This window comes from Erwinia sp. V90_4, from assembly GCF_029967685.1.
GTDB classification, from domain to species: Bacteria; Pseudomonadota; Gammaproteobacteria; order Enterobacterales; family Enterobacteriaceae; genus Erwinia; species Erwinia aphidicola.
The window spans coordinates 1-115343 of the sequence record NZ_JASCAQ010000040.1 but is presented as its reverse complement, the minus strand read 5'-3'; the positions used below and the strand labels follow the sequence as shown (position 1 = coordinate 115343).

Here is a 115343-nt window from a genome sequence, read left to right as displayed (position 1 = left end):
CGGCTGATAGTATGGCCTGTTGTAAACCCTTGCGCGGACTGAATAAAGTGATTTATGCCTGAAAAAGTGGGTGAGTTCAATCAGCGCTTTAGCATATTCATGTGCTGTTACCGGGTTACAGGCGACTCAACGCGGGGACTCCGCTACACTAGAGCTATCTATAACATAATGTAAATTAAGGCGGATTGAGTGGATCTACTCTCTTATTATGGACTCTTCCTGGCAAAAACCATCACCGTGGTGATTGCTATCGTGGCAATTGCGGTGGTGATCGCCAATCTTGCGCTGCGCAAACGCGCGCAGAATGGCCAGCTCAAGCTCACTCAGCTGGGCGAGAAGTACAGTGATATGCAGGACGATATGCGCCTGGCGAAGATGAAGCCGCATCAGCAAAAACAGTGGCACAAAGAGCAGAAGAAAAAAGAGAAGCTGACGGCGAAAACGGCCAAACAGCAGGCGAAGCTGGGCCGCCCGGAAGAGAAAGCCAAATCCACGCTGTACGTGCTCGATTTTAAGGGCAGCATGGATGCCGGCGAAGTCTCTTCGCTGCGTGAAGAGGTTTCTGCGGTGATGGCGGTGGCAGCACCGGGTGACGAAGTCCTGCTGCGTCTTGAAAGCCCGGGCGGCGTAGTTCACGGTTATGGACTGGCTGCTTCACAGCTGCAGCGCCTGCGTGATAAGGGTATTCCGTTGACGGTAGCCGTGGACAAAGTCGCCGCCAGCGGCGGGTATATGATGGCCTGCGTGGCGGACCGTATCGTCGCCGCGCCATTTTCCATTATCGGTTCCATCGGCGTGGTGGCGCAGATCCCTAACTTCAACCGCCTGCTCAAGCGCAATGAAATTGACGTTGAGCTGCACACCGCCGGCGAGTTCAAGCGTACCCTGACGCTGTTTGGTGAAAACACCGAAGAAGGGCGTGAAAAATTCCGCGAAGATCTTAATGAAACCCACCTTCTGTTTAAACAGTTCGTGCATCAGATGCGCCCAACGCTGGATATCGACAGCGTGGCGACCGGGGAACACTGGTACGGTACCCAGGCGCTGGAGAAGGGACTGGTGGATGCGATCGGCACCAGTGACGATCTGATCATCGATCGGATAGAGAAACATCAGGTGATCGGCGTGCGCTATGCGCGGCGCAAAAGCATGATGGACCGCTTCACCAACAGCGCCACGCTGAGCGTTGAACGCCTGCTGCTGCGTATCTGGCAGCGCGGTGAAAAACCGCTGCTGTAACTGCCACGGTTCACCCTTCTTAACGCCCGCACGCGCGGGCGTTATTTTTCCAGCCGGTAGCGCGCCGAGAGATTCACCGCCAGCGCTTTATAGACGTTAAACACCGTGGTGCTCTTTGCCGTCGCCAGGCCCTGGTCATCAAGATAGTAGTTGCCGCGAAATACCAGGACGTCTCCCTTCTGCTCGACATCATCAACGCTCAGGCCAGTGAAATAGTCTGGATGGTTGACGATCATTTCCCGGGCCAGCGCCAGCAGATGTTCACGATTGACGGCTTGCTGTTGTGACATGGTCCTTTTCCTTCTTTATATAGTCATTTTCTGGCCGCTATTGTACGCCAGCCCCTTAAATCCGCAATCTTTGTAGTGATATACAAAAGTGACTCTTTTTTCTTAGTTTTCTGGCGTAAATGGGGCATGGATGCTAATTAAGTTGCGTAACAGATTTTATCAGGTAGAGTGTGGGCGTTTCGGGTTCCGGGCGTAAAACAGACTTTACGCCTTGTTAGAGATTCGCTTAACAGGTAGTAAAAAGTACCGTTAATCAACGTGTTGTAACGTCAGATTTCGCACTGGAATCGATGAAAAAGTTGTTCGGGTTGAATTCATTTTCCCCAATAACCTTATCCTTAGTGCGCTGCGTAGCTTCAGGAAGACGGCACAACTTACTCTCGGACGTTTTAATCAGGTAAAGGTAACTATGGGAAAAGCTCTCGTAATAGTTGAGTCCCCGGCAAAAGCCAAAACGATCAATAAATATCTCGGTAATGACTACGTGGTGAAATCCAGCGTGGGTCACATCCGTGATTTGCCGACAAGTGGATCAACAGTTAAAAAGAGCGCTGACTCTACAACCAGTAAAACCGGCAAGAAGGTCAAAAAAGACGAAAAGACTGCCCTCGTTAACCGTATGGGCGTCGATCCTTATCACGGCTGGGATGCGAATTATCAAATCCTGCCAGGTAAGGAAAAGGTCGTTGCTGAACTGAAAGCACTGGCCGAAAAAGCTGACCACATCTATCTCGCAACGGACCTTGACCGCGAAGGGGAGGCCATTGCATGGCACCTGCGGGAAGTGATCGGTGGCGATGAATCACGCTACAGCCGCGTGGTGTTTAACGAAATTACCAAAAACGCTATCCAGCAGGCATTCGAAAAGCCGGGTGAGCTGAATATTGACCGCGTCAATGCTCAGCAGGCACGCCGCTTCATGGACCGTGTGGTCGGTTATATGGTCTCCCCGCTGCTGTGGAAAAAAGTCGCACGCGGCCTTTCTGCGGGGCGCGTACAGTCAGTCGCCGTTCGCCTGGTGGTTGAGCGTGAACGTGAGATCAAAGCGTTTGTCCCGGAAGAGTATTGGGATCTGAATGCCGACCTGACTACGCCGAAAGGCGTTGACCTGCCAATGCAGGTGACTCATCAGGCCGACAAACCGTTCCGCCCGGTTAATCGTGAGCAGACTTATGCTGCCGTTAGCCTGCTGGAAAAAGCCCGCTACGTGGTGGCCGATCGCGAAGACAAGCCAACCAGCAGTAAGCCAGGCGCACCCTTTATTACTTCTACGTTGCAGCAGGCGGCAAGTACCCGCCTTGGCTTCGGCGTGAAGAAAACCATGATGATGGCGCAGCGTCTGTATGAAGCGGGTCATATCACCTATATGCGTACTGACTCTACCAACCTGAGCCAGGATGCGGTGGGCATGGTGCGTGGCTACATTGAGGATGAATTTGGCGCGAAATACCTGCCGAAAGCCGCCAATGTTTACAGCAGTAAAGAGAACTCTCAGGAAGCGCACGAGGCCATCCGTCCTTCGGATGTCAAAGTGCAGTCTGAGCAGCTGAAAGATATGGAAACGGACGCGCAGAAGCTGTATCAGCTGATCTGGCGCCAGTTCGTGGCCTGTCAAATGATGCCAGCGCAGTACGACTCTACAACACTTACCGTAGAAGCGGGCGATTTCAAACTGAAGGCCAAAGGGCGCACGCTGCGCTTTGACGGCTGGACACGGGTAATGCCGGCGCTGCGTAAAGGTGATGAAGATCGCGTACTGCCACCGGTTGAAGTAGGCAGCGAACTGAGCCTGCAGCAGTTGGTACCCAGCCAGCACTTCACTAAGCCACCGGCGCGTTTCAGCGAAGCTTCGCTGGTGCGTGAGCTGGAAAAACGCGGTATTGGTCGTCCTTCTACTTATGCTTCGATCATCTCAACGATTCAGGATCGTGGCTATGTGAAAGTGGAAAGCCGCCGCTTCTACGCTGAGAAAATGGGCGAGATCGTTACTGACCGTCTGGAAGAGAACTTCCGTGAGCTGATGAATTACGACTTCACCGCGCACATGGAAGACAATCTCGATAAAGTAGCGAACAACGAAGCGCAGTGGAAAGCCGTGCTGGACAAGTTCTTTGGCGAATTCAGCCAGCAGCTTGAGCAGGCAGAGAAAGACCCGGAAGAGGGCGGCATGCAGCCGAACCAGATGGTGTTGACCTCTATTGACTGCCCGACCTGTAGCCGTCAGATGGGTATCCGTACCGCCAGTACCGGGGTATTCCTCGGCTGTTCCGGCTACGCGCTACCGCCGAAAGAGCGCTGTAAGCAGACCATTAACCTGATCCCAGAGAATGAAGTACTGAATATTCTCGAAGGGGATGATGCGGAAACTAACGCGCTGCGCGCCCGCCGCCGCTGCCAGAAGTGTGGCACCGCGATGGACAGCTACCTGATCGACCCCTCGCGCAAGCTGCACGTCTGTGGTAACAACCCGGAATGTGACGGTTACGAGATCGAGCAGGGCGAGTTCCGCATTAAGGGGTACGACGGGCCAATCGTTGAGTGTGAAAAATGCGGCTCTGAAATGCACCTGAAAATGGGGCGCTTCGGCAAGTACATGGCCTGCACCAACGACGACTGTAAAAACACGCGTAAAATTCTGCGCAACGGCGAAGTGGCGCCACCGAAAGAAGATCCGGTGCCGTTACCTGAGCTGCCGTGTGAGAAGTCAGATGCTTACTTCGTGCTGCGTGACGGTGCTGCCGGCGTATTCCTTGCGGCGAATACCTTCCCTAAATCGCGTGAAACCCGCGCGCCGCAGGTTGAAGAGCTGCAACGCTTCCGTGACCGGCTGCCCGAAAAGCTGCGTTACCTGGCCGATGCTCCGGCAACGGATGCCGATGGCAACAAAGCCGTGGTACGCTTCAGCCGTAAAACAAAACAGCAGTATGTCAGCACCGAGAAAGACGGCAAAGCCACCGGCTGGTCCGCCTTCTATGTTGACGGTAAGTGGGAAGTGAGCGCGAAGAAATAATTTGTTGCTTCCCCCAGTGAGCGAGCCGCCTCGTGCGGTTCGCTCACGCTTCATCTTCCTCACGCTTTCCCCTTCCGATGCTATACATATCCCACTTTTTTGATATAGTTGTTATAGATAACACCTTTCTTATTATCAATTTGCATTAGACCGTGAACCCGATCGCAGCGCGAGCTTGCTGACGGGGATTCGGCGCGTTGCTTCAAACCCTGGATGGAATGAAAAATGAAATTGCAGCAGCTGCGTTACATCGTTGAAGTGGTGAACCATAACCTCAACGTCTCTTCAACGGCCGAGGGCCTGTATACTTCACAGCCCGGCATCAGTAAGCAGGTGCGCATGCTGGAAGATGAGCTGGGCATCCAGATTTTCGCCCGCAGCGGTAAGCACCTGACTCAGGTTACGCCCGCCGGGCAGGAGATTATCCGCATCGCGCGTGAAGTCCTGTCAAAGGTTGATGCAATCAAATCCGTGGCGGGTGAGCATACCTGGCCTGATAAAGGCTCACTGTACGTGGCGACCACGCATACGCAGGCGCGCTATGCACTGCCAAACGTGATTAAAGGCTTTATCGAACGCTATCCGCGCGTCTCGCTGCATATGCATCAGGGCTCGCCAACGCAGATTGCTGAGGCCGTGTCGAAGGGAAATGCCGACTTTGCCATTGCCACTGAAGCTCTGCATCTTTACGACGATTTGATCATGCTGCCGTGCTATCACTGGAACCGTGCCATTGTCGTCACGCCTGACCATCCGCTGGCGGCGAAGAGCAAAGTGTCGATTGAAGAACTTGCAGAATATCCATTAGTCACCTACACCTTCGGTTTTACGGGCCGTTCAGAACTGGACACGGCGTTTAACCGTGCCGGGCTGACCCCACGGATTGTCTTTACTGCAACCGATGCTGACGTGATAAAAACCTATGTCCGGCTGGGACTGGGGGTAGGGGTAATTGCCAGTATGGCGGTGGACCCCGTATCCGACCCTGACCTGGTGAGAATTGAAGCGACCGACGTCTTTAGCTACAGCACCACCAAAATTGGCTTCCGCCGCAGCACCTTCCTGCGCAGCTATATGTATGACTTCATCCAGCGCTTTGCGCCGCATCTGACGCGTGATGTTGTTGATACTGCTGTAGGTTTACGCTCGAATGAAGATATTGAAGCGATGTTCAAAGACATCAAGCTGCCGGCAAAGTAGTAACCCACAATATTATTGATGATATAAGTGGGTCGCTTGCGGCCCACTTTTTTTATGATTGGTGCCACCGATTACTGCAAACGTTAACCCCATTTCATTATTTTTTCGTAAATGAAACATGTATCACATGTTCCTTCATTGTTATTTCTTAAATGAGAAACAGTACACACTTTTCATTGTCGCTCTTTGCGCCAGGATAGGATGATTCTCATACTCTAGTTAAAAGGAGTGGAGATCGCCTGTGGCCTGAGGCGTGCTAAATTTATCTCTAATTTAGGCTGGACCTAATAGAGGGGCCAATGCAACCAGTTTGGGTTAAGGAGTAATTATTCCCCTTAAGTTAATTTAGCGTTTTTAATTAATCTTTTTGATGCTTGATAAATCCTGTTAATCGTTTTGTTCAATAAAAATTACTGGATTTTGCAACACAGAATGTTTAGGATTCATCCTAATTTCTGATTGGTTCAAACAATCGTTTTAATGAGAGTGATTATCAAAAACTATGGCTACTAGATTATCTGTACAACCCGACTTCGGGGACAAAACCATCAAGGTTGAGCGTAACAGCAATCTGAAACGCAAAGCCTGGCTCACGGTATTCGCTGCTTCCTCATTGTTCTGGGTTGTGGTTGCTTTATCTGTCTGGCGTATTTGGGGGTAACAATGCAACTTGGACTGCACGATCGTAAAGCACAGCAGGTACGCAAAACCGAGCGTTTTTGCAAAGGCAAAAATGACACTCAGGATTCGATTCCAGCCTCATGGAATCTGAATGAACTGCAGCGTAATTTTATTGAGTCAATGTTCGAAGACAAGAAAGCCAAATAAGTCACGACGTGACTATTTCCCAGGCAACCTTGCCGGGCATTATTATTAAAACAGATTCATTTAATCTTAAGACCGAACCACTGGTCAGGGCTTCTTGACGCCCAATTCTGATGGTAACGCCATCATTTAACGGTGAAATCCTTGTGGTAGATGCCGAGGGTTTAATGCGGTACGTTTTGGCCAGCAGTGGCCTGAGAGAGAATATGATGAATTTAACCCAAATTACCTGGTTCAGCACCTGGACATTTTCAGCCCTGTTCTGGACTAGCGCGTTATGGCTTGCAATGGTGATGCGTTAATCGCGCCTTTAATTAAAAGCTTAGCGTAATAAACAATAACGCCCTGCTGACCTTTACAGCGGGGCGTTTTGTTTTTTAATTTTCATTTTGTTTCAGCTGTTGTCAATTAGTGTTGTTATCAAAACGTTGCTGCCGAGTTGTGCTATGTTTAATCAAACCTTGCAATCACTAAGGTTATGATTATTCGAGCGCACGAATGGAGGAGCAATGTCGACAACATTAAGCCAAATCACTCAAGACACGCTGGAAGTCAACGATCAGCGCTACCATTTCTACAACCTCACGAAAGCACAATCAGAGCTGGGCGACATCAGCCGCTTACCCAAATCAATGAAAGTCCTGCTGGAGAACTTGCTGCGCTATCAGGATGGCGATTCCGTCACGGCGGAGGACATCAGCGCACTTGCCGGCTGGCTTAAAGACGCCCATGCCGACCGGGAAATAGCCTATCGCCCGGCACGAGTTTTAATGCAGGACTTTACTGGAGTGCCGGCGGTGGTCGATCTTGCGGCCATGCGCGAGGCGGTTAAGCGTCTCGGCGGTGATGTTGCCAAAGTCAATCCACTGTCGCCCGTCGATCTGGTCATCGACCACTCCGTCACCGTGGACCACTTTGGCGACGACGACGCGTTTGAAGAGAACGTGCGCCTGGAGATGGAGCGCAACCACGAGCGCTACGTGTTCCTGCGCTGGGGGCAGAAAGCCTTTAACCGCTTCAGCGTGGTGCCCCCGGGTACCGGTATCTGTCACCAAGTAAACCTTGAGTATCTCGGCCAGGCCGTCTGGCACGAAGAACAAAATGGCCGCCAGGTCGCTTACCCCGACACGCTGGTTGGCACTGACTCGCACACCACGATGATCAATGCGCTCGGCGTACTGGGTTGGGGCGTTGGCGGCATTGAAGCCGAAGCGGCGATGCTCGGCCAGCCGGTGTCGATGCTGATCCCGGATGTGGTGGGCTTCAAATTAACCGGCAAGCTGAAAGCGGGGATCACCGCCACCGACCTGGTGTTAACCGTTACGCAGATGCTGCGTAAGCACGGGGTGGTTGGTAAGTTCGTTGAGTTCTATGGCGACGGGCTGGATGACCTGCCGCTGGCCGACCGTGCGACCATTGCCAATATGGCGCCAGAATATGGTGCAACCTGCGGCTTCTTCCCGGTCGATGACATCACCCTCAGTTATATGACGTTGACCGGGCGCAGCAGCCAGCAGATTGCGCTGGTCGAGGCCTACGCGAAGGCGCAGGGGCTCTGGCGTAATAGCGGGGACGAACCGGTGTTCACCAGCAGCCTGGCGCTGGATATGGGCGTGGTTGAGTCCAGCCTCGCCGGACCGAAGCGTCCGCAGGACCGTGTGGCCCTTGGCGATGTGCCTGCTGCCTTCCGCGCCAGTAATGAACTGGAAGTGAATCGCGCGCAGAAAGATCATAAAGCCATCACTTACCGCGACAGCCACAGCGGGCAAGAATATCAGCTGGAAGACGGTGCGGTGGTCATCGCCGCTATCACTTCCTGTACCAATACGTCAAACCCTAGCGTGCTGATGGCCGCCGGCCTGCTGGCGAAAAAAGCCGTGTCGCTTGGGCTGAAACCAAAACCGTGGGTTAAGGGTTCACTGGCACCTGGCTCCAAAGTGGTGTCTGACTATCTGGCCAGCGCGGGGCTGACGCCCTATCTCGATAAGCTTGGCTTTAACCTTGTCGGCTATGGCTGTACCACCTGCATCGGTAACTCGGGTCCGCTACCTGCAGAGATTGAGAGCGCGATTAAGCAGGGCGATCTCACCGTGGGCGCCGTGCTGTCCGGCAACCGTAATTTTGAAGGGCGCATTCATCCGTTTGTGAAAACTAACTGGCTGGCTTCACCTCCGCTGGTTGTCGCCTATGCGCTGGCGGGCAATATGACCCTGAATCTGCACAGCGATCCTATCGGCGCAGACACCACCGGCAAACCCGTTTATCTGAAAGATATCTGGCCGTCGCCGGAAGAGATTGCCGAAGCGGTACTGTTAGTATCGACCGATATGTTCCACAAAGAGTATGCCGAAGTCTTCGAAGGCACCCCGGAGTGGCAGCAGATCAAAGTCAGTGAGGCGGCGACCTATGACTGGGATGAGGGCTCTACTTATATTCGTCTCTCGCCGTTCTTTGATGACATGGGCAAAGAGCCGAAGCCGGTGCAGGATATTCACGGCGCGCGCGTACTGGCAATGCTGGGAGACTCGGTGACCACTGACCATATTTCGCCTGCGGGCAGCATCAAGGCGGACAGCCCTGCCGGGCGCTACCTGCTGGAGCATGGCGTGGAGCGCACGGACTTTAACTCCTACGGTTCGCGCCGTGGTAATCACGAAGTCATGATGCGCGGAACCTTCGCCAATATTCGCATCCGCAATGAAATGGTGCCGGGCGTGGAAGGGGGCATGACCCGCTTTATCCCGGGTAATGAGCAGATGGCGATTTATGATGCCGCTATGCGCTATCAGCAGCAGGGTACGCCACTGGCGGTGATTGCGGGTAAAGAGTACGGCTCCGGTTCCAGCCGCGACTGGGCAGCGAAAGGCCCGCGTTTGCAGGGCGTGCGCGTAGTCATTGCTGAGTCGTTCGAACGTATCCACCGCTCGAATCTGATTGGTATGGGTATTCTACCGCTGGAGTTGCCGCAGGGCGTAACCCGCAAGACGCTGAAGTTGACCGGGGATGAACTGATCGATGTCCACGACCTCAACCAACTGCAGCCGGGAGGGAGCGTCAAAGTGACCTTGACCGACGTGGATGGGGCTAAGGAAGTGCTGGAGATGCGCTGTCGTATTGATACCGGTAATGAGCTGACCTATTACCAGAATGACGGCATTCTGCACTATGTGATCAGGAATATGCTGGATTAACGCGAGTCAGAAGAGAGAGCGGGCCAGGACAGGCCCGCTTTTTTTTGCACTTATTTAGATAACAAATGGCCCATTTTGGCGGCTTTGGTATCCAGATAGTGGGCATTTTTTGGGTTGCGCCCGACGATCAGCGGAACGCGCTCGACGATGTTGATCCCGGCTTCGCTGAGGATCTCCACCTTGCGCGGATTGTTGGTCAACAGGCGAACTTCTTCCACGCCCAGCAGCTTAAACATATCGGCGCACGGGGTGAAGTCACGCTCATCAGCGGCAAAGCCAAGCTGGTGGTTAGCTTCAACCGTGTCGTAGCCTTTATCCTGTAGCGCATATGCGCGGATCTTGTTCAGCAACCCGATATTGCGGCCTTCCTGACGGTGGTAAAGCAGAATGCCGCGGCCAAGTTCGGCAATCTGCGCCATCGCGGCTTCCAGCTGGAAACCACAGTCACAGCGCAGGCTGAACAGGGCATCACCAGTCAGGCATTCAGAATGAACGCGGGCCAGCACCGGTTTGTTATCAGATATATCGCCATAAACCAGGGCAACGTGGTCATGACCGGTTGCCAGTTCTTCAAAACCGACCATGAGGAAATCTCCCCATGGCGTGGGCAGATTGGCTTCTGCCACCCGTTTAAGCTGCATGTGACTCTCCAGAAACTTCAGGTAGTACGCTATCATCAGATAGCGCTTTGTCAGTCGCCTGACGCAAACAATCCCTCTATTTTGCCACAACACAGGCCGGGGCGGTTAACACGTTAGAGCGATTGTTGTAATACAGCACAAATATCATAAGTACTATCCTTATGTTATTATTTTTTAAGATAATCTTATTACATTGTTGTCAATCAGAGATGCATAAAAGGAACAAGAATGGCTGATATCGTTAAACGCACCACCCTCGGCGCACTGCTGTTACTGATTATGCCGCTTGGCGTGATGCTATCTGGCTGGCAGTGGCAGCCGGGCGAAATGGGAATAGGCCATCTGGTTCTGTTTTGGTTCACCGAAACGGTCACCAGCCCGTGGGGCACGCTGACCAGCGCGGTTTTGTGCATTTGGTTTCTCTGGTGCCTGCGTTTCCGCCTTAAACCTGCCATATTTTTATTAGCGATAATCATTGGCACGCTGCTGGCTGGTCAGTACACCAAAAGCGTGATTAAAGAGGGGGTGCAGGAGCCACGCCCTTATGTGCTGTGGCTGGAAAAGACCCACGGCATCAATGAACGGCAGTTCTATGAGCAGAAGCGTAAGCAGCGCAGTGAGATGGTGCGCAGTGCGGTGGCGAACGATCCCCAGCTGCCCGAATGGCTGAAAAAGCACTGGGCGTTTGAAACCGGATTTGCGTTCCCTTCGGGTCACAGCATGTTCGCCGCCAGCTGGGCGCTGCTTGGCGTCGGGCTGCTATGGCCGCGTCGCCGCACCGTGACGATTGTTATCCTGATGGGGTGGGCGGTGACGGTGATGGGCAGCCGCCTGCTGCTCGGAATGCACTGGCCAATTGATCTCATCACCGCCACGCTGATTAGCTGGCTGTTTATCACTCTGGCAACCTGGCTGGCCCAGCGTTTCTGCGGCCCGCTCACCGTGCCGCCGCAGGAGCAGCAGGAAATAAGCGCGCGTGAAACCGAAGCGGATGGATTGTAAAGAGGGCATTTGACCCCATATCTTACTTTTCGCCGGCGCCGTGGCGAAGGAGAGTCAGGGCGCTGTTTAATGTTCTGCCGCGGTTTGCACTCATCAATGCAAGCATCAGGACGATTTTTTTGGCATAATTCATCTGCTTAACTCCGGCATATGGGACGAACTGTGAAATATTTGCTCATTTTTTTAGTGGTTCTGGCGATTTTCGTCATTTCGGTCACTCTTGGCACCCACAACAATCAGGTAGTGACCTTTAACTACCTGCTGGCACAGGGCGAATTCCGCATTTCAACGCTGCTGGCATCGCTGTTTGCGGTCGGTTTTCTGCTGGGCTGGGCGATCTGTGGGCTGTTCTGGCTGCGCGTGCGGGTTTCGCTGGCGCATGCTCAGCGTAAACTCAAACGAATTCAGCAGCAGCTTAGTACGGCTGAAAGCAACGTGACCTCGTCACAGCATCCTGCCGTCAAGGAATAACACTTTATGTTAGAGCTGCTCTTTCTGTTACTTCCCATCGCCGCCGCTTATGGCTGGTACATGGGGCGCAGAAGCGTGCAACAGGATAAGCAACAGGAGGCCAGCCGCCTGTCACGTGATTATGTCACTGGGGTGAACTTCCTGCTTTCTAACCAGCAGGACAAGGCCGTTGACCTGTTCCTCGATATGCTTAAAGAGGACAGCGGCACGGTTGAAGCACACCTGACCCTCGGTAACCTCTTCCGTTCGCGTGGCGAAGTCGACCGCGCCATTCGCATCCACCAGGCACTGATGGAAAGTGCTTCTCTGACCTACGATCAGCGCCTGCTGGCGATTCAACAGTTGGGCCGTGACTATATGGCTGCCGGTTTTTATGACCGGGCGGAGCAGATGTTTGGTCAGCTGATCGATGAAACTGATTTTCGCGTGAGCGCACTGCAGCAGCTGCTGGTGATCCATCAGGCAACCAGCGACTGGCCTAATGCGATTGAGGTCGCTGAGCGGCTGGTGAAGTTGGGTAAGGATCGCCTGCGGATGGAAATCGCCCATTTCTACTGTGAGCTTGCGCTACAGGCAATGGGCAGTGATGACCTTGACCGTGCGATGAACCTGCTGAAAAAAGGGGACTCTGCCGATCGCAACAGCGCCCGCGTTTCGATCATGATGGGCCGCATTCATATGGCGAAAGGCGAGTATGCGAAAGCGGTAACGCACCTGCAGCGTGTTATCGAGCAGGATAAAGAGCTGGTCAGCGAGACGCTGGAAATGCTCGAAAGCTGCTACCAACACCTGGAACAACCGCAGGCGTGGGCCGACTATCTGCGTCGCTGCGTCGAAGAGAATACCGGCGCGTCAGCCGAGCTTTACCTTGCTGGCATCCTCGATCGGGAAGAGGGCGCGGAAGCCGCGCAGACCTACATCACCCGTCAGCTTCAGCGCCATCCGACCATGCGGGTGTTCCATCGCCTGATGGATTTTAATTTGCAGGAGGCCGAAGATGGCCGCGCGAAAGAGAGCCTGATGGTCCTGCGTGAGATGGTTGGCGAACAGATCCGCACCAAGCCACGCTATCGCTGCCATAAATGCGGGTTTACCGCCCATGCGCTTTACTGGCACTGCCCATCCTGCCGCGCCTGGTCATCGGTCAAACCTATCCGCGGCCTCGACGGCCAATAACCTTCTGTTTTTATTAGCTATCACCCTTTTTATTGTAGGGGCTGACCTTCTTTTCCGGTCAGCCCGTAAAAAGATTCTAAGCCTTATTAGTTACAACATACTAAGGTGTTTAATTTAATAGCGGTTCCAGCCGCACCCGTACTCTCCTGTGCTTAACAGGGAAGGATAATTGTCAGCGTAAACTGTGAATTTCCCTGCGCTATAGGTAGAATGCTCCCCGTTTATCGTTTGCGCCGTGCGGTGCACCAATTAAAGAGGGTATATCCATGCTTTCACCTCAGGTTACCGGCTCACCGATTGTGGTCGCGTTAGATTATGCCGATCTCAATCGCGCAATGGCGTTTGTTGACCAGATTGAGCCCGGCAGCTGCCGCTTAAAAGTCGGCAAAGAGATGTTTACCCTGTTTGGTCCGCAGCTGGTGCGCGATCTCCAGCAGCGCGGGTTCGAGGTGTTTCTCGACCTCAAATTCCACGATATCCCCAACACTACCGCGCATGCCGTTGCCGCCGCAGCCGATCTCGGCGTATGGATGGTAAACGTGCACGCCAGCGGCGGGGCGCGGATGATGAACGCCGCGCGTGAAGCGCTGCTGCCAATGGGGAAAGATGCGCCGCTGTTGATTGCCGTAACCGTATTGACCAGCATGGATTCTGATGACCTGCGCGGCCTGGGCATTGAGCTGTCGCCGGCAGAGCAGGCTGAGCGTCTGGCGCGCCTGACCCACCAGTGTGGTCTGGACGGCGTGGTCTGTTCGGCTCAGGAAGCCAGCCACTTCAAGCAGGTTATCGGACAGCAGTTCCGCCTGGTGACGCCAGGCATTCGCCCGGCAGGCAGCGATGCTGGCGATCAGCGCCGTATCATGACGCCCCAGCAGGCGGTGCAGGCTGGCGTCGACTATATGGTGATCGGTCGCCCGATTACCCAGTCCAGCGACCCGGCGGCGACGCTGCGTAACATTCTCAGCGAACTGCAGGGGGCATAATGGCCGATGATAACAGCCGCCTGGTTTACTCCACGCAGAGCGGGCGCATCGATGAGCCGAAAGCGGTGGTGCAGCGGCCAAAAGGCGACGGCATTGTGCGAATCCAGCGTCAGACCAGCGGACGTAAGGGCAAAGGCGTCTGTCTGATCAGCGGAATTGACCTTGATGATGCGGAGCTGACAAAGCTGGCTGCCGAGCTGAAAAAGAGATGCGGCTGCGGCGGTGCGCTAAAGGATGGCATTATTGAGATCCAGGGGGACAAGCGCGATCTGTTGAAAACCCTGCTGGAAGGCAAAGGTTTTAAGGTCAAGCTGGCTGGCGGTTAATCGTTCGCTGCGCTGAAAAGAAAAGAAGGCCGCGATAAATCGCGGCCTTCTGCATGTAGATGTGCGTGCGGAGCCAATTTCTTATAGTTAGTCGACCTGATGCCCGATAATCCCACCAACGGCAGCGCCGCCTACGGTGCCGAGACCACTACCGTTGGTCAAAATTGACCCACCAATTGCACCGGCACCTGCACCGATGGCCGTATTACGATCGCGTTTCGACCAGTTTGAACAGGCGCTCAGGGAAAGAACTAACGTTGCTGCCAGTACGGCGGCGGTGATGCGTTTTGCATTGATTGACATTATGACTACTCCTTAGTTACAGCGTCAGAAATACCTCTCAAGTATAGAAGAGGGTTGGTACACAATGCGCTTTTACTGGTGATTTATGTCACTGTTCAGGTAAATGGCGCTTAAAAATAGAACAATTTATCGTGCCATCCACCCGGCAGATGAAGATGAATCAAACCTTTAGGTCTCTAACTATCACCTGCGGCCAGAACAGATAAGCTAATTCTAGATATTGCTGAATATATTTACAGGTAAAAAATCTTAATTCCTACCAGACCTGGCTGTTATTGCTGCCGCAAATCGCAGTGAACAGCCGGAATCTGCCACTTATCCAGCAAATGCTTCCATACCCGCTTTGCCTCCTGCCGCTGACAATAAGTCAGATATCAACACGGAGATAACAGCATGCTGGAACAACTAAAGCAGCAGGTACTCGAGGCAAATCTGGCGCTGCCGCGTTATGGTCTGGTGACCTTTACCTGGGGCAACGTGAGCGCGATTGACCGCACGCAGGGCTTAATGGTGATTAAGCCTTCCGGGGTGAGCTACGAGGCGATGCAGCGTGACGATATGGTGGTGGTTGATGTGGCCAGCGGCGAAGCGATCGAAGGGAGTAAGCGCCCGTCGTCAGATACTGACACCCACCGTGCCCTCTATCTTGCCTGGCCGCAGATTGGCGGTATCGTTCACACCCATTCGCGTCACGCCACTATCTGGGCGCAGGCGGGGAGAGATCTCCCCGCATGGGGGACGACTCACGCCGATGATTTTTACGGCGCCATCCCCTGTACGCGCCAGATGCGCGCCGAAGAGATCGCCGAGCGCTATGAGTGGCAAACCGGGCAGGTCATTATTGAAACGCTGCAGCAGCGCAATATCGATCCTCTGGCGATCCCTGCAGTGCTGGTCAACTCGCATGGCCCGTTTGCCTGGGGGAACAGCGCTGAAGCTGCGGTACACAGCGCCGTAGTACTGGAAGAAGTCGCCTACATGGGGATCTTCAGCCAGCAACTTACGCCGGAGTTGCCTGCGGTACAGCAGGTATTACTGGATAAACACTACCTGCGAAAACATGGAAAAAACGCGTACTACGGACAAGAGTAGTTAGCCCGTATCTCCGCCCGGTTGCCACTCTCGGGCGGCATCAGCGTGGCTAAAATCCGGCTTATCAGTGGCGAAATATTTCACTATACGCTGCAGTTGTCACCCCATCATATCGCTTTATTTTTAATCAATTATTTAACGCTATTGCATACTTAACTCAATTTCATCTGGCGTTTATCTGTTAATTTACCTTAAAAATCAAACGCCCTTTTAGCAGGGTCACACTCTGGATTAGGCTGGAGCTGCGTTTAACGCATAACTAATCAGAGGATAATAATATGACCGTTGTAAATCAGACTACCTGCAGGCTCTTTAGCGAAGCTGGACAAATGACTCAGCTCTCCGCCTATTACGAAGAAGAGCGTCGGACTATGTGGATGATGCTACGTGCACAGCCGCGACCGAGCTTTAATCATCAGCTGATTGAGGAGATTATGAACCTCAGCTACGCCGCACAACGATCCGGGCTGAAGATCGATTTCTGGGTCACCGGTTCGCTGGTGCCGAGCATGTTCAATGCCGGTGGCGATCTGCGTTTCTTTGTCGAATCGATTAAAAACGGGCGTCGTGAAGCATTGCGATCGTATGCCCGCGCCTGCGTTGACTGCATTCATGCCGCCGCGCGCGGCTTTGATACCGGCGCCGTGACCATTGCAATGGTTGAAGGCAGTGCATTAGGCGGCGGGTTTGAAGCCGCCCTGGCGCATCACTTTATTCTGGCGCAAAACAGCGCGCGCATGGGCTTTCCGGAGATTGCCTTTAATCTGTTCCCGGGGATGGGGGGCTACTCTCTGGTGGCGCGCCGTTCGGGGATGAGGCTGGCGGAAGAGCTGATTTGCGAAGGGGAGTCGCACACCGCAGAGTGGTTCGAAACTCGCGGCCTGGTTGATAAACTGTTCCAGCCGGGAGAGGGTTACCGCTGCACGCGTACCTTCATTGATACCCTGCAGCCGAAGCTGAACGGCGTGAGAGCGATGCTGAAAGCGCGTCAGCGCGTGCTGCAACTCACTCGGGCTGAACTGATGGATATCACCGAAGACTGGGTGGATTTCGCCTTCACGATTGAGCCGAAAGATATTGCCTACATGGAGCGACTGGTCCAGCTACAAAACCGCCACAGCGCACAGCTGCTGAAAGCGGGCTAACTGTTAACCCCCTCAGGATGTGATCCCGGCATGATGCTGCGTGAGCCAGTGCTCGAGCTGTTCAGCGGGCATTGGCTTTGCGTACAGATAACCCTGACGAATATCAACGCCGTTCGCCATGACAAAGCGCGCTTCCTCTTCGGTTTCGATACCTTCCGCAATCACCTGTAAATTCAGCGCTTTCGCCACGGCGACGATCGCCCGCACCAGCGACTGCGACACTTCCTGCTGATTCACCCCGCGCACAAAACTCTGGTCGAGCTTAATAGCATCGATAGGCACTCGCGCCAGCTGAGACAGCGAGGAGTAGCCGGTACCGAAGTCATCCAGATGTACCGCCGCCCCCAGCGCCTGAAATTGCCCCATCAGCGCCAGCGCCAGCTGCTCATTTTCAATCAGGCAGCTCTCGGTCAGTTCAATATCAATCGGGCTGCTGTCCAGCCCGGCCTCATCGAGCGCCAGTTTTAGATCGGTATAAATACTCTGGTCAATCAGCTGCCGGGCGGAAACGTTAACCGCCACGCGCAGATGGATCCCCTGCTTGTGCCAGTTGAGCACCTGCTGCAGCGCGCTCAGCATCACCCAGCGCCCCAAAGGAATAATCAGACCAGACTCTTCGGCATAAGAGATAAAGCTGTCAGGGCGCACCAGCCCGCGCTCTGGCGACAGCCAGCGCACCAGAGCCTCAACGCTGGTCACGCCGCCATCCGCATCAATCTTCGGCTGATAGTGCAGCACCAGCTGGTGTTGCTCCAGCGCTTTACGCAGATTGGTATCCAGCCACAAATACTCAAATACCCGCTGGTTCATCTCAGCGCAGAACAGGCAAAACTTACCGCGGCCATTCTCTTTGGCGGTGTACATTGCGGTATCGGCATTGCGGATCAGGCTTTCACGGTCCTCACCATGCTGAGGGGCGAGGGCGATACCAATGGAGCAGCCGGTATAAACTTCGATCAGGCCGATACGGAAAGGCTGCTTCAGGCGTTCAAGGATCCGCGATGACATCGCTTCTAACACGGCCTGGCTGGTGTTCTCCGCCAGCACGATAAACTCATCACCGCCGAGGCGCGCCAGCGTCTGGTCCTTGTCAAGGCAGCTGAGAATAGCCAGTGAAACCGCCTGCAGCAGCTGATCGCCAAACATATGCCCGTAGGCATCGTTCACTTTTTTAAAGTTATCGAGGTCAAGATAGACCACACCAATCTGCTCACTGGTGCGTTTTTCCAGCGCTTCGGTAATTTCATGATTGATGGCGTTGCGGTTAGGCAGCCCGGTGATGTTATCGGTGTTGGCCAGCACGCGCAGGCGCTCCTGCGCGCGGCGCTCTTCGGTAATATCGGTGCCGGAACAGATCAGGAAGATTTCATTTTTGCCGCTGCCGCTGTGGACGAATTTGTTGCGGAACAGAAACAGCCGCTGGCCTTTTTTGGTTTTGATCCAGCGCTCAACCTCATACGAACTGCCTTCGCGGAAAAAGCTGCTGATATTGCGTCGCGAGGCCGCCGCTTCCTGGCGCGACATAAACAGCTGGAAGACGTTGCGGCCGATAACTTCCTGCTCTTTCAGGCCGGTGTACTCTTCGCACAGGCGATTAAAACGCTGGATATGGCCCTGCTGATCGACAATCACAATCACCGAGTTAGCCTCGGAAACCACCTGTTCAGCAAAGGAGAGGCCCAGTACCAGATCGCGCGCCACTGAGGAAGTATCGCCCCAGGCTGAAGCCGTACCGGCCCACGCCACCTGGGAGACTTTCCTGCCAACCAGATGCATCGACAGGGAGTTACCGTACAGGGTAATCGTCAGATTAACGCTGGAGGTGATCACCGTCATCCCGCGGATCATATTAGCCTGAGGCGTGGTCAGAGGAACGGCGATATTGGTTTCACCGTCTTCATCTTCAGCAAATTGAATCGCATCACTATCAGCAGATAAACGCCAATGAGGGCTGCTGGTACCAAAGTAAGCATACAACAGCGTTTGCCCCTGTTCATCGGTCATCTTTTGTCTCCCTCAGTGCTACTTTGCTGATGATATCTTATTATTTTAGCAACAGTATTCGGCGAGCAGGAGAATCACAATACATAAGGGCGATATTTTTTTAAAGCGCTAAATAAGTTCTGGCATAAAGCAGGAAAAACAGGTGATTAAACCCTCGATTGGCAAGGGATAAGCGGCATCACCAGAACAGTGTCAGCGCCAGCGCAGCGACCCAGCAAATTGAAGAGAACGATAACAGAGTAATCCAGCTAAACGAACGCAGCATGCCAGCATCTTCAATTGTGTTAATCATGTTTTTCATCGTAGTCTCGTTAATGTTGTCGGCGGAGGAGTTCCTGTCCCGAATCTGAGGCTATTTTGGCAGATGGCGGGTTATGACAATATCGGACGCGGCTTAGGGAACTGTAGGAAGGTGGTCGATCTTTTGTAGGAAAAGTACGACGATCGGCAAAAAAAAACCCCGCACGTCAGCGGGGGGGACCAACCTGTTACCGCGCTTGGTAACAGGGGGAAAGACTTCAATTAATCAACTGTAATGAAAAATTGCTTTCGTCGCTCTGGCGGCGACTTACGCGGGCATCAGCCTCGCGCAATACGGGTTCGGTTTCGAGCAGAAGTGACAGGCTTTTACCTTTCACCCCATTTCCATTCGCAGCAACCACCTGCAGGTTGAGGTTAGGCTTGAGGTTCAGATTACCCGCCGCACTCACTTTCGCCATTGGCAGCAGCCTGACCTGCACCGGTTGCCCGTCGAGCGTGGCCTCTTTGAGCACGATGCGCAGTTCACCGTTGCGACCGTAACGGAACCCGCCCGCGGAATTACGATCCCCGTTCACCACCAGCTGCATACTTTGTGAAAACGGGCAGGTGACGTTGACATTGAAATCTCGCTTGCCGAGCGACAGCTTATCGCCACCCTCAGCCGCCGGCTGCAGCTGCCAGCGGGAGAGGTTACCCAGGTCGGCTTCACGCGAGTTGCTGGTCATACTGCAACGGGTATCAACCGGTATCGCCGGAGCCTGTAAAGGGGCAGGCAGCTGAGCGGCCAGTGCCTGGCTGGCCATTAGCAGCAGTAACAGCGACAGAGAAGTTTTTATCATCTTAATTGACCGCTGCATCATAGCTGTTAACGGTAAAGCCCCAGGTCGTGGCAGGTGAGATACGCACCTGTTTGCTGGCGCTCAGCGCTTTACCCTTGCTGTTTTCCAGGGTGATGGTCTGGCCAGGTAACACGTAGTTATTCTGCATGTTCCAGTCAGCGTTATCCGGCAGGGTTTTCACTGCCGACGACATCCGCACCACGTAAGGTGATGGGTTGGTCACGACCAGCTTGCCGCCCTGATTCGACCACTTCAGCTCTTTCCAGGGGGCGTCATTTTTAGCCAGGCCAGCAGGGCGGATCAGCACGGGCAGATTTTGCCGCACCGTCATGCGCACTTCATTTTTGCCTTTCTCTTTTGGCGGAACCCCTTCAAAAATCACCCGCTTCAGGCGTTCCGTTTTCAGCGGGGTTTTGCTGGTCAGAATGAAGCGCACGCGCTGCGATTTTCCCGCTTCGACGCGTGCAGCCGGTGGCGTCACCAGCAGCAGGGATTCGTTATCGTCTGGGATATTTTCCAGCGTGGTCATCAGCAACACCGGGAAGCTGTCGCTGTTTTTTACGTTAATGGCGCCTTCGCCATCAGCCGCCTCAACGATGACTACCGAGGTTTCAGGGATCATGCCGGTGGCATGGCTCTGTCCCGCCATCAGGGCCAGTGACATTGCGCTCAGGGTGAGGAAGTAAGTGGATTTTTTCATAGCAGTAATCTCGACGTGTTTAGGTTAATGAAAAGTTTTTGCATCTGACTCTCTGTTCAGATTTCTGTGTGGCGCTTCCCTGCACACCGGCAGTGCATTGCCGTTGATCCCTGCATCAGCTCTCAAGGAGGTGATGCCTCGTTCCGTTGAGTGAGGCTATTATTGCGGATGGCTGCCTGGAAATTAATCAGAGTGCCAGCCTGCTGTTGCAGGGCAGAGAGAGTAGATCTGTAGGCCGTGGACTACAGCGTGGGGAGGCGGGGATGATGATGTAAAAAACCCCGCAGTGGCGGGGTTGATTAGCGAGTCAGAGGGGGGATTAGAGGTAGCTCACTTCAATGCTGGTCAAACCATCGAGGTGGATCGGTTTGGTCAGGTCGAGCTGCGAACGCTGGTTAATATAGGCCTGAACGCCGAGTTTGACATTCATGGTATTAAAGGCCAGTGGCGCCAGAGTGGTTGACTCGCCTGGCGTGAGCGCGCGTGACCAGGTCGGGTCGAAGAAGATCTCGCGGGTGGCTGGTACCGCCCATGCTGCTCCGCCACCGGTGCGGGACAGCAGGCGAACTGCTTTACCGTCTGCGGTCAAGGTGCTCTCCACCAGGCGCATGGAGTAGCCGCCAATCTTCGCACTGCCATCCAGCCCCAGCCCGACGCCACCGACGCCGCTGATGCCGAACACCGTTACTGGCATACGGCCGGTCAGGTTACCGCTTTCCGTTGCGCCAGCCATAGAGCCGGAACGACGGTTATAGCCACCAATAGAGACCTTGGTCGGTGCTTCACAGTTAATGGCGAAATCCAGCTGCTTCTCCGCCAGGGTGGTATAACCGGTGGCGTTCAGGCTCTGGGCTTTGATAGTGCCGTAATCAACGGTACCGCCACCGGACAGCGTTGGCGTGCAGGCGGCCGGTACAATGGTGCCGATAACCCTGACGTCGACGGAGTCAGCAAGGGCCGCAGTGGCACTGGTCGCCAGCACGGCCAGCGCAATAACAGAATGTTTTATCATGGTCACATTTCCTAAAATGGTGATCAAAGCTGCCCTGTATGGGCAGCGCTATGTTGTCGTAGCGTCCGTAAATCAGGCGGATCGCCAGTGCGTCACAGTGTGTGCCTGGCGCCGCCGCGAAGAAATCAGAGTGCTGGCCCAACGGTGAAGGAAAGCTGTCACTGCGTGTCGGACGGAGATGACAGGCTGACTGCACCCGCTAGCGGCACACGGCAGTGGCCTCCTCGTACAGTCCCGGCGAGCTGACCTTCTCCGGCAGGGTCAGGGTAAAGCGGCAGTCGCTTTTACCGGACTGCTCCACGGTGAAGGTGCTGCCTGAGACCGCGTCGTTGATAAATACCGTGCTTTTCTCCGCCACTACCGCGCTGAAGCTGTTGTCCGCAGCAAACACGCTGGCACCGGTCAGCAGCGGCTGGCCCTGCGCATCCTTCACCGTAATCAGTACGCGGCGGTTGCGCACCACGCCGAAATCGATATAGCTGACCGAACCGCGCGCGGCTGCCGTCTCGTAAAAGGCGTTATTGATATCGACGTTTTTGCCCAGCGAGCGCGTATCCACCTGAACGGCAGATTTGCTGTAGCTGGTGATCTGCGGGATCACCGCAAAACCGCGGCTGTCGGTCCATGTCGGCCCGGCTGGCGTTTCCACACGTACGCCTTTCTCATCGCCAATTTTCGCAATGCCAAAGGTATCGCCGACCTTATACGGTGACAGTGTCACTCCATGATTATGGACCACCGCCGCGCCGCTGGCGCGTCCTGACAGGGTGGTATAGCCATCGCTGTCGCGACCGATGCCGGCGCTCAGCTGGCTGACCGGAGTCACCATATCGAAGTTGCCGTTGGTTGAAGTGCGGTTGCTGCCGGTATCGTGCTCGGTCGACAGGCTGTAATTACGATCCTGGCTCAGGCGCTCGCTGTAGCGTAACCCGGCACGGTTACCGTTTTTCGCCCCGTTAACCCAGCTGCTGACGCTGCGGTCGCCAAACGGCACGCTCAGCGTCAGATAGAAGCGATCTTCACCGCCGTTATAGCCGCCGCTGCTGCGCTCTACGCTGGCACCGAGATAGGCACGACCGAAACTCTTACTCCAGCCACCGCGCAGATAGTTTACGTTGCCGCTGCCGTAGGTCTGTGCCTGAGAAAAGGCCAGATTAAACGCGCCGAGGTCCGTTCCTGACCAGCCGATACCCAGGCCGTACTGGCGACTGCTGCGGTTTTGATCGGCCGGATCTTGCGCTACGGCATCACTCAGTTCGCGAAAGCCGCTGGTCTGCTGTGAGGCGTTGGCTGACAGGTTAATGCGCTCGGTCAGGTTGTAGCCCACGCTGGTGTTCAGTGACGCACCCTGACCGCCATTTTTACTGTCTCTTGCCGCGGTAGCCTGCACGGCCAGCAGGGTATCGTTAAAGGGTTGAGCATCAACACCGACCGCGCCGGCCTGGTAGGGTGCTGAAGCCAGCACGCCGCTGTTCAGCAGCAGCCCGGGCGAGAACTGCCACCCCTTAGCCGCCGTTGCCAGCAGGGGCGACTCTGCGCTGCCCTGCTGATCGAGCCGTCCGGCACCGAAGGCCCAGCCTGGCGCAATACGGTTGCCGTTCAGCAGAAAGGCGGCTGCCGGCACAATAAACTGCCTTTTTTCGCCACCGCTACCGGTCACGCTGACTTCAAGATCGGAGCGGCTGTTGAGCAGGGTAAAGTCGCGCAGTGAAAACGGGCCAGCGGGAACGGTGGTGGTGTGGATCAGCACCCCGGATTGACGGATCTCGACCACAGACTGGCTGTCGGCAATCCCCTCGACCAGCCCCATACCGCGCCCTTTACCCTGTAATGCCTGGTCGGGGAACAGCTGAAAACCGAGTACCTGCCCGGTACCAAACATCGAGTTGCCGAGGCTAATCTGCCCGGCCTGGAAAATCTTTTTATAGTCTTTGAGCGTGCGCTGGGCGTAGGCATTCTGGTGCTGCAGCGTATCGCTGTTATTAAAGTGGGTCAGCGTCTGGCGGCTGCGGAAAATCCAGTCGCCGGCGTTGAATCCTGCTTCGCTAAGGACCTGATAATAGTTCAGCTTGCCGCTGCTGCTACCGGAAGCGCTCAGATACTGTGCGTCATAGTTCAGCAGCCCGGCAACGCCGCCGTGGCTCCAGTTCTGCTGCTCATCGTCACTTACGATGGCATCAGCAGGTACGGTCAGCGTGATGCTCTCATCCCCCGGGTTGAGCGTCAGCTCGGTTTGCGGCCACAGGGCTTTGAGATCGTAGCACTGCGCGCTGGCGCCGGGGAGTTTCAGTCCGGCAGCCTTGAAGAACGGGGCGTCGGCACACAGCTGTCCCTGCCGATCGAAGTTCGCTGTCACTTTTCCGCGTGCGCGGCCATTTACCGTCAGGCTTACGGTGGTTTCACCCGTGGCAAATCGCGGGGCATTTTTGAAGGTTTCAGCAATGCGCGGATCGATGCCGCGCGATTTTAACGCTTCGGTATCGAATTCCGTCTCCTCAGCGGCATAGAGCGCAGGTACGGATACCAGATTACCGAGGATCAGCAGGCTGAGTAGCGACAGCCGGAACAGTGACGGAGCGGATTGAACAGCAGATGCGGCGCGGGCCAGTTTCATTTTCATATCTCGACGTGTTTAAAGTTAAGCGATAAGCCTGAATCTGTGTCCAGGTGGGATCTCTTTTTGCTGGGGGAATTTTCGCAATTTATTGGAAACTTCTTAATCAGAGCCACGTCAGCAATCAGCAGGGCAAGGGATCGCGATCTGACAGAAATGGACTACATGGATGACGGTGGGAACAAAAAAAAACCCGCTCAGGTGAGCGGGTTAGTATAAAAAGTGGCGGATAATTACAGGTAAAGCAGAGTGATAGTGGTCAGGCCATCCAGATGAATGGGCTTGGAGAGATCCAGCGCGTCACCCTTATTGATATAAGCCTGTACGCCCAGCTTACCGGCGAGGTTGGTGAATGCAACCGGGGTCGTGGTGCCTGGCGCTGCCCAGCTGGTCATGCGCACCTGTGAATAAGGCGAGTAAACGATACCTGCCCAGGCGTCGTTGGTCCAGGCGGAAACCACGCCCGCTCTGTTATCAGCGCGCAGGCTGTCAACCGCCGCGCCGTCTGCCGTCACGGTGCTGTTGTCGATACGGACAGCGTATCCGCCAATCTTATCGCTGCCGTCCATACCCAGTCCCGCTGCCGCCACGCCGTTCAGCCCAAACAGGTTGAAAGGCGGATACGCCACACCCTGGGCGGTCTCTGTACCCACTGCGATAGAACCCGGGCGGCCTGATGCGGCGGTCAGTGCCACTTTGGCCGGGGCATCGCAGCTGATGGAGAAGTCAATCTGCTTCTCTGGCAGCACGGTGTAGTCAGTCGCGCTGATGGTATCAGCCTTAATAGTGCCGTAATCCACGGTGCCGCCGCCGGACAGGGTTGGGGTACAGGCCGCAGGAACGATAGTACCAATCACGCGCACGTCAACGCTGTCGGCAGCAAAAGCAGAGGCGGTAGTGGCCAGCAGAGCCAGCGCCAGAACGGTTTTCTTCATCATGATTTACATCTCAATAATAGATAATTTATTTACAGGCTGACACAGCCCGCGTTTGGCCACGGTGGCCGGTTAAATAATCCATTCTGACGGCAGATTTCTGACGCGGCTTAATGGCTTATTTGTTCGCAGAGGAGAAGCTCTTCTCTGTTGATGGCAGAATTATGCGTGCTTTCTTCAGGGGGAAATATCGGAGCGCAGCCGCCATCGCGTGTGAATAATGCGCCAGCAGCGTATGAAAAGGATGACAGGTAGAGAGGGGCAATTTCGCAACAAAAAAACCCGCTCAGGTGAGCGGGTTCGCTTTGATAAGGTGTAATTACATGTAGACCAGAGTGATAGTAGTCAAACCGTCCAGGTTAACCGGTTTGGTCAGGTCCAGGTTTTCACCTTTGTTGATGTAAGCCTGTACGCCCAGTTTACCCGCGAGGTTAGTGAAGGCGACAGGCGTGGTGCCGCTGGTGCCCCAGGTAGTGCTGCGACTGAAGTTAGGATCAAACAGCATGCCGGCATAGGCATCCTGTGTCCAGGACGTGGCGCTGTCAGCTTTACGCAGGTTGTTGGCCGCGACGCTGTCAACGGTAACTGAACCTGGATTAATGCGTACCGCATAGCCACCGATTTTGTCAGCGCCGTCCATCCCCAGACCGACTACGGCAATATCACCCATGCCGAACAAACTGACCGGGGTTGCAGCCGCGCCGTATGATGATTCGGTTACACCCGCGGTTGTTCCCGGACGACCGGTTACTGCTTTAATTGCCACTTTAGCGGGGGCATCGCACTGGATAGAGAAATCAATCTCTTTAGCTGGCAGCACGGTGTAGTCAGTTGCGCTGATGGTATCGGCCTTAATAGTGCCGTAATCCACGGTGCCGCCGCCGGACAGGGTCGGGGTACAGGCTGCAGGAACGATAGTACCGATAACGCGCACGTCAACGCTGTCGGCAGCAAAAGCAGAGGCGGTAGTGGCCAGCAGAGCCAGCGCCAGAACGGTTTTCTTCATCATGATTTACATCTCAATAATAGATAATTTATTTACAGGCTGACACAGCCTGCGTTTAGCCACGGTGGCCGGTTAAATAATCCATTCTGACGGCAGAACTCTGACGCGGCTTAATGGCTTATTTGTCCGCAGAGGAGAAGCTCTTCTCTGTTGATGACAGAATTATGCGTGCTTTCTTCAGGGGGAAATATCGGAGCGGGGCGGTGCGGATGACTGAAACTCAGCCATGGTTTGTAGGACAAGGATGACGTGCTGGCCTTTGCGCCCGCCAGGGCGCGGCGGCAGAGATTAATTACAGGTAATAGAGTTCCAGCGTGGTCAGCCCGCTTAGCGGGCTGCGCTGGCGGTTCTCAATTTTCATCTGGCCATTGGCGAGAGGGCGCAAATGATAATTTTCCGTTTCACCCGGGCGCAGTGACAGAGCGCGTAAGTTCACTGCTTTATTCTGCTGACAGCTAACGCTTACCGTTAACTGTGCGCTGTTGCTGCCCGCGGCTGTGGGCTGGCAGGCTTCCGGCACGATCACCCCGGTGACGCGTACGCTGAGGCTTTCCGTGGCAAAAACGCCAGGACTGGCCATCAGGCCAGACAGTAATAGTGCAAATGTGATTTTTTTCATCTTGATTCTCCTGTTCAGGTGCAGCCTTATTATGGCGCATTTGGACCCGGTATAAGAATCGGCATTTTCGGGCAACGACATAAATATTTTTTGAAAAAGCAGCCGCCCGCAGAAGAGGAAAATCGAAGGGGTTAACTTTACTGAATAAAATCAACAGGTCAGCATGTTGAAGGGGAAGGCGGAATGGAAGGGCACTTTAAAGCAGAACCGATGCGTGCCCCTGACAGGGCAACGCATCGTGAAAGATATTAAACGCTACTCTGACTACCAGCTCCAGCGCACCCCGAGGCTGCCGCCGAGCGGGGCTTCAACTTTGTTGCCTTTGCTGTAGTCCACCTCGCCATACATCTGCAGCGACGGCGTCAGCTGGGCGCTGACCCCCGCGCCATACTGGCCGCGCAGCCCGGAGGGGTTATTGCTGAAGCGAATACCATTCAGCACCACCGGGTTACTGTCGACGAACTCGCCGATCGCCGCCGCTTTCAGCCACGGCTGGATCTGCGCACCGCTCTCCAGCGTCAGGGTGCGGCCAACCACCAGATTCAGCGCCGCCTGCTGCGAACGCATCGCCCCGGTTTTAACCTGCATGCCATTATCCAGCTGCCACGGCTTACCGTTGATCCAGCCGGTTGACAGCAGGGCGGAAGGTTCGATAAATAGCCCGCGATCGAAGTCGATATGGCGGCCGAGTTCAGCCGAAAGCGCCAGCCCGGCAGTGTTGAAACCGCCTTTAGCGAGATTGCCACCTGCCATCAGCGCGCGGGTGCGGGTGCTGTAGTTATTGGCTTTGGCGACCGCGTCCAGATACCAGCCATCCTCAAGCAGCCAGGTGTTATAGGCACCAATAAAGAAGCTGCTGATTTTACCGCTGCTGCGGTCGGCCAGGTCGAGCTGGCTGTCGCTGAAGCCGCCAAACACGCCCAGCAGCATCTGCTGCTCACCGACTGCTTTAGCGGCATCCGCGCCCAGCATCATGCCTTGCTGATCGATTTTCACGCTGCTGTTCTGGATCCCGCTGAGGCGTGAACGGTTACCCAACATTCTTATCCACGCTCCCCCCTGCTGGTTACCCAGGCGAATATCTCCCAGTCGGGTGCGTAAGGTGCTTAGCTCGCCCTGTGCGACCTGCGGCAGTGCGTTGGAGATCCCCAGCGCGCTGCGTGCTGAGGCGCTGAGCTGCGGGTTAACTACCGGCTTAACCACCGGTCGGACAACGGGATTGACTCCCGGTGGCGTAACGGGGGCTACGATTGGCGGCGTGTCAGTGTCAGTACCCGGCTCTGATGGCTGCGTTGGCTGTCCCGGATTGTCCTCGCCCGGCGGTAGATCAATATCTGGCGTATCCGGGTTGGCTGATTTTGCCGCCAGTACCCAGTCAGCACCGCGCTGCTGAAGTTCATACTGGTATACACCGGCATCCACCGCGCCATTTTTCAGGCTGAAGGTCGCGTCACCGCCGCCCGTCAGCACCACCGGAAGCACGCCTTCGCTGTTAGCCGGTTCCGCGCCGCTGTCATTAATGCTCAGCTGGTGATCACCTGCTGCGGTGCCGTGAATATCCAGCAGGTCGCCGCGCAGCGCGGCAATATCGGTATTCATGGCAAAGTTACCGTTCCCGCTCAGTGAATCCAGCGTCAGGGTAGAGAAGGCACCGGGGTGAGCAACAAAATTGACCTGGCCATTCTGCTGCAGTGCGCCCACGCTCGAGTTGGCGCTCAGATTCCAGCTGCTGTTATCCAGCGTTAGCGTGGAGATATTTTGTGCCGCGCCGGTCAGCGTAGAGAGCTGACTTAGCGTAACGTTGACACTGTCCGCGGCGGTCGCCCTGAGATCGCCATTAATCACCACCTGATTATCTGCCTTCAGATCGATCTGACTGCCGGCGTTGACATCCAGCGCCACGCCGCTGCCGCTGTTGACCGTGGTACCGTTGCTCAGCTGCACGCTGCTGTTGGCGCTACTGGCGATGATTGCCCGGTCGCGCTCGCTGCTGAGGTGGCTATTATCCAGCGTTACGCTGCTGGCCAGGCCCGCGCTATTACTGCTTAGCGATAACCCTGCCGCGGTGCCGTGGGTGCTGAGGTCGCTGTTGGCAATATTCAGGGTTCCCGAACGGGTAGCCAGCGCGTAAGCACTGTCGCCAGCGGTATTAACCGTCAGGTTATCAGCATTGATGATCGAGCCGGGATAGGCCAGCAGGCCGGTCGCACCGTCGCCTGTGGTGGTGATGTCGCTATTGGCCAGCGAGATCGCGCCCCCATTGGCGGCAAACACTCCCAGCCCACCGCGGCCGTCGCTGTTAACCGTGACCTTATCACCGTCAACGCGCGATTCGCTGTACAGGCCATAGCTGCTGACGCCATGAGTGGTGAGCTGCGAGTTGCTGATAATCGCCGGACCGTACTGCGCGTTAAACGCATGGGCACCGTTACCCTCGGTGGTAAAACGGCTGTCGCTGACATCGGCGCGGGAATTCGCATCGGCAATCCACACCCCATCGGCTCCGTTGCCGCTGGTGTGGATCTGGCTGCCGCTGACCGTGGCGCTGGCATTTTTATTCACGTTAATGCCAATGCCGTTTTGGGTAGCAATCTGGCTGTTACTCAGCGTGATATCGCCTTCAAGCAGCCAGACGCCATTGCCGTTAGCGGTGGTAATGGCGCTGTCGGTAATGGTGGCCGTGGCGTGCCCGCCGTTAGCGTTATACAGATTGATACCGTCATTGAAGTCAGCCGTCACCAGAGTCAGATTGTTGCCGGTCAGCTCCCCGTTGCCCAGCATCAGCGCACCCTGATAACCGCTACCCAGCACGCTAATGGTTGAATCGCTCAGAGAAGCCATCACCCGTTGGCTGCTGTCAGAGAGGCTGTAGGCCAGCACAACGCCTTTCGCTTCGTTGCCGCTGGAGGAGATGGCCAGATTGCTGGCGCTCAGCGTGCCGTCAGCAAGCAGCACGCCACTGCTCTGTGCGCCGGTGGTGGTTAACGTCAGCGGCGTGGTCGCGCTGCCGTTCAGGGTTAACTGTGCCGCACGCGCCCCGTTGACGGCGGCACTGTTGACGCCCTGGGTGCTGACCTTACCGCCGCTCAGGGTCAGACTGGCATTGTTGACGCGCGCCCCATCTGCCATCAGACCATTGGTGGCCAGCGTTGCGTCACGCAGATTCATCGCCGCCTGACTGGTGGCATAAGCCGCGAAAAGCATACTGCCGGAGGTGGAAAACGTCAGCGGCTGATTGGTTTCGAGCAGGCTACCCACATCGCTGGCGAACAGAGGATAGTCACCGGCAATCGCGCTGCTAAAATCATTGAGGGGCTGCATATAGTTGCCGCCGGTCGCACTGTAACCTGCCTGGGCATTAAAGCTTAAGGTGCATGAAGAGATCGCGAGCAAACAGCACTGAGATAATAATGAACGTCGCATAAGTATCATTTCTTCTTCAAAGATAAGTGAACAGGGAAAATTAAATAAAGAGAATCTGTGAATTAAATTAATAACGGCTTCAACAGATCGGCTTTATGTGAGGTTAATTTGAAAACCCTATGATCCTACGCCCTTGCAGGGAGGTTTTAATAAGACGCAACATGTTGCTGAGTGGGCAGATTCTTTTATTTAGTGGTCCTTTTCCTACCGGCTTACACGCCCCAGGATATTTCTGGTTTTTTTTATTCTTTCGCTTTGCCAAAACAAAATGATGTGACAGTATTTAATCAGACATAAATAATGACATGAGGCCATCCATGGCAAACATACTTGTGATTGACGACCATCCGGTTGCCCGCTTAGCGATCAGAATGCTGCTGGAAAAAGACCAGCACAACATCGTCGCCGAGGCTGACGATGGCCTGCAGGCGCTTGCTCTGGTGCGCAAGCTCTCGCCCGATCTGGTGGTGGTGGATATTGATATCCCCTCGCTTAGCGGGATTGAAGTTATTGAGAAACTGCGTGCCGGAGGCTTCAAAGGCGGCTTACTGGTGCTAACAGCGCGGGATGATGAACACTACCTTGGCCGCTGCATGAGTATTGGCGCCGATGGTTTTGTCAGTAAGAAAAATAACCTGGAAGAGCTGGGTGACGCGGTACGCGCAGTGGTTCGCGGCTATGGTTATTTCCCGTTGAAACGCAGCAATGGCGATGCGGTACACGCGCCTGAAAAAGAGATGGAACTGATTAAATCACTCTCCAGCCGCGAGTTGCAGGTGCTGCGCTGCCTGGCGCGTGGTATGAAGGTGATTGATATTTCACTGCAAATGCATATCAGTAATAAGACCGTCAGCACATATAAAACCCGGGTTATGACCAAACTTGAACTTAGCAGCACGCTGTCGATGATCGACTTTGCCCGCCGCAATAATCTGGACTAATACCGTGAAAAAAATGCTGATTGTCGTTGCGCTGTTAGCCGGGTTTTCAGTCAGCGCGGCGGAAGCGCCAGCCGAGCCTCCTGAACCTTTACAGATCAACAGCCGTGAGAGTTACAGTCCGCATCAATTTTCCCTCAGTGACTATGAGTGGCGCTGGCTGGGGCAGAAGAGAGAATTAAAGGTCGGCGTATGGCTGGCAGAGACGCCGCCGTTTGATATGTTCACCGAAGCGGGGAAGTTTGAAGGCATTGATGCTGACTACACCCTGCTGTTAACGCAATATCTCGGCCTGCGCTCGCAGGTGTTGCGTTACGATTCACGGGATGCAGCCTTGCAAGCCCTGAAAAATAATCAGGTGGATCTGGTGCTGGACCCCAATGGCAATCCGTTACCCTCCTATAGCAGCCTGATCGGTAGCGATCCCTTTATGGAGGATCGCCCGACCTTAATTCGTCGTATCGATGCGCCGGTTAGCAATATCAATCTGGATAAACGGCCGCTGCACCTGGCCGTGGCGTCCAGCTATCTCGACAGTGCCTGGTTAAACCAGCATTTCCCTGAAGCGCATATTAAGCGTTTTAATGACGATAGTGCCGCGCTTGCCTCGCTGGCATTCGGTGACAGTGACTTTTATCTCGGTAACCTCACTACCGCCAGCTATCTGATTGGCCGCAACTACAATAACCTGCTGGCCGTTCAGTCAATTTTTCCGGCCAGAGCGCCCGGCAGCCGTTTTCTGCTGCGCAGCGAAGACCAGCTGCTGGTCAATGCCGTGAATAAAGTGATTGCTGCTATTCCCCCCTCGCAGAATCAGGTGATTTATCAGCAGTGGAGTGAGGGCAGCGATATGCTGCCGGCGCAGCAGAGGCTGCAACTGACCGAAGCAGAAAAACGCTGGCTCAGTGCCCATCGCACCATTCCAGTGGTGGTTAATTCGCTGTATGCGCCTTTTACCATGTTTGACCATAATGGTGACTTTTACGGTATCAGCGCCGATATTCTGCGCTTAATTCGTTTGCGTACCGGCCTCAACTTCACGCCAGTCCAGGTTGATTCAGTCGGGGATATGTTTGCCGCTGTCAAAGAGGGAAAGGGGCTGTTTATTGGCGCCATCAGCTACAGCACGCTGCGCGACTCCAGCCTGCGTTTCAGCCGGCCCTATTTTAGCTCGCCGTTTGTCCTGGTGGTCAATCGTAAAACCGCATTGCCTTTTACCCTCAGTGCAAAGGTACGCATTGCCATCACGGCGAATAATCAGCTGATCCCTGAGCTAAAGCAGCGCTACCCGGGCATCCAGCTGCTGACGGTTGATAATGCCAGCCTGGCGATGCAAATGGTCAATGAGGGGAAAGCGGACGCGGCGATCCACACGCTGGCAGGGGCAGGATATATGATCGATCGCTACTTTCGCGACGATCTGAAAATTGCCACGACGATGGATGAGAGCAACCCGGCGCAGCTGGCATTTGCCGTGCGCCGCGATCAGCCTGAACTGTACAGTATTCTCAATAAAGCACTGGCGGATATCTCCCCGCGTAGCCTGACCCGGGTGATTAATAAGTGGCAAACCACCCCGGATGTTCGCCTCGATACCTGGACTGTCTACCGCAAGCAGTTCTGGCTGCTCGGAGCTATCACGGCGGTGATTGGTTTGACCTCGCTGGTGTGGATCTACTATCTGCGCAGGCAGATAGCCGCGCGCCGTAAGGCGCAGTTCAGCCTGCAATCGCAGCTGCAGTTCAGCGATACGCTGCTAAACAGCGTGCAGGTGCCGGTCTATGTTATCGATCTTAACGGTGGGCTGGTGCTGTTTAACGATCCCTGGCAGCAGTTTTTTAAGCTAGAGATGAGCACGCAGGCCAGAGGCAGCATCGCACAGAGTGACAACCCGCTACATGTCATCTGGCAGTCGATGGCAGGCGAGGTGAAGAGTGCGCACCAGCAGAATTTTTCGCTGTTCAATGGCGAAAGCTGGCGCAGTGTGACGCACAAAGCCGTGCCCTACGTGGATGATAAGCAACAGGTTATTGGGCTTATCTGCAGCTGGGTAGATATCACTGAGCACCAGTCGCTGACCTCTGAACTCTCTGAGGCGCGTGAACGTGCAGAGCAGGCAAATCGTGCTAAGAGCACCTTCCTTGCGACGATGAGCCATGAGATCCGCACCCCGGTCAGTGCGATCATTGGCCTGCTCGAGCTGGCCGTGAGCGCGCCCGGTAAAAAGACCGATGAGGATGAACCGGTCAGGGTGGCATGGGAATCTGCCCGCTCGCTGATGGGGATCATCGGCGATATCCTGGATATGGCGCGTATTGAGTCAGGCAAGCTGGAACTGGCCCCGGAGTGGGTGCGAACCCGCGAACTGGCCCCCCCGGTGGTCAGGGTGTTTGAAGGCCTGGCGCGCCAGAAGAGTCTGGTTTTACGCTACGCTGAGCCGAACGTCATGCCGTATGAACTGCATATTGACGCGCTGCGTTTTCGCCAGATTTTGTCTAACCTGGTGAGCAATGCGATTAAATTTACCGAAAAGGGCGGCGTTGATGTGGATATTAATCTGCTCAAGCAGTCCCCGGGTGAAGTGATATTAAGCGTAACGGTTAACGACAGTGGCCGCGGCATTGAAATCACTGAGCAGCGTGATATTTTCAACCCTTGGGTACAGGCGCAGGCTGGCCGCAAGCAAAGCGGTTCAGGCCTGGGGCTGGCGATCTGTTCACAGCTGGTACAGATGATGGGCGGTAACATCTTCATGGAGAGCCAACCAGGTAACGGAACGCGCGTCACCTTTACCCTGACGGTGCCTGCGCGTGACTATACCCCTGCAGCCGTTTCTGCACCGACAGATGCCGATGACGGTGACATCACTTCACTGCGCATTCTGGCGGTCGACGACCACCCGGCTAACCTGATGCTGCTGCGTCGCCAGCTGGCGCGTCTCGGGCACACCATTAGCGAAGCCTGTGACGGAGAACAGGGCTGGGAGATGTGGCAACAGCAGGAGTTCGATCTGGTGATTACTGATTGCAGCATGCCGGGCATGGACGGCCTGGAGCTGACGCGCTTGATCCGCCGGCACCAGCAGCGGCCGGTGATGATAGTGGGATTAACGGCGAACGCCTGGCCGGAGGAGCGCGCTCGCTGTCAGCAGGCGGGTATGGACGACTGCATGTTTAAACCGCTTCAGCTCCCTCAGCTTAAAACCATGCTGCGCCAGGTATCCAGGCAGCTGGGCGAGACACAGATACCGACTGAAGAGCGCCCGATGACGCTGGAGCAGCTGGTGAATTTCCCGGCGCTGCAGCAGCTGACGCAAAATGATGACGAGCTGCTGCATGAGCTGCTGCAAACCACTTCGGCAACCAACCAGCAGGATCTGGTGCAGGCAGGGGATCTGGTCGAACTTGAGGACTGGCCGGAACTGGCAAAATGCATCCATCGTCTGTCAGGCGCCGCACAGATAATCAGTGCGTTTAAGGTGGAAGCGCTGTGCCGGGAGCTGGAGAGTGTCTGCCGCGAAGAAAATGTCGACCGCCAGCGCGTGCATCAGCTTTGGCAGCAGGTGCAGAAGGATTCGCAGGTGCTTGAGGCTGCCATGCAGCGGTGGTTAAGTCAGGATTAAAAAGAGTAGGGGGCGCCAGCCCCCTACTGTCAGGTTCAGGCGACCGGACGAGCCACGATGCTGCGGGTTTCCATGCGCACTTCGGCGATGGTCACCTCAATCAGGTCGGTGACGCGATAGACCACCTCACCTTTGATCTGCACCGTGCCGTTTTCATTGCTCAGTACCAGCTCATCGCGTACCGCATGAATAAACGGTGCCGGGATAAAGGCGACAGCGCCGTTATCCTGCAGGCGAACACGCATGCCGCCGCGCGAGACGTCGATAACCTCGGCGCTAAAGCGCCGATCGGTGCCGACCGCTTTCTCAAGGAATCGCGAGTAGAGCCAGTCACCGACATCGCGCTCCGCCATGCGGTTTTGACGGCGGCGCTCGGCCATTTTCACTGTCAGCTCATCGGCAGGGCGCTCAGCGGCTTCACCTTTGATCATCGCTTTCAGCAGGCGGTGGTTAACCATGTCGCCGTACTTACGAATAGGGGAAGTCCAGGTGGCGTACGCCTCAAGGCCAAGACCGAAGTGCGGGCCAGGAGTGATGCTCACCTCAGCAAAAGACTGGAAGCGGCGAATGCGGCTGTCAAGGAACTGGGTGGGCAGCGCATCCAGCTCACGGCGCAGGTTACGGAAACCGTCCAGCGTGGCAATCGCCAGCGGATCGGCGGTGACGCCGTGGTTGGCCAGCACGCCAGCAGCCAGCTCCGCGTTGGCTGCATCAAAGCCGAGGTGCACGTTATACACGCCAAAGCCGAGCTTATCGCGCAGCACGGTGGCAGCGCAGATATTGGCAAGGATCATCGACTCTTCCACGATGCGGTTAGCAATGCGGCGGTGTTCGGCGACGATATCCAGCACTTCGCCTTTCTCACCCAGCAGGAAGCGGAAATCAGGGCGGTCTTTAAACACCAGCGCATGCGCCTGGCGCCATGCGCTGCGTGCCAGGCATAAGCGGTGCAGCAGGCGGATCTGCTCAGCAATCGCTTCGCTTTCCGGCTGCCATTCGCCGCTATTTTCCAGCCAGTCAGACACGTTGTCGTAGACCAGCTTGGATTTTGACTCAATCCAGGCGGCGAAGAAGTGGATATCCTCACCCAGCGTGCCATCCGCAGCCACGGTCACGCGGCAGGCCAGCACCGGACGGCGCTCACCGGCACGCAGTGAACAGGTGTCATCAGACAGCTGGCGCGGCAGCATCGGGATATTAAAGCCCGGCAGATAGTTAGTGAATGAGCGTTCAGCGGCGACCGCATCCAGCTTGCTGCCGACCGGCACGTAAGCCGTCGGGTCAGCGATGGCGATAGTCAGAGTCAGCGCGCCGTCGGCGGCCTCTTCCACATAGAGCGCATCATCCATATCTTCGGTGCTGGCGCTGTCGATGGTGACGAAGTTCAGAGCAGTGAGGTCTTCACGCTCCAGCCCTTCATCCAGCATCTCTTCAGGCGCAGCCACGTCCGGGGCTTCACGCTCCAGATTGTGGCGCGACAGCGTCACCCACCACGGAGCCAGATGGTCATCCGCAGTGGTAATAAATTCGGTCAGTTCAGCATAGAAGGTGCGGTCGCCCTTCAGCGGATGGCGGCGCATCTCTGCCACCGCCCAGTCTCCGGCCTGAAAGTCATGCTTCACGCTGCGCTCTGCGCGGCACTGGATCGCATCTTTCAGCAGGGGATGGTCGGGAACGATCGACAGGCGGTCGTCTTTTCTCTGTACCCGGCCTACAAAACGCGTCAGGAAAGGTTCAATCAGCGTTTCAGGATCGGCAACTTCGCGATCTTTGTCGGTCTGAATCACTGCGCTCACGCGGTCACCGTGCATCACTTTTTTCATGAACGGTGGCGGAATAAAGTAGCTTTTCTGCGGGTCGACTTCCAGGAAGCCAAAACCTTTTTCCGTGCCTTTTACCACACCCTCAACACGCGGTGTCTGGGAGTGGAGTTTCTCTTTAAGCTGCGCGAGCAGCGGGTTATCCTGGAACATAATTTCAACGTTTTCGTGGCCTAAGAGCGGCAGACAGTTTTACGCGATTAACCGCGCTACGGCAAGAAAAAACCCCGTTTCCGGGGTCTTCAGGGGCGACCATTTTTTCCGGCCGCCTGGTTAAATCAGCCTGCCGTTATGAGCGCATCAGGCAATGCGCAGGCCCGGCGTCACCGGTGAGAGGGTAATTTTTACCGGCACGGACTTGGAGGTCGGGGTACCGCTGCCGTCACCAAAACTGGAAAGCGGAACCAGCGGGTTAGTTTCCGGATAATAGGCCGCGAGATTACCGCGTGGGATGGCGTAAGGCACCAGCTTGAAGCCGCTCACTTTGCGGGTAATTCCATCGTTCCACAGGGTTTCAATATCCACGTTGTCGCCGGCGGCGTAGCCCATGCTTTCCATATCCTGCGGATTGATGAACAGCACCTCGCGCTGGCCATATACGCCACGGTAACGGTCATCAAGGCCGTAAATGGTGGTGTTGTACTGATCGTGAGAACGCAGGGTCTGCAGCGTAAACGGCACTTCCTCATCCAGCTGCGGGAACAGCGAGGTGGGCAGGGCAGCGGCGCTGAACTGGGCTTTCTCATTCAGGGTAGTAAAGCGCAGCTCGGCGGCAGCATTACCCAGGTAGAAACCACCTTTCAGATCGCATTTGGCGTTGAAATCGCTAAAGCCCGGAATCGTCGCGGCAATATGGTCACGGATTTTGTTGTAGTCACCGGCAAGCGATAACCAGTCAACTTTATCGCTGCCCAGCACGGCATTGGCGATCCCCGCGACAATCCAGGTTTCTGACCGCTGGGTATCGGCGAGAGGTTTGCCGACGCCCTCGGAGGCATGCACCATGCTGAAAGAGTCTTCGACGGTAATAAACTGCGCACCGCTGGCCTGCACATCCTGCTCGGTACGGCCAAGCGTTGGCAGGATCAGCGCATCGATCGCCCCCGGGCAAAGATGGCTGCGGTTAAGCTTGGTGCTGATTTGCACGGTCAGGCCGCAGCGTCTCAAGGCTTCTTCGGTGCGAGGGCTGTCCGGGGCGGCTGCCGCGAGATTGCCACCGAGGGCGATCAGCACTTTAACCTCGTCGCGCAACATCGCTTCCAGGGCTTCAACGGTGTTATGGCCGATTTCACGGGGCGGCTCAAAGCCGAAATGCTGACCCAGGCTGTCAAGAAACGCTTTAGACGGTTTCTCATCAATGCCCATAGTGCGGTTGCCCTGCACGTTACTGTGGCCGCGCACCGGGCAAAGTCCGGCACCTTTTTTACCCAGCTGACCAAACAGCAGCTGCAGGTTGACGATCTCACGCACGGTATCCACCGAGTGCTTATGCTGGGTAATGCCCATCGCCCAGGTACAGATCACCCGCTCGGAGTGTTGATAGATGGCGGCGGCTTCACGAATTTGCTGTTCACTCAGGCCGGACTGGCTGACAATGTGTGACCATTCGGTGGCGTCGACTTCGGCCAGATAAGCCTCCATCCCTTCAGTTTTGGCATTGATAAACACTTCATCAAACAGGCCCTTTTCACCCTGCGCCACTCGCGCACGATGGTTTTCTGCCAGCACTTTCACCATGCCGCGCACCGCCGCCATATCACCGCCGAGATTCGGCTGATAGTAGGTCGAGCTGATTTTACCGGCCATGCTGGTCACCACTTCCAGCGGTTTCTGCGGGTCGGCAAAACGCTCCAGCCCGCGCTCGCGCAGGGTATTGAACGTGACGATTTTCGCCCCGCGATCGGCGGCGTGGCGCAGGCTGTGCAGCATACGCGGATGGTTGGTGCCGGGGTTCTGACCGAACACGAAAATCGCATCAGCATGGTCAAAATCGTCCAGGCGGATGGTGCCTTTGCCGACGCCGATGCTGCGTTTCAAACCGGTGCCGCTGGCTTCGTGGCACATGTTAGAGCAGTCGGGGAAGTTATTGCTGCCGTTCATGCGGCCAAACAGCTGATACAGCCAGGAGGCTTCATTACTGGCGCGCCCGGAGGTGTACAGCTCCATCTGGTCAGGATTGTCCATCGCCTTGATATGGGAAGCGATAAGCTGGAAGGCATCGTCCCAGCTAATGGGCTCGTAGCGGTCGGTGGCGCGGTTATAGCGCAGCGGTTCGGTCAGGCGCCCCTGATATTCGAGGAAGTAATCGCTCTGCTGATACAGTGCCGAGACGCTATGCTGAGCAAAAAAATCGGCACCGATATTGCGGCGGGTGGCTTCCCAGGTCACCGCTTTCGCACCGTTCTCGCAGAAGCTGAAGGTACTTTTATTATCATCACCCCAGGCACAGCCCGGGCAGTCAAAGCCTTTCGCTTTGTTCATGCGCATCAGATTGCGCAGATTTTTGATCACTTGCTTGCTGTCAAAAACGAAGCGGGTCGTGGCTTCCAGTGAACCCCAACCGCCCGCAGCGGCCTGGTAAGGTTTGATGGCTTCTTTAAATTTCATTATCTCGCAGGCTTATGTTGAATAATTGTTATGAGTATATGTCTTCTTTATGGCAATTCTGCGAGTGGCAGGGGGATTTGTCTAATTGATTGAGGAAATGGTGCGATAGGCGCTGTTTATCATGGCAGGCGCAGAAGTGTGATTGCGCTCAAGAATTAACCGTTAAAATTGCCGCTGAAGACGATCTTAATCAAGCACGCGACTAATACTTAGCTCTTTGCAGTCAGAGCGGGAGAGGTCAGATGAAAGAGTTTGCCAGCAAGATCCACGCCTTCGGCAAAGCGCTGATGATGCCGATTTCGGTGATTGCCGCCGCCGGCATTTTCCTTGGTGTGGCGGCGGCGTTGCAAAATCCGGCGATTACCGGGGAGGCCTTCGCCAGCATGCAGACGCCCCAGCTGATCATTGGCTTTATCCGTAAGGTCGCCGGGGCGCTGTTTGCTAACCTGCCGCTGTTCTTTGCCGTTGCCAGCGCCATTGGCCTGGCAAAAGCGGAGAAACCGACGGCCGCCTTTGCCGCGGTGATAGGTTTCATCGCTATGCACGTGGGCGTTAGCGCCACGCTAGCCGCCAAGGGTCTGACCGCTGCCACTACCACACCCGCCGCGCTCCAGCAGCAGGGCATGGACCAGACAGCAGCGATGATGACCTCGGCGGAATACATCCCGATGCTCGGTATCTTTACCTACAACATGAGCGTGCTGGGCGGGGTGATTGCCGGGCTGCTGACGGTGGCGATCCATAACCGCTGCTACACCACTCAGCTGCCGACCGCTATCAGCTTTTTCGGCGGACGGCGCTTTGTGCCGATTGTCACCGTGCTGGTGCTGCCGTTGGTGGGCGTGCTGCTGGCGTTAGTCTGGCCGACGATTGGCGCCGGGATTGCCTGGGTCGGGGAGCTGATTGGCAAAAGCGGCCAGTACGGCGCATTGCTCTACGGTACCAGTGAACGCCTGCTTATCCCGACCGGGTTACATCACATCCTCAATGAAACCGTGCGCTTCACGCCGATTGGCGGCATTGCCACGGTAGACGGGCAGACGATTGTCGGCGCGCTGAACATCTTTAACACCTCACTGACGCATCCCGGCTCGGTGGCGGATGCCACGGTGCAGGAGGCCACGCGTTTCCTCGCCCAGGGTAAAATCCCGGTGATGATGTTTGGCCTGCCCGCCGCCGCGCTGGCGATTTATCACTGTGCGCGACCGGAACATAAACAGCGGGTGAAGGCGCTGGTAATGGCCGGGGCGCTCACCTCGTTTACCACCGGGATCACCGAGCCGCTGGAGTTCTGCTTTATCTTTGTCTCGCCGGTGCTCTACATCCTGCACGCCCTGCTGAGCGGGCTGTCGTTTATGCTGATGTCGCTGATGCACCTGATGATTGGCAACATTCAGGGCGGTGCGATTGATCTGGTGGTGTTCGGCATTCTGGGCGGCAGCAAAACGGCCTGGTGGTGGAGCGTGGTGCTCGGGCTAATCTACGTGCCGATCTACTACTACGGCTTTAAATTCATCATCCTGCGGATGCGGGTGGAAACCCCGGGGCGAGAATCCGGGCAGGAACCGCAGCAGGAGACCGTTGCCGCCGACGAGCGCACCCGCGTGATTATCAGCGGGCTGGGCGGGAAGGCCAATATAGAGGACGTCGATTGCTGCTTCACCCGTCTGCGCGTGCGCGTTAAGCAGATGAACGAGGTAGTGGACCAGACGCTGATGAGTACCGGTGCCAATGGCGTAAATCGCGTTAGCGATCGCGATGTGCAGGTGATTTATGGGCCGCAGGTAGAGAAAATAGCCAGCGAGGTGAAAAGTGCGCTGGGCGTGGCATGAAGTCGCGTTTCTGGCTCTCAGGCTGTTACTATTAGCCAAAATTTACCAATAAAATAACCATTATGGATATCAAGCAGCTCATCTACCTGTGCAACCTCGAGCGCGAGCGCCACTTTGGCCGTGCCGCAGAAGCCAGCTTTGTCAGTCAGCCCACGCTTTCGATGCGCCTGAAAAAACTGGAAATTGAGCTGGGGCTGTCGCTGATTAACCGCAGCAATAACTTCGACGGCTTCACCCCGGAAGGGGAGCGTGTGCTCTCGTGGGCGCGGGAGATCGTCTCGGTTTATCAGGGCTTAAAGCTGGAAGTTGAGTCGCTGAAGCACGGGGTTAACGGCACGCTGCGCATCGGCGTGGTGCCCCAGTGCAGCATCTCGCTGCCGGTGATGCTGAAGGCGATTAGCGAGCGCTATCCGCAGCTGGATTACCGCGTGGCGGTGCTGAGCGCCGATCAGCTGCTGGAAGCGCTGAATAGCCATACGGTGGATGTCGGCATTGGCTTCTTTGAGCTGTCGACGCTGCGCGAACTGCATTTTCAGGCAGAAACGCTGGTGGATAATGGCGTGGAGCTGCTGTTTCATCCGCAGCATTTTCCGCAGTTGAACGGCACTGAGCCGCTGACGCTGCCAGAGATCGCCGCGCTGCCGCTCTGTCTGGCCGATCAAACCCGCTATTTTCGCCGCTATGTTGACGGGCATTTCCGCGAAGCCGGGCTGGAGCTGCGCGTGGTGCTGGAGACCACCTCGGTATTTCAGCTGCTGCAGGGCGCGCAGGTGGGCCTGGGCTGCCTGATTTCTCCCGTCGGGCATCTGATCGCGGGGATGAGCGGTGAGCTGAGCCGCCGCGCGGTGGCGATGCCGCCGATGTCACGCCAGGCTGCGGTGGTGATCGCCGAGCCTGGTCGCGCCACTCCGCTGGCACAGCATTTCTTCGATGAAGTACGGCGCTGGCTGATGGGCTGAGCTAACGCGCTGCCGTGCTGCCGAGGCCCTGCATCAGGCGGTTGCCCCAGCTGGCGTTAGCCACGCTAAGGATTATCGCAAACACTTGCGCGCTACTCAGCCCGGCCTCTTTCAGCGGTTGCACGTGCGCCGCGTTAACCCGCTCGGGCGAGCGCGTTAGCTGGGCTGCCAGCTGGATCACCGCCTGCTGCTGTGGGTCAGCCAGCGCCAGCGCGTGATCGACACTCGCCTGCAGTGCATCACGCAATTCGCCCAGCGCTAAGCGGCCAAAGCAGGCAGCACTGCCGTTAATCCTTGCGGTCACTGCCGCCGCCAGCGTGGCCTGCGGCGAATGACGGATTTCAGACAGTGCCTGCAGCAGGCTCGCCCAGCCGTACAGGGTTTTGCCGTCGTGCGCGAACAGCCAGGCACCGGCTTCCAGCTCGGCTATCGGCTGACAGAAAGTCAGGGCCTCTAACTGATCGGTTGCGGCGTAACGCATTTCGAGCGGCGGCAGGCTGGGCTGCCACTCTGCCGCGGTGCTGAACAGCTCGGGGTCCGCGTCTGCAGGCACCGTTACGCCCGGCATCCAGCGCACGGGCAGCGCCAGCAGGGCATGAATTCCGGCCACCACGCGTGCCTGGTAGCTGACAAAGCCAATAATCTGGCTGAGCGTGACAATATCCGACGCACTGAGCCCCACATCATCCAGATGCTGTACGGCAGCGGCGTCAATCAACGTTGGCTGGCTGGCAAGCTGGCGGGCATACTCGGTGATTTGCGTCAGGCGGCGATTGCTCTCACGCGATGAATCCGGCCCAGGCAGCGGGTTAAGCCGCGCCGCATAGTGATTGCACAGTCGCTGAACGCCGGTAACCTGCGCCACCGTCAGCGCGCTGCTCAGTCGGTCATACAGCGTAAGCGTGTGGGTCAGAGTGGTGGTTAATTCGTTGGGGAACAGGATCTGATAGAGATCGCGTGAGGCCAGCAGTGCGGGCTGCACCTGCTGCAAAGTGGGGATCAGGTCGCCCTCGACCTGCTGCGCCAGACCAAGCAGGAAACGGTCTTCAATAGTGGCAGCTTCGGGCACCAGCGGCGCGCGCTGCGCGGGCAGGCTGGTCTGGGTTTCATGATACCAGTGGTTGTTGCCGGTAAAGCGGCGCTGTTCCATGATCATTCCTTTTCAATTACGGCACGGGTATCCTGGCGTAAGCGCTAAAGCGAAAGAAATAATGTTCGGTGCTATCAAATAGCTGGATGGCATAAGCGGTGCCGTCGTAGGGGCGAGGCATGCCTCGCCCTGGCCAGGCAGTGCCATCGTAGGGGCGAGGCATGCCTCGCCCTGGTCAGCAGTTGCCGGGTCAGGCATACGCCGGGTCAGGCATGCCTGACCCCTACGGGGTGGGGGTTAGCGGTCTTTACGCCACGCGTCGGCGGTCAGCGCTTCACCGAAGTGGCTGGAGATCAGGCGTTTGGTAAGATCGTGCAGCGGGCAGGCCAGCACGTCGGCGGTGCTGCCGCGCTCCACCACTTCGCCCTGATGCATCACCAGCAGCTTGTCGCTGATATGTTTCATCATACCCAGATGCTGCGTGACGTAGATATAGGCAATACCGTGCTTGTCCTGCAGCTCCAGCATCAGATTGATCAGCTGCGAGCGCATCGACATATCCAGCGCCGCCAGCGCTTCATCCGCCACAATCACCTTCGGCTGTAAAATCAGCGCGCGCGCCAGGCCGATGCGCTGCTTCTGACCCGGGGCCAGCATGTGCGGATAATAGGACGCGTGGTCGCGCAGCAGCCCGACCTGGCGCAGCGTGGCGATAATACGTTTCTCGCGCTCATCTGCATTCAGCTCGGTGTTGAGGCGCAGCGGGAAATCGAGGATCTGGCTGATGCGCTGGCGCGGATTCAGGGAGGTCGACGGATCCTGGAATATCATACGAATGCGCTGACTGCGATAGCCGTAATCGCCATACTCCAGCGGACGATCGTCAATCACTATTTCGCCGGATGAGGGGGCAATCATCCCGCTCAGCATTTTCGCCAGCGTCGATTTGCCCGAGCCGTTTTCACCGATAATCGCCAGCGTCTGGCGCTCGCGCAGGGTGAAGCTGACATCCTTCACCGCCTCAACATGCTGGCGGCGGAACAGCCCGGTGCGGTATCGGTAGGTTTTACTCAGGTTGCGCACTTCCAGCAGCGTTTCAACCATTACTGACTCTCCATATTCAGCGGGAAGTGGCAGGCAAACATATGACTCTTCGACCCGGTTAAGCGCGGGGTCTCAATACAGGTTTTCTGGGCATAAGGGCAGCGCGGGCCCAGGCGGCAGCCAATCGGCAGGTGTTCAAGCGAGGGGATGGCACCCGGCAGCGTATTGAGGCGGCTCTTGTGCGGCAGCGAACGGCCAAAGTCCGGCATTGCGCGGATCAGCGCCTGAGTATAAGGGTGATGCGGCGCGCTGATCAGCTCGTCGCTGAGCGCGGTTTCCACCGTCTGCCCGCAGTACATCACGTTAATTTTATCCGCCCACTGGCTCAGCATCTGCAGGTCGTGGCTGATCAGCAGAATAGTGGTGTTATTGTTTTGGTTGAGCCGGGAGAGCAGGCGGAAAATCTGCGCCTGGGTGGTCGGTTCCATGGCGTTTGTTGGCTCATCGGCAATCAGCAGGCGCGGCTGATTCGCCAGGGCGATGGCAATCATCACCTTCTGGCACTCGCCGTCGGTCAGCTCATACGGGAAGCTGCTCATAATATCTTTATGATCTTTGATGCCAACGCGGTGCAGCAGCTCAATGGCGCGGCGATGGCGCCAGCCAAAGCGCTGATACCAGCGGCCTTTCCACGTCCAGCCGGGGATCGCCTGCTTGATCTGAGTGCCGATACTTTCCGACGGGTCAAGGCACGACTGCGGCTCCTGGAAAATCATCGACACGTTATGACCGACAATTTTACGCTGTTCACGCGGCGTCAGGTGCAGCAGGTCGATGTCGTTAAAGCGCATGCGGTCAGCGGTGATGCGCCAGTTATCCTTGGTGACACCGCAGATCGCCTTGGCGATCAGGCTCTTGCCCGAACCGGATTCTCCCACCAGCCCGCGCACTTCACCTTCGCTCAGCGTGATGCTGACCCGGTCGACCGCTTTTACCGGCCCTTCGGAGGTCATAAATTCTATCGTCAGGTTACGAATATCGAGCAGCGGCATTATTCAACTCCCGCAACGATGGCCCGGCGTGCGCCGTCACCCAACAGGTTAACAATCAGTACACTAAGCATAATCGCTGCGCCCGGTAACATCACGGTCCAGGGAGCAACATAAATCAGCTCCAGCGAATCGCCCAGCATCGCGCCCCACTCCGGGGAGGGGAGCTGCGCACCGAGATCGAGGAAGCCGAGTGCGGCGATATCGAGGATCGCCATCGACAGCGCGCGGGTAAATTCGGTCACCAGCAGCGCCAGAATGTTAGGCAAAATGGCATACCAGAGAATATCCAGGCTGCTGGCGCCGTCGAGACGCGCGGCCACCACGTACTCTTTTTCCAGCTCATCATGCACCGCGCTGTAAATGGCGCGCACCAGGCGCGGCAGAATGGCCAGGAACACCGCCAGCATCGCATGTTCCAGCCGTGGACCCATAAAGGCCACCACGATGATAGCCAGCAGCAGAGAGGGGATCGACAGCAGCGTGTCGAGCACGTGATTCATCACCGCCGAGCGCAGGCCGTGCGTCAGCCCGGCAAAAACGCCAAGCACCATCGCACACAGCGCCGCCGCCAGCGTGACCACAATCGCGGAGCCGACGGTCGGCGCCGCGCCGCTCAGCAGGCGGCTGAGCAGATCGCGCCCCAGATCGTCCGTACCGAGGAAGAACGAAACATCGCCATAGCGTGACCATGAAGGCGGCAGCAGCTGGAAGCCGAGAAACTGCTGGTCGAGGCCGTAAGGCGCCACCAGCCCGCCAAAAATGCACAGCAGCAGCAGCGCGATAAAGCCATAGAAGCCAATCATCGCCGTGGTATCGCGATAGAACAGCCCCCACGTGTGGCGCAGCGGGCTGGGCGGCCGCTTCTCGGAGTAGATATTATCTGAGGGCATACCATTCCTTATGCTTCAGCGGGTTTGTCATGGCACCCAGAATATCGGAGAGCACGTTCACGGCGATCACCAGAGCGCCAACCACCATCACGCCGGCGGAAATCGCCGCATAATCCTGCTGGCGAATGGCGTTAATCAGCCAGCGGCCGAGGCCTGGCCAGCTAAACACCACTTCAGTAATCATCGCCAGCGTCAGCATGGTAGAGAATTGTAGCCCGAGACGCGGGATCACCGGCGGCAGGGCATTATGCAGTACGTGACGGCGGATAACGGTGAAGCGCGACAGCCCGCGCGTGGCGGCGGCTTTCACATAGTTCTGCTCCATCACCTCGCGGGTGCTGATGCGCAGCAGGCGGATCACCTCAGTGGTGGGTGCCACGGCCAGCGCGGTAACCGGCAGGATCATATGCTTAAGCGCGCTGATAATCATCTCATGGCGCCACGGCGAGTCCGTCAGCCAGGCATCAATCAGTGCGAACCCGGTGATGTGCTGCACCGGATAGAGCAGGTCAAAGCGCCCGGACACCGGCAGCCAGCCGAGATTAAGCGAGAAAAACAGCGTCAGCAACAGCGCCAGCCAGAACACCGGCAGGGAAAAGCCGAGCAGGGCCACGGCGCTGATCGCTTTATCCTGCCATTTGTTACGCATCACCCCGGCGACAATACCCAGCGGAATACCGACCAGCAGTGCCAGGCTGAAGGCCATAAAGCACAGCTCCAGCGTGGCGGGGAACACTTCACGCAGCTGCAGATTAATCGACTGACCGTTAATACTGGACACCCCGAAATCCAGCTGCACGATGCCTCTGAGCCAGAACAGCAGCGCATCCCACAGCGATGCACCCTGCAGCGGCGCATGCGGCGTGAAATAGCTCAGGCTGAAGCCAACCAGCGTCAGCATAAACATCGTGACGATAAACAGCACCAGGCGGCGCAGCGTATAGATAATCACGGCGATTTCTCCTCACCACTTTCGCGGTGGACACCCGCAAAGGAAGCATTACCAAACGGGCTAAGCACCAGGCCTTTGATATCGTGGCGGTAGGCCTGCAGGCGCAGCGAATAGGCCAGCGGCAGCACCGGCAGCTCCTGCGACAGCAGCGCCTGGGCGCGATCGTAATAGTCGATGCGGTTAGCAAGCTGCTGTGACAGCAGGGCCTTATGCAGCAGCTCATCAAACGCCGAGTTACACCAGTGGGCAAAGTTGGTCTGTGAGGCAATGGCCGCGCAGCTCAGCAGCGGGCGGAAAAAGCTGTCCGGATCGTTACTGTCGGTTGCCCAGCCGGTCAGCGTCAGGTCGTGGTTATTCTCCATCAGTCTGGCTTCCTGGAAGCGCCCCTCTACCTGCACGATGGTCACTTTGACGCCAACCTGCGCCAGATCGGCCTGAATCAGCTCGGCGGTTTTCAGCGGGCTGGGGTTCCAGGACTGTGAGGCAGAAGGCACCCACAGGTTGAGGTGCAGGTTCTCAATGCCCAGCGCCTTTAGCTCTTCACGGGCTTTCTGCGGATTATAGGGCGTGACGCGCGCATCGGTATCATAGGCCCATGAAGCGCGCGGCAGAATCGAGGCTGCGGTCTCGGCGGTGCCGTAATAAATCGACTCCATCAGGCGTTCATTGTTGATTGCCAGCGCCAGCGCCTGGCGCACCTGTGGACGATCGAGCGGCGCTTTGCGGGTATTAAACGCCAGATAGGCGATGTTCATGCCCGGGCGCAGCGTCAGGCGCAGGCGCGGGTCGTCACGCAGGATAGAGAGCTGGCTGGCGGCAGGGTAGGCCAGCACGTCGCACTCGCCGGTCAGCAGCTTGGACAAGCGCCCGGTGCCGCCCGCTGCCATATCGACCACCACCTGCGCCATGCGCGGCTGGCCTTTCCAGTAAGCGTCATTGCGCTGCAGGCGAATGTACTGTCCGCTGCGGTAATCATTCAGCATAAACGGACCGGTGCCAACGGGCTCGCGATCGAGCTGCTCCTGGCGATCAATTTTGCTCAGCCGATCGGCATACTCGGCTGACAGCACCGGCGCGTAATGGGTGGCAAGGTGCCACAGGAAGGACGCATCCGGGCTGTTAAGGCGGATTTCTACCGTATCCTTATCCAGCTTCTTCACGCTCTGCACCGCATCGGAAAATTGCAGGCTGTCAAAGTAGGGGTAGCTGCCGCCGTTGACGTTGTGCCACGGGTGCTTGCGGTTAAATACGCGCTCGAAGCTAAACACCACGTCATCGGCATTCATCGGGCGGCTGGGTTTGAACCAGGCGGTGTGCTGGAAGGCCACGTTGTGACGCAAGTGGAAGCGATAGGTGGCGCCGTTATCCAGCACTTCCCAGCTCTCTGCCAGCTCGGGGATCAGGCGATAGGTGTAAGGATCGACGTCAAGCAGGCGGTCATACAGCTGGGCGGCGAGGGTATCCACCACCAGCCCACCGCTGGCCATCTGCGGGTTAAAAGTATTCATTACGCCGTTAACGCAATACACGAAGCCGCTCTGGCGGATATCACCGGGCGTTGCGGACCAGGCCGGGGCGCTTAGCACGCTCAGGCTCAGAAGCAGAGTGGAGATTAGTTTGCGCATAACTCTTCTGAAAATTCAGGCAATAAACACAGTGTACCGCACTCTCAGGCTGCACCCAAAGTTTGCTGCATAGTGGCGGGGCGATTCCGCTACATTAATAAGCACATCAACCAGAGGGTGTTGAAAATACGCACAAAGTTGTTATGGAAATGAGAAAGATTCTCAACAAAATGCTTTACAAGCAAGACTGAGAATGATTATTATTCCCCTGCGCTTCACCGGTGGCTCTGCCGCTGAAGAGCACGACATTGCTCACATTGCTTCCAGTATTTTTAGCCCACCCTGCGTGGGCTTTTTTTTGCCGTAAAACCAGGGTCGGGCATGCCCGACCCCTACGAGGGTGCGGCACAATACCGTAGGGGCGATGGCATGCCCGACCCCAGCGAAGGTGCGGCGCAACACCGTGGTGCGACGGCATGCCCGCCCCCTGTGAGGGTGCGGCGCAACACCGTAGGGGCGATGGCATGCCTCGCCCGCCGTTAATGATGGCATGCCTCGCCCGCCGTTAATTATGACGGATTCAAATCGTGTTTCTTCAGCATGGCGCGCAGCTGATGATAGGTCACGCCCAGCAGCCCGGCGGCGCGTTTCTGATTAAAGCGCGCCTGCGCAAGGCTTTTCTCCAGCAGCGTTTTCTCCTGTTCGTGCTGCCAGCGGCGCAGATCCAGCGGCAGCGCGGGCAGGGCGTCCGCGGCGGGCTCCTCCAGCGGGATAGGCGCAGTGCGCTCGAACGGATTGATAATGATGTTATCCAGCGGCTCCTCAATGCTGGCGTGGCGATACACCGAGCGCTCCACCACGTTTTTCAGCTCGCGCACGTTGCCCGGCCAGCCGTAATCCAGCAGGCGCTGTTCAGCCGCCGGAGAAAAACCGGGAAACAGCGCCAGCCCCAGCTCGCGGCACATCTGAATGGCGAAGTGCTGCGCCATCACCAGAATATCGCTGCGCCTTTCGCGCAGCGGCGGGAGCTGCACCACATCGAACGCCAGGCGGTCGAGCAGGTCGGCACGGAATCTCCCCTCCTGCGCCAGCTTCGGCAGGTCGTCATTGGTGGCGCACACCAGCCGCACGCTGACCTGCAGCGGCTGGCTGCCGCCGACGCGCTCCAGATGACCATATTCAATCACCCTCAGCAGCTTCTCCTGCACCAGCATCGGCGCGGTTGCCAGCTCGTCAAGAAACAGCGTACCGCCGTCAGCGCGTTCAAACCGGCCAAGATGGCGTTTCTGCGCGCCGGTAAAAGCGCCGGCCTCGTGGCCGAACAGCTCCGAATCCAGCAGGTTTTCATTGAGCGCGGCGCAGTTGAGCGAAATAAACGGCCCCTGCCAGCGGTCGGATAAATAGTGCAGACGGCTGGCGATCAGCTCTTTGCCGGTGCCGCGCTCGCCAATAACCAGCACCGGCTTATTCAGCGGCGCGAGGCGGGAAACCTGCTCCAGCACTTCCAGAAAGTTGTTTGATTCACCGAGCAGGGTATCAGGATTTTCGCTCATCATTAATTTCACCAGGTGTTAGTGATAAAAACCACTTTAGCCGCTGTGGCTGAGGGTGTAAAGCCGCCCGGCCCAGTAAAATCAGCAACATAAAAACTGGCACGCTATTTGAATAGTAATAACTCACAGCGCACTATCATTTGTGCCGACAACTGACTGAAGAGGATTTCGATAATGGGTATTTTTTCTCGCTTCGCCGACATCGTGAACGCCAACATTAACTCGCTGCTGGAAAAAGCAGAAGATCCGCAGAAGCTGGTGCGCCTGATGATTCAGGAAATGGAAGATACGCTGGTTGAAGTGCGTTCCACTTCTGCCCGCGCGCTGGCTGAGAAAAAACAGCTGCTGCGCCGCATTGACCAGGCTGAAAGCCAGCAGGCGGAATGGCAGGAAAAAGCTGAACTGGCACTGCGTAAAGAGAAAGACGACCTGGCGCGCGCTGCGCTGATGGAAAAACAGAAGCTGACCGATCTGATTGCCACACTGCAGCAGGAAGCCACTCAGGTAGAAGAGAGCCTGGCGCGTATGAAAAGTGAGATTGGTGAGCTGGAAAGCAAACTGAGCGAAACCCGCGCACGCCAGCAGGCATTGACCCTGCGTCATCAGGCCGCTTCCTCCTCACGCGATGTGCGCCGCCAGCTGGACAGCGGTAAAATTGATGAAGCGATGGCGCGCTTTGAATCGTTTGAGCGCCGCATCGATCATATGGAAGCCGAGGCCGAGAGCCACAGCTTCGGCAAGAAGAAAACGCTCGATCAGCAGTTTGCCGATCTGCAGGCCGACGATGAAATCAGCGAGCAGCTGGCCGCGCTGAAAGCAAAAATGAACCGCAGCGAATAATGTAACGGGCCACGAAAGTGGCCGGATAACCTATGCTTAACCCGCAAGGAGAGTGAATGAGCGCGTTATTTTTAGCCATCCCCCTGACGATCTTCGTGCTGTTCGTGGCACCGATCTGGCTCTGGCTGCACTACAGCAATCGTCGCAGCGGCTGCGCTGAGCTGTCGCAAAATGAACTGCAGCGTCTGCAGCAGTTGACCCAGGACGCACGCAAAATGCGCGAGCGCATTCAGTCGCTGGAAGCTATTCTCGACGCTGAGCATCCGAACTGGAGGCAGCCATGAGTAAGAACAAACTGTATCGCATTCCGCAGCAGGGCAAGCTGAAAGGCGTCTGTGCCGGGATTGCCGACTACCTCGGTATTCCGGTGCTGCTGGTACGCGTGATTGTGGTGCTGTCGATGTTCTGCGGGCTGTTTATCTTTACCCTGATTGCCTACTTCGCGCTGGCGGCGGTGCTCGACGAAATGCCGCTCAGCGTGCAGGGGCAGGATAAACCGCTGAGCGCCCATCAGCTGCTCGATGAACTGAGTGCAGAACTGAATGGCGGAGAGCAGCAGCTACGTGAGGTTGAACGCTACGTGACTTCTGAAACCTTCAGCGTGCGCAGCCGCTTCCGTCAGCTGTAATACTAAAACCGGTCTTCAACGGAGAAATACGATGCGCCAATGGCAACGACATGCCCCGGCCCTGAAAAAGGCCGGTAAGTTTATTCTGATTAATGCGGTCACCTATGGCCCGGCAGGCCTGAGCGGCTGGGCGGTCAAATCCGTTGCCCGCAGGCCGCTGAAAATCCTGCTGGCCTGGGCACTGGAGCCGCTGGTGCGGCGCGTAATGAAGCGCGCGACCGCTCGCTGGGTCAAACCGACCCGTTAAAGGATTGTGCGGTGCTGGCCTGATGTTACGATAATGGAATAACTCGCAATAAGGATGGCAACCCCACAGATGAAAAGACTGCAAAATGAATTACTTTCTCTGGTCAATCGCGGCGTGGATCGCCATCTGCGCCTTGCGGTTACCGGCCTGAGCCGCAGCGGAAAAACCGCTTTTATCACCTCTCTGGTTAATCAACTTCTCAACGTTAACGCCGGTGCGCGCCTGCCGATGTTTTCCGCCGTGCGCGAACAGCGTCTGCTGGGCGTGAAGCGCGTGCCGCAGCGCGATCTCGGCATGCCGCGCTTCACCTACGATGAGGGGCTGGCGCAGCTGTATGGTACGCCGCCAAACTGGCCCACGCCGACGCGCGGCGTCAGTGAAATGCGTCTCGCGCTGCGCTATCGCTCGCGCGATTCCCTGCTGCGCCATTTTAAAGACGCTTCAACCCTGTACCTGGAGATCGTCGATTATCCCGGTGAATGGCTGCTCGACCTGCCGATGCTGGCGCAGGATTACCTGAGCTGGTCGCGTCAGATGACTGGCCTGCTGCAGGGCGACCGCGCAGCCTGGTCCCAGCGCTGGCAGCAGCTGTGCGCCGATCTCGACCCGTTAGCGCCCGCCGATGAAAACCGTCTGGCAGAGATCGCCGCGGCCTGGACCGAATATCTGCAGCGCTGCAAGCAGGAGGGGCTGCACTTTATCCAACCGGGGCGCTTTGTGCTGCCGGGTGAGATGGCGGGCGCCCCGGCACTGCAATTTTTCCCATGGCCGGCGGTGGACGAGGGCGGTGAAACGCGCCTGATGCAGGCCGATGCCTCCACCAATATCGGCATGCTGCGCGCGCGCTACCAGTACTACTGTCAGCACGTGGTGAAGGACTTCTATAAGAATCACTTTCTGCGCTTCGATCGCCAGATCGTGCTGGTGGACTGCCTGCAACCGCTCAACAGCGGGCCGCAGGCGTTTAACGACATGCGCCTGGCGCTGACCCAGCTGATGCAGAGCTTCTCCTACGGGCAGCGCACGCTGTTTCGCCGCATGTTTTCCCCGGTGATCGACAAGCTGCTGTTCGCCGCCACCAAATCCGATCACGTCACCGCCGACCAGCACGCCAATCTGGTCTCGCTGCTGCAACAGCTGGTGCAGGACGCCTGGCAGAATGCTGCCTTTGAAGGCATCACCATGGACTGCGTGGGGCTGGCATCGGTGCAGGCCACCCAGAGTGGGCGCGTCGATCATCAGGGCGAGAGCATCCCGGCACTGCGCGGTCACCGGCTGGCGGACAATGAGCCGCTGACGGTCTATCCGGGTGAAGTGCCGCCGCGCCTGCCTGGCAACGCATTCTGGCAGCAGCAGGGGTTCCACTTTGAACAGTTCCGTCCGCAGGATCTGGATGTCGATCGTCCTCTGCCGCATATCCGCATGGATGCGGCACTGGAATTTTTACTGGGAGATAAACTGCGATGAACGCACCGATTAAACCACGCATTGATTTTGCCGCACCGTTAAAAGAGGACGCGGCCGCGCCGCTGCGCCCAACCCAGGCCTTTGCCGCGCAGCAGGATAATTTCGTGGTCGTCGATCCAGAGCGCGAAGCCGAAGAAGAGGGCGCAGGCGAGCAGGCCGTCGAAGCCGCACTGCGCCCGAAGCGCAGCCTGTGGCGCAAAATGACCATCGCCGGGCTGGGGCTGTTTGGCGTCAGCGTGGTGGCGCAGGGCATACAGTGGATGCATCAGGCCTGGGTGACGCAGGACTGGATTGCGCTGGGCGGCGGCGCGGCGGGCGCACTGGTCGTCGCGGCCGGAGCCGGATCGCTGATAAGCGAATGGCGGCGGCTTTATCGCCTGCGTGAACGTGCGGAAGAGCGCGACGTGGCGCGGGAGCTGCTGGCCAGCCACGGCATCGGTAAAGGGCGCGCATTCTGTGAGAAGCTGGCCAGCCAGGCCGGACTGGATGCCGGGCATCCGGCGCTGCAGCGCTGGCAGGCCTCCCTGCATGAAACCCATAACGATCGCGAAATCGTCGCGCTCTATGCGCAGCTGGTGCAGCCGGTGCTCGACCGCCAGGCGCGCCGGGAAATCAGCCGCTATGCCGCTGAGTCAACGCTGATGATTGCCGTCAGCCCGCTGGCGCTGGTGGATATGGCATTTATCGCCTGGCGCAATCTGCGGCTGGTGAATCGTATTGCCGCGCTGTACGGCATTGAACTTGGCTATTTCAGCCGTATTCGCCTGTTCCGTCTGGTGCTGCTCAATATCGCTTTCGCCGGTGCGTCTGAACTGGTGCGCGAAGTCGGCATGGACTGGATGTCACAGGACATTGCCGCCCGTCTCTCAGCCCGGGCGGCGCAGGGAATTGGCGCCGGGTTGCTGACGGCGCGCCTCGGCATTAAAGCGATGGAGCTGTGCCGCCCGCTGCCGTGGCTGGAAGGGGAGAAACCCCGTCTGGGTGACTTCCGCCGCGATTTGATCGGCCAGCTGAAAGAGAGCATGCAGAATGGCGGCAAAAGTGACAAATAAGCTCAGGATTACAGCGACTGTCAACATTTCCTGACAGACTTCTTTTGGAGCTACAAAGGATAGCGTATTATTTCGCAATCATTTATCGGCTGCATCGGGCGAGGCATGCCTCGCCCCTACGCCATCATTAGTAGGGGCCAGGCATGCCTGGCCCGATAAGCTTGATAACGCGCGAATTGTTATGATCACACTAAAGGTTAATACGCATGCGTCTTGAAGTCTTTTGCCAGGACCGAATCGGTCTGACCCGCGAACTGCTGGATCTGCTGGTCGAGCGCAGCATCGACCTGCGCGGCATCGAAATCGCCGCCATTGGCCGCATCTATCTGAATTTTTCCAGCGTCAGCTTCGACCAGTTCAGCCAGCTGATGGCAGAAATTCGCCGCATACCCGGCGTGACCGACGTGCGTACCGTCTCATACCTGCCTTCCGAACGTGAACATCGCGCCCTGAGTGCGCTACTGGTGGCGCTGCCGGAGCCGGTATTTTCCATCGATCTGAAAGGCAAAGTTGAGCTGGCGAACCCGGCAGCGCAGACGCTGTTCGCCCTGAATGAAGAGAAGATGCGTAACTACAGCGCCGGTTCGCTGATTAGCGGCTTCAACTTCCAGCGCTGGCTGGAGAGCGAGCGCATCGAAGCGCAGGCGCATCACGTGGTGCTGCAGGGGCGCGACTTCCTGATGGAGAACACCCCGATTCATGCCCAGGATGAAGAGGGGGGAACGCCGGGTCCGGTTGGCGGCGTGGTGATGCTGAAATCCACCGCGCGGATGGGCCAGCAGCTGCAGAACCTGGCGGTCAATGATGACAGCGAATTCCAGCATATTGTCGCCGTCAGCAGCAAAATGCGTCAGGTTATCGATCAGGCGCGCAAGCTGGCGATGCTCGATGCGCCGCTGCTGATCGTCGGCGATACCGGCACCGGAAAGGATATGCTGGCACGCGCTTGCCACCTGCGCAGCGCGCGCGGCAAAAAGCCGTTCCTCGCGCTGAACTGCGCTTCGCTGCCGGACGACGTGGCGGAAAGCGAACTTTTTGGTCACGCTGCCGGGGCCTACCCGAACGCGCTGGAAGGTAAAAAGGGCTTCTTCGAGCAGGCCAGCGGCGGTTCGGTGCTGCTGGATGAGATTGGGGAAATGTCGCCGCGCATGCAAACCAAGCTGCTGCGCTTCCTCAATGACGGCACCTTCCGCCGCGTTGGGGAAGAGCATGAGGTGCACGTCGATGTGCGGGTGATCTGCGCGACGCAGAAAAACCTGATGGAGATGGTACAGCGCGGCGAATTCCGCGAAGATCTGTTCTATCGCCTCAACGTGTTAACCCTTAATCTGCCGCCGCTGCGCGACCGCCCGCAGGATATCCTGCCGCTGACCGAAATGTTTGTGGCGCGCTTTGCCGACGAGCAGGGGGTGGCAAGACCGAAACTCTCCGCGCAGCTCAATGCCTTCCTGACCCGCTACACCTGGCCTGGCAATGTGCGTCAGCTGAAGAACGCGCTCTATCGTGCATTAACTCAGCTGGAAGGTTACGAACTGCGCCCGCAGGATATCGTGCTGCCGGAGTATGCGATGGAGCTGCCGCTGGGGGATGATGCGATTGAAGGGTCGCTGGATGAGATCACCAGCCGCTTTGAACGTTCAGTGCTGACGCGCTTATATCTTTCGTATCCAAGCACGCGCAAGCTGGCGAAACGGCTCGGGGTTTCACATACGGCGATTGCCAATAAGCTGCGGGAATATGGGCTGAGCCAGAAGAAGAGCGAAGCGGAATAGGCCGTGATTGTCGGGTAAATGGGCCGATCGAAAAAGAGGATCGGCCCCTACAATTCGGGCCGATCGAAAAAGAGGATCGGCCCCTACATTTTTAATTGAGCGATGCCAGGGCGGCATCGTAATCCGGCTCGGTGGTGATCTCGTTAACCATCTGGCTGTAGATAACGTTATCTTTTTCATCCAGCACCACAACGGCGCGCGCAGCCAGGCCTTTCAGCGGGCCATTAGCAATCGCCACGCCATAATCCTGCAGGAATTCGTTGCCGCGCAGCGTGGAGAGGGTCACCACATTGCTCAGGCCATCAGAGCCGCAAAAACGCGACTGGGCAAACGGCAGATCGGCAGAGATGCATAACACCACGGCATTGTCGACTTCGCCCGCCAGCTGGTTGAATTTACGCACTGAAGCGGCACATACGCCGGTATCAATGCTCGGGAAGATATTCAGAACTTTGCGCTTACCCGCGTAGTTTGACAGAGAAACTTCGGAAAGGTCTTTGGCCACCAGGGTGAACGGTTTTGCGCTCTGGCCCGGCGTTGGCAGCTGGCCGTCAACGGAAACCGGATTGCCCTGAAAGTGTACGGTCTGAGACATAATCTATCCTTTTAATGTTAATGGTGTTTAACCTGGTCCAGTGTATGCCATGCTTGAGGTGTGCGACAGTTTAATATCCGTCATGCTGTCCAATTATAATGAAATCAGGGAGCTGAGTATGAGAGCAGTCAAGGTCTACCCGGAAAGCTGGCCGTTGCACAGCCCGTTTGTCATTGCCCGCGGCGCGCGCAGTGAGGCGGGCGTGGTGGTGGTCGAACTGGAAGAGGATGGCATAAAAGCCGTTGGTGAGTGCACCCCTTATCCCCGCTATGGTGAAAGTGAAGCCTCCGTACTGGCGCAAATTACTCAGCTGCTTCCCGCGCTGCAACAGGGGATGGATCGCGCCCAGCTGCAGCGAAGCCTGCCCGCAGGGGCGGCACGCAATGCCCTCGACAGCGCGCTGTGGAACCTGGAAGTGCAGCGTACGCAGCGCAGCCTCTGGCAGTTGACCGACAGCGCACAGCCACAGGTGATTGAGATGGCGCAGACCGTCAGCATCGACGGGCCGGAAATGATGGCCAGCAGCGCGCTGGCGCTGTGGGAGAACGGCGCCAGGCTGCTAAAAATCAAACTCGACAATCATCTGATTACTGAGCGGCTGGTGGCGATCCGCAGCGCGGTGCCGCAGGCGACGCTGATTGTCGACGCTAACGAATCCTGGCACGGCGAGGGGCTGGCCGCGCGCTGTCAGCTGCTGGCCGACCTCGGGGTGGCGATGCTGGAGCAGCCGCTGCCTGCGGGTGATGATGCGGCGCTGGAAAACTTTATTCATCCCCTGCCGATCTGCGCAGATGAAAGCTGTCATACCGTCGACAGCCTGCCTGCACTGCGTGGCCGCTATGAGATGGTGAATATCAAACTGGATAAAACCGGCGGCCTGACCGCCGCGCTGGAGCTGGCCGCCGCCGCGCAGACGCAGGGATTCGCCATTATGCTCGGCTGTATGCTGTGCACCTCACGCGCGATCCGCGCCGCGCTGCCGCTGGTGCCTCAGGCGCGCTTTGTCGACCTCGACGGCCCCACCTGGCTGGCGGTGGATGCCGACCCGGTATTGCCGTTCAGCTGCGGGCGCATTGAGCTGTCACGGCTGCCAGCTGAGTAAATCCACCAGGGCGCCGAGATACTGTTCGGTGGCCGCGTCGGCGGAAATCGGCGGGAACTCTGCTGTGATGCATGGCATATCCAGATCGGCGCACCAGCTGCCAAACGAACCCGGCGTGGCATAGCCCACGCTGGTAACCAGCGGCAGGCCGGTTTTGCTCGCCAGCCAGTGCCCGAGCGGGCTGCTGTCCGGGTCTTCAATACAGGCCAGCGGCTCGTGGAAGCTGACAATCCACGCCGGGGCAATCTGGTGGATCAGCTGGCACAGCGCTTTGGTTTCCGGTTCAGACGCGGCGAAATCCCCGGTCGACAGCTGGACATCGCGCTCGTCGGCCGCACTATTCCAGCGGTAAACCGTGTCACCGGGCTGCCAGTTGGCGGCAGGAAAATTACGATTCAGGTCAACCCCGTTAGCATTGGCGCGTAAGCCAAGCTGGCAGCCATCCGGATTTACCGCCAGCACCACGTGGTGACGGCGGTGGCTGTCCTGCAGCGTGCGCATAGCGCATGAGAGGGTGACCACGGCGGCATTCTCATCGCCGTGCGTACCGGCGAGGATCAGGCCACTCTCTTCATCCGCCATGGGCGCCGGGAACCACAGCAGCGGAGCACCCAGTACCGACTGTCCATAAGGTTGCGCCACGGCATCAAGACGACCGCGCAGCGGTCTCGGGTGAAGTAACGACATCTGCAGTGCTCCAGTTATTTAGCCAGTGATTAAGCTAGCACATTGCCCGTCAGCGTTCATCGCTCACACAATGAATAAAATACTATTTACGCTGTAACAATCTGCGTTACAGTCAGCCGTGAAAATAACCCGGCCGCACATCACGTTACGTTGCTTGCAAGGATACCGTTATGAGGAAATCGTCACCCTTTGCGCTGGCTGCTTTAGCGCTGGTTATCAGTTCTGTTACGCATGCTGCCGATGTTCCGGCGGGAACCCAGCTGGCTGCGCGCCAGGAAATTGTCCGCCATATTAAAGATGAACCGGCTTCTCTCGACCCGGTAAAAGCGGTCGGGCTGCCGGAAATCCCGGTGATCCGCGATCTGTTTGAAGGTCTGACAAATCAGGATGCCAATGGGAAAATCATTCCCGGCGTCGCCACCGGCTGGCAGACCAACGATAATAAGACGTGGATTTTCACGCTGCGCAAAGATGCCCGCTGGTCAAACGGTGACACTGTCACCGCCGCCGACTTCGTTTACAGCTGGCAACGTCTGGTTGACCCAAAAAACACCTCCACCTTCGCCTGGTTTGCTGAACTGGCGGGTATCGAGAATGCCGGGGCGATTATTAAAGGGCAGATGAGCCCGGATAAGCTCGGCGTCAGCGCGATGGATGCCACCCATCTTAAAGTGACGCTCGACAAGCCGGTTCCCTATTTTGCCAGCCTGACCGCCAACTTCAGCCTGTTCCCGGTGCCGCAAAAAGTGGTCACGCAGTACGGTGACCAGTGGACCAAAGCCGGAAATCTGGTTGGCAACGGGGCCTATCAGCTGCAAAGCCGCGTGGTTAACGAGAAGCTGGAACTGGTTCGCAACCCGCACTACTGGGACAACGCCCATACGGTGCTGACTAAAGTCACCTTCCTGCCGATTAGCGAAGAGTCCAGCGCCACCAAACGCTACCGCGCCGGGGATATTGATATCACCGAATCCTTCCCAAAAGAGCTGTACGGCCTGCTGAAAAAGCAGATCCCGCATGAGGTGTACACCCCGGATCAGCTCGGCACCTATTACTATGCCTTCAATACCCAGAAAGGCCCGACCGCCGACGTGCGCGTGCGTCAGGCGCTGAGCTGGAGCATCGATCGTAAAATCATCGCCGGAAAAGTGGTGGGAACGGGGGAGAAGCCCGCCTGGCATTTCACGCCGGATGTGACGGCCGGATTCAAGCCGAAAGCCAGCTTTATTCAGCAGCACAGTCAGGAAGAGCTGAATGCCCAGGCTAAGGCGCTGCTGGCAGCGGCGGGCTATGGTCCGACGCACCCCCTCAACCTGACCCTGCTGTATAACTCTTCCGAAACGCACCAGAAGATTGCCATTGCCGTGGCCTCGATGTGGAAGAAAAACCTGGGCGTCAACGTCAAGCTGCAGAACCAGGAGTGGAAAACCTATATCGACAGCCGCAACAGCGGCAATTTCGATGTGATCCGCGCTTCCTGGGTAGGGGACTATAATGAGCCGTCTACCTTCCTCAGCTTGCTGACATCCACGCACAGCGGCAACATTGCACGTTTCAAAAGCAGCGAGTACGACGCGCTGATGGCGCAGGCCAGCCGGGAAACTGATGACAGCGCCCGCAACGATGATTACAACCGCGCCGAGCAGATGATCGCCGACCAGGCGCCGATAGCCCCGATCTATCAGTACACCAACGGCCGCCTGATCAAACCTTATGTGCAGGGCTACCCGATGACTAATCCCGAAGACGTGGCTTATAGCCGCACCCTGTATATTCTGAAGCACTGACCGCCGGAAAAAGCAGCAGTTCACGCTGCTGCTTATCCCATTGGTTTACGGGTCTCACCCGCATAATTGCCCTATCGCGAACAACCCGGTATCCACGATGAAACTGATCTGCCTGCTATCCCTTACCTTGCTCCTCAGCGGCTGTGCCGTAAAACGCTATCCCGCGTCGCCGCCGGTCAGTACGGTGCAGGCCGACCAGCTCGACTGCCGCGGCATTCAGCAGCAGATCGCCGCGCAGCAGCAGGTGCAGCAGAAAATCGATAAAACCGGCGAATTTGACGGCCTGACGGTGGTAGGCGCCGCGCTCGACTTTGGCATCGGTAACGGCATTGCCAAAAGCCGGGCGCAGAAAGCCGCTACCGTGCGGGCGCAGCAGCTACAGCAGCTGGCACAGGCGAAGTGCCACGCGGCGACCTGAGAAAGAGAGCCCACAAATCACGAGAGCTGTATCACAGTTCCGCCGCGCCGCGCTTGAGGCGGCGGGATTATGGATTATCGTGTCATCACTGGATTGTTACTGCATTTAAGCAGGCAAAACCTGACCGCTGGAACGTCTCCGGCCGTCAGGTTTTTTTGTTTTCAGGCCGGGAAATGAAAATAGCGAAAGTACTTAATAATAATGTGGTGATCATCCACGATGCGCAGGGCCACGAACAGGTGGTGATGGGGCGCGGGCTGGCGTTTAAAAAACGCAGCGGCGACGATCTCGATCCCGCGCTGGTCGAGAAGACCTTTGCACTGAAAAGCCAGCAGCTGAGCGGGCGGCTTAGCGAACTGCTGTCCGAAATTCCGCTGGAGGTGGTGATCGCCAGCGAGTGCATTATCGCCCAGGCCCGCCAGCAGCTGAAGGCCCCGCTGCATGAGAGCCTGGCGATTGCGCTGACCGATCATGTGAACTTTGCACTGATGCGCCATCAGCAAAACTTGCCGATCCGCAACGTGTTGCAGTGGGAGATCCGCAGCCTCTATCCGCAGGAATACGCGCTGGGGCTGGCGGCGCTGGATATTATCGAACAGCGCCTGCAGGTTCGCCTGCCGGATGATGAAGCCGGTTTTATCGCGCTGCACCTGGTTAACGCCCAGCTGGGCAGTGAGATGCCAGCGGTCATGCATATCACCAAATTTATGCAGGAGATCCTGCATATCGTGAAATATCAGCTGCAGCTCGATTATCAGACCGAGGCGCTGAGCTATAACCGGTTTGTCACCCATCTGAAGTTCTTTTCCCAGCGTATGCTGGGTAAACGCGGGGTCTACAGCGACGATGAATCACTGCACGACGTGGTGCGCGACCGTTATCCCGCCGCCTACAAGTGCGTTGAGAAGATTGACCGGCACATAATGAAAAACTATCAGTACACGCTGGGCAGCGAAGAGCGGATGTTTTTGACCATCCACATTGAGCGCGTCAGGAAAGAGACGCTGTCGCTAAAGGATGAGCCGGACGAAGCGTAAAAAGGCCGGGCAGAGCTGCCCGGCGCAGCATCACTTCAGTGATTCACCGTGAGTTTTAATCACGTTCTGATACCAGTAGAAGCTTTTCTTGCGGGTGCGCGCCAGCGTGCCGTTACCCTGGTCGTCGCGGTCTACGTAGATAAAGCCGTAGCGCTTAGAGAACTCAGCTTTAGAGGCGCTCACCAGGTCGATCGGTCCCCAGCAGGTGTAGCCCAGCACCTCCACGCCATCCTCAATCGCTTCACGCACCTGCACCAGATGGTCGTTGAGATAAGCGATGCGGTAGTCATCATTGATTGAGCCGTCGGCCTCCACGGTGTCGCGCGCGCCGAGACCATTTTCAACGATAAACAGCGGTTTCTGATAGCGGTCATACAGCACATTCATCAGATAGCGCAGGCCTTGCGGGTCGATCTGCCAGCCCCATTCGGAACTCGCCAGGTGCGGGTTCGGCACCATATTGAGAATGTTGGCGCGCTCCTTCTGATTCTGCTCTTCGTCAGTGGTGACGCAGCCGGTCATGTAATAGCTGAAGGAGATAAAGTCGATCTCGGCGCGCAGATCCAGGCGGTCCTGCTCGGTAATGTCCAGGGTGATGCCCTGTTGTTTAAAGAAACGCTGCATATAAGCCGGGTAGTAACCGCGCGTCTGCACGTCGCCAAAGAACAGCCAGTCGCGGTTCTGCTGCAGGGTTTCCATCACGTCCGCCGGGTCAGGGGTCAGCGGATAGAGCATCGCCCCCAGCAGCATATTGCCGATTTTACCCTCAGGTACAATGTCGTGACAGGCTTTCACCGCGCGGGCGCTGGCAACCAGCTGATGGTGGATGGCCTGATATACCGCCGGTTTGCCACTCTCTTCCGGCAGACCCACCCCGGTAAACGGCGCGTGCAGCGACATATTGATCTCGTTAAAAGTCAGCCAGTATTTCACCTTGTGCTTATAGCGCTCAAACACGGTTTTGGCATAGTTGACGAAGAAATCAATGGTCTGACGACTGCCCCAGCCGCCATATTTTTGAATCAGCCCGAACGGCATCTCATAGTGGGATAGCGTCACCAGCGGAGTGATGTTGTATTTGGCCATCTCATCAAACAGCCGATCGTAAAACGCCAGGCCCGCTTCGTTTGGCTGGGTTTCATCCCCCTGCGGAAAAATGCGCGTCCAGGCGATGGACGTGCGCAGCACGGTAAAGCCCATCTCAGCGAACAGCTTGATGTCTTCCGGATAGCGGTGATAGAAATCAATAGCGAGATCCTTAATGCCAAAATCACCGTCCTTGCGCTCCACGCGCTGACCAAAGATACCCTGCGGCTGCAAATCTGAGGTGGAGATGCCTTTGCCGTCGGTCTGCCATGCGCCTTCGACCTGGTTTGCAGCGACTGCGCCGCCCCAGAGGAAATGTTGTGGGAAACGTTGTGTCATGTTGATCTCCTTATGAAAGATTATTTAATCAGCGTCAGCAGGGGTTCGCCGGCTGCGACTACACTTTGCTGGCTGGCGGCCAGCACATCGATATAGTCATCGCTATTGCTAATCAGCACCGGCGTGGTCAGGTCATATCCGGCCGCACGAATTGCGGCAATATCAAACTCCAGCAGCAGGTCGCCGACGCGCACCGCATCGCCCTGACTGACGTGCGCGCTAAAGTGCAGACCATCGAGTTTGACCGTGTCGATACCTACGTGGATCAGCACTTCAGACCCGTCGTCTGCTTCCAGCCCAATGGCATGGTGAGTGCGAAACAGCGAAGCAACAGTGCCGTTAACCGGCGAGAGTACGCGCCCCACGGTGGGCTGGATGCCGATGCCCTTGCCCAGCAGGCCGCTGGCGAAGGTGGCGTCCGGCACCTTTTCCAGTGCGATTACGCTGCCGCTTATCGGGCTGACCAACAGGGATTTGTGCAGCAGCTCAGGAGTGGCAGGCGCCACCTGGACCGCCTTGCTGGCAGGTTCAGCTAGCGCTTCTTCAGGCACACCAAACAGCAGGGTGGCGACGGTGGCAAAGCTGAAGGCGATCAGCGCGCCGACCACGGCCGCCACCACGCTGGCATCAAAACCGCTATTGGGAACGACCTGGCTGAAGGTAAATATCGAGGGTAGGCCAAATGAGAAACTGGTGGTGTGGTAGAAACCGAGCACGGCAGCGCCCATTGAGCCTCCGACACAGCCGAAGATAAACGGCCGGCGCTTGGGCAGCGTGACGCCATACACCGCCGGCTCGGTAATACCAAACAGGCTGGCGCTGAAGGCGGAAGCGGCAATCCCTTTCATTCTGGCATCACGCGTGCGCAGCAGTACGCCAAGGGTAGCTCCGGCCTGGCCGAGTATGGCCGGCATCAGCAGCGGCAGCAGCGTATCGGCACCCTGTACCGCAAGGTTATTGAGCATAATCGGCACCAGGCCCCAGTGCAGGCCGAAAATAACGCACACCTGCCAGAACGCCCCCATAAACGCACCGGCAAACGTCGGGCTGAAGCTGTAAGCGTGCAGATACCCCGCTGCCAGTATCTTGCTCAGCCAGGTTGCCGCCGGGCCAATCAGCATAAAGGTCACCGGCACAACAATCGCCAGGCAGAGAAGCGGGGTGGTGAAGTTACGCACCGCCCCAGGCAGGCGATCGTGCACCAGGCGCTCAATCAGGCAGGAGAACCAGGCGGCGAAGATAATCGGGATCACCGACGAACTGTAGTTAATCAGGATCATCGGAATGCCGAAGAAGTGCAGCGGCGCCGCGCCGCTTTGTGCGGCGGTGAAAGCGGCCAGCATCTGCGGATGGACCAGGGCAGCGCCGATGATCATGGTGGTGAAGGCATTGCCGCCAAACTTTTTACCGGCGGTATACCCCAGCAGAATCGGCAGGAAATAGAACACGGCATCGCTGGCGGCGAACAGGGTTTTGTAAGTCCCGGTCGCCTCGCGGGTCAGGCCAAACGCCAGTGCCAGAGAGAGCAGCCCCTTAAGGATACCGCACGCCGCCATTACGCCGACGAACGGGGTAAAGATGCCGGAAACGATATCAATGAAGCGGGCAAACAGGGTGCTTTTCTCTGCGCTGCTATCATCACTGCGGCTCTCCTCGCCCAGTCCGGCGGCAGCGATTAACGCCTGATAGACCTCGCCGACGTGGTTACCAATCACCACCTGATACTGCCCGCCGCTCTCCACGACCATAATCACGCCGGCATTCTGCTTCAGCGCGGCGGTGTCTGCCCGGCGGCTGTCTTTCAGCTTGAAGCGCAGGCGGGTCGCGCAGTGCATCACCGAACGGATATTCTCTTTGCCGCCGACGCCCTGCAAAATTTCTTCTGATAAAACCTGGTACTTCATGGTGTGCTCCTGGTTTTGACATCTTGTCTGAGGGCCGTTGCCGAATTCAGGCCAAAAAAAAACCTAAACCGCTTCGTTAACGCCGTAGGGGCGAAAGAAGCGGTTTAGGTTTTGCCTGAGATTCAGTAACAATCCTGTTTTGCTGCGCTGATATTTCCCCAGCGGCTGGCTGTTAGCAAGGGGAGAGGGCGGGAATAACTTAATTTCGTGAGGCCGATCGCCTTTTAGCGCCTGGAGCAGGTTTGGAAATTGTCACCATTTTTAACCGCAGTCGCTAATTGTCAGATTTTGCTTAGGTGCCAGTACAGGCTAGACTGTATCGCATTGATTATGTTGAAACCGGGGTGAGCGTGGACGTTATTGCAGGTAAAGCACTACAGGTATCGGATGCCATTATTTCATGTCAGTTGGATGGTAAGGGCGGGTTAATCCCGATCAATGACAGCGAGGTGCTGGACTGTGACCGCCCATGCTGGCTGCACCTCAACTATACCCACCGCGATAGCGCCGACTGGCTGATGTCGACCCCGCTGATCCCGGACAGCGTGCGCGACGCGCTCGGCGGCGACAGCATGCGCCCGCGCGTCAATCGCCTCAGCGATGGCACAATGATCACGCTGCGCAGCGTGAATCTGAACACGGACTCACGCCCGGACCAGCTGGTGGTGATCCGCGTATTTATCAACGACAGGCTGATTGTCTCAACCCGCCGCCGCAAAGTTTTTGCCATCGATGAAGTGCTGACCGACTTAAAAAATGGCAACGGTCCAACCGATGGCGGCAGCTGGCTGGTGGACGTTTGTGATGCCCTGACCGATCACGCCAGCGAATTTATCGAAGATCTGCATGACAAAATCATTGAGCTGGAGGATGCGGTGGTGGACCAGCAAATTCCGCCGCGCGGTGAGCTCTCCCTGATCCGCAAGCAGCTGATTATCATGCGCCGCTACATGGCGCCACAGCGTGATGTCTTTTCGCGCATCGCCAGCGAGCGGCTGACGTGGATGAGCGACGACGATCGCCGCCGCATGCAGGATATCTCCGACCGGCTGGGCCGCGGGCTGGATGACCTGGATGCCAGCGTGGCGCGTACCGGCGTGCTGTCGGACGAAATCAGCACCGTCATGGCGGAAGCGATGAACCGCCGCACCTATACGATGTCGCTGATGGCGATGGTGTTTCTGCCAACGACCTTCCTGACCGGTCTGTTCGGGGTCAACCTTGGCGGCATTCCGGGCGGGGAGTGGCGTTATGGATTTGGCGCATTCTGCCTGCTGCTGGTGGTGCTGGTACTGGGCGTTGCCTGGTGGTTAAAAAAACGTAAATGGTTGTGAAAAAGCACATTGAGCCGAGAAATTGCCGGAGAAAAGGGGAGTAAAGCTGATCGACGTCAATAAACGTGGTGCGCAATCGGAGCAATATCACTCCCGCAGGTGAATGCAACGTCAAGCGATGGGCGTTGCGCTCCATATTGTCTTACTTCCTTTTTTGAATTAATGCATAGCACATTTAATTCGTACGACGCCGGCATATAGCCGGCTTTTTTTTGCCCGTTTGCCAGCAGGCTGAGATGTCCTACGCTTAAGGTTCATGCAACACCTGAGGAGGAAGGCATGTTCACTGACAGCATAAAAGCGATCCGCAGCTCGGAACCGCTGGGTGACCCGGTTCCCATTCCCGATCCCATCCCTGTTCCGCAACCGCTGCCCGATCCGTCGCCCGACAATCCCGACCCATATCCAATTATTGACCCACCGCCACATCGTTAAAGCAGCGCAGGTCGTGCCGCGAGAGACGGCCTGCCGGACAACGGATGTTTCCTGCCTGGCAAAACTTACGTATAATGCCCGCCTTAAAATTGTTACTTAAAGCAAGTCGTTCTCAGACTATCAGGGTCAAAATAAAGTGGTTATGAATCAAGTCGATGTAAGAAAAGAAACCCTTGAGTTTAATAAGCTCCAGAAGCGTATCCGCAGAAATGTTGGTAACGCTATCACTGATTACAACATGATCGAAGAGAACGACGTGGTGATGGCCTGCATGAGCGGCGGCAAAGATTCGTTTGCCATGCTGGATATTTTGATTGGCCTGCAAAAAGTGGCCCCGATCAAATTTGAGGTGATCGCCGTTAACCTGGACCAGAAGCAGCCCGGTTTTCCTGAGCATATCCTGCCAGCCTATCTCGATAGTCTCAATATCCCGTATTACATCGTCGACAAAGACACCTACTCGGTGGTGAAAGAGAAGATACCGGAAGGCAAAACCACCTGCGGTCTCTGCTCCCGCCTGCGTCGCGGTACGCTTTACTCCTTCGCCGAGAAAATTGGTGCCACCAAAATCGCGCTGGGCCACCATATGGATGACATCGTTGAGACGCTGTTCCTCAACATGTTCCACGGCGCGCGCATGAAGGCCATGCCGCCTAAACTGCGCTCTGACGATGGTCGTAACGTCGTGATCCGTCCGCTGACCTACTGCCGCGAGAAAGACCTGATCGCCTACGCTGAGCAGAAAGATTTCCCGATTATCCCGTGTAATCTCTGCGGCTCGCAGGAGAACTTACAGCGTCAGGCTATTAAGGCGATGCTGACCGAGTGGGATAAGAAAACCCCTGGCCGCGTGGAGAGCGTATTTAAATCGCTGCAAAACGTCAGCCCAAGCCAGCTGGCGGACCGTGAACTGTTTGACTTTGAACAGCTGCCGCTTGACCGCAGCGGTGACCGCGCCGAGTACTCGTTTACCGAAGCCACCGTCTCTTCCACCAACATCGACAAATCGCTGTATATCGACGTGGCGAATCTGTAAACATTTACCCCTCCATCTACTATGCTTAATGCACTGCACAGATGGAGGTTGTCATGTCGAAAGAGAGTCATAAAGAAGAGAGCAAGCCGCATCCGGCGAAGGATAACCCCAGCGAACACGGTGAAATACCGCGCACGCGTGATGGGAGCCAGGACGATAAAAAGGATCCTTACAAAGATCCGGCTAAGAAGTAAGCCGCGCTTAAATCATCTCAACCCTGCAAGGTTTGCACCCTGTGAACCTTGCTAATCCCCCCCTTTCTGCCGTACTTTCTCCTGCGCGATGCTGAGATTAATCTTAAAATATTTACGTTTTCGTACCCTAAAAACGCGACATTTAATACCAGCCTTGTCTATAATCCGCCTGAAGACTTCCGTCTTATACAGTTATTTAGCGATCAAATAGCTGAATCAGAACGAAAGTTCGGGAGAAGCAAAACGCATGAAATGGAATCGAAGAAATACCTGGATTGCGATGGTGGCGGGATGCCTGATCTTCTGGCTGCTGATCGCGTTGGTTTTATCTTAGTCTGACTACGCACTCCACGCGCTGTGCGGCACTGCCGCCAGCGCTTTTCTCCCTCCAGGCTCTGCTTTCTGTTACACTCTGCGGCAATTATTTTGCCGTTTTATCAGAGAACTTTCCCGTGACTGCTTTTACTACCCTGACACAACTTCCCGCCAGCCAGATTGAGAACCTCAACGAGCTGGGTTACCTCGCCATGACCCCGGTTCAGGCGGAATCTCTGCCAGCCATCCTTGCCGGGCGCGACGTGCGTGCACAGGCGAAAACAGGCAGTGGCAAAACCGCCGCATTTGGGCTGGGTGTGATGCACCGGGTGGACGCCAGCAAGTATGTGACCCAGGCGCTGGTGCTGTGTCCGACGCGTGAGCTGGCAGACCAGGTAACGAAAGAGCTGCGTCGTCTGGCCCGCTTTACCGCGAATATTAAGATTCTCACTCTGTGCGGCGGTCAGCCGTTTGCCGCGCAGCGTGATTCACTGCTGCATGCTCCGCATATCGTGGTAGGAACGCCGGGGCGCATTATGGATCACCTGCAGCGTGAAACCCTGAAGCTGGACGGCGTGAATATGCTGGTGCTGGATGAAGCCGACCGCATGCTGGAGATGGGTTTCCGTGACGATATCGACACCATTATTGGCTACTGCCCACCACAGCGCCAGACGCTGCTGTTCTCCGCGACCTGGCCGCAGGTGATTGCGCAGATCAGCCAGAATATCCAGCGCGACCCGCTGACGGTAGAAACCGGCGATGTCTCCGACCTGCCGAAAATCGAACAGTCATTCTATGAAGCCGGGGCGCGTGAAAAGCTGAGCGCGCTGATTGGCCTGCTTAGCGACCGCCAGCCATCTTCCTGCGTGGTGTTCTGCAACACTAAGCGCGAATGCGATGATATCGCCCAGGCGTTGGAGTCTGCCCAGATCAGCGCGCAGGCGCTGCATGGCGACCTGGAACAGCGCGATCGTGACCAGGTGTTGATTCGCTTTGCTAACGGCAGCTGTCGCGTGCTGGTGGCGACCGATGTGGCTGCGCGCGGGCTGGACATCAAAGCGCTGGCGATGGTGGTGAATTATCAGCTGTCGTTTGACCCGGAAGTCCACGTGCACCGCATTGGTCGTACCGCGCGCGCGGGGCAGGAGGGCTGTGCCGTCAGTCTGGTGGCGCCGGATGAGATGGTGCGTGCGCACGCGCTGGAGGATTTCCTGCAGCAGAAGCTTAACTGGCGCAGCGTGGCGGAGCTGAAGTCAGTTGCCGCCAAGCCGCTGCCGGCGGAAATGGTTACCGTGTGCCTCGACGGTGGGCGCAAGGCAAAAATTCGCCCGGGCGATATCCTCGGTGCGCTGACCGGTGACGGCGGGCTGAAGGGCGATCAGGTTGGCAAGATTGATGTTGGCCCGACTCACGCCTATGTGGCCATTCGTCGTGACCAGGCGCGCCAGGTGATGGGGCAGTTGAAGGACGTGAAGATTAAAGGCAAATCTTGCCGCGCACGCCTGCTGAAATAACCGAACCTATTCCTGTAGGGGCCGATCTTTTGTTACGATCGGCCCGCTGTGCCGCTCTTTTCAACAACGGCCCTGCCATTTAAAGCTTGGTAATCACCGGTGGTGCTGCCAGCAGCGATTCAACCCCCGCCAGCAGAGCCTGGAAGTGTGGCTGGCTCTCGTGCAGTTCAATCGCGGCGGCGCTTTTCCAGGTTTCATGGAACAGGAAGCTGTCGCTGTTCTCCACGCTGCGGTACAGATCGTAATGCAGGTTCCCTTCCTCAAGACGGCTTGGCGCCACGCAGCGGTTTAACACCGCAAACAGCTCATCGCCTTTACCGGCTTTTGCCGTGAAAGTGGCAACAATCAGAATGGATTTATCAGACATCTGTATCTCCTAATAAGTGGCAAAATGACGTCGTCAGCGGCGAAATACCCCTGCGGCGTGAAGTTTCGTGCTGTAAGACTAACGTGCCTGCGGCTATTTGCCATGATCTTTTCAGGCCTCACTGAATTTCGACCGACTGCACCCCTTTGATTTGTAGCAGATCTTCATATAGCTGATGCGGTTGTATTCTGCGTGACAACGTCACCTCAACCATCATTTCACACAGGCTGTTTTCAGCATCACGGTTAACCACCGAGACATTACCCGTGCGGACATTCAGCTGCTGCAGCGTCACCAGCACCTGCGGTACGCTCTTGGCCTTGAGATGGAAGGTCAGGGTGTGGTGTCGACCGATCAGCAGGCGGCTGATGCGGCTGAAGGTCTCCAGCACCACCAGCGCCAGTACCGTGCCATAAATGCCAATTTCATACAGGCCACTGCCGATAACCAGCCCGATTGCCGCGGTCACCCACAGCCCGGCGGCGGTGGTTAACCCTTTTACGATCTGCTTTTGAATAATAATGGTCCCGGCACCGAGAAAACCCATGCCGCTCACCACCTGGGCCGCCACGCGGCTGGGGTCGAGCGCAATGTGGTTGTGCGCGAGAATATCGTCGAAACCATATTTTGAGACGATCATAAACATCGCGCTGCCGATCCCGACCAGAACGTGGGTGCGCAGACCTGCTTCTTTCGCCCGCAACTGGCGCTCAAGCCCAATCAGGCCCCCCAGCACCCCCGCCATGGCGATGCGCAGTAACATATCAGCGGTCATCACTTATCCTTTTGATTTTACATAGAGATATCATAATCTGAACGGGTAGTTATAAATTAAGAACCGGGGCTATTGATATTTCTGTTATTTTGATTTTGTAAGAATGCATGACAGCTATCGACCTGGTGTGAATCGTAGCTTATGCTGGCAAACGCACCTCAGCGCAAATCCACCCGGAGTTTACCCGATGAAAGCAGCGAGTTTTTTGCTGGTAACGGCAGCGTTACTACTGTCCGCCTGCAGCAGCGACAGTGATAATGAGCCACCTCAACAGGCTACGGCCGCCCATGCGCCAGCGCGTGTCGTGATGGGCGATTTGGCAGCCAGCAACTGCGCCAGTGCCGGTGGTACCCTGGCGTTGTCTCGTCAGTTAGATGGTAGCTCAGTGGGGATGTGCCAGCTGGCGAACGGTCGCCGCTGTGGTGAAAGTGCCTTAATGAGCGGCACCTGCGCCCGTTAACGGGCTGACCGAAAAGTAGGGGGCGACCATTTTTTCCGGTCGCCCCGTGCCGCGAATTTGCACCGGCCTTAATGAAGACCATTTTTTCCGGTCGCCCCGTGCCGCGAGTTTGCACCGGCCTTAATGAAGACCATTTTTCCGCTCGCCCGTGGCAGGAAATTACACCGTCAGCACATTATCGCACTCGGCGCCGTTCTCCAGCTGACGCAGGTTATGCAGCGTGGTCTGGGAAATGCTGGTCAGGGCTTCATCAGTCAGAAACGCCTGATGGCCGGTGAACAGAACGTTGTGGCAGGCGGAGAGCCGGCGGAACACATCATCCTGGATTACGTCGTTTGATTTATCTTCAAAGAACAGATCGCGCTCGTTCTCATACACGTCCATTCCCAGCGCGCCAATCTTCTGCTGCTTCAGCGCATCAATCGCCGCCTGTGAATCAATTAATGCGCCGCGGCTGGTGTTGATCACCATCACGCCATCCTTCATTTGTGCAAAGGCTTGCGCATTCAGCAGATGATAGTTTTCCTCCGTCAGCGGGCAGTGCAGGGTGATAACGTCAGACTGCGCAAACAGCGTATCGATATCAACATATTCTGCGCCCAGCTCCAGCGCCTGCGGATTAGTATAGGGGTCAAACGCCAGCAGCTTCATGCCGAAGCCTTTCAGAATACGCAGGGTAGCAATGCCGATTTTACCGGTACCGACCACCCCCGCCGTGCGGCCATGCATGTTAAAACCGATCAGCCCTTCAAGGGAGAAGTTGGCATCGCGGGTGCGCTGATAAGCACGGTGGATGCGGCGATTCAGCGTCATCATTAAACCAACCGCATGCTCGGCGACCGCTTCCGGGGAGTAAGCGGGCACGCGCACCACCTGCAGACCCAGCTCCTTAGCGGCATCAAGATCCACGTTGTTAAAGCCGGCACAGCGCAGCGCAATAAACTTCACGCCCAGCTCCGCCAGCTCTTCCAGTACCGTGCGGCTGCCGTCATCGTTAACGAAGATACAGACCGCATCACAGCCGACGGCATTTTTCGCCGTGCTCTCACTTAGCAGGAAATCAAAAAACTCCAGTTCAAAGCCGTAGTCTTCATTGACCTGTTCAAGGTATTTCCGGTCATACTGCTTGGTGCTATACACCGCAAGTTTCATCGTGTTACTCCTGTACCCGCGCTTAAATAATAATGCAGTGTAACAACTATTGTGAACCGCGGGCGAGGCATCCCGCTCAGCTGAGCTAAAAAGCAGCGAATGAGTTGATTACTGGTGAAAAACTTCACCCGAGTGATATTCCGTGCCATCATTCAGGGATAATCACGGAGCGAACAGGGTTTTACTGCCATGAAACGGGGCTGGAAAAGGGCGCTTGTGGCGCTGCTGGCGGTGATCCTGCTGCTAACAGGACTTCTTCTTACGGTTACCCAGTGGCTGCCAAGGGTGGCTGGCATCTGGCTGCCTGCGGATACTACCATCGCACTGGACGGCAATCCGCGCTGGCACAATGGGGCACTGTTTCTGCCCGGCATCCGCTACCGTGCGGGCGACTGTCAGCTGGCGAAAGTGGTGAATGTTTCCCTCGGCTACCAGCAAAAACAGTGGCAGCTGGCGGCGGACAGCGTGGCGATTGACAGCGCCTGCCTGGCTAAACTTCCCACATCAGATAACCCTTCCGCACCGCGCAGTCTCGCCGAATGGCAGCAAATGCTGCCCAACGCCCGCGTCAATATCCGCCAGCTCAGCGTTTCTCCCTGGCAGCAGTGGGCTGGAGCTCTGCAGCTCACCTTCGATTCCCAGCGCCAGCAGGTCAGCTATCAGAGCAAAAATCTGACGCTGGCAGCCCAACTGAGCGGACAACAGCTGGCGATCGAGGCACTGACGGTTCAGGCGCCCGGCGTGGCACGGCCCGTCACGGTCAGCGGTACGCTGACGTTGCCACACATACCCGATGGCCTGCCGGAACAGGGCGCGCTGCGGGGGCAGCTGGCGCTGGCAGGGATCCCTGACCCGCTGCAGATCACGCTTGACTGGCAGCAGCAGAGCGGCACCCTGTCCGCCATCGCTGAACAGCAAAGTACGCCGCTGCTGACGCTGCCATGGCACATCAGCTCTCAGCAGATTGACATTACCCAGGGGCAGTGGAGCTGGCCTTACGCCGGGCAGCCGCTGTCAGGGGGAATAGCCCTCAGTGCCAAAAACTGGCAGCAGGGTCTGCCCGCCAGCGAGATTAGCGGGCGTCTTAATCTGCTGACCCAGGGGCGCGGAGGGAAAGGGAATGTGGTGCTGACGCTCGGCCCTGGTCATCTTGACTGGAGTGACAGCCAGCTGCCGTTTCGCCTGACGGGTGAGAGCAAACTGGCCAGCCTGCAGTTCTTCGCCGGGCTACCCGGTGAGCTGCGCGGACCGCTGCTCGACCCGCAGTTGCACCTGCAGCCCGGCGCGCTACTGCGGATGAAAGGGCGGCTGCTGTCGACGCTGGAAGTGGATGAAGCCCGCTGGCCGCTGGCTGGCGTCGCGGTTTCATCAGCCGGAATTGATGGCCGACTGCAGGCGATCCTCAGCGCCCACGACGCCGAAATGGGCCGTTTCCGCCTGCATCTGGATGGCCGTGCAACCGACTTCTGGCCCGATAAAGGGCAGTGGTTGTGGCGCTACTGGGGCGACGGCTATCTGGCTCCGCTGGCGGCGAAGTGGGATATGAATGGCAACGGACGCTGGCAGGACACGCTGATTGAGCTGCAGTCGCTATCGACCGGATTTGACCATCTCACCTATGGCAGCGTCACGGTGGACGCCCCGCGCCTGACGCTCAGTAAGGCGGTGCGCTGGCAGCGCGACGCGCAGCATCCGGCATTTAACGGCGAGCTGAAGCTCAACGCGCAGGACACGCGCTTCAGCGCCGGGGGCTATCTGCCGCCTTCGCTTCTGACGCTGACGGTGAAAGGGCGTGACCCGGCGTGGTTCCTCTACAGCGGCAGTCTGCAGGCGCAGCGCATTGGTCCGGTGCAGGTGCGCGGTCGTTGGGACGGTGAACGCCTGCGTGGGCAGATGTGGTGGCCTCAGCAGTCGCTGCGCGTCTTCCAGCCGCTGCTCAGCCCGGACCTCAAGCTGGCGATTCAGGATGGTACGCTCAAGGCTCAGGTGGCGTTTTCTGCCGCCAGCGATCAGGGGCTGGAAGCGGGCGGCCACTTCCTGGTGCAGGACGGCAGTGCACTGCTGCCGGATAACGAATTTAACGGCATCGATTTCTCGCTGCCGTTCCGCCTGCGCGAGCACCGCTGGTACTTCGGCACGCACGGCCCGGTCTCGCTGCGCATCAAAGAGATTAAAAACCAGTTTGCCATGCAAAACGTCACGGCAGATCTGCAGGGCTGGTATCCGTGGAGTGCCAGGCAGCCGCTGGAGCTGAGCAACGTCAGCCTCGAACTGTTAGGTGGCCAGCTGAGTATGGCCAGCCTGAAGATGCCGCAGACGCAGGCGGCCACGATTACTATTCAGCATCTGAGCGTTTCCGAACTGGTGACGGCAATGAAGCTTAAACAGATTGCCATGTCGGGCCACATTAACGGCGCGCTGCCGCTGTGGCTGAATGATTCACGCTGGCTGGTGAAAGAGGGCTGGATAGCCAACAGTGGGCCATTAACCGTGCGCATGGATAAAGATATGGCCGATGCCATCAGCAGCAATAACTTTGCCGCCGGAGCGGCGATGGACTGGCTGCGCTATATGGAAATTTCGCGCAGCTGGGCCACCCTTGACCTCGACAATCTTGGCTGGATGAAAATGACCGCAAAGGTTGATGGCACCAGCCGCTTCAGCAACCGTGACCAGCGCGTCACGCTGAACTATACCCAGCAGGAAAACCTGTTCCAACTCTGGCGCAGTCTGCGCTTTGGCGATAACCTGCAATCCTGGGTGGAGCAAAATGCCACCCTGCCGTCGCAAAAGGAAATGAGTGATGAAAGCCCGAATTAGCCTGCTGATGGCAGGCTGTCTATTGCTGCTTAGCGGCTGTATCCCCCGCATTGAGGTTGCCGCGCCAAAAGAGCCGATCACCATCAATATGAACGTCAAAATTGAGCATGAGATCCATATCAAGGTCGATAAAGACGTGGAAGCCCTGTTAAAAAACCAGAGCGGTCTGTTCTGAGGAGCAAGCAATGAAACGACTTTGCAGCGGATTACTGCTGGGCTGCCTGCTGTTGTCGCCACAGGTGCTGGCGCTGACGCTTGATGAGGCACGGCAGCAGGGGCGCGTCGGCGAAACGCTTAACGGCTACATTGCCGCGGTGCAGCAGGATGCAGAGACAGCGGCGCTGGTGAAAGAGATCAATGCCGGGCGCATGAATCAGTATCAGATACTGGCGCAGCAGAACAATTTGACCACGCGTGACGTGGCGAATATCGCCGGGCAGAAGCTGGTAGAGCGGGCAAAGCCGGGAGAGTTTGTGCGGGGGATAAACGGCCAGTGGATTAAGAAGTAGCTAAGGCACCGTCACGGTGCCTTAGCCTTTCTTTTGGCGATAAAACTCAGGCAGTCACGATCTGAGAAATCACTTCTTTCGCATCGCTGGCGGCTTTCGCTGCCACTTCAGGACCGTAACCGATACCTTCAGCAAACACGAACTGAACGTCGCTCATACCCAGGAAGCCGAGGAACAGGGTCAGGTACGGGGTCAGCAGGTCGCTTGGGGTGTCTTTATGAACACCGCCACGGCTGGACAGCACCACCACTTTTTTGCCTTTGATCAGGCCTTCAGGACCCTGCTCGGTGTAGCGGAAAGTGATACCGGCACGTGCCACCAGGTCAAAGTAGTTTTTCAGCTGGGTAGGGATGTTGAAGTTGTACATTGGCGCAGTAATCACGATGGTGTCGTGTGCCTGCAGCTCAGCGATCAGTTCGTTGGACAGGTCCAGCGCTTCCTGCTGACGCGGGGTAAGCGCGGCATCAGAAGGACGCAGTGCGCCAACCAGCTCGCCGTCCAGTACTGGAATCGGGTTAGCGGCCAGGTCACGTTCGGTCACTTCATCAGCCGGATGGGCCGCTTTCCACTCGGAAACCAGGTGATCGGCCAACTGACCAGACTGAGAATAACCGGCAAGGATGCTTGATTTCAGTACTAATACTTTGCTCATGGTTTTTTTCCTGTTTTGTCATGCGGAAGGCTATCCGCTCAATGGATAACACTTTACGGATAAATGACGGCGAGTGTAAGTGCGAGTTTTCGATATCAATGTTCGAAATAATTGAATAACAGCTCGCGGGCAAATAAATCGCTAAGTCGCTGTCTGTGCTAGAATACGCAAAAATTTTAATCCCTGATAATGCCATGTTGCCCGCATCAGGCGCGACAAAGTGAGCTTTTACCATGTCTGAATCACCACAATCTGCCCTGGCGCCGCTCTATTCACGGCTGGATTTGCTAATGTTGCGCGACCGCCAGCGCTTCCAGCGCCGCCTGCAGGGCGCGAAAAAAATTAAAAATCCGGCGGCGCTCCAGGCGCTGACCGATGAGCTGAGTGCGGAAATCGCTCAGGCCGAGCAGCGCGTGGCCGCGCGACGTGCCGCGACGCCAACCCTCCGCTACCCGGAAAATCTGCCGGTCAGCCAGAAGAAGCAGGATATTGCCGATGCTATCCGCGATCACCAGGTGGTGATCGTCGCCGGGGAAACCGGTTCGGGTAAAACCACGCAGCTGCCGAAAATCTGCATGGAGCTGGGGCGCGGCATTCGCGGGCTGATAGGCCACACGCAGCCACGCCGCCTGGCGGCACGCACCGTTGCTGACCGTATTGCAGCGGAGCTGGAAACCTCACTCGGCGGCTGCGTAGGCTACAAGGTGCGCTTTAACGATCAGGTCGGTGAAACCACCCAGGTCAAACTGATGACCGACGGTATTCTGCTGGCGGAGATCCAGCAGGACCGGCTGCTGATGCAGTACGACACCATCATTATCGATGAAGCGCACGAGCGCAGCCTGAACATCGACTTCCTGCTGGGCTATCTGCGCGAGCTGCTGCCTAAGCGCCCGGACCTGAAGGTGATCATCACCTCGGCGACCATTGATCCGCAGCGTTTCTCACGCCATTTCCATAACGCACCGGTGATTGAAGTCTCCGGCCGCACTTATCCGGTGGAAGTTCGCTACCGGCCGGTAGTGGAAGATGCTGATGATACTGACCGCGACCAGCTGCAGGCCATTTTTGATGCGGTGGATGAGCTGGGGCGTGAGAGCCGTGGCGATATCCTGATCTTTATGAGCGGTGAACGCGAAATTCGTGACACCGCCGATGCATTGATGAAGCGCGACCTGCCGCATACTGAAGTGCTGCCGCTGTATGCGCGCCTGTCGAACGCCGAGCAGAACCGCGTGTTCCAGTCCCATGCCGGGCGCCGCATCGTGCTGGCGACCAACGTAGCGGAAACCTCGCTGACCGTACCGGGCATCAAATACGTCATCGATCCGGGCACGGCACGCATCAGCCGCTACAGCTTCCGTACCAAGGTGCAGCGCCTGCCGATTGAGCCGATTTCTCAGGCCTCCGCCAACCAGCGTAAAGGGCGTTGCGGACGCGTCTCGGAGGGTATCTGCATCCGTTTATACGCGGAGGAGGATTTCCTCAGCCGCCCGGCGTTTACCGACCCGGAGATCCTGCGTACTAACCTGGCCTCGGTGATCCTGCAAATGACGGCGCTTGGCCTCGGCGATATTGCCGCTTTCCCGTTTGTGCAGGCACCGGACCAGCGCAATATCCAGGACGGGGTACGTCTGCTGGAGGAGCTGGGTGCCATCACGCTCGCTGACAATCAGCGCTATCAGCTCACCCCATCGGGCCGTGCACTGGCGCAGCTGCCGGTCGACCCACGCCTGGCGAAAATGGTGCTGGAGGCACAGAAATATGGCTGCGTGCGCGAGGTGATGATTATCACCGCCGCGCTGTCGATCCAGGATCCGCGCGAGCGCCCGGCGGAGAAGAAACAGGCATCCGATGAGAAGCACCAGCGCTTTGCTGATAAAGAGTCTGATTTCCTCGCCTTTGTAAACCTGTGGAACTACCTGCAGGAGCAGCAAAAAGCGCTCTCCTCCAGCCAGTTCCGGCGCCAGTGCAAAACCGAATACCTGAACTACCTGCGCGTGCGCGAGTGGCAGGACATCTATACCCAGCTGCGCCAGGTCGTGCGCGAACTCGGGCTGCCGGTGAACAGCGCACCGGCCGAAATGCGTGAAATTCACACCGCCTTACTCACCGGGCTACTGTCGCATATCGGTCAGAAGGATGCGGACAAACAGGAATTTACCGGAGCGCGCAACGCCCGTTTCGCCATCTTCCCCGGCTCCGGTTTATTCAAAAAGCCACCGAAGTGGACCATGGTCGCCGAACTGGTGGAAACCAGCCGCCTGTGGGGGCGCATTGCGGCGCGCATTGAGCCGGAGTGGATCGAACCGGTGGCGCAGCACCTGCTGAAGCGCAGTTATAGCGAGCCGCACTGGGAAAAAGGTCAGGGCGCGGTGATGGCCAGCGAGAAAGTAACGCTGTACGGTCTGCCGATCGTCGCTGCCCGTAAGGTGAATTACGGCACGATTGACCCGGTGCTATCGCGCGAGCTGTTTATCCGTCACGCCCTGGTGGAGGGCGACTGGCAGACGCGCCACGCCTTCTTTAAGGCGAACCTTAAGCTGCGTGCCGAAGTTGAAGAGCTGGAGCACAAGTCGCGCCGCCGCGACATCCTGGTGGATGATGAAACGCTGTTTGCGTTCTACGACCAGCGTATTGCCCACGACGTGGTTTCCGCGCGCCATTTCGACAGCTGGTGGAAAACCGTCAGTCGCGAAGAGCCGGATCGCCTTAACTTCGCCAAAGAGATGCTGATCAAGCAGGGCGCGGAAAACGTTAGCAAGCTCGACTATCCGAACTTCTGGCATCAGGGCAATCTGAAACTGCGCCTGAGCTATCAGTTTGAACCAGGGGCGGATGCCGATGGCGTGACGGTGCACGTACCGCTGCCGCTGCTCAACCAGGTGGAAGAGCGGGGTTTTGAGTGGCAGATCCCCGGTATCCGCCGCGAGCTGGTGATTGCGCTGATCAAATCACTGCCTAAGCCGTTACGCCGTAACTTCGTTCCCGCGCCGAACTACGCCGATGCATTCCTTGGCCGCGCGACGCCGCTTGAGCTGCCGCTGCTAGAGTCGCTGGAGCGCGAATTCCGCCGCATGTCAGGCGTAACGCTGGAACGCGAAGCCTGGCAGTGGGATCAGGTGCCCGATCATCTGAAAATGACCTTCCGCATCGTTGACGAAAACAACCGCAAGCTGGCGGAAGGGAAAGATCTGACGGCGTTAAAACTGCAGTTAAAAGGCAAAGTCCAGGAAACTCTGTCGAAAGTGGCTGATGACGGTCTGGAACAGAGCGGGCTGCATATCTGGAGCTTTGGCGATCTGCCGGATCACTTCGAGCAGAAGCGCGGTAGCTACAGCGTGAAAGCCTGGCCTGCGCTGGTAGACGAAAAAGAGAGCGTGGCGATCCGCCTGTTTGACTCGCAGCACGAGCAGCAAAAAGCGATGTGGCGCGGCCAGCGCCGCCTGCTGCTGCTGAATATCCCGTCGCCGATTAAGTATCTGCACGAAAAGCTGCCAAACAAGGCCAAGCTGGGACTGTACTTCAACCCTTATGGCAAAGTGCTGGATCTGATTGACGACTGCATCGCCTGCGGCGTGGATAAGCTGATTGCCGAACACGGTGGCCCAAGCTGGCAGGAGCAGGGCTACATGCAGCTACATGATAAAGTCCGCGCCGAACTGAACGACACGGTGGTCGAGATTGCGAAGAAGGTCGAACAGATCCTCACCTCGGTGTTCAATATCAATAAGCGGCTGAAAGGGCGCGTAGACATGACGATGGCGCTGGCGCTATCGGATATCAAAGCGCAGATGGGCGGCCTGGTGTATCGCGGATTTGTCACCGGCAACGGCTGGAAACGCCTCGGCGATACCCTGCGCTACCTGCACGCCATTGAGCGGCGCATGGAGAAACTGGCGGTTGATCCGCACAGCGACCGTGCGCGCATGATGAAGGTCGAGACGGTGAAGCAGGCGTGGAATACGTGGTTCAACAAGCTGCCGCTTGAGCGCAGGGATGATGAGGAAGTACAGGATATCCGCTGGATTATTGAGGAGCTGCGCGTCAGTTTCTTCGCGCAGCAGCTGGGAACACCTTACCCAATCTCCGAAAAGCGTATCTTACAGGCGATGGAGCAGATTACTGTCTGACAGTGGTCGGGGGTTGATGGCGCACCGCAGCGGGTCGCCATCGGTTGTTTAATCCCCATACTCCTCCGTGAGAAGGCTGCGGCTCGCCGGACGATATTTTGCCACCAGTGCTGCGGCAATCGCTTCAGTCTCTGCATCCGCAACCCCAGTGTAGTTCGAGGGGCGGAAATGCATCTGGAATACGCTGATAGCCTGCCTGGTTGCGGCGTCGTTCACGCCAGTTTGTGGAATAGTGTAACCGTAGCTGGCGAGATCGGCCTGAATTTTACTGATCGAACCCGCGGCGGCAAATGAGCGACCGGCAAGGTAGTGCTGCACGGTCTGTTTGTCGGGCCAGGCGCCGATTCCCTGTTCAGCCAGCTGTTGCCAGGGAAACAGTGGGCCGGGGTCAACCTTGCGCGTTGGCGCAACATCACTGTGTCCGAGAACGTTATAAGGGGTAATGCCATAACGCTGGATGATATCTTTCGCCAGGCTGGCCACCAGCCTGATTTGCTGCGCATCCCAGGGATACCAGTATCTGTCCAGCGCGTCCTGACGGTAGCCCAGGTTGACAATCTCCACGCCGATAGCGCTGTCATTGAGATTGCTGCGGCCATGCCAGTTGCTGAGGCCGGCATGCCAGGCACGCTTATCCTCAGGGACCAGCTGGTAGACCATTTTTTTACTCAATGCCGGATCGGCGGCCGAGGGAACAAGGTAATGCGCGCTCACTGAACCCCGGGTTAATGACGCCATGGATGCGGCATCGTCTTCTGCGGTGTAGTGAAGGATGAGAAAACGAACGCGTTCATTCTGACTTTGCGAAGGGTGCTGAGTATTGACCTGGTAACCTGGCCGTGAAACGAGGTTACCGGTTGAACATCCGGTCAATGCTATGGCGAGGATCGCCGTGAGGGTTTTATTCATGATTTCCGTCCGTGAAGTGAATCAATACAGGCGCTGACAGTATTATTTAATTCACCCCGGTGGAACATCGTTGAAACGGCTATCAGATTGACGATAGATGCTACTGCGCTAACGCTTCCAGGCTGTCGCGGAAGGCAGTCACGGCGATAGCGCGGTTGTCTGCCAGGTAGCGGTCTTTCGCCGCCGGAGCAGAACTCTGCACCGCGATCAGCTGCCAGTCGCCGTTCACTTTCAACATCAGCGGGGAGCCACTGTCGCCGGGCAGGGTATCGCACTGGTGCGACAGCACGGTTTTCTGCGCCCAGCCGGTAATCAGGCAGTCGCTGTGGGAGTAAAGCGTTTCAAGATGGTCTTCAGGATAGCCCGCCTGGGTAACCCGACGGCCAGTCTGCTTCAGTGCGGCGGTCAGTTCTGAACGCGAACCGGCAAACAGCGGCACCGGAACAATCCCGGAAGGGGGATTACGCAGCACAATCAAACCAAAATCATAAGGCGCAGCGGAGGCGGGTACGATCCAGCCATCGCCATCCGCTTTTAGCTTCCTGCCCAGAGCCGGATCAACCCGCGCTTCAATATCGTGGATCTCATAGCGCCAGCCGCCTTTACCATTGGCGATAAAACGCAGCGCCACGGCTTTATCCAGTTTTCCCGGGGGATTAAGCAGGCAGTGTCCGGCGGTTAACGCCAGGTTTGGGGCAATCAGGGTAGCACTGCAAAGGTTACCGCTCTCTGTTTCCAGCTGGCCGATGGCTTCCCACGGTGGCGTAGCGGTCTGGCTTACCGGCAGGCGATCGTCCTTGCCAAAAAATAGCGTTTTTACGTCGGCTTCACTCGGGCCGTCATCATCGGCGTAAGAATAGAACGAAAAGGCTAAGCAACCCATTAATAACACAGCAGTCAGGCGCATATTTTTCTCAGGCTGGAGAAGCATTGAAATTTGTGGTTACGCTAATGCAGTAACTATAGACGGATAGTGCCAGAAAAGGGAGTTTAATTTGGAATATCAGCACGCTACAGAGACTGCATTTAAAGATAGAAGCTGGCGGCAACAACGCCACAGACGATCATCACAACCAGAATGATTTCGAATAAATAGCGACGCACCATCATCCGAAACTCCTTAAAAAAACACCCGGTAAAACCGGGTGTTTGAGTTTATGGGCCAACCCCTACAATGTCTCAAGGAGTGGACCGCTTTTTGGCTCCGTCCGAGGGCGGAGCTCGGCTGAAGAGTTAAGCCTTAGGAGCGACTTTCTTAGCTTTGTGGTGTTTTTTAGCAGCCTGCGCTTTCTGAGCTACAGGTTTTTTAGCCGCTTTGTGATGCTTTTTAGCCGCCTGCGCTTTCTGGGCTACAGGTTTTTTAGCTGCTTTGTGGTGCTTTTTAGCGGCCTGCGCTTTCTGAGCGGCAGCTTTCTTGGCTTTGTGGTGCTTTTTAGCAGCCTGCGCTTTCTGAGCGGCAGCTTTTTTAGCTTTGTGGTGCTTCTTAGCAGCCTGAGCTTTCTGAGCTACAGCTTTATGATGTTTTTTCACGTGCTTAACAGAGGCTTTAGCTGGAGCCGGTGCAGCAGTGGTGGTGGTGGTAGCAGCTGGAGCAGCAGTTGTTGCTGGAGCAGCGCTGGTTTCAGCAGCGAAAGCAACTGAAGACAGACCCATTGCAGCGGCGACAACCAGAGCGAATAATTTTTTCATTGTGAAACCCTCAAAGTGTTTAGTTCATGTATCAGCCCACTGCGGGGCCGGTGAAGAGACTATAAGGGAATGCGAGGCGGGCTTCCGTGAGTGATTGGTATCGGCGTGTAACCGATTGTACAAGCAGGGGGGCGACGTGATAACCGGTCGAGGCATGCCTCGACCCTACCGAATCAATGTAGGGGTCGGGCATGCCCGACCCACTATGCAACAGTTATTTGAGGTAACGGTTTTCCAGATGCTGGCGGAAATAGCGCGGATTGAGGTCTTCGCCGGTAGCATTTTCAATCAGCTGGCGCGTGCTGAAGCGGCAGCCGTGCTGCCAGATGTTCTGCTGGAGCCAGTCAAACACCGGCTGCAGGTCGCCCGCGCGGATCTGCTCGCTGACCTGTGGGATTGCCCGTTTAACTGCCTGGAACAGCTGTGCCGCATACATTGCACCCAGCGTATACGTCGGGAAGTAGCCAAACGCGCCGTCGGTCCAGTGGATATCCTGCATACAGCCATCGCGATAGTTGCCCCGGGTATCCAGGCCCAGCCACTGCTGCATTTTCTCATCCCACAGCGCCGGGATATCCTCAACTTCAATCTCCCCGGCAATCAGCGCTTTTTCAATTTCGTAACGCAGAATGACGTGCGCCGGATAGCTGACTTCATCAGCATCAACGCGGATCAGACCCGGTTTGACGCGCTGATTTAAGGCAATAAAGTTGTCTGCGGCCATTGCAGGCTGATCGCCCAGCAGGCGCACAGCCAGCGGCTGAACCAGGCTGAGGAACTCCGGGCTGCGGCCCAGCTGCTTCTCAAAGAACAGGCTCTGCGACTCGTGGATGGCGGTCGAGCGCGCCAGCGCCACCGGCTGGTCAGCCCACTGCTGCGGCAGGTTCTGCTCATAGCGTGCGTGGCCGGTTTCGTGGATCACCCCCATCATCGCGCTGATAAATTCGGCTTCGTTGTAACGGGTCGTGATGCGCACATCCTGCGGCACGCCGCCACAGAACGGGTGCGCGCTGATATCCAGACGTCCGCCATTAAAATCAAAGCCGAGCTGCTGCATAATCGCCAGCCCCAGCTGCTGTTGCTGCGCCTGGGGGAACGGGCCAGCGGGAACGGCAACGTTCTCCTGCGACTGCTGCGCGACGATTTTTTGCAGTAAATCCGGCAGCCACTGTTTGAGGTCAGCGAAGGTAAGATCGAGCTTTGCACTGGTCATCCCAGGTTCAAAAACATCCAGCAGGGCATCATAGCGCGAGCAGCCGTTGGCCTGAGCGCGGATTTCCGCCTCCTGGCGGCTCAGCTTCACCACCTCTTTCAGGTTGGCGGAGAAACCCTGCCAGTCGTTGTTCGGGCGCTGGCTGCGCCATGCGTGTTCACAGCGAGAACCAACAATCGATTTGGCTTCAACCAGAGAAGCGGGCAGCAGGGACGCCTGCTGCCAGGCGCGCTGCATCTCAAACAGGTTGGCCTGCGCCACATCATCCAGATCTTCCTGCTGCGCCTGCTGCAGCCACTTGCCAACCTGTTTGGCCGTCAGGATTTCGTGGCGCAGCACGCTCAGTTCCGCCAGCGCCGCACCGCGTGCGCTGCTGCCGCCTGCGGGCATCATGGTCATCATATCCCAGCCGGCTATTGCCGACAGGTGGCCAAAGCGTGACAGACGCTGGAAAGTACGGGTCAGATTAGCGTAAGCAGAAGACATAAAGTTCCTTATCAGTTGAGTCAGGTAGCGCGTAACGGGTGATCGATCGGCCAGCAAAAGCGCACGCTGGCACCGCCGAGCGGGCTGCTGTCAATGGTCACATAGCCGCCAAAAGCCTGCGAGACGGAGTGTACAATCGCCAGCCCAAGCCCGCAGCCGCCGGTGGCACGGTCACGGCTGGGGTCAAGACGGACAAAAGGTTCAAACACCCGCTGGCGTTCATCGAGTGGAATACCGGGGCCGTCATCCTCAACCTGTAAGCAGGCGAGGTTACCATCAAACCACAGTCCAACGCGCAGGTGATGATCGGCATAGCGCAGCGCGTTATTCACCAGATTATCCAGCACGCGCTCCATCAGGCGCGCATCGGCCACGCCAATATTTTCGCGCTGCGGCGTATTCAGTTCGAGGGTAAATTCCGGATGCACCGAGCGGATATCCTCCAGTCGTTCGTGCAGCCAGGCGGCGAGATCCAGACTTTGCAGATTGAGGTCGACCTTCGGGCGATCGAGGCGCGCATAGGTCAGCAGCTCCTCAATTAACGCTTCCAGCTGGCCGATGTCGCGGTTAAGCGCCGCCGATTCAGCATCGGTGAGGTTATCACTCATCTCCAGCCGATAGCGCAGGCGCACCAGCGGGGTACGCAGCTCATGGGCAATACCGTCGATCAGCTGCTTTTTGCTGGCGACCAGCGTGTTGATGTTATCGGCCATCTGGTTAAACGCCACGCCAAGGCGCAGCAGGCTGGAGGCGCTGTCGAAATGGATGCGTTCGTCCAGATGCCCCTGGCCTAAACGCTGAGCCGCGTACTCCAGCTTCAGCATGTCCTTCCAGTGCGGGCGCATCCAGATAAACACCGGCAGCGCCAGGGAGATACCGATAAAGGCCAGCAGGGCGATATCGAGTATGCGCATTTCGTGCAGGAAGAACAGGTACGGGATGGGGCCAACGGCCAGCACGTAGTGGCTGCGCGGAATGTGCTGTAAGAAGGTGTACTCCTCATCCAGCGCGACAATTTCCCCTGCGCGCAGGCGGTGCATGGTGACCGGGTCGAGCTGATATTTGCTCATCGGTTCAATATGTAGCTTAAACGACAGGTTAAGGTCGAGGTTATCGATGGTCTTGTTCCAGTCGCGTGGCGGGATCTCGCGCAGTTCGCTACGCATCAGGTAGAGCGAACTTTTCATCAGGTCATCCATCGACTCGCGCCCGGCACGCTCGGCGGTGAATTTGTACACCAGACCGACCAGCATCGCCATCACCAGAAAGCAGACGAATAGCAGCAGATAAAACTGAATAAACAGCTTCTTCATTTATTGCGCATCCCACGCGTGTGGAGCAAACAGATAGCCTTTATTACGGATGGTTTTAATGCGGTAGGGTTCGGTCGCACTGTCCAGCAGCTTTTTGCGCAGGCGCGAGATCGCGACATCAATGCTGCGATCCATGCCGTCATAGCTGACGCCGCGCAGGGTTTTCAGCAGCGCGTCACGGTTGAGAATGGTTCCGGCATGGGTTGCCAGCTCCCACAGCAGGTCGAAATCGGCGGTCGACAGAGCGACAATCTCATCCGATAGCGTGACCTGGCGGTTAACCGGGTCGATGCTCAGCGTGCCGAAGCGCAGCATCTTCTGCCCGGCCACGCTGGGCGCAATCTCCTCGTGCGGACTGCTAACGCCAGCCTGGCGCAGGTGTAGCCTGAGTCGGGCCAGCAGCACCGCAGGCGGCGTCGTTTTAAGAATGTAGTCATTGGCCCCCATTTCCAGCGACAAAATATGGTTCATATCACTGTCGAGCGAGGTCAGCAGCACGATGGGGCCCGACCAGCTGCTGCTGTTGCGCAGATCGCGGCACAGCGTCATGCCGTCTTTACCCGGCAGCATAATGTCGAGCATCACCAGGTCAGGGCAGGCGGCGGCGATGGTCTCTTCTGCCCGATCGCCGCGTGATTCGACAATGACCTCGATATCGTGACGCCCGAGATAGGCGGCGATCAGTTCGCCCACATCTTTATCATCTTCAACGAATACAATTTTGTTCATAGTGCCGGTTCATCGCGAGAGAGAAACGTAGCTTATCCTTATCCGACCATTTATCAACGCCAAATATTGGGCTTATGTAGTATAATCCCGGCCGAATATGTCATGATACCCCTCTAAATTGAAGGTGCATCAGCGTCAGGTCAGTGGTTGAGAAATGGATAAGGAGAGAAGAGTGCCAGAAACAAAGCGGGTCGCAGCAGAGCACAGTAACCCCATCTGCCTCAACTACATTGATTTTCTCTCCGCATCATGCAAAAAGCGCTGGAGTTTTGTCGACGCCATCTACGGGGTCATTCCGTTTTTTGGCATGATTACCCGCAAACCGGCCGATCTGCCGCGTGCCTCATCGCCGGAGCGTTTGAAAGATCTGGCGCTGCAAATTATTTCCACCCAGGTCAGTGATGAAATCAATATTGCCCGCCTGATCACCCTGGCCCAGCAGCAGCAGATCGATCATTTCGATATCCTGCTGCCTTATCCGCTTTCTGAACAGCAGATGGTGACTATCCGCCAGGAGTACGCCCGGCCGCTGCAACTCGCACAGTATGACGACCGGCTGAACGTGATCATTCCGGTCGTACCGCACTAATCCTCAGCGCGCCAGCATCCATGCGGCGGGCAGCGCCGCCAGCACCAGCGCCACCATCATCGATTTTTCCGCCCGGTTTAACGACTGCGTTGCACGCCCACCGCGGCGGGCAAACAAAAACAGCGCGATGCCCGGTGCATACAGCACCACCGACAGCAGCAGATGCAGTGGACCTGAAGCGTACAGTAGCCACACGCCGTAGGCGCTGGCACCGATGGCGACCACCCTGGCAGGCGCGTGCTTACGCTCACGCGCCACCTTAAACAGATAGATACCCACCAGCAGGTAAGGCACCAGAATCATCTCTGAGGCAATAGTCAGCAGGGTGTTGTAGTCGGAGCCGGTCAGCCAAATCAGGATCAGACAAAGCTGTACGCAGCCGTTGGTTAGCCACAGCGAGGCGGCAGGCGCACCGCGAGCGTTCTGCTGGCTGAGCAGGCGCGGAAATGCGCCATGCTGCGCCGCCACCAGCGGGACTTCGGCGGCCATGATGGTCCAGCTCAGATAGGCACCGCATACCGAAACGATTAACCCGACCACGATCACCAGATTGCCCCAGGAGCCCAGCAGGGCAGTCATCAGCCCGGCCATCGAGGGGTTGCGCATTTCCGCCAGCTGGTCTCTGGGCACGATGCCGAGCGACAGCAGCGTCACCAGCAGATAAACCACCAGCGCGGCGACCACCGCCAGCAGCGTGGCGCGCCCCACATCTTTTTTATCCCTGGCGCGTGAGGAGACCACCACGGCACCTTCCACGCCGATAAACACCCACAGGGTGATCAGCATTGTATCCTTCACCTGCTGCCACACCGGTTTACCCAGCGCGATGCCGGTAAAATCAATCCTGAAGCGGTCGTAATTGAACGCTGCAATCGCCAGCAGCACAAACAGCCCGAGCGGCAGCAGTTTACCCAGCGTTGCGACCATGTTAATGCTGGCGGCGGTTTGCACGCCGCGCAGCACCAGGGCATGCACCAGCCACAGCAGCGCCGAGGCGCCGAGCATCGCCTGCCAGGTATTGCCGTCGCCGAAGATCGCGTGGCCCGGTGAGTCGGTGAAAAAGCTCATGGCAGAGAAGACAATCACCAGGTAGGAAACGTTGGCGATCACCGCACAGAGCCAGTATCCCCAGGCAGAACAGAATCCGGTCAGCTCACCAAATCCCGCCCGGGCGTAGGTAAAGATACCGCCATCCAGCTCCGGCTTCAGGCGGCTGAGCAGCAGCATCGCCAGTGCGAGAAAGATGATGCCAACCCCGGTCACTGCCCAGCCGATCAGCAGCGCGGCCGGGCTGGCCACCGCCGCCATATTTTGCGGCAGGCTGAAGACGCCCGCACCGAGCATGGAGCTGAGTACCAGCGCGGTCAGCGCGGTAAGACCTAACTTTTTGTCCAAAAAATACTCCACTTGCAGAATAAAATGCCAGTTTGATCGTCAGCGTTAGAGTTAATACTGGTTGTCAGGGTGTAAGAGGAAACGAACCCCTGAAAGGCGGGCGATTTTACGTAGTGATCGGGCAGGATGCAATGCTTACTCAGCGTTACTTATGCAAACAGAGAAGGGAATTATTCAAAGAGGCGGGGCAGCTGAGCGCTACCCCGCAGCAAAACTTATTTGAACAGGTCAGCCGAGACGGTCAGGTTACCGCCGCTCTGGTTAGACCATTGGCGGGTAACATGATAGTACTTGGCGCCTTTATCAATCGCCCGGCGGCCCACTTCCTGAGAAATCTCAGTCGGGGTGCTGAAGTGCCCGGTAAAGGTGATGCTGTCATACGGCTGCATCTGTGCGGCGGTGATGGCATTCACTTCCTGCACGCTTTTACCGTTCGGGGTGGTTACAGTGTAACGCTGACCGGTTGAGCTTTGCGTTTCAAAGAAACGTCCCACTTTATTGCTTGGTGTTTCAGCTGAAGCCACGCCCGGGATCTCGACCTGCTTCGCGGCGGTGCCACCAGCGGCCAGCGCGGCTTTACCGGCAGCAGAATCCGCAGGGATCAGGTCAGGGGACTGAACTTTGCGCTGTGGCGCATCGGCTTTATACACGTAGGCGGTAATGATCTGATTGCCGCCGCTGTTGGTATCAATCTGACGCACGATAAAGAATGACGCCGCGCCTTTTTCTTTGGCGGCTTTGGTGATGGCATCATTGACATCAGGCTGGCTGCGGAAGAAACCGCTGGCGCTGACGGTGTCGTAAGGCTCAAGAGAGTAAGCTTCTGATTTAGTCAGTTCGCGTACGCCGTTAATAATACGGTCTTTATTTTTTGGCGCTGCGGGTGCATCGGCATGATAAACATCCGCCGTCACGCTCCAGTTACCGCCGTTGCCGTTGGTATCATTGATGCCCTGCACATAATAGGAAGCAGCGCCCATTGAATCAGCACGTTTAGACACGGCATCGTTGGCATCGCCAATGGAATTGAAACGGCCATTGATGGTGATGCGGTCGAATGGCTTCAACGCCGCCGCTTTCTCCGGGGTCAGTTCCTGGGCCGCGTGGGCGCTCAATGCCGTCATCGACAACAGGGCTGAGGCCAGAATGGTGTTCTTCAGCTTCATAAAAATTAATCCTTCGCCTTACGCAAAAATTGAGTACGAAAACGTGCTGGACTCTTGATGTGTAACAGATTAGCGCCCGATTATTACATGTAATAATGCGCGCTGTCTCAGCGATTTTGTGTGCAGGAAGACCAGCGATAATTCTTTATTTCAGAATAACCAGGAAAGCTGGCTGAATCGTGTCATTTGCAGACGGTTAACCACTTACGGTGGTAATAATGACCACTTATCCCGTTAATGCATTGTTAAACAATACTTTTTTTGCTACATATTTACTCTAATTGTTAAAAAATATCGTAGCACATTATGCGTTTGATTGGCTGTGATTCAGGTCCAAAATAGTGCTTATTGGACTATAAACTGAATTTTTATAGGTTAGTCTACGAAAAGCCTGATGGTGGCTGGATCGAAATAAATATTTTCAGTAGGTTATAAGCAGTTTGCAACAGTTAGCGTTTCGGTCATATCGATCGGGATCTTGAGAACAAACCATCGTACTCTCTGAAGAAAGGGAAGATTATGCTTATTGGTATTACCAAAGAGCGGTTGGCCAATGAAGCCCGCGCAGCAGCAACGCCGAAGACGGTTGAACAGCTGCTCAAACTGGGTTTCAGCGTTGCGGTTGAGAGCGGCGCCGGTAAACTCGCCAGTTTCGAAGATGCAGCCTTTGAGGCGGTAGGGGCAACCATTACCGATTCCGTCACTGTCTGGCAGTCCGATATCGTGTTGAAAGTTAACGCACCAACCGATGAAGAGATCGCCTTAACGCGCGCGGGTAGCACGCTGGTTAGCTTTATCTGGCCAGCGCAGAACCCTGAGCTGCTACAGAAGCTGGCAGCGCGCAACGTCACCGTGATGGCAATGGACTCGGTGCCGCGTATTTCACGCGCGCAGTCGCTGGATGCCCTCAGCTCAATGGCTAACATTGCCGGCTATCGTGCCATTGTTGAAGCCGCTCACGAGTTTGGCCGTTTCTTCACCGGGCAGATCACCGCCGCCGGTAAAGTTCAGCCAGCCAAAGTGATGGTGATTGGCGCCGGCGTTGCTGGCCTGGCCGCTATCGGCGCGGCTCGCAGCCTGGGTGCTATTGTGCGCGCCTTCGATACGCGTCCGGAAGTTAAAGAGCAGGTGCAAAGTATGGGCGCCGAGTTCCTTGAGCTGGATTTCGCAGAGGAAGCGGGCAGCGGTGACGGCTATGCCAAAGTGATGTCTGAAGCTTTTATTAAAGCTGAAATGGCGCTGTTTGCCGCTCAGGCTGAAGAAGTGGACATTATTGTCACCACCGCACTGATTCCAGGTAAACCGGCGCCGAAGCTGATCACGGCTGAAATGGTCGCCTCAATGAAACCGGGCAGCGTGATTGTCGATCTCGCCGCGCAAAACGGCGGGAACTGTGAGCTGACCGTAGCGGATACCGTGACCACCAGCCCGAACGGGGTGAAAATTATTGGCTATACCGATCTGCCAAGCCGCCTGCCAACGCAGTCTTCCCAGCTTTACGGCACCAACCTGGTGAACCTGATGAAGCTGCTGTGCAAAGAGAAAGATGGCAACATCGTCATTGATTTCGACGATGTGGTGGTGCGTGGCGTGACGGTGATCCGCGAGGGTGAAGTCACCTGGCCTGCGCCACCGATTCAGGTTTCTGCCGCGCCGAAAGCCGCAGCGGCCCAGGTACAGGTGGAAAAACCCGCAGCTAAACCCGTATCACCGATGCGCAAGTACGGTCTGATCGTGCTGGCTATCGTGCTGTTTGGTTGGCTGGCAAACGTTGCTCCGCCGGAATTCCTCTCCCACTTTACCGTGTTCGCGCTCTCCTGCGTGGTCGGCTATTACGTGGTGTGGAACGTCAGCCACGCGCTGCATACGCCGCTGATGTCGGTCACTAATGCCATTTCCGGCATTATTGTGGTCGGCGCGGTGCTGCAAATCGGTCACGGCGGCTGGGTCAGCTTCCTGTCCTTCGTCGCGGTGCTGATTGCCAGCATCAATATCTTTGGTGGCTTCACCGTCACCCAGCGCATGCTGAAAATGTTCCGTAAAAACTAAGGGGTAGTCCATGTCTTCCGGATTAGTGACTGCAGCATATATCGTTGCTGCAATCCTGTTTATTTGCAGCCTTGCCGGGCTGTCTAAACATGAAACCTCTAAGCAGGGGAATATTTTTGGCATCAGCGGGATGGCGCTGGCGCTGGTGGTCACCATCTTTGGCCCGGACTCTGGCAACGTTGCCTGGATCCTGCTGGCGATGGTGATTGGCGGCGCCATCGGCATCCGTCTGGCGAAGAGAGTCGAGATGACTGAAATGCCAGAGCTGGTGGCGATGCTGCACAGCTTTGTTGGCCTGGCGGCGGTGCTGGTTGGCTTTAACAGCTACCTGGACCACGGCCCGGGCCTGCTGCCGGTGATGGAAAACATTCACCTGACTGAGATCTTCATCGGTATCTTTATCGGTGCAGTGACCTTTACGGGTTCCATCGTGGCGTTTGGCAAGCTGTGCGGCAAGATCTCCTCTAAACCGCTGGCCCTGCCGCATCGCCACAAGCTGAATCTGCTGGCGCTGGTGGTGTCACTGGCGCTGCTGATTATCTTCGTGCGCAGCGACAGCGTTGGCGCTCAGACCTTTGCGCTGGTGGTCATGCTGGTGATCGCGCTGGCATTTGGCTGGCACCTGGTAGCATCAATCGGCGGGGCGGATATGCCGGTGGTGGTTTCCATGCTGAACTCCTATTCGGGCTGGGCAGCGGCGGCAGCGGGCTTTATGCTCAGCAACGATCTGCTGATTGTGACCGGTGCGCTGGTGGGTTCAAGCGGTGCGATCCTCTCTTACATTATGTGTAAGGCGATGAACCGTTCCTTTATCAGCGTGATCGCCGGGGGCTTCGGCACCGACAGCAGCTCAACCGGTGAAGGTGAAGAGATGGGCGAATACCGCGAAATCGACGCCGCAGGCACCGCAGAACTGCTGAAAAACTCCACCTCGGTGATTATCACGCCGGGCTACGGCATGGCGGTAGCGCAGGCTCAGTATCCGGTGGCAGATATCACCGCCAAACTGCGCGAGCGCGGTATCAAGGTGCGTTTTGGTATTCACCCGGTTGCCGGTCGTCTGCCCGGTCATATGAACGTGCTGCTGGCGGAAGCTAAAGTGCCGTATGACATCGTGCTGGAGATGGATGAGATCAACGATGATTTCACCGACACTGACACCGTGCTGGTTATCGGCGCCAATGACACCGTTAACCCGGCAGCGCAGGAAGATCCGCGCAGCCCAATCGCGGGCATGCCAGTACTGGAAGTGTGGAAAGCGCAAAACGTAGTGGTGTTTAAACGCTCGATGAATACCGGTTATGCCGGGGTGCAGAACCCGCTGTTCTTTAAAGAGAACACGCAGATGCTGTTTGGCGATGCGAAAGAGAGCGTCGAGGCAATTCTGAAAGCGCTGTAACAACAGGGTCAGGCATGCCTGACCCCTACGATCTGTGTTTGGGCGATGACATGCCTGACCCCTACGATCTGTGTTTGGGCGATGACATGCCTGACTCCTACGATCTGCGTCTGGGCAATGACATGCCTGACTCCTAAGATCTGCGTCTGGGCAATGACATGCCTGACTCCTACACAGATCGTAGGGGCGGGGCATGCCCCGCCCGGATGTGTTCTGTAAGGGCTGACCGCTAGCTGGGTCAGCCCTTTTTTATCATTTACCGGACGGATCCTGCTCGCCAATAAACCAGTACCACAGCGGCACTGAAAGCAGCAGGGTGAAGACCACGCTATAGATGGTAATCATAAAGAACTCTGAAACATACAGCTCAACGGGCCAGGTGGAAAACGGCATATTGTACTCGTTGATCGCTCCGCCAATCATCGCCTTGGTCATCACAATGATGGCGCAAACCAGCACGCAGGCCTGAGCGGTAAAGAACTGGCGGCGTTTCTTGCCCGGTGGAAATAGTGACATGTTATGTACTCCTGTACGGTGATTCAGAATTTAACGTTAACTTTTGCCCACCAGGTGCGGCCTGGCTCATTCACTGGGGTACTGGCGGAATAGCCAAAGACGCTGTTGCCTGCCAGATTCAGGTGCTCGCTGTACGCTTTATTGAAAATATTGTCGACGCCGCTGCTAATCTTGACGTTTTTCGTCACTTCATACGCGGCATTGGCGGAAAAGATGCTGAACCCGGCGCTGCGCTCGAAATCTTTGCCGACCACGTTGCCTTCATTTAACGCGATACGGTTTTGTGGCCCCACCATACGCAGCAGGCCGGTCGTGCTCCAGCTTCCCTGTTTCCAGGTCAGACCCAGTCGGCTCTCCAGCGGCGGCATCTGCGGCAGCGGGCGACGATCCGAGCCGTTCTGCCCCCATGAATATGCCAGGCTGCCGTCTGCAGTCAGGCTCTCCGTTAATTTATAACTCAGGCCCGCTTCACCACCCATAATTGTGGCGTTGACATTATCGGCGCGGCTGACATAAGCGTTGTTCGGATCGTAGCTGAAGAGAATAAAGTCTCTGACGTGGCCCAGGTAAGCCGAAACCCAGCCATCCATGCGCTTGCCGGAATATTTGGCGCCGATATCCAGCTGGGTGGTTTTCTCCGCTTTCACTGTGTCAAACGCCGCGCTGTGCCCATCTGCGCCGTAGCTGGGGGAGAACAGCTCCCAGTAATCCGGGAAACGCTCCGTATAGCCCACCCCGGCATACATCATCAGCGGCAGGCTATCCAGCGTATGTTCCAGCCGCATAAACCCGGCGGGCATTGTATCGCTCCTTGCACCCTCGCCGGAAGCGCTAAAATTGTCCACCCAGCTGCGGTCGAGTCGCGCACCGCTCACCAGCTTATTGCGCGGGTCAATGCTCCAGCTCAGTTCACCAAAGGCGCCAACATCGTGAAAGCGGGCATCTTTGCGCCAGTCGTTATTCCTGCGGTTACGATGGGTGCTGGTTTGCATATCCATCCCGCTTTTCAGTTCAAAGTCAGACCATAACCAGGTACCCATAAAGCGGCCACCAACGGTGCGGCGATCGAGCTGCATCGCCATCGGCATGCTCATATCCATATGGGTGGACATTCCCGGCATGCTGCCCGGGCTGCGCAGGCTGTAATTATCCATGATGTGATTGGCATAGTTGTAGTACATCTGTGCTTCAAATTTGTCGAGTACCTCGCCGATGTTCGATTTCTCCACCCGCATGCCGAGGCTCTCACGCTTGAACTGGGAGCCATCCATGCTGCGCCCGGCGTAGCGCGCTTCGCCGTTGCCGCGCCCCGCAGTCAGCTCAACCAGCGTATCTTTATCCGGCGTCCAGCCCAGCGCGACGTCGCTGTTCCATTTGTTCCAGCGCGACGGCACGCGGTCACCGTTGCCGTCCTTGTAGTCCTGCGAAATAGAGTGGTTGCCAATCACCCGCAGATAACCCTGTTCGCTGCCCACGCTGAGGTCAGCACTCTGATCCCAGCGATTATTCGACGCGCCCAGCAGGCTGGCGTTGCCCTGAATGCCGGGCTGGTCGAAGCTGGGCGGCTCACGGTCAAAGCGCACGGTGCCCGCCGAGTTGCCCGGCCCCCAAAGTACGGTTTGCGGGCCTTTGGTGATGCTCAACAGGTCGTAACTCTCCGGGGAGATATATGAACTGGGGGCATCCATGCGCGCCGGGCAGGCACCGGGCATTTCACCGCCGTCGGTCATGATGCGCATGCGCGAGCCGAACATACCGCGAAACACCGGGTCACCGTTGGTCCCACCGTTACGAATCTGCGCAAAGCCCGGAATGGTTTTCAAATAGTCGGAGCCGTCGCTGGCGGGTACCGGCTGGCGCGGGGTTTTTGGCGAAGTGACAATCTCCAGCGGGGAGGTCAGCGGCGCGGTGACGGTCATCACGCCCGTCTCATCCGGCACGACATCATGCGCCGCGGCCAGATGTGGGCAGGCAGCAATAATTGCCACGCTCAATAGCGACAGCGGCAGGTAAATGACTTTCATGCTTAATTCCTTTTTAAACGGTAATTCTGTCTAAATAACTCGCCTGGAAACCCGGAATAATATTCAGGCGTGCGTGGTCCTGTGCAGGGCACATATAAAAAGGACAACGCTTTCCGACGGAGTTATCCGCAGTGAAATAATTGTATTAATCAGCGAAAGGAATTAAAGCAGCGGCGGGGCACGAGGCTGGCAAATACCGGGGAAGAAAGTGACGTGATAAGCGGGAAGAATTAACGCGGGCGGGGTGCAGGCAATCAGGCATATCAGCCAGAAAAAGGCGATAAACAGGCAGAGCAGCAGCGGCATATGGACCAGAAGCTGGCAGTAACCGCAGGCAAATTCGCCCATCATACCCATCTCGCTGCCCATATCATGATGCATGGCTTCACCAGAACCGGCGTGCATCATCATCGCGGCGTGGCTGGACATCGCGGGCATGGACATACCATCCATCATCATCTCTACAGGGTGATGCGCACTCATTTCGCTGCCGGCGGAGGTGCGATAACTCTCCAGCGTTTTGGAAACATCCGGCGCAATAAACAGCAGCAATACCGCCAGAATGGCGATCAGAGCGGGCAAGCGGCGCTGTGACAGGCGATAGAATGAAACCAATCTGGCAATCCCTGCAGAGTGAATGAAAGGCGATAGTTTAGCGACTTTATTTGGCAATGTTAATGCGAACTTGAATTAATCATTATTAATTTAAGGCAAATAAAGGTCTTCCGCGGTTTTTTTGTGAGAGTACAGGTGTTGTCCACCGCCCGGGACACTATTTGGTAGTGTTTTCCAGTTTTGCCTCTGCTTAGATAAGACTCCGGCCGGACCCTACACCAATAATTACCGGAGAACATCCATGAATATCATTGCCATCACCGCCTGTCCTACCGGTGTGGCCCATACCTATCTGGCCGAAAGCAATCTGAAAAAAGCGGCGAGAAAACTGGGCCTGTCCCTGCGCGTGGAAACACAGGGTGCCATTGAGAGTCAATACATCCTTAGCGCGGAGGATATCGCGGCCGCCGACATTGTGCTGATCGCCGCAGATAAGAGAGTCGAAATGGGGCGCTTCCAGCATAAAAACATTATCGAGGTTCCGGTGGCGCGTGCGGCCAGAGATGCTGAAGGACTACTGAATGCGATAACCGGTGGCGAACTGGTGCCGCATCGCCTGGAAACCCTGAGCGAAGAGCCGGTGCCGGCCGCAGCAGGCAGCAGTTCGCTGCTCTCCTCAGTCTATGTCCATTTGATTACCGGGGTGAACCTGATGATCCCGTTTGTGGTGGCAGGAGGGATACTGATCGCGCTCAGCTTCTCTTTTGGCATTACTGCAGCCACGCCGGGGGACGCCAGTTTTAGCCCGCTGGCGAAAATGCTGGCGGATATTGGCGGCGGCTCGGCGTTTGCCCTGATGTTGCCGATACTCGCGCTGGGCATCAGTCAGTCAATCAGTGGAAAAATGGGCATTGTCTCCGGCGCAGTGGGCGGCATGATGGCTATTCACACCGGCTCCGGCTTTCTTGGGGCGCTGATTGCCGGGTTTATCGCCGGCTACGTGACGCTGCTGATTGTGCGCCATATTAAACTGCCGCAGGCGATAGCCGGGCTGAAGCCGATCCTGATTGTCCCGCTGCTGAGCGTGCTGATCACCGGTGCGTTGATGGTGTGGCTAATTGGCGAACCCATCAAGCTGCTGCTGGGCTGGCTGACCGCTTTCCTGAATGCGCTCGGGCACACCAACTCCGCGATACTCGGCTTACTGTTTGGCATGATGGTGGCTTTTGATATGGGCGGTCCGCTGAATAAAACCGTTTGTATGTTCGCCATCGGGCTGATGTCGAGCGGCATCTACGGGCCTATCGCGGCCTGCATGGCGGCGGGAATGGTACCTCCACTCGGTATTGCCCTGGCGACGCTGCTGTTCCGCCGTAAGTTCAGCCGCAGCGAGCGGGAAACGGGTAAAGTGACCTGGGTTCTGGGGCTGTCGTTTATCACCGAAGGGGCGATCCCTTATGCGGTCTCCGATCCGTTACGCGTGATCCCGGCTATCGTGGCGGGTTCCGGAGTGGCCGGGGCACTCTCGATGGCGTTTGGCTGTGCCTCACGCGCGCCGCACGGCGGGATATTTGTGATGTTTATTCCCAATGTCATCGTCAACCTCGCTGCCTATCTGCTGGCGATTGCGGCGGGATCGCTGCTGACGGCGCTGATCCTGGGATTGCTGAAAAAAGAGCTGCCGGAAACGGCATAAAAAAGGCGGCCTGCGGGGCCGCCTGAACCTTTTAAGCAAGCTTAATCGTCTTCGTCGTCATCCAGTTCAACCGGTGAGGTGAAGCCGTCGGGTTTGATCGCCAGCAGATCGCAGCGCAGGTGGTCAATCACCTGTTCGGCGGTATTGCCAAGGAAGGCCGCGGACAGCCCGGTGCGGCCAATCGTTCCCAGCACCACCACACCCGCATCCAGATGTTCCGCCAGGTCAGGGATGACTTCCTCCGGCAGGCCTTTTTCAACATGAGTAAATTTTTCATCAATGCTGAAGGACTGGCGCAGCGCTTTCATTGCCACTAAATGCTGACCGCGAATCGCATCGTTATACACGCTGGGATCGAAGTCCGGCAGTTCAATCGCGATGTTAATTGGCGTGACGGGGTACGCGCCAACCAGATGCACTTCGGTATGGTTGACGCGTTCCGCCAGTTCCAGCGTCTCTTTCACCAGCTTGGTATTCAGCGGATCGTGATGAGGCTCTTCACTGGCAAGGTTAACAGCTACCACCGCTTTACCGCCTTCCGGCCAGGCCTGGTCTTTGACCATCCAAACCGGGCAGGGGCACTTGCGCAGCAGGTGCCAGTCAGTCGGGGTGAAGACCACCGCCTGCAGGCGGTCGTGCTGGTGGGCCATCTTGATCACCAGGTCGTGCTGGTTGTTCAGCACCTCCTGGATAATGGCTTCGTACGGGCGGTTATGCCAGATCACTTTGATATCAATCTGCACTCCGGCCGCGAGATAGGCCTGCGACTGCTCGCGGATCCACTCAGTGCGCTGGCTGATCACCCCTTTACGCATGGTGATGCGTTCATCAGGGGAGAGCAGGGTAGTCATCTCGTAGGAGAAGTCGTAAATAGGAAGAAAACAGGTAATTTTACCGCCAAGGCGCTGATTCAAATAGACAGCACGGCGAAGTGCAGGCTGATCGTCCTGCTGTGGGTCGATAGCCACAAGAATGTTTTGATACTGAGCCATAACGATTTCTCCTTACACTGAGCGTGTCAGTTTAAAGATAGCCCAATCGCGGCAAAGGAAAAAGAGGAAAAGTTGTTGCCGGATCAATAAAATAACAAATATTGACCCGGCAATTATCAGGCAACCGTGTGGCTCTGGCCCGCAAGCTCCGAGAGGATTTGATGATTTTCAATGGTGATGTATTTGCCTTTCACTGCCAGCATGCCGCTTTTCTGGAAGCGACCGAGCAGGCGGCTGATGGTTTCAACCGTCAAACCGAGGTAATTACCGATATCGCCACGGGTCATGGTCAGGCGGAATTCACGCTGCGAGAAGCCGCGCTGGCCAAAGCGACGTGACAGGCCATAAATAAACGCAGCCAGGCGCTCTTCGGCATTTTTCTTCGACAGCAGCAGGATCATTTCCTGGTCACCTTTAATCTCACCGCTCATCAGGCGCATCATCTGCTGGCGCAGGCTGGGCATTTTACCAGAAAGGTCGTCCAAGGTTTCGAAAGGGATTTCACACACCATGGCGGTTTCTAACGCCTGGGCAAAGCTGGGGTGAGAGCTGGCGCTGATGGCGTCAAAGCCAACCAGGTCACCGGCAAGGTGAAAACCGGTAATCTGCTCATCACCCTGTTCGGTGATGGTGTAACTCTTAATGGTTCCTGAACGGATCGCATAGAGTGATTTCAGTTCATCACCGGCTTTAAACAGCGTCTGGCCTTTCTGAATCGGTTTTTTTCGCTCGATGATATTATCGAGCTGATCCAGTTCGTGCTCGTTAAGCGTGAAGGGAATGCATAGCTGACTGATGCTGCAATCCTGGCAGTGAATAGCACAACCACCTGATTGAATGCGTCGGGTAACAATTCGCTTTTCCTGAATCATGATGTACGCTCGATGATAATTGACTGACATCAATTTTACATTTTTCGCTTACAGAATGAAACTCATCTGAGCAGTTTTAGGCACAATAAAAATGGGGATGTTATTGTCAAGGAATATCAATGTGAACGCGGTGTAAAATACCCGCGTTTAAAGGGGGTATTATCGCCAATTCTCTCGCCCTTATGCCCTTTTGCATCATTTTATCCCCTGAACAACAGAGGTGACCGCGGGCGGATTTTTGCTAAACTCACAGCTCTGGCCGAATAGGGTCACGACTTGATAATGACCGGGGGTGAGTATGACCATCAACCTTGATGAGCTGGATCTGTTTAAAAACGCGATGGAAGACGTCAAACCGCTGAAAGAGTGCAGCAACGTCGTGTGGATGAAGAGCCCTAAGCCCACCGCACCGCGCAAGCAGGATCTGCAGTTAGATAACCCCCTGACCAGCGGGCTGCTGGATATTGTTCCGCTTACCGTGCCGCTGGAATATAAGGCGGAAGGCATCCAGCAGGGGGTGCTGGATAAACTCTACCTCGGCAAATACCCGCCGCAGGCCAATCTCAATCTGATTCGTCAGAGCGTTGAACAGTGCCGCCAGGCGCTGTATCTGTTTATTCTGCAGGCGGAGCATCACGGGCTGCGTAATCTGCTGATCGTTCACGGCAAAGGGCGTGACGATCGTTCGCACGCCAATATTATTCGCAGCTATCTGATGCGCTGGCTGCCGCAGCTGGAGCAGGTACAGGCTTTTTGCTGTGCGCGCACTCAGGATGGCGGCGAGGGAGCCTGCTATGTCGGATTGCGTAAAAGCGAGCAGGCGCGGCTGGAAAACCGCGAGCGTCACGCCAAACGCAGCCGTTAGCCGGAGTGGGATTTACGGATGGTCGCCAGCATAATCTCTGCACACAGCGTCAGACTGCTGCCGGAGCGGGTCATAATGCCGACCGGTTCCCCCGGGCCATGTGGGGCAATGGGCAGCGCGGCCAGCGAGTTGTGCAGCAGATCTTCTTTGATGGCGCCGGATGGCACAAACCAAACATAGTTGTAGCGCAGCGCCAGCTGGCGGGCGAGGGAGGTCGAAGAGGTTTCGACCAGCGAGCCGGGCAGCTGGCAGCCTTGCTCCTTCAACATTGCTTCCGCCACGCGCCGTGGTGCTGTGCCCTCCGGAGAGATGACCACCGGCCACGACAGCGCCTTCGACAAGGTGACGTTGTCACTTAAGAGCGGGTGATCGGGATGCACAACCAGCCGCATCGACTCCAGGAACAGCAGTTCATAGGTTAACCCGGTCATCAAATCCGGATCGGCCATGCGGCCAATGCCGACATCAAACTCTCCCGCCTTAATTGCCGCAATCAGCACATTATTGTGCAGCGTTGCCACTTGAACGATAGCCTGCGGCTGCTGCTGGTGAAAACGATCGAGAATTGACGGTAGCATGCCCAGCGCCACGGTGGTCAGAACGCCAACGCGTAACACTTCGGGGTCTTGCTTCACCGGCAGATTAAATGACTGCCCGGCATGATTGAGCGCATCGAGCACGCGCACCGCATGGGTCAGAAACTGTTCCCCCATGGTGGTGAGCTGGGCACCGAGACGCCCGCGTTCGAACAGACGCACGCCCGCCAGCTCCTCAAGCTCATTGAGCGTCTTTGACAGCGCAGGCTGGCTGAGAGACAGGGTCTCGGCGGCACGGCCCAGCGTCCCCTGTTGAGCAACAGCGACGAAAGTATGCAGATGGCGCAGACGAATGCGCTGATTAAACTGATATTTTTTGTCCATAACGCAGAGTAATGAGGGCGGCGATAAACTGGCAAGATCTATCTGAGCGTTTTGTTAACCTTATTGCAAATTTTGATTAACATTTACCGGCTATATGGCCGTATTCATCACTTTTTATGCGGGTAAGCCCTGGGGGTTATATCGGCAGATTATAAAACCGCAGAAAAAACAGGCGCACTGCCTTTTTGCGGTTAACCAGGCTTTTTGTTCGTATTACCGTGAAAAAACGAACAAAACTGGCAGGAGAATTCCATAACAATCCGTTATGATAGCCGCCACTTTTTTAAGTCAAACCTCAGCGAGTCGACATCATCTGGCGGGGTTGACCCAGGCCAGCTATGGAGTGCGATGTGGACAGTAGCGCAGCGATCGATATCCGTGCGTTGATTAATCAGGGGGCGTTGAGTCGCTATCAGAAACGGATTATCGCCCTGAGTTTTGCCGTGGTCGCCATGGATGGTATGGATATCGCGCTGATGGGCTTTATCGCCCCTGCGTTGAAAACTGCCTGGGGCGTGACCAATCACCAGCTTGGCGCGGTGATCAGCGCTGCGCTGATCGGTCTGGCGCTGGGGGCAATGTTTGCCGGGCCGCTGGCAGACCGTTTTGGCCGCCGGGTAATTATCATCAGCAGCGTCTTCTTTTTCGGCCTGTGGACGCTGGCAACCGCGTTTTCGCAAAACCTCGACCAGATTATGCTGTTTCGCTTCCTGACCGGGCTTGGGCTGGGCGCAGCAATGCCTAATGTCGGTACTCTGGTGGCCGAATACTCCCCGGAGCGCAAACGCGCCTTCCTGATCACCGTGGTGTTCTGCGGCTTTACCTTTGGTGCGGCGACCGGCGGGTTTGCCGCCTCGTGGCTGATCCCTAATTTTGGCTGGCACGCGGTGCTGGTGCTGGGTGGGGTTCTGCCGCTGTTGCTGGTGCCTCTGCTGCTACGCGGGCTGCCGGAATCGGTGCGCTTTATGATGACGCGCAACGCACCCGCCGCTGAGATCCGCGCCATTGTGCAGAAGATGCATCCTGGCTGCGTGAACGATGAGAGCCGCTTTACGCGCAGTGAAAGTGTCGCCAGTGAAGGGGCGATAAAAGTGGTGTTATCGCGCCGCTACGCTTTTGGCAGCATGATGCTGTGGGGCAGTTACTTTATGGGGCTGTTCCTCGTCTATCTGATCGGCTCCTGGCTACCCTCGCTGGTGAAGGATGTGGGAATGACGGTGACGCAGGCAGCGCTGGTTACGGCGATGTACCAGGCGGGGGGGACCGTCGGGTCACTGTTTGCGGGCTGGATGATGGACCGTTTTAACGCCAACCTGGCGCTGGCGGCTATCTATTTTACCGGTGCGATTGCCACGGTCTGTATCGGCTACGCTCCGCCGGACGCATGGGTGCTGAGCGCCATCGCTTTCTGCAGCGGCTTCTGCCTGAACGGTGCTAATACCGGGATGAATGCATTATCCGCCAGCTACTATCCCACCCACGCCCGTGCGACCGGTTCCAGCTGGATGCACGGCGTTGGTCGTATCGGGGCTATCCTCAGCGCTTTTGCCGGGGCACAGATGCTGTCGATGGGCTGGAATATCACCGATGTCTTCTCATTCCTCGCCATTCCGGCGGTGCTCACCACGCTGATGCTGGTGGCGAAATATCTGTATGGCTATCAGCGGTCAGATTAACCCTGGGGCGACACAATAAATCGGTGGGGCTGACCCTCTTTTCGGTCAGCCCGCCTTACATCACTGCAAACTGCTGTTTTTCACTAAGGTAAAACGGCCAGCCCCTAAAAACATGACCGCCAGCGCGCCGAAGAAATAGAGCGCTTCACCTTCCAGTGCCCATGCGCCAACGCTGGTTCTGTCCCATACCGCACCGGTTTTTACCAGCAGCGTTGCCACCACCAGATTGACTGCGATAACAAACGCCGCCGGCCGGGTCAGCAGGCCAACGATAATCATCACCGGTGCAACGACCTCGCCGAAATAGGCGCCATAGGCGACAAACCCCGGGATGCCGTGCGCGTGCAGCAGGCGTGCAATCCAGCCTACGCCGTGCTGGATCTTAAATACTCCATGAAACAGCAGCAGCGCCCCGAGTGAAACGCGTAACACCAGCTTGCCCAAATCGGGATGGTCGCCGAGGCGGGAAAATTCATTATTGATAGCGGAAAACATAAAGTGGTCCTCAACGTTATGGCAAAAAATCCTGCATCGCAGCCGCGGATCATCGCATTGTGAAAAACTCATCACCTATCAGCATAATCTGCAAATAAGCTGGCGTTATGGACTTTCTGCCTGCGCATGCAAATAATTAATGCAGGCCAGTTTTGGATGAACTAATGAGAAACGATCGTTTATTACGGATTAATACCGCAGAAGGCTGTCTGCGAGGAAATGTGGAAGAGGGTGTATTTGTTTTTAAAGGGATCCCTTACGCCGCTCCGCCCGTCGGCCCGCTGCGCTGGAGAGCGCCGAAACCGGTCCCGCCCTGGGAAGGGGAAAAGGATGCCAGCGCATGGGGCTTTGCCAGCTGGCAAAGCCGCGAATACTGCCTCGCCGTTGGCGGAGGCGACCCTGGCACCTTCAGCGAAGATTGCTTATATCTCAACGTCTGGACGCCCGATGTCGAGCCATCTTCACCGCTGCCGGTGATGGTGTGGATCCACGGTGGCGGCTACGCCGTCGGTTCAGGTGGGCTGACGCCGTACATTGGCGCACCGCTGGCACAGCGCGGCGCGGTAGTGGTGACGATCAACTATCGCCTGGGTCATCTGGGCTTCTTCGCCCATCCGGCGCTGGACCGCGAGTACGCCAAAGGTGAAGTGATAAATAATTTCGCCTTGCTCGACCAGATCAGCGCCCTGCAGTGGGTGCAACGTAACATTCATGCCTTTGGCGGCAACCCGCACAATGTCACGCTGATGGGCGAATCCTCGGGTGCCCGCAGCGTCCTGTCACTGTTTGCTTCGCCGCTGGCGCAGGGTCTATTCCACAAAGGCATTGCGCAGAGCGCTTACTCTTTACCTGACGTCCCCCGTACCGAAGCGTTAAAGAAGGGCGAGGCGCTGGCCAGCCATTTTGCACTTGGCGAAGCGACGGCAGAACAGCTGCGCGCGCTGCCCGCCGAAGCCTTCTGGTCGCTGGACAGTTCGCTGGGAACCGGGCCAGTCGCCATCAGCGGTGACTGCGTATTGCCTCAGCCAATGCTTAACGTATTCAATGCTGGCAAACAGCAGCGTCTGCCGCTGATAATTGGCAGTAACAGTGATGAAGCCAGCGTGCTGAACTATTTTGGTGTCGATGCCGCGAAGGTGATCGCCAGGCTGCGCGCCAATCAGCCCCTGACGCTGCGCTTAATTAAGCTGTTATATCCCGGCGTCTGGGATGACATTGAGCTGGGCCGCCAGGTCGCGCGCGATATGAGTTTCACCACCCTGGGCTATGTTATGGCCCTGGCACAGCACCGCATTGGCATTCCGGGCTGGCGCTACTACTTCGATTATGTTTCCGAAAATGCCCGCGATATCTACCCGCACGGCACCTGGCACGGCAATGAAGTGCCGTACGTTCTCAATACGCTGGGGCAGATGCCGCCGGGCGAAGCCGATCGCGCCTTTACCGCAGGTGACCACCAGTTCGCCCGGCGCGTCAGTGAATACTGGCTAAGCTTTGCCCGCGATATCACCGAGTTTTCCCATCAGATCGGCGGTGAGGTGAGCTGGCCTGCCTGGCATCCTTCACAGGATGTTACCCTGCGCTTCGGTCAGGACGGGTTGGCCGATATCCATATTGAAAAACGGTTTATGCGCCGCCGCATGCAGGTTTTCCGCCTGCTGATGAAGGCCCTTGTCCATCTTAAACACTAAATAATAATCACGCAGCGGTAATAGTTAATGATTACTGCTGTGTTTTAAATAACTTAAAAAAGTTAAATATCGCTTCATAGCAATCACTTATATTACATCAGCACTAAAAACAGGCTGCGGAATCAACAATATTAATCGTGTATTTTTCTTAACTGTTTCTTCGTAATTTGCCGATAACTCTCTTGATAGCCCACTTATGTCATCACTTTTATTCGGTATCACCAGGTTACGGAGTCCCTATGAACTTATTAAAGAACTACACGATCCGCGCCATTATGCTGTGGATCCTCGGCCTGTTTTGCCTGCTTTGGGGAGGCGTTGGCGGCTACAGCGTCTATTCTCTGAACCAGCTGGCAAAGGGTAACGACGTTGACCGTCACCTGGTAAGCCAGATGACCACGCTGAGTAAGGGTAACGACCAGTATTTTCGGGTGATTACTCGTCTGTCGCGGGCCATCGAATCTAAAAAGCCAGAAGATATGGCCTCCGTGCAGAAAGCGCTGGATAGCATGACCACGCTGCTGGCCGATTTTAAAAAACAGTCTCCCGGCCCGCTTGATGCCCAGTATGCGGCGGGTGCCATTGATAGCTGGCAGAAGCTGCTGGATGAGGGCGTTGCTCCGCAGGTGAACCTGGCAAAGCAGGGCAGCCTTGATGATTTCCGCCGCCAGGCCAGCAGCGTAACGCCTGCGCTGAGCCGCGCATTTGGCGCCAGCGTGGAAAAGTTCAACAGCGCGGCGGGTGCCAAGCTGGATGACACGCGCATCACCGTCGATCACCTGACCAACGTCACCAAAAGCGTGCTGGTGATGGCGGTGATTGCCGGGCTGCTGATTTTACTGTTCACCGACCGCTATCTGGTGGTGATGCTGGTGCGCCCGCTCGACACCATCCGCGAACACTTCCGTGTCATTGCTGAAGGTGACCTTAGCCAGCCGGTGAATGACTTTGGCCGTAACTGCGTCGGCAAGCTGGTGCCTTTACTGCGCGCGATGCAGGACAGCCTGCGCGAAGCGGTCAGCTCAATTCGCAGCGGCACCGAAAATATCTATCGCGGCGCAGCGGAGATCTCCTCGGGTAACAACGATCTCTCTTCGCGTACCGAAGAGCAGGCCTCCGCGCTGGAGCAAACTGCCGCCAGCATGGAGCAGCTCACGGCTACGGTGAAGTTCAACGCCGATAACGCGCGTCAGGCCAGCGATCTGGCGGATACCGCCTCAGCAACCGCGGGTAAAGGCGGCAAGCTGGTGGGTCAGGTGGTCAGCACCATGGAAGGCATTGCCGGCAGTTCGAAGAAGATTGCCGAAATTACCACGGTGATTAACAGCATTGCTTTTCAGACCAACATTCTGGCACTTAACGCTGCGGTCGAAGCCGCACGCGCCGGTGAGCAGGGGCGCGGTTTTGCCGTGGTAGCCAGTGAAGTGCGCAACCTGGCGCAGCGCAGTGCTAACGCGGCCAAAGAGATTGAAACCCTGATTGCCGACTCGGTCAGCCGGGTTGACGATGGGTCGAAGCTGGTGAACGCGGCGGGCAGCACCATGAACGATATTCTGCACTCGGTAGGCGAAGTGACCGAGATCATGAAGCAGATCGCCTCGGCATCGGAAGAGCAGAGTAAGGGCATTGCGCAGGTCGGCACCGCCATTTCCGAGATGGACAGCGTGACCCAGCAGAACGCCTCGCTGGTTGAACAGGTCTCCGCCGCTGCCAGCGCGCTGGAGCGCCAGACGGAAGAGCTGACGCTGTCGGTGGCTAAATTCCGCCTGTCGGCGACCGAGCCTGCGGTGAAAAGTGCGGCGCTGAAATCGCCAGCGCGCGCCGCATCACCTTCGCCTGTCCTGGCAAAAAGCCCGGCGGCTGGCGCTGATGACTGGGTAGCGTTCTAATTCCCCGCTGATAACCACGCCACCAGCTCATCCAGCAGCGGTGGCGCTTCCTCAGGCGGGCGGCGGAGCAGGCTGTAAACCGCCCCCGTTTTCACACTGCCGCTAAACGGCGCCACCAGGCGCTGCATCGCCAGATCTTCCGCAATCAGCGTCACATCCGCCACCGTCACGCCAAACCCCTGAATGGCCGCACTGATCGCCAGATCCATGGTGGCAAAGTGCTGGTTACGCTTCATGATCGGCGGCTGGCGGTTGGCCTGGAGCCAGAGCTGCCAGTCACGGCTGTCGGCGGTGGGATGCAGAAAAGTCATCGCGGCCAGCGACGCGGGCGTGACGGCCGGTTCGGGCAGCAGCGCGGCGGCCATCACCGGAGTTAATGCCTCTTCAAACAGCAGCACGCCGTGGCGCGGCATGCTGCCGTAAACAATGGCGGCATCAAAATTTTCCAGCTGGCCGCTGTGCTCAACGGTGGTGGTGAGGGAGACATGCAGTTCCGGGCGCTGCTTCTCCAGCGCCACCAGTTTTGGCACCAGCCAGCGCATCGCACAGGTTGGGGCTTTCAGGCGGATCACCGCGTGCTGACGGCTCGCCTGCTGCGCAGCGTCGTGCATCTGCTGATAGCCGCTTTGCAGCGCGGGCAACAGGCTGGCCCCCTGCGGGGTCAGATGCAGGCCGCGCGCGTGGCGGTCAAACAGGGTAAAACCAAGCCACGCTTCCAGCGCCGCAATTTTACGGCTCACCGCACCCTGAGTAATGCACAGCTCGCTGGCCGCACGCGTCAGGTTAAGGTGACGGGCAGCAACGATAAAAGCATGAATGGCATTTAACGGCAGCGGACGCTGGGGCATAGAGGCTCTCTGAGCTATGTTAAAAAGTCATGGCTATTATGACAACAATTCGCTTGTCGCCTCAAGTGCCGCCAGGTAGAACTGGCATCATTACTTTTCTTCCGACTGGAGCTTCTATGACCATCACCTCAGCGGTGCAGCAGCGCTCAAAACTCCCCGATGTTGGCACCACTATTTTCTCGGTGATTGGCCAGCTCTCCGCGCAGCATAACGCGATAAACCTGTCGCAGGGCGCACCAAACTTCCCTTGCGACCCGCTGCTGGTTGATGGTGTCACCCGCGCCATGCAGCAGGGGCATAACCAGTATGCACCGATGACGGGGCTGGGCGCGCTGAGAGACGTGCTGGCGGAAAAAGTCCACACGCTTTACGGCCAGCAGTATGACGCGGGCAGTGAAGTGCTGATCACTGCCAGCGCCAGCGAAGCGCTCTACTCAGCGATTGCCGGGCTGGTGCATGCGGGCGATGAGGTGATCTTCTTTGAACCCGCGTTCGACAGCTATGCGCCGATTGTGCGCCTGCAGGGGGCGAAAGCCATTGGCCTGAAGTTACAGGTGCCGGAGTTTGCGATTAACTGGGAGGAAGTCAGCGCCGCGATCACCTCGCGCACGCGGATGATCATCATCAACACACCGCACAACCCCAGTTCACAGGTGCTGAGCCGCGAAGATCTCGACCGGCTGGCAGCGCTGACGCGCAACACCGATATCGTGGTGCTGTCTGATGAAGTGTATGAGCACATCCTGTTTGACGGCCGCAAGCATCACGGCATGGCAACCCACCCGGAGCTGGCGCAGCGCAGCGTGATTGTCTCGTCCTTCGGTAAAACTTTCCACGTGACCGGCTGGCGCGTCGGCTATCTGTTAGCCCCGGCGCAGCTGATGGAGGAGGTGGTTAAAGTGCATCAGTTTATGATGTTCTCCGCCGATACCCCCATGCAGGTAGCGTTTGCCGACTATCTGCGCCAGCCAGCTAACTATCTGGCACTGTGCGAATTCTATCAGCGCAAGCGCGACACCTTAGCCACGCTGCTGCAGGATTCGCCGTTCAGGCTGCTGCCATCGGCGGGATCGTTCTTTATGTTGGCCAGCTATGCTGATTTCAGTGACGAGACGGACAGCGAAATGGTAAAACGTCTGATTGTTGATCATGGTGTGGCGACCATTCCGCTGTCGGCATTTTATACCGATGGCACCGACAATAAATTAATCCGTCTCTCTTTCGCAAAAGACGAAGCCACTTTGCAGGCGGGCGCACGCGCACTCTGCCAGGTCAAGCCTCGCTAACTTAATCACACTTGAGGGGAAGTACATGAAGAAGCTGAACGCGTTGTTGGTGGCGGTAGGCCTGTTGAGTTCCTTGTCCGCGCTGGCGCAGGAGACGCTGCGCTACGGGCTGGAATCACAGTATCCACCTTTTGAAAGCCGCAATGCCTCCGGGGAGCTGGAAGGGTTTGATATTGAGCTGGGCAAAGCCATTTGCCAGGCGGGTAACTTCAAGTGCAGCTGGGTTGAGAGCAGCTTTGACGCCTTAATCCCGGCACTGGCGGCGAAGAAGTTTGATGCCATTAACTCGGCGATGAATATCACCGAAGCACGCATGAAAAGCATCGGCTTCACCAAGCCTATTTACCGTATTCCCAGCATGCTGATTGTGAAAACCGGTTCTGGCCTGCAGCCAACCGTGGAGAGCCTGAAAGGTAAAAGCGTAGGCGTGCTGCAAGGGTCCGTACAGGAAACCTTCGCTAAGAAGCACTGGGAGCCGCAGGGGGTGACCGTAACCTCCTATCAGGACCAGAACCAGGTGTACAACGACATGGATGCTGGCCGCCTCGACGGTACGCTGGTGATGTCTGCTGCCGGTCAGTCCGGCTTCCTCGACAAGCCGCAGGGCAAGGGTTACAGCTTCGCCGTTAAAGCGGTAGAGGATGAGCAGGTGCTGGGCGTGGGAATCGGTTTTGGCCTGCGTAAAGACGACGCTAAGCTGAAGCAGGATCTCGATGCGGCGATTGCTAAAGTACAGGCTGACGGCACCGTCACCAGGCTGGCTGCCAAGTTCTTCCCCGGCATTGATGTGTCAGTAAAATAATCAGGGTGGGGCGGGCATGCCCGCCCCCTTTGATTCACCGGCTATGTCACGCGCTCAACGCCTGCTCGACCTGCTGCAGATACTGCGTAATCATCGTTTCCCGGTGACGGCGCAGCATCTTGCCAGCCAGCTTTCAGTCAGCTGCCGCACTCTTTATCGCGACATTGCCACGCTGCAGCAGCAGGGCGCCAATATTGTCGGTGAAGCCGGGCTGGGCTATGTGCTGCGGCCGGGATTTACCCTGCCGCCGCTGATGTTCAGCGAGCAGGAAATCGCTGCACTGGTGCTGGGCTCGCGCTGGGTGGCGCGTCGAGCCGATAGCGAACTGTCCACGGCGGCACACTCCGCGCTGAGCAAAATCGCTGATGTTTTGCCGGATTCACTGCGTACTAAGCTGGAACTCTCTGCACTGATGGTCGGCCCGGCGTCGTCGGCCAGCATCATCGCCCTGGATGTAGCCGCGCTGCGCCGGGCTATTGACCAACAGAGCATTATTCTGATCGACTATCTGGATTTGCAGGGCGTGGCATCACAGCGCACGCTATGGCCAATTGCGATTGGTTTTTTTGATCAGGTACAGCTGCTGGCGGCCTGGTGCGAACTGCGTCAGGACTTTCGCCATTTCCGCCTCGACCGCATTGTTAAGATGCAGATCACTTCGCAGCGTTATCACCGTTCCCGCACCTTACTGGTCAAGCAGTGGCGCACCCAGCAGGGGATTGAAGCCCAGGGTTTTGGCTACTGACAAAAACTGTCAGTAAGGTGACTTAGGCTCTTCCTGTCGAATCAACTAAACGGGAACCCCTATGAACGCGCTTCAATTCACCATCCTCTATGTTACTAATCCGGCAAGTAGCGCTAAATTTTACCAACGAATTCTCAATGTGAGTCCGGTCGAGCTATCCCAGACTTTCGCCATGCTGGCGCTGCCCTCAGCCTGCCGACTGGGATTATGGGCGCGCTCGGGGGTAGAACCGGCGGTAGCCGCGGGCAGCAGCCAGGCAGAGATCGTGCTGGCCGCAGCAAGCCGTAGCGAAGTAGATGACTGTTTCAGCCAGTGGCAGCAGTGGGGGATTGAGATCCTGCAGGTGCCAACGGAGATGGACTTTGGCTATACCTTTACCGCCTGTGACCCGGACGGGCACCGTATACGCGTGTATGTCTTCGAGCAGTAATGTGAAGCGGGTCGGGCATGCCCGCCCCCTTTGATAATGTTGCTGGATACCCGACCGGCTACGGATCGTAGGGTCGAGGCATGCCTCGACCGTATTTCTTTCCGCCGACTATCACTCCGCTGCCAGCAGGCAAATTTTCTCTGCCAGCAGGTAAGATTTCACAAACGACGGGATCGGCAGGAACTCAAATTTCGAGTGGAAGTTATGCGCCCCGGTAAAGAAGTTCGGCGTTAACAGACCCTTGGCCGACAGTGCAGCGCCATCGGTGCCGCCGCGCATTGGGATCACCTTCGGTTCAATCTCTAACTGCTTCATCGCCTCAAAGATCAGTTCGATCGGGCGGCGATCGTCGCCAATGGCATTGCTGATATTGCTGTAGGTATCGCTGATGCTGACTTCAACTTTTCCGGTTGGGTAGGCCTGACGGATTTTCTCCGCCACGTCATGCATCTGCTGTTTGCGTGCGGCAAAACTGGCGAGGTCAAAATCACGAATTGAAGCCTTCAGACGCGTCTCGCTGGCGTTGGCCTGCATGTCGTTAAACCAGGTGTAGCCTTCGCGCCCCTCGGTATGCTCCGGTGTCTGCTGACGGTCGAAGTGGCTGATAAAGTCCCACGCCATCAGCAGCGGATTGACCAGCACCCCTTTGCCCGACATCGGGTGTGCTGTTACACCGGTCAGGCGGATTTCAGCGGCAGCGGCGTTAAAGTTCTCATAAACCACTTCGCCCAGCTCGCAGCAGTCGATAGTGTAGGCAAAATCGACGTCAAAACGGGCTTTTAAATCCAGCGCCTTCGCACCGCGCAGGCCGATCTCTTCATCCGGCACAAACGCCACCACGATATCGCCGTGGGCGTGCTGCGCATTCAGGTTTTCCATCAGCGTCATCACCACCGTGACCGCCGCTTTATTGTCGGCGCCGAGCACGCTGGTGCCGTCGCTGAAGATGATTTCCTGGCCATGATAGGCGCGGATCTCCGGGTGTTCCGCGCTGCGCAGCCAGATATCCTGCGCTTGGTTCAGGCACAGATCCTCACCCTCATAGCGCAGCGTCTGCGGATGAATATGCGGTGACAGCCCGACGTCGACGGTATCGATATGGGTGATAAAGCCAATGCGCGGCGCATCAGGGCGGTTGCCGGGCTTAACGGCGGTAACGGTAGCAAACTCATCAATCACCACCTTTTCCAGCCCGAGCTGGCGCAGCTCGTCAGCCAGCATTTGCGCCATCTGATGCTGTTCCGGCGTGCTCGGCAGCACGGTTGCTGCGGCATCACTCTGGCTGGTAACGGCCAGATAACGATAAAAACGCTGAGTCAGCTGGCTCGCCAGGTTGTCGGTCATAACGTTTCCTTATTTGTCGCGAACTATAAAGGTTCTGTAGAGTTGCCAATCGTGTTATTTATTAAACAGATATCTTTTTGTTTTACGCATCACCCCCTGACAAAGTCAAATAAAAAGCGAGGATGGAGATGAAGAAAGTGGTATTACGCACGGTACTGGCGGCTCTGGCGCTCACCGTGGCCTCTGGGGCAGCGGCAAAAACGCTGGTGTTCTGTTCGGAAGGGTCGCCGGAAAACTTTAACCCTCAGCTGTACACCTCCGGCACCAGCGTGGATGCCAGCGCGGTGCCGATTTATAACCGCCTGGTGGATTTCACACCGGGTACCACCGACCTGATCCCGAGCCTCGCCGAGAGCTGGGATATCAGCCCGGACGGCAAGGTTTATACCTTCCACCTGCGCAAAGGCGTCAAGTTCCACAGCAGTAAAAGCTATAAGCCGACGCGCGATTTCAACGCCGACGACGTTATCTTCTCGTTTATGCGGCAGAAAGATCCGGCTAACCCGTATCACAACGTCTCTAACGGCAGCTACACCAACTTTGAAAGCCTGGAGTTTGGCACGCTGCTGCAAAAAATTGAGAAGGTGGACGACCACACCGTGCGCTTTACGCTGGCCCATGCCGAGGCGCCATTCCTCGCCGATCTCGGCTGGTATTTTGCTTCGATCCTCTCCGCCGAATATGCCGATGCGATGCTAAAGGCCGGCACGCCGGAGAAAGTGGACCGCGACCCTATCGGCACCGGGCCATTTGAGCTGGTGCAGTACCAGAAGGACGCGCGCATTCTGTACCGTGCCTTCCCGGACTACTGGCAGGGCAAAGCGAAACTGGATCGTCTGGTATTCAGCATCACCCCTGATGCCTCGGTACGTGCTGCCAAGCTGGAGAAAAACGAATGCCAGGTGATGCCATTCCCAAACCCTGCCGACCTTAAGCGACTGGGCGAAGACAAAAATATCACTCTGATGCAGAAGGCCGGGCTCAACACCGGTTTCCTCGCGTTTAACACCCAGAAAGCCCCGCTGGATAACGTCAAAGTGCGCCAGGCGCTGAGTATGGCGATCAACAAACCGGCGATTATCGAAGCGGTATTCCAGGGCACCGGCACCGCAGCGAAAAATCTGCTGCCGCCGGGGGTGTGGAGTGCTGACCAGGACCTGAAGGATTACGATTACGACGTAGAAAAAGCCAAGGCATTGCTGAAAGAAGCCGGAATAGCCCCTGGCACCAGCATTGACCTGTGGGCGATGCCGGTGCAGCGCCCTTATAACCCGAACGCGCGACGCATGGCCGAAATGATCCAGGCTGACTGGGCGAAAGTGGGCATCAAAGCGAATATCGTCAGCTTCGAATGGGGGGAGTACCTCAAACGGGTGAAAAACGGCGAACACCAGGCCGCGCTGATGGGCTGGACCACCGCGACCGGCGATCCCGATAACTTCTTCGGTCCGCTGTTCAGCTGTACTTCGGCCAACGGTGGGTCAAACTCGTCGAAGTGGTGCTACCAGCCCTTTGACCAGCTGATTAGCAAAGCGCGCGCCGAGCAGGATCACGACAAGCGCGTGGCGATGTACCGGGAGGCGCAGCAGATCATGCACGACCAGGCCCCAGCGGTGATGATTGCGCACTCAACCATTTTCGAACCGGTGCGCAAAGAGGTGAGCGGTTACGAAGTCGATCCCTTCGGTAAGCATATTTTTTATCAGGTAGAGATGAAATAAATAGCGGCTTGAGCGAAAAGAAGGTCAGTATTTTGTCGTAGGGGTGACCTCTGAGGGAGCCCCAGAAATGACTTCCATCGCTAAACGTCCGCGAACCGGTCTGAGCTCAGCCTGAGCACGCCGGAACGGCAAAAGACGCTCCCTGCGG

The 115343-nt window shown here is 56.8% G+C and carries 97 protein-coding genes and 1 pseudogene; 51 read left to right on the top strand and 47 right to left on the bottom strand.

Translation table 11 applies throughout. The annotated features are described in order from the left end of the window. Positions 1–189: 189 nt before the first annotated feature. Positions 190–1239, top strand: a complete 1050-nt coding sequence (sohB, locus tag QLG07_RS07130) for a protease SohB (protein WP_282468876.1) — start codon at positions 190–192, stop codon at positions 1237–1239. A gap of 41 nt (positions 1240–1280) precedes the next feature. Here sohB and QLG07_RS07125 read toward each other — a convergent pair whose 3' ends face one another. Continuing rightward, complete coding sequence (locus tag QLG07_RS07125; RefSeq protein WP_048915956.1) at positions 1281–1529, bottom strand: DUF2498 family protein; 249 nt, start codon at positions 1527–1529, stop codon at positions 1281–1283. Positions 1530–1938: 409 nt separating this feature from the next. Between QLG07_RS07125 and topA the strand changes: the two genes are divergently transcribed. The 5 genes from topA (at position 1939) to acnA (ending at position 9755) form a co-directional block, all read left to right on the top strand. Beyond that, positions 1939–4539, top strand: coding sequence for a type I DNA topoisomerase (gene topA / locus QLG07_RS07120; RefSeq protein ID WP_048915957.1), 2601 nt, complete (start codon positions 1939–1941; stop codon positions 4537–4539). Positions 4540–4764: 225 nt separating this feature from the next. After that, positions 4765–5739 carry an HTH-type transcriptional regulator CysB gene (gene cysB / locus QLG07_RS07115; protein ID WP_048915959.1) on the top strand — a complete coding sequence of 325 codons (975 nt, stop codon included), beginning with the start codon at positions 4765–4767 and terminating at the stop codon, positions 5737–5739. 502 nt (positions 5740–6241) lie between these two features. Next, the gene (locus tag QLG07_RS07110; RefSeq protein ID WP_099754619.1) at positions 6242–6400 is read left to right on the top strand and encodes a YmiA family putative membrane protein; all 159 of its coding nucleotides are present in this window, start codon (positions 6242–6244) and stop codon (positions 6398–6400) included. A gap of 2 nt (positions 6401–6402) precedes the next feature. Further along, the gene (locus tag QLG07_RS07105; RefSeq protein ID WP_099754620.1) at positions 6403–6567 is read left to right on the top strand and encodes an AraC family transcriptional regulator; all 165 of its coding nucleotides are present in this window, start codon (positions 6403–6405) and stop codon (positions 6565–6567) included. A gap of 506 nt (positions 6568–7073) precedes the next feature. Then, positions 7074–9755: an aconitate hydratase AcnA gene (gene acnA / locus QLG07_RS07100; protein ID WP_282468875.1), complete on the top strand. Its 2682-nt coding sequence runs from the start codon at positions 7074–7076 to the stop codon at positions 9753–9755. 50 nt (positions 9756–9805) lie between these two features. Here acnA and ribA read toward each other — a convergent pair whose 3' ends face one another. Then, positions 9806–10396 carry a GTP cyclohydrolase II gene (gene ribA / locus QLG07_RS07095; RefSeq protein ID WP_048915961.1) on the bottom strand — a complete coding sequence of 197 codons (591 nt, stop codon included), beginning with the start codon at positions 10394–10396 and terminating at the stop codon, positions 9806–9808. Between the two features lie 228 nt (positions 10397–10624). Between ribA and pgpB the strand changes: the two genes are divergently transcribed. The 5 genes from pgpB (at position 10625) to yciH (ending at position 14354) form a co-directional block, all read left to right on the top strand. Beyond that, entirely contained in the window at positions 10625–11398 is a 774-nt protein-coding gene (gene pgpB, locus QLG07_RS07090; protein ID WP_048915962.1) for a phosphatidylglycerophosphatase B, read from the top strand. Between the two features lie 162 nt (positions 11399–11560). Then, positions 11561–11869 (top strand): LapA family protein, encoded by a 309-nt coding sequence (locus tag QLG07_RS07085; RefSeq protein WP_048915963.1) that lies wholly within the window; start codon positions 11561–11563, stop codon positions 11867–11869. A gap of 6 nt (positions 11870–11875) precedes the next feature. Beyond that, positions 11876–13045 carry a lipopolysaccharide assembly protein LapB gene (gene lapB / locus QLG07_RS07080; protein ID WP_282468874.1) on the top strand — a complete coding sequence of 390 codons (1170 nt, stop codon included), beginning with the start codon at positions 11876–11878 and terminating at the stop codon, positions 13043–13045. 266 nt (positions 13046–13311) lie between these two features. Next, positions 13312–14028 carry an orotidine-5'-phosphate decarboxylase gene (gene pyrF / locus QLG07_RS07075; protein ID WP_282468873.1) on the top strand — a complete coding sequence of 239 codons (717 nt, stop codon included), beginning with the start codon at positions 13312–13314 and terminating at the stop codon, positions 14026–14028. Next, entirely contained in the window at positions 14028–14354 is a 327-nt protein-coding gene (yciH, locus tag QLG07_RS07070) for a stress response translation initiation inhibitor YciH (RefSeq protein WP_282468872.1), read from the top strand. Before pyrF ends, yciH begins: the two co-directional genes overlap by 1 nt. 87 nt (positions 14355–14441) lie before the next feature. Here the strand turns inward: yciH and osmB are convergent, their stop codons facing one another. Continuing rightward, a complete protein-coding gene (gene osmB, locus QLG07_RS07065; protein WP_048915967.1) occupies positions 14442–14657 on the bottom strand; it encodes an osmotically-inducible lipoprotein OsmB in 216 nt (71 codons plus the stop codon). A 393-nt stretch (positions 14658–15050) separates the two neighbouring features. Between osmB and araD the strand changes: the two genes are divergently transcribed. Together araD and QLG07_RS07055 are read left to right on the top strand one after the other, a co-directional pair. After that, a complete protein-coding gene (gene araD / locus QLG07_RS07060; RefSeq protein ID WP_282468871.1) occupies positions 15051–15749 on the top strand; it encodes an L-ribulose-5-phosphate 4-epimerase in 699 nt (232 codons plus the stop codon). Positions 15750–16027: 278 nt separating this feature from the next. Further along, a complete protein-coding gene (locus QLG07_RS07055) occupies positions 16028–16894 on the top strand; it encodes a crotonase/enoyl-CoA hydratase family protein (protein WP_048917952.1) in 867 nt (288 codons plus the stop codon). Positions 16895–16906: 12 nt separating this feature from the next. Here the strand turns inward: QLG07_RS07055 and pdeR are convergent, their stop codons facing one another. The 10 genes from pdeR to QLG07_RS07005 all read right to left on the bottom strand — a co-directional run bounded on the left by pdeR (position 16907) and on the right by QLG07_RS07005 (position 30205). Further along, the gene (pdeR, locus tag QLG07_RS07050) at positions 16907–18898 is read right to left on the bottom strand and encodes a cyclic di-GMP phosphodiesterase (RefSeq protein WP_282468870.1); all 1992 of its coding nucleotides are present in this window, start codon (positions 18896–18898) and stop codon (positions 16907–16909) included. Between the two features lie 178 nt (positions 18899–19076). Then, complete coding sequence (locus QLG07_RS07045; RefSeq protein ID WP_263575951.1) at positions 19077–19199, bottom strand: hypothetical protein; 123 nt, start codon at positions 19197–19199, stop codon at positions 19077–19079. A gap of 217 nt (positions 19200–19416) precedes the next feature. Continuing rightward, entirely contained in the window at positions 19417–19998 is a 582-nt protein-coding gene (locus QLG07_RS07040; protein WP_282468869.1) for a hypothetical protein, read from the bottom strand. Position 19999: 1 nt separating this feature from the next. Next, positions 20000–20698, bottom strand: a complete 699-nt coding sequence (locus QLG07_RS07035; protein WP_099755076.1) for a fimbria/pilus chaperone family protein — start codon at positions 20696–20698, stop codon at positions 20000–20002. A 319-nt stretch (positions 20699–21017) separates the two neighbouring features. Continuing rightward, positions 21018–21710, bottom strand: coding sequence for a DUF1120 domain-containing protein (locus tag QLG07_RS07030; protein ID WP_282468868.1), 693 nt, complete (start codon positions 21708–21710; stop codon positions 21018–21020). 199 nt (positions 21711–21909) lie between these two features. Continuing rightward, positions 21910–24324 (bottom strand): fimbria/pilus outer membrane usher protein, encoded by a 2415-nt coding sequence (locus QLG07_RS07025; protein WP_282468867.1) that lies wholly within the window; start codon positions 24322–24324, stop codon positions 21910–21912. 233 nt (positions 24325–24557) lie between these two features. Further along, on the bottom strand, positions 24558–25262 hold the full coding sequence (locus QLG07_RS07020) for a DUF1120 domain-containing protein (RefSeq protein WP_282468866.1): 705 nt from the start codon (positions 25260–25262) through the stop codon (positions 24558–24560). Between the two features lie 316 nt (positions 25263–25578). Continuing rightward, a complete protein-coding gene (locus QLG07_RS07015; RefSeq protein ID WP_282468865.1) occupies positions 25579–26268 on the bottom strand; it encodes a DUF1120 domain-containing protein in 690 nt (229 codons plus the stop codon). Positions 26269–26557: 289 nt separating this feature from the next. After that, a complete protein-coding gene (locus tag QLG07_RS07010) occupies positions 26558–26884 on the bottom strand; it encodes a hypothetical protein (protein WP_282468864.1) in 327 nt (108 codons plus the stop codon). Between the two features lie 264 nt (positions 26885–27148). Next, the gene (locus tag QLG07_RS07005; protein ID WP_282468863.1) at positions 27149–30205 is read right to left on the bottom strand and encodes an autotransporter outer membrane beta-barrel domain-containing protein; all 3057 of its coding nucleotides are present in this window, start codon (positions 30203–30205) and stop codon (positions 27149–27151) included. Positions 30206–30624: 419 nt separating this feature from the next. Between QLG07_RS07005 and QLG07_RS07000 the strand changes: the two genes are divergently transcribed. Next, the gene (locus tag QLG07_RS07000) at positions 30625–31248 is read left to right on the top strand and encodes a response regulator (RefSeq protein WP_048915968.1); all 624 of its coding nucleotides are present in this window, start codon (positions 30625–30627) and stop codon (positions 31246–31248) included. Positions 31249–31261: 13 nt separating this feature from the next. Continuing rightward, positions 31262–34867 (top strand): transporter substrate-binding domain-containing protein, encoded by a 3606-nt coding sequence (locus QLG07_RS06995; RefSeq protein WP_282468936.1) that lies wholly within the window; start codon positions 31262–31264, stop codon positions 34865–34867. 35 nt (positions 34868–34902) lie between these two features. On the opposite strand, the gene QLG07_RS06990 is transcribed toward QLG07_RS06995, so the two are convergent. Together QLG07_RS06990 and QLG07_RS06985 are read right to left on the bottom strand one after the other, a co-directional pair. After that, complete coding sequence (locus QLG07_RS06990; protein WP_282468862.1) at positions 34903–36840, bottom strand: exoribonuclease II; 1938 nt, start codon at positions 36838–36840, stop codon at positions 34903–34905. Positions 36841–36987: 147 nt separating this feature from the next. Next, positions 36988–39294 (bottom strand): FdhF/YdeP family oxidoreductase, encoded by a 2307-nt coding sequence (locus tag QLG07_RS06985; protein WP_187498269.1) that lies wholly within the window; start codon positions 39292–39294, stop codon positions 36988–36990. A gap of 242 nt (positions 39295–39536) precedes the next feature. On the opposite strand from QLG07_RS06985, the gene QLG07_RS06980 reads away from it, so the two are divergent. Continuing rightward, positions 39537–41126, top strand: coding sequence for a PTS transporter subunit EIIC (locus QLG07_RS06980; protein ID WP_282468861.1), 1590 nt, complete (start codon positions 39537–39539; stop codon positions 41124–41126). A gap of 62 nt (positions 41127–41188) precedes the next feature. Next, positions 41189–42085: a LysR family transcriptional regulator gene (locus QLG07_RS06975; RefSeq protein ID WP_282468860.1), complete on the top strand. Its 897-nt coding sequence runs from the start codon at positions 41189–41191 to the stop codon at positions 42083–42085. 1 nt (position 42086) lies between these two features. Here QLG07_RS06975 and QLG07_RS06970 read toward each other — a convergent pair whose 3' ends face one another. From QLG07_RS06970 to pspF, 7 genes are all read right to left on the bottom strand, one after another. Continuing rightward, positions 42087–43235 (bottom strand): oxidoreductase, encoded by a 1149-nt coding sequence (locus tag QLG07_RS06970; RefSeq protein WP_282468859.1) that lies wholly within the window; start codon positions 43233–43235, stop codon positions 42087–42089. A gap of 237 nt (positions 43236–43472) precedes the next feature. Then, entirely contained in the window at positions 43473–44279 is an 807-nt protein-coding gene (sapF, locus tag QLG07_RS06965) for a putrescine export ABC transporter ATP-binding protein SapF (RefSeq protein WP_048915975.1), read from the bottom strand. Continuing rightward, the gene (sapD, locus tag QLG07_RS06960; RefSeq protein WP_282468858.1) at positions 44279–45271 is read right to left on the bottom strand and encodes a putrescine export ABC transporter ATP-binding protein SapD; all 993 of its coding nucleotides are present in this window, start codon (positions 45269–45271) and stop codon (positions 44279–44281) included. Before sapD ends, sapF begins: the two co-directional genes overlap by 1 nt. Beyond that, the gene (gene sapC, locus QLG07_RS06955; RefSeq protein ID WP_062818254.1) at positions 45271–46161 is read right to left on the bottom strand and encodes a putrescine export ABC transporter permease SapC; all 891 of its coding nucleotides are present in this window, start codon (positions 46159–46161) and stop codon (positions 45271–45273) included. Before sapC ends, sapD begins: the two co-directional genes overlap by 1 nt. After that, positions 46148–47113 carry a putrescine export ABC transporter permease SapB gene (gene sapB / locus QLG07_RS06950; protein WP_048915978.1) on the bottom strand — a complete coding sequence of 322 codons (966 nt, stop codon included), beginning with the start codon at positions 47111–47113 and terminating at the stop codon, positions 46148–46150. Before sapB ends, sapC begins: the two co-directional genes overlap by 14 nt. After that, entirely contained in the window at positions 47110–48738 is a 1629-nt protein-coding gene (sapA, locus tag QLG07_RS06945) for an ABC transporter substrate-binding protein SapA (RefSeq protein ID WP_282468857.1), read from the bottom strand. Before sapA ends, sapB begins: the two co-directional genes overlap by 4 nt. A 509-nt stretch (positions 48739–49247) precedes the next feature. Beyond that, complete coding sequence (pspF, locus tag QLG07_RS06940; RefSeq protein WP_282468856.1) at positions 49248–50234, bottom strand: phage shock protein operon transcriptional activator; 987 nt, start codon at positions 50232–50234, stop codon at positions 49248–49250. A gap of 171 nt (positions 50235–50405) precedes the next feature. Here pspF and pspA point away from each other — a divergent pair, with 171 nt between their 5' ends. From pspA to tyrR, 7 genes are all read left to right on the top strand, one after another. Next, positions 50406–51071 carry a phage shock protein PspA gene (pspA, locus tag QLG07_RS06935; RefSeq protein WP_282468855.1) on the top strand — a complete coding sequence of 222 codons (666 nt, stop codon included), beginning with the start codon at positions 50406–50408 and terminating at the stop codon, positions 51069–51071. Positions 51072–51127: 56 nt separating this feature from the next. Next, positions 51128–51355: an envelope stress response membrane protein PspB gene (gene pspB, locus QLG07_RS06930; protein ID WP_282468854.1), complete on the top strand. Its 228-nt coding sequence runs from the start codon at positions 51128–51130 to the stop codon at positions 51353–51355. After that, complete coding sequence (gene pspC, locus QLG07_RS06925) at positions 51352–51699, top strand: envelope stress response membrane protein PspC (RefSeq protein WP_048915983.1); 348 nt, start codon at positions 51352–51354, stop codon at positions 51697–51699. The genes pspB and pspC overlap by 4 nt, the downstream gene beginning before the upstream one ends. Before the next feature lie 31 nt (positions 51700–51730). Next, entirely contained in the window at positions 51731–51946 is a 216-nt protein-coding gene (gene pspD / locus QLG07_RS06920) for a phage shock protein PspD (protein ID WP_048915984.1), read from the top strand. A 69-nt stretch (positions 51947–52015) separates the two neighbouring features. Continuing rightward, positions 52016–53413 carry a YcjX family protein gene (locus QLG07_RS06915; protein WP_099754202.1) on the top strand — a complete coding sequence of 466 codons (1398 nt, stop codon included), beginning with the start codon at positions 52016–52018 and terminating at the stop codon, positions 53411–53413. Beyond that, positions 53410–54465 carry a YcjF family protein gene (locus QLG07_RS06910; RefSeq protein ID WP_282468853.1) on the top strand — a complete coding sequence of 352 codons (1056 nt, stop codon included), beginning with the start codon at positions 53410–53412 and terminating at the stop codon, positions 54463–54465. Before QLG07_RS06915 ends, QLG07_RS06910 begins: the two co-directional genes overlap by 4 nt. A gap of 206 nt (positions 54466–54671) precedes the next feature. Continuing rightward, positions 54672–56237, top strand: coding sequence for a transcriptional regulator TyrR (gene tyrR / locus QLG07_RS06905; RefSeq protein WP_282468852.1), 1566 nt, complete (start codon positions 54672–54674; stop codon positions 56235–56237). Positions 56238–56328: 91 nt separating this feature from the next. Here the strand turns inward: tyrR and tpx are convergent, their stop codons facing one another. Further along, positions 56329–56832, bottom strand: a complete 504-nt coding sequence (tpx, locus tag QLG07_RS06900; RefSeq protein ID WP_048915987.1) for a thiol peroxidase — start codon at positions 56830–56832, stop codon at positions 56329–56331. Between the two features lie 118 nt (positions 56833–56950). Between tpx and ycjG the strand changes: the two genes are divergently transcribed. After that, positions 56951–57934 (top strand): L-Ala-D/L-Glu epimerase, encoded by a 984-nt coding sequence (gene ycjG / locus QLG07_RS06895; RefSeq protein ID WP_282468851.1) that lies wholly within the window; start codon positions 56951–56953, stop codon positions 57932–57934. On the opposite strand, the gene mpaA is transcribed toward ycjG, so the two are convergent. Next, complete coding sequence (gene mpaA / locus QLG07_RS06890; protein ID WP_099754192.1) at positions 57914–58621, bottom strand: murein tripeptide amidase MpaA; 708 nt, start codon at positions 58619–58621, stop codon at positions 57914–57916. The two genes, ycjG and mpaA, sit on opposite strands and share 21 nt — an antisense overlap. 170 nt (positions 58622–58791) lie before the next feature. On the opposite strand from mpaA, the gene QLG07_RS06885 reads away from it, so the two are divergent. From QLG07_RS06885 to QLG07_RS06875, 3 genes are all read left to right on the top strand, one after another. Then, the gene (locus QLG07_RS06885) at positions 58792–60408 is read left to right on the top strand and encodes an ABC transporter substrate-binding protein (RefSeq protein WP_187498033.1); all 1617 of its coding nucleotides are present in this window, start codon (positions 58792–58794) and stop codon (positions 60406–60408) included. A gap of 97 nt (positions 60409–60505) precedes the next feature. Then, positions 60506–60826 carry a hypothetical protein gene (locus QLG07_RS06880; protein ID WP_187498032.1) on the top strand — a complete coding sequence of 107 codons (321 nt, stop codon included), beginning with the start codon at positions 60506–60508 and terminating at the stop codon, positions 60824–60826. A 173-nt stretch (positions 60827–60999) separates the two neighbouring features. Next, the gene (locus tag QLG07_RS06875) at positions 61000–61863 is read left to right on the top strand and encodes a PRD domain-containing protein (protein ID WP_282468850.1); all 864 of its coding nucleotides are present in this window, start codon (positions 61000–61002) and stop codon (positions 61861–61863) included. 30 nt (positions 61864–61893) lie between these two features. Here QLG07_RS06875 and ascB read toward each other — a convergent pair whose 3' ends face one another. Together ascB and bglF are read right to left on the bottom strand one after the other, a co-directional pair. Beyond that, entirely contained in the window at positions 61894–63288 is a 1395-nt protein-coding gene (gene ascB, locus QLG07_RS06870; RefSeq protein ID WP_187498030.1) for a 6-phospho-beta-glucosidase, read from the bottom strand. Between the two features lie 20 nt (positions 63289–63308). Further along, on the bottom strand, positions 63309–65192 hold the full coding sequence (gene bglF, locus QLG07_RS06865; RefSeq protein WP_282468849.1) for a PTS beta-glucoside transporter subunit IIABC: 1884 nt from the start codon (positions 65190–65192) through the stop codon (positions 63309–63311). A gap of 350 nt (positions 65193–65542) precedes the next feature. Between bglF and zntB the strand changes: the two genes are divergently transcribed. The 5 genes and pseudogenes from zntB (at position 65543) to dbpA (ending at position 70023) form a co-directional block, all read left to right on the top strand. Beyond that, positions 65543–66526, top strand: coding sequence for a zinc transporter ZntB (gene zntB / locus QLG07_RS06860; protein ID WP_048916001.1), 984 nt, complete (start codon positions 65543–65545; stop codon positions 66524–66526). 279 nt (positions 66527–66805) lie between these two features. Beyond that, positions 66806–66916 (top strand): annotated as a pseudogene (locus tag QLG07_RS06855) (energy transducer TonB); the annotation flags it as partial. Between the two features lie 187 nt (positions 66917–67103). Then, positions 67104–67997: a tRNA 2-thiocytidine(32) synthetase TtcA gene (ttcA, locus tag QLG07_RS06850; RefSeq protein ID WP_133623715.1), complete on the top strand. Its 894-nt coding sequence runs from the start codon at positions 67104–67106 to the stop codon at positions 67995–67997. A 53-nt stretch (positions 67998–68050) separates the two neighbouring features. Continuing rightward, positions 68051–68191 (top strand): hypothetical protein, encoded by a 141-nt coding sequence (locus QLG07_RS06845; RefSeq protein ID WP_166643181.1) that lies wholly within the window; start codon positions 68051–68053, stop codon positions 68189–68191. Between the two features lie 452 nt (positions 68192–68643). Beyond that, positions 68644–70023, top strand: coding sequence for an ATP-dependent RNA helicase DbpA (dbpA, locus tag QLG07_RS06840; protein WP_282468847.1), 1380 nt, complete (start codon positions 68644–68646; stop codon positions 70021–70023). Positions 70024–70102: 79 nt separating this feature from the next. On the opposite strand, the gene QLG07_RS06835 is transcribed toward dbpA, so the two are convergent. Both QLG07_RS06835 and QLG07_RS06830 read right to left on the bottom strand, forming a co-directional pair. Further along, on the bottom strand, positions 70103–70390 hold the full coding sequence (locus QLG07_RS06835; protein ID WP_282468846.1) for a putative quinol monooxygenase: 288 nt from the start codon (positions 70388–70390) through the stop codon (positions 70103–70105). Between the two features lie 118 nt (positions 70391–70508). After that, positions 70509–71165, bottom strand: coding sequence for an MgtC/SapB family protein (locus QLG07_RS06830; protein ID WP_062818256.1), 657 nt, complete (start codon positions 71163–71165; stop codon positions 70509–70511). 187 nt (positions 71166–71352) lie between these two features. On the opposite strand from QLG07_RS06830, the gene QLG07_RS06825 reads away from it, so the two are divergent. Continuing rightward, on the top strand, positions 71353–71625 hold the full coding sequence (locus tag QLG07_RS06825; protein ID WP_048916002.1) for a DUF333 domain-containing protein: 273 nt from the start codon (positions 71353–71355) through the stop codon (positions 71623–71625). A 159-nt stretch (positions 71626–71784) separates the two neighbouring features. Here QLG07_RS06825 and QLG07_RS06820 read toward each other — a convergent pair whose 3' ends face one another. After that, positions 71785–72777, bottom strand: a complete 993-nt coding sequence (locus tag QLG07_RS06820; RefSeq protein WP_191149388.1) for a 2-hydroxyacid dehydrogenase — start codon at positions 72775–72777, stop codon at positions 71785–71787. Positions 72778–72966: 189 nt separating this feature from the next. On the opposite strand from QLG07_RS06820, the gene QLG07_RS06815 reads away from it, so the two are divergent. Genes QLG07_RS06815 through QLG07_RS06805 form a run of 3 tightly spaced genes read left to right on the top strand, consistent with a single transcriptional unit; the run spans position 72967 to position 76106 of the window. Next, positions 72967–75597 carry a YdbH family protein gene (locus tag QLG07_RS06815; protein WP_282468845.1) on the top strand — a complete coding sequence of 877 codons (2631 nt, stop codon included), beginning with the start codon at positions 72967–72969 and terminating at the stop codon, positions 75595–75597. Beyond that, complete coding sequence (locus QLG07_RS06810; RefSeq protein ID WP_048916005.1) at positions 75581–75772, top strand: YnbE family lipoprotein; 192 nt, start codon at positions 75581–75583, stop codon at positions 75770–75772. The genes QLG07_RS06815 and QLG07_RS06810 overlap by 17 nt, the downstream gene beginning before the upstream one ends. A gap of 10 nt (positions 75773–75782) precedes the next feature. Further along, a complete protein-coding gene (locus tag QLG07_RS06805; RefSeq protein ID WP_282468844.1) occupies positions 75783–76106 on the top strand; it encodes a YdbL family protein in 324 nt (107 codons plus the stop codon). A 46-nt stretch (positions 76107–76152) separates the two neighbouring features. On the opposite strand, the gene QLG07_RS06800 is transcribed toward QLG07_RS06805, so the two are convergent. Then, on the bottom strand, positions 76153–76758 hold the full coding sequence (locus QLG07_RS06800) for an FMN-dependent NADH-azoreductase (protein WP_048916007.1): 606 nt from the start codon (positions 76756–76758) through the stop codon (positions 76153–76155). 233 nt (positions 76759–76991) lie between these two features. Between QLG07_RS06800 and hrpA the strand changes: the two genes are divergently transcribed. Next, positions 76992–80891, top strand: coding sequence for an ATP-dependent RNA helicase HrpA (hrpA, locus tag QLG07_RS06795; protein ID WP_282468843.1), 3900 nt, complete (start codon positions 76992–76994; stop codon positions 80889–80891). Positions 80892–80939: 48 nt separating this feature from the next. Here the strand turns inward: hrpA and QLG07_RS06790 are convergent, their stop codons facing one another. The 6 genes from QLG07_RS06790 to rstA form a co-directional block, all read right to left on the bottom strand. Continuing rightward, positions 80940–81800, bottom strand: coding sequence for an N-acetylmuramoyl-L-alanine amidase (locus QLG07_RS06790; RefSeq protein ID WP_282468842.1), 861 nt, complete (start codon positions 81798–81800; stop codon positions 80940–80942). Between the two features lie 100 nt (positions 81801–81900). Beyond that, on the bottom strand, positions 81901–82707 hold the full coding sequence (locus QLG07_RS06785; protein WP_048916010.1) for a serine protease: 807 nt from the start codon (positions 82705–82707) through the stop codon (positions 81901–81903). A 326-nt stretch (positions 82708–83033) separates the two neighbouring features. Beyond that, the gene (gene asr, locus QLG07_RS06780) at positions 83034–83489 is read right to left on the bottom strand and encodes an acid resistance repetitive basic protein Asr (protein WP_282468841.1); all 456 of its coding nucleotides are present in this window, start codon (positions 83487–83489) and stop codon (positions 83034–83036) included. 214 nt (positions 83490–83703) lie between these two features. Next, the gene (locus QLG07_RS06775; RefSeq protein ID WP_282468840.1) at positions 83704–85188 is read right to left on the bottom strand and encodes a carboxypeptidase M32; all 1485 of its coding nucleotides are present in this window, start codon (positions 85186–85188) and stop codon (positions 83704–83706) included. A 20-nt stretch (positions 85189–85208) separates the two neighbouring features. Next, entirely contained in the window at positions 85209–86501 is a 1293-nt protein-coding gene (rstB, locus tag QLG07_RS06770; protein ID WP_133623708.1) for a two-component system sensor histidine kinase RstB, read from the bottom strand. After that, positions 86502–87230: a two-component system response regulator RstA gene (gene rstA, locus QLG07_RS06765; RefSeq protein ID WP_048916014.1), complete on the bottom strand. Its 729-nt coding sequence runs from the start codon at positions 87228–87230 to the stop codon at positions 86502–86504. It lies immediately after the preceding gene. Positions 87231–87384: 154 nt separating this feature from the next. On the opposite strand from rstA, the gene QLG07_RS06760 reads away from it, so the two are divergent. Beyond that, entirely contained in the window at positions 87385–87819 is a 435-nt protein-coding gene (locus QLG07_RS06760; RefSeq protein WP_099754092.1) for a hypothetical protein, read from the top strand. A gap of 3 nt (positions 87820–87822) precedes the next feature. Here QLG07_RS06760 and QLG07_RS06755 read toward each other — a convergent pair whose 3' ends face one another. Together QLG07_RS06755 and ydgH are read right to left on the bottom strand one after the other, a co-directional pair. Continuing rightward, the gene (locus tag QLG07_RS06755; protein ID WP_282468839.1) at positions 87823–89214 is read right to left on the bottom strand and encodes an amino acid permease; all 1392 of its coding nucleotides are present in this window, start codon (positions 89212–89214) and stop codon (positions 87823–87825) included. 215 nt (positions 89215–89429) lie between these two features. Beyond that, positions 89430–90380 carry a DUF1471 family protein YdgH gene (gene ydgH / locus QLG07_RS06750; protein ID WP_048916017.1) on the bottom strand — a complete coding sequence of 317 codons (951 nt, stop codon included), beginning with the start codon at positions 90378–90380 and terminating at the stop codon, positions 89430–89432. A gap of 519 nt (positions 90381–90899) precedes the next feature. Between ydgH and pntA the strand changes: the two genes are divergently transcribed. Both pntA and pntB read left to right on the top strand, forming a co-directional pair. After that, a complete protein-coding gene (gene pntA / locus QLG07_RS06745) occupies positions 90900–92429 on the top strand; it encodes a Re/Si-specific NAD(P)(+) transhydrogenase subunit alpha (protein WP_230048531.1) in 1530 nt (509 codons plus the stop codon). Positions 92430–92439: 10 nt separating this feature from the next. Then, positions 92440–93828 (top strand): Re/Si-specific NAD(P)(+) transhydrogenase subunit beta, encoded by a 1389-nt coding sequence (gene pntB / locus QLG07_RS06740; RefSeq protein ID WP_282468838.1) that lies wholly within the window; start codon positions 92440–92442, stop codon positions 93826–93828. Positions 93829–94080: 252 nt separating this feature from the next. Here the strand turns inward: pntB and QLG07_RS06735 are convergent, their stop codons facing one another. The 3 genes from QLG07_RS06735 to QLG07_RS06725 all read right to left on the bottom strand — a co-directional run bounded on the left by QLG07_RS06735 (position 94081) and on the right by QLG07_RS06725 (position 96983). After that, the gene (locus tag QLG07_RS06735) at positions 94081–94344 is read right to left on the bottom strand and encodes a DUF2534 family protein (RefSeq protein WP_187499258.1); all 264 of its coding nucleotides are present in this window, start codon (positions 94342–94344) and stop codon (positions 94081–94083) included. Positions 94345–94367: 23 nt separating this feature from the next. Then, on the bottom strand, positions 94368–96368 hold the full coding sequence (locus QLG07_RS06730; protein WP_348994608.1) for a TonB-dependent copper receptor: 2001 nt from the start codon (positions 96366–96368) through the stop codon (positions 94368–94370). Positions 96369–96530: 162 nt separating this feature from the next. Next, positions 96531–96983, bottom strand: coding sequence for a DUF2946 domain-containing protein (locus QLG07_RS06725; protein WP_282468837.1), 453 nt, complete (start codon positions 96981–96983; stop codon positions 96531–96533). A 241-nt stretch (positions 96984–97224) separates the two neighbouring features. Between QLG07_RS06725 and QLG07_RS06720 the strand changes: the two genes are divergently transcribed. After that, positions 97225–98619 (top strand): fructose-specific PTS transporter subunit EIIC, encoded by a 1395-nt coding sequence (locus tag QLG07_RS06720; RefSeq protein ID WP_282468836.1) that lies wholly within the window; start codon positions 97225–97227, stop codon positions 98617–98619. 41 nt (positions 98620–98660) lie between these two features. On the opposite strand, the gene uspE is transcribed toward QLG07_RS06720, so the two are convergent. Then, positions 98661–99611: a universal stress protein UspE gene (gene uspE, locus QLG07_RS06715; protein ID WP_048916024.1), complete on the bottom strand. Its 951-nt coding sequence runs from the start codon at positions 99609–99611 to the stop codon at positions 98661–98663. A 116-nt stretch (positions 99612–99727) separates the two neighbouring features. Next, positions 99728–100483, bottom strand: coding sequence for an FNR family transcription factor (locus tag QLG07_RS06710; RefSeq protein WP_048916025.1), 756 nt, complete (start codon positions 100481–100483; stop codon positions 99728–99730). 304 nt (positions 100484–100787) lie between these two features. On the opposite strand from QLG07_RS06710, the gene smrA reads away from it, so the two are divergent. Then, positions 100788–101348 carry a DNA endonuclease SmrA gene (gene smrA / locus QLG07_RS06705; protein WP_187498292.1) on the top strand — a complete coding sequence of 187 codons (561 nt, stop codon included), beginning with the start codon at positions 100788–100790 and terminating at the stop codon, positions 101346–101348. Here the strand turns inward: smrA and QLG07_RS06700 are convergent. Then, positions 101345–102268 (bottom strand): LysR substrate-binding domain-containing protein, encoded by a 924-nt coding sequence (locus tag QLG07_RS06700; RefSeq protein WP_282468835.1) that lies wholly within the window; start codon positions 102266–102268, stop codon positions 101345–101347. The genes smrA and QLG07_RS06700 overlap by 4 nt on opposite strands. Before the next feature lie 350 nt (positions 102269–102618). On the opposite strand from QLG07_RS06700, the gene QLG07_RS06695 reads away from it, so the two are divergent. After that, entirely contained in the window at positions 102619–103944 is a 1326-nt protein-coding gene (locus QLG07_RS06695; protein ID WP_282468834.1) for an aromatic acid/H+ symport family MFS transporter, read from the top strand. A 60-nt stretch (positions 103945–104004) separates the two neighbouring features. On the opposite strand, the gene QLG07_RS06690 is transcribed toward QLG07_RS06695, so the two are convergent. Continuing rightward, complete coding sequence (locus QLG07_RS06690) at positions 104005–104439, bottom strand: DoxX family protein (protein WP_282468833.1); 435 nt, start codon at positions 104437–104439, stop codon at positions 104005–104007. A gap of 164 nt (positions 104440–104603) precedes the next feature. On the opposite strand from QLG07_RS06690, the gene QLG07_RS06685 reads away from it, so the two are divergent. Then, positions 104604–106130 carry a carboxylesterase/lipase family protein gene (locus QLG07_RS06685; protein WP_282468832.1) on the top strand — a complete coding sequence of 509 codons (1527 nt, stop codon included), beginning with the start codon at positions 104604–104606 and terminating at the stop codon, positions 106128–106130. Between the two features lie 239 nt (positions 106131–106369). Next, positions 106370–108019 carry a methyl-accepting chemotaxis protein gene (locus tag QLG07_RS06680; RefSeq protein WP_282468831.1) on the top strand — a complete coding sequence of 550 codons (1650 nt, stop codon included), beginning with the start codon at positions 106370–106372 and terminating at the stop codon, positions 108017–108019. Here QLG07_RS06680 and QLG07_RS06675 read toward each other — a convergent pair. After that, complete coding sequence (locus QLG07_RS06675) at positions 108016–108867, bottom strand: LysR family transcriptional regulator (protein ID WP_133623698.1); 852 nt, start codon at positions 108865–108867, stop codon at positions 108016–108018. The two genes, QLG07_RS06680 and QLG07_RS06675, sit on opposite strands and share 4 nt — an antisense overlap. Before the next feature lie 116 nt (positions 108868–108983). Between QLG07_RS06675 and QLG07_RS06670 the strand changes: the two genes are divergently transcribed. The 4 genes from QLG07_RS06670 to QLG07_RS06655 all read left to right on the top strand — a co-directional run bounded on the left by QLG07_RS06670 (position 108984) and on the right by QLG07_RS06655 (position 112130). Continuing rightward, positions 108984–110153, top strand: a complete 1170-nt coding sequence (locus tag QLG07_RS06670) for a methionine aminotransferase (protein ID WP_282468830.1) — start codon at positions 108984–108986, stop codon at positions 110151–110153. Positions 110154–110178: 25 nt separating this feature from the next. Continuing rightward, a complete protein-coding gene (locus QLG07_RS06665) occupies positions 110179–110955 on the top strand; it encodes a transporter substrate-binding domain-containing protein (protein ID WP_282468829.1) in 777 nt (258 codons plus the stop codon). 43 nt (positions 110956–110998) lie between these two features. After that, positions 110999–111700, top strand: a complete 702-nt coding sequence (locus QLG07_RS06660; protein WP_048916042.1) for a YafY family protein — start codon at positions 110999–111001, stop codon at positions 111698–111700. A gap of 61 nt (positions 111701–111761) precedes the next feature. Then, on the top strand, positions 111762–112130 hold the full coding sequence (locus tag QLG07_RS06655; RefSeq protein WP_187496995.1) for a VOC family protein: 369 nt from the start codon (positions 111762–111764) through the stop codon (positions 112128–112130). A 111-nt stretch (positions 112131–112241) separates the two neighbouring features. Here QLG07_RS06655 and pepT read toward each other — a convergent pair whose 3' ends face one another. Then, positions 112242–113474, bottom strand: coding sequence for a peptidase T (gene pepT / locus QLG07_RS06650; RefSeq protein WP_048916036.1), 1233 nt, complete (start codon positions 113472–113474; stop codon positions 112242–112244). A gap of 128 nt (positions 113475–113602) precedes the next feature. Here pepT and QLG07_RS06645 point away from each other — a divergent pair, with 128 nt between their 5' ends. Further along, positions 113603–115195 (top strand): ABC transporter substrate-binding protein, encoded by a 1593-nt coding sequence (locus tag QLG07_RS06645; protein ID WP_099754083.1) that lies wholly within the window; start codon positions 113603–113605, stop codon positions 115193–115195. The last annotated feature ends 148 nt before the right edge of the window (positions 115196–115343 follow it).

Coding starts and splice junctions, on each gene's coding strand:
- QLG07_RS07125 (WP_048915956.1), bottom strand. CDS start 1,529: ATGTCACAACAGCAAGCCGTCAATCGTGAACATCTGCTGGCGCTGGCC.
- topA (WP_048915957.1), top strand. CDS start 1,939: ATGGGAAAAGCTCTCGTAATAGTTGAGTCCCCGGCAAAAGCCAAAACG.
- cysB (WP_048915959.1), top strand. CDS start 4,765: ATGAAATTGCAGCAGCTGCGTTACATCGTTGAAGTGGTGAACCATAAC.
- QLG07_RS07110 (WP_099754619.1), top strand. CDS start 6,242: ATGGCTACTAGATTATCTGTACAACCCGACTTCGGGGACAAAACCATC.
- QLG07_RS07105 (WP_099754620.1), top strand. CDS start 6,403: ATGCAACTTGGACTGCACGATCGTAAAGCACAGCAGGTACGCAAAACC.
- acnA (WP_282468875.1), top strand. CDS start 7,074: ATGTCGACAACATTAAGCCAAATCACTCAAGACACGCTGGAAGTCAAC.
- ribA (WP_048915961.1), bottom strand. CDS start 10,396: ATGCAGCTTAAACGGGTGGCAGAAGCCAATCTGCCCACGCCATGGGGA.
- pgpB (WP_048915962.1), top strand. CDS start 10,625: ATGGCTGATATCGTTAAACGCACCACCCTCGGCGCACTGCTGTTACTG.
- lapB (WP_282468874.1), top strand. CDS start 11,876: ATGTTAGAGCTGCTCTTTCTGTTACTTCCCATCGCCGCCGCTTATGGC.
- pyrF (WP_282468873.1), top strand. CDS start 13,312: ATGCTTTCACCTCAGGTTACCGGCTCACCGATTGTGGTCGCGTTAGAT.
- yciH (WP_282468872.1), top strand. CDS start 14,028: ATGGCCGATGATAACAGCCGCCTGGTTTACTCCACGCAGAGCGGGCGC.
- osmB (WP_048915967.1), bottom strand. CDS start 14,657: ATGTCAATCAATGCAAAACGCATCACCGCCGCCGTACTGGCAGCAACG.
- araD (WP_282468871.1), top strand. CDS start 15,051: ATGCTGGAACAACTAAAGCAGCAGGTACTCGAGGCAAATCTGGCGCTG.
- QLG07_RS07055 (WP_048917952.1), top strand. CDS start 16,028: ATGACCGTTGTAAATCAGACTACCTGCAGGCTCTTTAGCGAAGCTGGA.
- pdeR (WP_282468870.1), bottom strand. CDS start 18,898: ATGACCGATGAACAGGGGCAAACGCTGTTGTATGCTTACTTTGGTACC.
- QLG07_RS07045 (WP_263575951.1), bottom strand. CDS start 19,199: ATGAAAAACATGATTAACACAATTGAAGATGCTGGCATGCTGCGTTCG.
- QLG07_RS07040 (WP_282468869.1), bottom strand. CDS start 19,998: ATGATAAAAACTTCTCTGTCGCTGTTACTGCTGCTAATGGCCAGCCAG.
- QLG07_RS07035 (WP_099755076.1), bottom strand. CDS start 20,698: ATGAAAAAATCCACTTACTTCCTCACCCTGAGCGCAATGTCACTGGCC.
- QLG07_RS07030 (WP_282468868.1), bottom strand. CDS start 21,710: ATGATAAAACATTCTGTTATTGCGCTGGCCGTGCTGGCGACCAGTGCC.
- QLG07_RS07025 (WP_282468867.1), bottom strand. CDS start 24,324: ATGAAACTGGCCCGCGCCGCATCTGCTGTTCAATCCGCTCCGTCACTG.
- QLG07_RS07020 (WP_282468866.1), bottom strand. CDS start 25,262: ATGATGAAGAAAACCGTTCTGGCGCTGGCTCTGCTGGCCACTACCGCC.
- QLG07_RS07015 (WP_282468865.1), bottom strand. CDS start 26,268: ATGATGAAGAAAACCGTTCTGGCGCTGGCTCTGCTGGCCACTACCGCC.
- QLG07_RS07010 (WP_282468864.1), bottom strand. CDS start 26,884: ATGAAAAAAATCACATTTGCACTATTACTGTCTGGCCTGATGGCCAGT.
- QLG07_RS07005 (WP_282468863.1), bottom strand. CDS start 30,205: ATGCAGCCCCTCAATGATTTTAGCAGCGCGATTGCCGGTGACTATCCT.
- QLG07_RS07000 (WP_048915968.1), top strand. CDS start 30,625: ATGGCAAACATACTTGTGATTGACGACCATCCGGTTGCCCGCTTAGCG.
- QLG07_RS06995 (WP_282468936.1), top strand. CDS start 31,262: ATGCTGATTGTCGTTGCGCTGTTAGCCGGGTTTTCAGTCAGCGCGGCG.
- QLG07_RS06990 (WP_282468862.1), bottom strand. CDS start 36,840: ATGTTCCAGGATAACCCGCTGCTCGCGCAGCTTAAAGAGAAACTCCAC.
- QLG07_RS06985 (WP_187498269.1), bottom strand. CDS start 39,294: ATGAAATTTAAAGAAGCCATCAAACCTTACCAGGCCGCTGCGGGCGGT.
- QLG07_RS06980 (WP_282468861.1), top strand. CDS start 39,537: ATGAAAGAGTTTGCCAGCAAGATCCACGCCTTCGGCAAAGCGCTGATG.
- QLG07_RS06975 (WP_282468860.1), top strand. CDS start 41,189: ATGGATATCAAGCAGCTCATCTACCTGTGCAACCTCGAGCGCGAGCGC.
- QLG07_RS06970 (WP_282468859.1), bottom strand. CDS start 43,235: ATGGAACAGCGCCGCTTTACCGGCAACAACCACTGGTATCATGAAACC.
- sapF (WP_048915975.1), bottom strand. CDS start 44,279: ATGGTTGAAACGCTGCTGGAAGTGCGCAACCTGAGTAAAACCTACCGA.
- sapD (WP_282468858.1), bottom strand. CDS start 45,271: ATGCCGCTGCTCGATATTCGTAACCTGACGATAGAATTTATGACCTCC.
- sapC (WP_062818254.1), bottom strand. CDS start 46,161: ATGCCCTCAGATAATATCTACTCCGAGAAGCGGCCGCCCAGCCCGCTG.
- sapA (WP_282468857.1), bottom strand. CDS start 48,738: ATGCGCAAACTAATCTCCACTCTGCTTCTGAGCCTGAGCGTGCTAAGC.
- pspF (WP_282468856.1), bottom strand. CDS start 50,234: ATGATGAGCGAAAATCCTGATACCCTGCTCGGTGAATCAAACAACTTT.
- pspA (WP_282468855.1), top strand. CDS start 50,406: ATGGGTATTTTTTCTCGCTTCGCCGACATCGTGAACGCCAACATTAAC.
- pspB (WP_282468854.1), top strand. CDS start 51,128: ATGAGCGCGTTATTTTTAGCCATCCCCCTGACGATCTTCGTGCTGTTC.
- pspC (WP_048915983.1), top strand. CDS start 51,352: ATGAGTAAGAACAAACTGTATCGCATTCCGCAGCAGGGCAAGCTGAAA.
- pspD (WP_048915984.1), top strand. CDS start 51,731: ATGCGCCAATGGCAACGACATGCCCCGGCCCTGAAAAAGGCCGGTAAG.
- QLG07_RS06915 (WP_099754202.1), top strand. CDS start 52,016: ATGAAAAGACTGCAAAATGAATTACTTTCTCTGGTCAATCGCGGCGTG.
- QLG07_RS06910 (WP_282468853.1), top strand. CDS start 53,410: ATGAACGCACCGATTAAACCACGCATTGATTTTGCCGCACCGTTAAAA.
- tyrR (WP_282468852.1), top strand. CDS start 54,672: ATGCGTCTTGAAGTCTTTTGCCAGGACCGAATCGGTCTGACCCGCGAA.
- tpx (WP_048915987.1), bottom strand. CDS start 56,832: ATGTCTCAGACCGTACACTTTCAGGGCAATCCGGTTTCCGTTGACGGC.
- ycjG (WP_282468851.1), top strand. CDS start 56,951: ATGAGAGCAGTCAAGGTCTACCCGGAAAGCTGGCCGTTGCACAGCCCG.
- mpaA (WP_099754192.1), bottom strand. CDS start 58,621: ATGTCGTTACTTCACCCGAGACCGCTGCGCGGTCGTCTTGATGCCGTG.
- QLG07_RS06885 (WP_187498033.1), top strand. CDS start 58,792: ATGAGGAAATCGTCACCCTTTGCGCTGGCTGCTTTAGCGCTGGTTATC.
- QLG07_RS06880 (WP_187498032.1), top strand. CDS start 60,506: ATGAAACTGATCTGCCTGCTATCCCTTACCTTGCTCCTCAGCGGCTGT.
- QLG07_RS06875 (WP_282468850.1), top strand. CDS start 61,000: ATGAAAATAGCGAAAGTACTTAATAATAATGTGGTGATCATCCACGAT.
- ascB (WP_187498030.1), bottom strand. CDS start 63,288: ATGACACAACGTTTCCCACAACATTTCCTCTGGGGCGGCGCAGTCGCT.
- bglF (WP_282468849.1), bottom strand. CDS start 65,192: ATGAAGTACCAGGTTTTATCAGAAGAAATTTTGCAGGGCGTCGGCGGC.
- ttcA (WP_133623715.1), top strand. CDS start 67,104: ATGAATCAAGTCGATGTAAGAAAAGAAACCCTTGAGTTTAATAAGCTC.
- QLG07_RS06845 (WP_166643181.1), top strand. CDS start 68,051: ATGTCGAAAGAGAGTCATAAAGAAGAGAGCAAGCCGCATCCGGCGAAG.
- QLG07_RS06835 (WP_282468846.1), bottom strand. CDS start 70,390: ATGTCTGATAAATCCATTCTGATTGTTGCCACTTTCACGGCAAAAGCC.
- QLG07_RS06830 (WP_062818256.1), bottom strand. CDS start 71,165: ATGACCGCTGATATGTTACTGCGCATCGCCATGGCGGGGGTGCTGGGG.
- QLG07_RS06825 (WP_048916002.1), top strand. CDS start 71,353: ATGAAAGCAGCGAGTTTTTTGCTGGTAACGGCAGCGTTACTACTGTCC.
- QLG07_RS06820 (WP_191149388.1), bottom strand. CDS start 72,777: ATGAAACTTGCGGTGTATAGCACCAAGCAGTATGACCGGAAATACCTT.
- QLG07_RS06815 (WP_282468845.1), top strand. CDS start 72,967: ATGAAACGGGGCTGGAAAAGGGCGCTTGTGGCGCTGCTGGCGGTGATC.
- QLG07_RS06810 (WP_048916005.1), top strand. CDS start 75,581: ATGAAAGCCCGAATTAGCCTGCTGATGGCAGGCTGTCTATTGCTGCTT.
- QLG07_RS06805 (WP_282468844.1), top strand. CDS start 75,783: ATGAAACGACTTTGCAGCGGATTACTGCTGGGCTGCCTGCTGTTGTCG.
- QLG07_RS06800 (WP_048916007.1), bottom strand. CDS start 76,758: ATGAGCAAAGTATTAGTACTGAAATCAAGCATCCTTGCCGGTTATTCT.
- hrpA (WP_282468843.1), top strand. CDS start 76,992: ATGTCTGAATCACCACAATCTGCCCTGGCGCCGCTCTATTCACGGCTG.
- QLG07_RS06790 (WP_282468842.1), bottom strand. CDS start 81,800: ATGAATAAAACCCTCACGGCGATCCTCGCCATAGCATTGACCGGATGT.
- QLG07_RS06785 (WP_048916010.1), bottom strand. CDS start 82,707: ATGCGCCTGACTGCTGTGTTATTAATGGGTTGCTTAGCCTTTTCGTTC.
- asr (WP_282468841.1), bottom strand. CDS start 83,489: ATGAAAAAATTATTCGCTCTGGTTGTCGCCGCTGCAATGGGTCTGTCT.
- QLG07_RS06775 (WP_282468840.1), bottom strand. CDS start 85,188: ATGTCTTCTGCTTACGCTAATCTGACCCGTACTTTCCAGCGTCTGTCA.
- rstB (WP_133623708.1), bottom strand. CDS start 86,501: ATGAAGAAGCTGTTTATTCAGTTTTATCTGCTGCTATTCGTCTGCTTT.
- rstA (WP_048916014.1), bottom strand. CDS start 87,230: ATGAACAAAATTGTATTCGTTGAAGATGATAAAGATGTGGGCGAACTG.
- QLG07_RS06760 (WP_099754092.1), top strand. CDS start 87,385: ATGGATAAGGAGAGAAGAGTGCCAGAAACAAAGCGGGTCGCAGCAGAG.
- ydgH (WP_048916017.1), bottom strand. CDS start 90,380: ATGAAGCTGAAGAACACCATTCTGGCCTCAGCCCTGTTGTCGATGACG.
- pntA (WP_230048531.1), top strand. CDS start 90,900: ATGCTTATTGGTATTACCAAAGAGCGGTTGGCCAATGAAGCCCGCGCA.
- pntB (WP_282468838.1), top strand. CDS start 92,440: ATGTCTTCCGGATTAGTGACTGCAGCATATATCGTTGCTGCAATCCTG.
- QLG07_RS06735 (WP_187499258.1), bottom strand. CDS start 94,344: ATGTCACTATTTCCACCGGGCAAGAAACGCCGCCAGTTCTTTACCGCT.
- QLG07_RS06730 (WP_348994608.1), bottom strand. CDS start 96,368: ATGAAAGTCATTTACCTGCCGCTGTCGCTATTGAGCGTGGCAATTATT.
- QLG07_RS06720 (WP_282468836.1), top strand. CDS start 97,225: ATGAATATCATTGCCATCACCGCCTGTCCTACCGGTGTGGCCCATACC.
- uspE (WP_048916024.1), bottom strand. CDS start 99,611: ATGGCTCAGTATCAAAACATTCTTGTGGCTATCGACCCACAGCAGGAC.
- QLG07_RS06710 (WP_048916025.1), bottom strand. CDS start 100,483: ATGATTCAGGAAAAGCGAATTGTTACCCGACGCATTCAATCAGGTGGT.
- QLG07_RS06700 (WP_282468835.1), bottom strand. CDS start 102,268: ATGGACAAAAAATATCAGTTTAATCAGCGCATTCGTCTGCGCCATCTG.
- QLG07_RS06690 (WP_282468833.1), bottom strand. CDS start 104,439: ATGTTTTCCGCTATCAATAATGAATTTTCCCGCCTCGGCGACCATCCC.
- QLG07_RS06685 (WP_282468832.1), top strand. CDS start 104,604: ATGAGAAACGATCGTTTATTACGGATTAATACCGCAGAAGGCTGTCTG.
- QLG07_RS06680 (WP_282468831.1), top strand. CDS start 106,370: ATGAACTTATTAAAGAACTACACGATCCGCGCCATTATGCTGTGGATC.
- QLG07_RS06675 (WP_133623698.1), bottom strand. CDS start 108,867: ATGCCCCAGCGTCCGCTGCCGTTAAATGCCATTCATGCTTTTATCGTT.
- QLG07_RS06670 (WP_282468830.1), top strand. CDS start 108,984: ATGACCATCACCTCAGCGGTGCAGCAGCGCTCAAAACTCCCCGATGTT.
- QLG07_RS06665 (WP_282468829.1), top strand. CDS start 110,179: ATGAAGAAGCTGAACGCGTTGTTGGTGGCGGTAGGCCTGTTGAGTTCC.
- QLG07_RS06660 (WP_048916042.1), top strand. CDS start 110,999: ATGTCACGCGCTCAACGCCTGCTCGACCTGCTGCAGATACTGCGTAAT.
- QLG07_RS06655 (WP_187496995.1), top strand. CDS start 111,762: ATGAACGCGCTTCAATTCACCATCCTCTATGTTACTAATCCGGCAAGT.
- pepT (WP_048916036.1), bottom strand. CDS start 113,474: ATGACCGACAACCTGGCGAGCCAGCTGACTCAGCGTTTTTATCGTTAT.
- QLG07_RS06645 (WP_099754083.1), top strand. CDS start 113,603: ATGAAGAAAGTGGTATTACGCACGGTACTGGCGGCTCTGGCGCTCACC.